This window comes from Pontibacter sp. LHS1, from assembly GCF_058932855.1.
This window is the reverse complement of record NZ_JBZYWF010000003.1, coordinates 57,672-173,014: the sequence shown is the minus strand read 5'-3', so window position 1 is coordinate 173,014 and position 115,343 is coordinate 57,672. Positions and strand designations below refer to the sequence as shown.

General features: G+C 50.0%; 106 protein-coding genes and 2 tRNA genes (1 of these 108 only partly in view). 71 read left to right on the top strand and 37 right to left on the bottom strand.

Annotated elements, in window-relative coordinates; translation table 11 throughout:
* The first annotated feature begins 33 nt into the window (after positions 1-33).
* The 8 genes from AC5FXQ_RS07920 (at position 34) to AC5FXQ_RS07885 (ending at position 10,317) form a co-directional block, all read left to right on the top strand.
* Positions 34-1,869, top strand: coding sequence for an ABC transporter ATP-binding protein (locus tag AC5FXQ_RS07920; RefSeq protein ID WP_493601937.1), 1,836 nt, complete (start codon positions 34-36; stop codon positions 1,867-1,869).
* Positions 1,870-2,041: 172 nt separating this feature from the next.
* Positions 2,042-4,300: a ribonuclease R gene (gene rnr, locus AC5FXQ_RS07915; RefSeq protein WP_493601936.1), complete on the top strand. Its 2,259-nt coding sequence runs from the start codon at positions 2,042-2,044 to the stop codon at positions 4,298-4,300.
* A gap of 8 nt (positions 4,301-4,308) precedes the next feature.
* The gene (locus AC5FXQ_RS07910; RefSeq protein ID WP_493601935.1) at positions 4,309-5,283 is read left to right on the top strand and encodes a polyprenyl synthetase family protein; all 975 of its coding nucleotides are present in this window, start codon (positions 4,309-4,311) and stop codon (positions 5,281-5,283) included.
* A 249-nt stretch (positions 5,284-5,532) separates the two neighbouring features.
* A complete protein-coding gene (locus tag AC5FXQ_RS07905; RefSeq protein WP_493601934.1) occupies positions 5,533-6,162 on the top strand; it encodes a rhomboid family intramembrane serine protease in 630 nt (209 codons plus the stop codon).
* A 210-nt stretch (positions 6,163-6,372) separates the two neighbouring features.
* Positions 6,373-6,738, top strand: coding sequence for a fasciclin domain-containing protein (locus tag AC5FXQ_RS07900; protein ID WP_493601933.1), 366 nt, complete (start codon positions 6,373-6,375; stop codon positions 6,736-6,738).
* Between the two features lie 121 nt (positions 6,739-6,859).
* Positions 6,860-7,297, top strand: a complete 438-nt coding sequence (locus tag AC5FXQ_RS07895) for a hypothetical protein (RefSeq protein ID WP_493601932.1) — start codon at positions 6,860-6,862, stop codon at positions 7,295-7,297.
* 189 nt (positions 7,298-7,486) lie between these two features.
* Positions 7,487-9,265 (top strand): SLC13 family permease, encoded by a 1,779-nt coding sequence (locus AC5FXQ_RS07890; RefSeq protein ID WP_493601931.1) that lies wholly within the window; start codon positions 7,487-7,489, stop codon positions 9,263-9,265.
* A gap of 284 nt (positions 9,266-9,549) precedes the next feature.
* Positions 9,550-10,317: a DUF2490 domain-containing protein gene (locus AC5FXQ_RS07885; protein WP_493601930.1), complete on the top strand. Its 768-nt coding sequence runs from the start codon at positions 9,550-9,552 to the stop codon at positions 10,315-10,317.
* A 150-nt stretch (positions 10,318-10,467) separates the two neighbouring features.
* Here the strand turns inward: AC5FXQ_RS07885 and AC5FXQ_RS07880 are convergent, their stop codons facing one another.
* Positions 10,468-12,318, bottom strand: a complete 1,851-nt coding sequence (locus tag AC5FXQ_RS07880; RefSeq protein ID WP_493601929.1) for an ABC transporter ATP-binding protein — start codon at positions 12,316-12,318, stop codon at positions 10,468-10,470.
* Between the two features lie 139 nt (positions 12,319-12,457).
* Here AC5FXQ_RS07880 and AC5FXQ_RS07875 point away from each other — a divergent pair, with 139 nt between their 5' ends.
* From AC5FXQ_RS07875 to AC5FXQ_RS07860, 4 genes are all read left to right on the top strand, one after another.
* Positions 12,458-13,288 carry a TonB family protein gene (locus AC5FXQ_RS07875; RefSeq protein WP_493601928.1) on the top strand — a complete coding sequence of 277 codons (831 nt, stop codon included), beginning with the start codon at positions 12,458-12,460 and terminating at the stop codon, positions 13,286-13,288.
* 78 nt (positions 13,289-13,366) lie between these two features.
* Positions 13,367-14,170, top strand: a complete 804-nt coding sequence (locus AC5FXQ_RS07870; protein WP_493601927.1) for a TonB family protein — start codon at positions 13,367-13,369, stop codon at positions 14,168-14,170.
* A gap of 137 nt (positions 14,171-14,307) precedes the next feature.
* The gene (locus AC5FXQ_RS07865) at positions 14,308-15,240 is read left to right on the top strand and encodes a hypothetical protein (RefSeq protein WP_493601926.1); all 933 of its coding nucleotides are present in this window, start codon (positions 14,308-14,310) and stop codon (positions 15,238-15,240) included.
* 27 nt (positions 15,241-15,267) lie between these two features.
* Positions 15,268-15,720, top strand: coding sequence for a hypothetical protein (locus AC5FXQ_RS07860; protein WP_196116446.1), 453 nt, complete (start codon positions 15,268-15,270; stop codon positions 15,718-15,720).
* Between the two features lie 603 nt (positions 15,721-16,323).
* Here the strand turns inward: AC5FXQ_RS07860 and AC5FXQ_RS07855 are convergent.
* The 3 genes from AC5FXQ_RS07855 to AC5FXQ_RS07845 are packed head-to-tail and all read right to left on the bottom strand — an operon-like array spanning position 16,324 to position 20,067.
* Positions 16,324-17,373 (bottom strand): glutathione synthetase, encoded by a 1,050-nt coding sequence (locus AC5FXQ_RS07855; protein ID WP_493601925.1) that lies wholly within the window; start codon positions 17,371-17,373, stop codon positions 16,324-16,326.
* 25 nt (positions 17,374-17,398) lie between these two features.
* Positions 17,399-19,273 (bottom strand): peptidase MATCAP family protein, encoded by a 1,875-nt coding sequence (locus tag AC5FXQ_RS07850; protein WP_493601924.1) that lies wholly within the window; start codon positions 19,271-19,273, stop codon positions 17,399-17,401.
* A complete protein-coding gene (locus AC5FXQ_RS07845) occupies positions 19,258-20,067 on the bottom strand; it encodes an N-formylglutamate amidohydrolase (RefSeq protein WP_493601923.1) in 810 nt (269 codons plus the stop codon). The genes AC5FXQ_RS07850 and AC5FXQ_RS07845 overlap by 16 nt, the downstream gene beginning before the upstream one ends.
* 478 nt (positions 20,068-20,545) lie before the next feature.
* Here AC5FXQ_RS07845 and AC5FXQ_RS07840 point away from each other — a divergent pair, with 478 nt between their 5' ends.
* The 4 genes from AC5FXQ_RS07840 to AC5FXQ_RS07825 all read left to right on the top strand — a co-directional run bounded on the left by AC5FXQ_RS07840 (position 20,546) and on the right by AC5FXQ_RS07825 (position 23,703).
* The gene (locus AC5FXQ_RS07840; RefSeq protein ID WP_493601922.1) at positions 20,546-22,123 is read left to right on the top strand and encodes a rhomboid family intramembrane serine protease; all 1,578 of its coding nucleotides are present in this window, start codon (positions 20,546-20,548) and stop codon (positions 22,121-22,123) included.
* Positions 22,124-22,206: 83 nt separating this feature from the next.
* Positions 22,207-22,416, top strand: coding sequence for a hypothetical protein (locus AC5FXQ_RS07835; protein WP_493601921.1), 210 nt, complete (start codon positions 22,207-22,209; stop codon positions 22,414-22,416).
* 6 nt (positions 22,417-22,422) lie between these two features.
* Entirely contained in the window at positions 22,423-22,794 is a 372-nt protein-coding gene (locus tag AC5FXQ_RS07830; RefSeq protein WP_493601920.1) for a hypothetical protein, read from the top strand.
* A gap of 177 nt (positions 22,795-22,971) precedes the next feature.
* Positions 22,972-23,703, top strand: a complete 732-nt coding sequence (locus tag AC5FXQ_RS07825) for a head GIN domain-containing protein (RefSeq protein ID WP_493601919.1) — start codon at positions 22,972-22,974, stop codon at positions 23,701-23,703.
* Positions 23,704-23,775: 72 nt separating this feature from the next.
* Here the strand turns inward: AC5FXQ_RS07825 and AC5FXQ_RS07820 are convergent, their stop codons facing one another.
* The 5 genes from AC5FXQ_RS07820 to recF all read right to left on the bottom strand — a co-directional run bounded on the left by AC5FXQ_RS07820 (position 23,776) and on the right by recF (position 28,285).
* Entirely contained in the window at positions 23,776-25,155 is a 1,380-nt protein-coding gene (locus tag AC5FXQ_RS07820; protein ID WP_493601918.1) for a M28 family metallopeptidase, read from the bottom strand.
* Positions 25,156-25,313: 158 nt separating this feature from the next.
* Positions 25,314-25,874 (bottom strand): acyl-CoA thioesterase, encoded by a 561-nt coding sequence (locus AC5FXQ_RS07815; protein ID WP_493601917.1) that lies wholly within the window; start codon positions 25,872-25,874, stop codon positions 25,314-25,316.
* Between the two features lie 97 nt (positions 25,875-25,971).
* Positions 25,972-26,295 (bottom strand): DciA family protein, encoded by a 324-nt coding sequence (locus AC5FXQ_RS07810; protein ID WP_493601916.1) that lies wholly within the window; start codon positions 26,293-26,295, stop codon positions 25,972-25,974.
* 79 nt (positions 26,296-26,374) lie between these two features.
* Positions 26,375-27,139 (bottom strand): AlbA family DNA-binding domain-containing protein, encoded by a 765-nt coding sequence (locus tag AC5FXQ_RS07805; RefSeq protein ID WP_493601915.1) that lies wholly within the window; start codon positions 27,137-27,139, stop codon positions 26,375-26,377.
* Positions 27,140-27,175: 36 nt separating this feature from the next.
* On the bottom strand, positions 27,176-28,285 hold the full coding sequence (recF, locus tag AC5FXQ_RS07800) for a DNA replication/repair protein RecF (protein ID WP_493601914.1): 1,110 nt from the start codon (positions 28,283-28,285) through the stop codon (positions 27,176-27,178).
* Between the two features lie 132 nt (positions 28,286-28,417).
* Here recF and pdhA point away from each other — a divergent pair, with 132 nt between their 5' ends.
* The 3 genes from pdhA (at position 28,418) to ribH (ending at position 30,947) form a co-directional block, all read left to right on the top strand.
* On the top strand, positions 28,418-29,464 hold the full coding sequence (pdhA, locus tag AC5FXQ_RS07795; protein WP_299989856.1) for a pyruvate dehydrogenase (acetyl-transferring) E1 component subunit alpha: 1,047 nt from the start codon (positions 28,418-28,420) through the stop codon (positions 29,462-29,464).
* A 119-nt stretch (positions 29,465-29,583) separates the two neighbouring features.
* Complete coding sequence (locus AC5FXQ_RS07790) at positions 29,584-30,303, top strand: tetratricopeptide repeat protein (protein WP_493601913.1); 720 nt, start codon at positions 29,584-29,586, stop codon at positions 30,301-30,303.
* Between the two features lie 167 nt (positions 30,304-30,470).
* Positions 30,471-30,947 (top strand): 6,7-dimethyl-8-ribityllumazine synthase, encoded by a 477-nt coding sequence (gene ribH, locus AC5FXQ_RS07785; RefSeq protein WP_493601912.1) that lies wholly within the window; start codon positions 30,471-30,473, stop codon positions 30,945-30,947.
* 90 nt (positions 30,948-31,037) lie between these two features.
* Here ribH and AC5FXQ_RS07780 read toward each other — a convergent pair whose 3' ends face one another.
* Positions 31,038-31,634: a DUF3575 domain-containing protein gene (locus tag AC5FXQ_RS07780; RefSeq protein ID WP_493601911.1), complete on the bottom strand. Its 597-nt coding sequence runs from the start codon at positions 31,632-31,634 to the stop codon at positions 31,038-31,040.
* 347 nt (positions 31,635-31,981) lie between these two features.
* On the opposite strand from AC5FXQ_RS07780, the gene AC5FXQ_RS07775 reads away from it, so the two are divergent.
* The 11 genes from AC5FXQ_RS07775 (at position 31,982) to recJ (ending at position 45,199) form a co-directional block, all read left to right on the top strand.
* Positions 31,982-32,371, top strand: a complete 390-nt coding sequence (locus tag AC5FXQ_RS07775) for a TraR/DksA family transcriptional regulator (RefSeq protein WP_007658330.1) — start codon at positions 31,982-31,984, stop codon at positions 32,369-32,371.
* Between the two features lie 12 nt (positions 32,372-32,383).
* Positions 32,384-32,944 carry an SMC-Scp complex subunit ScpB gene (gene scpB, locus AC5FXQ_RS07770; protein ID WP_493601910.1) on the top strand — a complete coding sequence of 187 codons (561 nt, stop codon included), beginning with the start codon at positions 32,384-32,386 and terminating at the stop codon, positions 32,942-32,944.
* A 90-nt stretch (positions 32,945-33,034) separates the two neighbouring features.
* Positions 33,035-34,882 carry a pseudouridine synthase gene (locus tag AC5FXQ_RS07765; RefSeq protein ID WP_493601909.1) on the top strand — a complete coding sequence of 616 codons (1,848 nt, stop codon included), beginning with the start codon at positions 33,035-33,037 and terminating at the stop codon, positions 34,880-34,882.
* A 3-nt stretch (positions 34,883-34,885) separates the two neighbouring features.
* A complete protein-coding gene (locus AC5FXQ_RS07760; protein WP_493601908.1) occupies positions 34,886-35,608 on the top strand; it encodes a type III pantothenate kinase in 723 nt (240 codons plus the stop codon).
* Complete coding sequence (gene bamG / locus AC5FXQ_RS07755) at positions 35,601-36,896, top strand: BamG family beta-barrel-assembly machinery protein (RefSeq protein ID WP_493601907.1); 1,296 nt, start codon at positions 35,601-35,603, stop codon at positions 36,894-36,896. The genes AC5FXQ_RS07760 and bamG overlap by 8 nt, the downstream gene beginning before the upstream one ends.
* A gap of 94 nt (positions 36,897-36,990) precedes the next feature.
* Positions 36,991-37,527 carry an LPS export ABC transporter periplasmic protein LptC gene (gene lptC / locus AC5FXQ_RS07750; RefSeq protein ID WP_493601906.1) on the top strand — a complete coding sequence of 179 codons (537 nt, stop codon included), beginning with the start codon at positions 36,991-36,993 and terminating at the stop codon, positions 37,525-37,527.
* Positions 37,527-37,700, top strand: a complete 174-nt coding sequence (locus AC5FXQ_RS07745) for a hypothetical protein (protein ID WP_155800937.1) — start codon at positions 37,527-37,529, stop codon at positions 37,698-37,700. Before lptC ends, AC5FXQ_RS07745 begins: the two co-directional genes overlap by 1 nt.
* A 13-nt stretch (positions 37,701-37,713) precedes the next feature.
* Positions 37,714-39,012: a hemolysin family protein gene (locus AC5FXQ_RS07740; protein ID WP_493601905.1), complete on the top strand. Its 1,299-nt coding sequence runs from the start codon at positions 37,714-37,716 to the stop codon at positions 39,010-39,012.
* Between the two features lie 74 nt (positions 39,013-39,086).
* Positions 39,087-41,192, top strand: coding sequence for a peptidylprolyl isomerase (locus AC5FXQ_RS07735; RefSeq protein WP_493601904.1), 2,106 nt, complete (start codon positions 39,087-39,089; stop codon positions 41,190-41,192).
* 140 nt (positions 41,193-41,332) lie between these two features.
* Entirely contained in the window at positions 41,333-43,168 is a 1,836-nt protein-coding gene (locus tag AC5FXQ_RS07730) for a tetratricopeptide repeat protein (protein ID WP_493601903.1), read from the top strand.
* Positions 43,169-43,483: 315 nt separating this feature from the next.
* The gene (gene recJ, locus AC5FXQ_RS07725; RefSeq protein ID WP_493601902.1) at positions 43,484-45,199 is read left to right on the top strand and encodes a single-stranded-DNA-specific exonuclease RecJ; all 1,716 of its coding nucleotides are present in this window, start codon (positions 43,484-43,486) and stop codon (positions 45,197-45,199) included.
* Positions 45,200-45,250: 51 nt separating this feature from the next.
* Here the strand turns inward: recJ and AC5FXQ_RS07720 are convergent, their stop codons facing one another.
* On the bottom strand, positions 45,251-45,535 hold the full coding sequence (locus AC5FXQ_RS07720; protein WP_493601901.1) for a hypothetical protein: 285 nt from the start codon (positions 45,533-45,535) through the stop codon (positions 45,251-45,253).
* Between the two features lie 73 nt (positions 45,536-45,608).
* Entirely contained in the window at positions 45,609-46,472 is an 864-nt protein-coding gene (locus tag AC5FXQ_RS07715; RefSeq protein ID WP_493601900.1) for a glycoside hydrolase family 25 protein, read from the bottom strand.
* A 199-nt stretch (positions 46,473-46,671) separates the two neighbouring features.
* Between AC5FXQ_RS07715 and lptB the strand changes: the two genes are divergently transcribed.
* Both lptB and AC5FXQ_RS07705 read left to right on the top strand, forming a co-directional pair.
* Positions 46,672-47,403 carry an LPS export ABC transporter ATP-binding protein gene (gene lptB, locus AC5FXQ_RS07710; RefSeq protein ID WP_196116392.1) on the top strand — a complete coding sequence of 244 codons (732 nt, stop codon included), beginning with the start codon at positions 46,672-46,674 and terminating at the stop codon, positions 47,401-47,403.
* 80 nt (positions 47,404-47,483) lie between these two features.
* Entirely contained in the window at positions 47,484-49,001 is a 1,518-nt protein-coding gene (locus AC5FXQ_RS07705) for a GH3 auxin-responsive promoter family protein (RefSeq protein WP_493601899.1), read from the top strand.
* Positions 49,002-49,368: 367 nt separating this feature from the next.
* On the opposite strand, the gene AC5FXQ_RS07700 is transcribed toward AC5FXQ_RS07705, so the two are convergent.
* The 4 genes from AC5FXQ_RS07700 to gltX all read right to left on the bottom strand — a co-directional run bounded on the left by AC5FXQ_RS07700 (position 49,369) and on the right by gltX (position 52,663).
* Positions 49,369-49,743: a hypothetical protein gene (locus AC5FXQ_RS07700; RefSeq protein WP_493601898.1), complete on the bottom strand. Its 375-nt coding sequence runs from the start codon at positions 49,741-49,743 to the stop codon at positions 49,369-49,371.
* 63 nt (positions 49,744-49,806) lie between these two features.
* Positions 49,807-50,574, bottom strand: coding sequence for a TIGR00266 family protein (locus AC5FXQ_RS07695; RefSeq protein WP_076421298.1), 768 nt, complete (start codon positions 50,572-50,574; stop codon positions 49,807-49,809).
* A 44-nt stretch (positions 50,575-50,618) separates the two neighbouring features.
* Positions 50,619-50,987, bottom strand: coding sequence for a hypothetical protein (locus AC5FXQ_RS07690; RefSeq protein ID WP_007658382.1), 369 nt, complete (start codon positions 50,985-50,987; stop codon positions 50,619-50,621).
* Between the two features lie 134 nt (positions 50,988-51,121).
* Positions 51,122-52,663: a glutamate--tRNA ligase gene (gene gltX / locus AC5FXQ_RS07685; RefSeq protein ID WP_493601897.1), complete on the bottom strand. Its 1,542-nt coding sequence runs from the start codon at positions 52,661-52,663 to the stop codon at positions 51,122-51,124.
* Between the two features lie 165 nt (positions 52,664-52,828).
* Here gltX and AC5FXQ_RS07680 point away from each other — a divergent pair, with 165 nt between their 5' ends.
* A complete protein-coding gene (locus AC5FXQ_RS07680) occupies positions 52,829-53,851 on the top strand; it encodes a YihY/virulence factor BrkB family protein (protein WP_493601896.1) in 1,023 nt (340 codons plus the stop codon).
* Between the two features lie 110 nt (positions 53,852-53,961).
* Here AC5FXQ_RS07680 and AC5FXQ_RS07675 read toward each other — a convergent pair whose 3' ends face one another.
* From AC5FXQ_RS07675 to AC5FXQ_RS07665, 3 genes are all read right to left on the bottom strand, one after another.
* A complete protein-coding gene (locus AC5FXQ_RS07675; protein WP_493601895.1) occupies positions 53,962-54,777 on the bottom strand; it encodes a helix-turn-helix domain-containing protein in 816 nt (271 codons plus the stop codon).
* Between the two features lie 3 nt (positions 54,778-54,780).
* A complete protein-coding gene (locus AC5FXQ_RS07670) occupies positions 54,781-55,950 on the bottom strand; it encodes a C45 family peptidase (RefSeq protein ID WP_493601894.1) in 1,170 nt (389 codons plus the stop codon).
* 262 nt (positions 55,951-56,212) lie between these two features.
* On the bottom strand, positions 56,213-56,593 hold the full coding sequence (locus AC5FXQ_RS07665; RefSeq protein WP_493601893.1) for a RidA family protein: 381 nt from the start codon (positions 56,591-56,593) through the stop codon (positions 56,213-56,215).
* A gap of 49 nt (positions 56,594-56,642) precedes the next feature.
* Here AC5FXQ_RS07665 and AC5FXQ_RS07660 point away from each other — a divergent pair, with 49 nt between their 5' ends.
* Positions 56,643-57,326, top strand: a complete 684-nt coding sequence (locus tag AC5FXQ_RS07660) for a 3-hydroxyacyl-CoA dehydrogenase family protein (protein WP_493601892.1) — start codon at positions 56,643-56,645, stop codon at positions 57,324-57,326.
* A 96-nt stretch (positions 57,327-57,422) separates the two neighbouring features.
* On the opposite strand, the gene glmS is transcribed toward AC5FXQ_RS07660, so the two are convergent.
* The 3 genes from glmS to AC5FXQ_RS07645 all read right to left on the bottom strand — a co-directional run bounded on the left by glmS (position 57,423) and on the right by AC5FXQ_RS07645 (position 61,531).
* Entirely contained in the window at positions 57,423-59,258 is a 1,836-nt protein-coding gene (gene glmS / locus AC5FXQ_RS07655; RefSeq protein ID WP_493601891.1) for a glutamine--fructose-6-phosphate transaminase (isomerizing), read from the bottom strand.
* Between the two features lie 94 nt (positions 59,259-59,352).
* The gene (locus AC5FXQ_RS07650; protein WP_493601890.1) at positions 59,353-60,732 is read right to left on the bottom strand and encodes a DUF4270 family protein; all 1,380 of its coding nucleotides are present in this window, start codon (positions 60,730-60,732) and stop codon (positions 59,353-59,355) included.
* Positions 60,716-61,531, bottom strand: coding sequence for a glycogen/starch synthase (locus AC5FXQ_RS07645; protein ID WP_493601889.1), 816 nt, complete (start codon positions 61,529-61,531; stop codon positions 60,716-60,718). Before AC5FXQ_RS07645 ends, AC5FXQ_RS07650 begins: the two co-directional genes overlap by 17 nt.
* Positions 61,532-61,667: 136 nt before the next feature.
* On the opposite strand from AC5FXQ_RS07645, the gene panC reads away from it, so the two are divergent.
* The 7 genes from panC (at position 61,668) to AC5FXQ_RS07610 (ending at position 67,599) form a co-directional block, all read left to right on the top strand.
* Positions 61,668-62,522, top strand: a complete 855-nt coding sequence (gene panC / locus AC5FXQ_RS07640; protein WP_493601888.1) for a pantoate--beta-alanine ligase — start codon at positions 61,668-61,670, stop codon at positions 62,520-62,522.
* Positions 62,523-62,619: 97 nt separating this feature from the next.
* Positions 62,620-62,967, top strand: a complete 348-nt coding sequence (panD, locus tag AC5FXQ_RS07635) for an aspartate 1-decarboxylase (protein ID WP_493601887.1) — start codon at positions 62,620-62,622, stop codon at positions 62,965-62,967.
* 9 nt (positions 62,968-62,976) lie between these two features.
* A complete protein-coding gene (locus tag AC5FXQ_RS07630; protein WP_493601886.1) occupies positions 62,977-64,020 on the top strand; it encodes a lysylphosphatidylglycerol synthase transmembrane domain-containing protein in 1,044 nt (347 codons plus the stop codon).
* Complete coding sequence (rfaE2, locus tag AC5FXQ_RS07625) at positions 64,004-64,492, top strand: D-glycero-beta-D-manno-heptose 1-phosphate adenylyltransferase (protein WP_493601885.1); 489 nt, start codon at positions 64,004-64,006, stop codon at positions 64,490-64,492. The genes AC5FXQ_RS07630 and rfaE2 overlap by 17 nt, the downstream gene beginning before the upstream one ends.
* Positions 64,493-64,507: 15 nt before the next feature.
* Positions 64,508-65,185 (top strand): zinc metallopeptidase, encoded by a 678-nt coding sequence (locus AC5FXQ_RS07620; protein ID WP_007655427.1) that lies wholly within the window; start codon positions 64,508-64,510, stop codon positions 65,183-65,185.
* A gap of 192 nt (positions 65,186-65,377) precedes the next feature.
* The gene (locus AC5FXQ_RS07615; protein ID WP_493601884.1) at positions 65,378-66,517 is read left to right on the top strand and encodes an acyl-CoA dehydrogenase; all 1,140 of its coding nucleotides are present in this window, start codon (positions 65,378-65,380) and stop codon (positions 66,515-66,517) included.
* A 158-nt stretch (positions 66,518-66,675) separates the two neighbouring features.
* Positions 66,676-67,599 (top strand): AraC family transcriptional regulator, encoded by a 924-nt coding sequence (locus AC5FXQ_RS07610; RefSeq protein WP_076421288.1) that lies wholly within the window; start codon positions 66,676-66,678, stop codon positions 67,597-67,599.
* Here the strand turns inward: AC5FXQ_RS07610 and AC5FXQ_RS07605 are convergent.
* From AC5FXQ_RS07605 to AC5FXQ_RS07595, 3 genes are read right to left on the bottom strand one after another with little or no spacing between them, the layout of a single operon-like run.
* Positions 67,582-68,346, bottom strand: coding sequence for a phosphoglycerol geranylgeranyltransferase (locus tag AC5FXQ_RS07605; RefSeq protein WP_493601883.1), 765 nt, complete (start codon positions 68,344-68,346; stop codon positions 67,582-67,584). The genes AC5FXQ_RS07610 and AC5FXQ_RS07605 overlap by 18 nt on opposite strands.
* A complete protein-coding gene (locus AC5FXQ_RS07600) occupies positions 68,324-68,905 on the bottom strand; it encodes a hypothetical protein (RefSeq protein WP_493601882.1) in 582 nt (193 codons plus the stop codon). Before AC5FXQ_RS07600 ends, AC5FXQ_RS07605 begins: the two co-directional genes overlap by 23 nt.
* Positions 68,902-69,276 carry a phage holin family protein gene (locus tag AC5FXQ_RS07595; RefSeq protein ID WP_493601881.1) on the bottom strand — a complete coding sequence of 125 codons (375 nt, stop codon included), beginning with the start codon at positions 69,274-69,276 and terminating at the stop codon, positions 68,902-68,904. Before AC5FXQ_RS07595 ends, AC5FXQ_RS07600 begins: the two co-directional genes overlap by 4 nt.
* A 152-nt stretch (positions 69,277-69,428) precedes the next feature.
* Here AC5FXQ_RS07595 and AC5FXQ_RS07590 point away from each other — a divergent pair, with 152 nt between their 5' ends.
* Positions 69,429-70,526: a tetratricopeptide repeat protein gene (locus AC5FXQ_RS07590; protein WP_493601880.1), complete on the top strand. Its 1,098-nt coding sequence runs from the start codon at positions 69,429-69,431 to the stop codon at positions 70,524-70,526.
* Here AC5FXQ_RS07590 and AC5FXQ_RS07585 read toward each other — a convergent pair.
* Together AC5FXQ_RS07585 and AC5FXQ_RS07580 are read right to left on the bottom strand one after the other, a co-directional pair.
* Positions 70,523-71,029 carry a TlpA family protein disulfide reductase gene (locus AC5FXQ_RS07585; RefSeq protein WP_493601879.1) on the bottom strand — a complete coding sequence of 169 codons (507 nt, stop codon included), beginning with the start codon at positions 71,027-71,029 and terminating at the stop codon, positions 70,523-70,525. The two genes, AC5FXQ_RS07590 and AC5FXQ_RS07585, sit on opposite strands and share 4 nt — an antisense overlap.
* 279 nt (positions 71,030-71,308) lie before the next feature.
* Positions 71,309-71,384: transfer RNA gene (locus tag AC5FXQ_RS07580), tRNA-Phe, on the bottom strand.
* Positions 71,385-71,552: 168 nt separating this feature from the next.
* On the opposite strand from AC5FXQ_RS07580, the gene AC5FXQ_RS07575 reads away from it, so the two are divergent.
* From AC5FXQ_RS07575 to AC5FXQ_RS07560, 4 genes are all read left to right on the top strand, one after another.
* Complete coding sequence (locus tag AC5FXQ_RS07575) at positions 71,553-72,926, top strand: 4Fe-4S dicluster domain-containing protein (protein WP_493601878.1); 1,374 nt, start codon at positions 71,553-71,555, stop codon at positions 72,924-72,926.
* Positions 72,927-73,089: 163 nt separating this feature from the next.
* On the top strand, positions 73,090-73,908 hold the full coding sequence (locus AC5FXQ_RS07570) for a (Fe-S)-binding protein (protein WP_493601877.1): 819 nt from the start codon (positions 73,090-73,092) through the stop codon (positions 73,906-73,908).
* A gap of 168 nt (positions 73,909-74,076) precedes the next feature.
* The gene (locus AC5FXQ_RS07565; RefSeq protein WP_493601876.1) at positions 74,077-74,559 is read left to right on the top strand and encodes a hypothetical protein; all 483 of its coding nucleotides are present in this window, start codon (positions 74,077-74,079) and stop codon (positions 74,557-74,559) included.
* A gap of 25 nt (positions 74,560-74,584) precedes the next feature.
* A complete protein-coding gene (locus AC5FXQ_RS07560) occupies positions 74,585-76,531 on the top strand; it encodes a CHU_0125 family OmpA-like outer membrane integrity protein (RefSeq protein WP_493601875.1) in 1,947 nt (648 codons plus the stop codon).
* 93 nt (positions 76,532-76,624) lie between these two features.
* On the opposite strand, the gene AC5FXQ_RS07555 is transcribed toward AC5FXQ_RS07560, so the two are convergent.
* A complete protein-coding gene (locus AC5FXQ_RS07555; RefSeq protein ID WP_493601874.1) occupies positions 76,625-77,170 on the bottom strand; it encodes an outer membrane beta-barrel protein in 546 nt (181 codons plus the stop codon).
* A gap of 224 nt (positions 77,171-77,394) precedes the next feature.
* Between AC5FXQ_RS07555 and AC5FXQ_RS07550 the strand changes: the two genes are divergently transcribed.
* From AC5FXQ_RS07550 to AC5FXQ_RS07530, 5 genes are all read left to right on the top strand, one after another.
* Positions 77,395-78,564 carry an AIR synthase related protein gene (locus AC5FXQ_RS07550; RefSeq protein ID WP_493601873.1) on the top strand — a complete coding sequence of 390 codons (1,170 nt, stop codon included), beginning with the start codon at positions 77,395-77,397 and terminating at the stop codon, positions 78,562-78,564.
* 174 nt (positions 78,565-78,738) lie between these two features.
* On the top strand, positions 78,739-79,440 hold the full coding sequence (locus tag AC5FXQ_RS07545; protein WP_493601872.1) for an outer membrane protein: 702 nt from the start codon (positions 78,739-78,741) through the stop codon (positions 79,438-79,440).
* A 9-nt stretch (positions 79,441-79,449) separates the two neighbouring features.
* The gene (locus AC5FXQ_RS07540) at positions 79,450-80,145 is read left to right on the top strand and encodes a hypothetical protein (RefSeq protein WP_493601871.1); all 696 of its coding nucleotides are present in this window, start codon (positions 79,450-79,452) and stop codon (positions 80,143-80,145) included.
* A gap of 161 nt (positions 80,146-80,306) precedes the next feature.
* Complete coding sequence (locus AC5FXQ_RS07535) at positions 80,307-81,011, top strand: hypothetical protein (RefSeq protein ID WP_493601870.1); 705 nt, start codon at positions 80,307-80,309, stop codon at positions 81,009-81,011.
* Positions 81,012-81,178: 167 nt separating this feature from the next.
* Positions 81,179-81,919, top strand: a complete 741-nt coding sequence (locus tag AC5FXQ_RS07530; protein WP_493601869.1) for a proline and serine-rich protein 1 family protein — start codon at positions 81,179-81,181, stop codon at positions 81,917-81,919.
* A gap of 204 nt (positions 81,920-82,123) precedes the next feature.
* Here AC5FXQ_RS07530 and AC5FXQ_RS07525 read toward each other — a convergent pair whose 3' ends face one another.
* On the bottom strand, positions 82,124-83,116 hold the full coding sequence (locus tag AC5FXQ_RS07525) for a helix-turn-helix transcriptional regulator (protein ID WP_493601868.1): 993 nt from the start codon (positions 83,114-83,116) through the stop codon (positions 82,124-82,126).
* Positions 83,117-83,336: 220 nt separating this feature from the next.
* Here AC5FXQ_RS07525 and AC5FXQ_RS07520 point away from each other — a divergent pair, with 220 nt between their 5' ends.
* The 3 genes from AC5FXQ_RS07520 to AC5FXQ_RS07510 all read left to right on the top strand — a co-directional run bounded on the left by AC5FXQ_RS07520 (position 83,337) and on the right by AC5FXQ_RS07510 (position 89,290).
* Positions 83,337-86,348 carry a SusC/RagA family TonB-linked outer membrane protein gene (locus tag AC5FXQ_RS07520; protein ID WP_493601867.1) on the top strand — a complete coding sequence of 1,004 codons (3,012 nt, stop codon included), beginning with the start codon at positions 83,337-83,339 and terminating at the stop codon, positions 86,346-86,348.
* Between the two features lie 26 nt (positions 86,349-86,374).
* Complete coding sequence (locus AC5FXQ_RS07515) at positions 86,375-87,892, top strand: SusD/RagB family nutrient-binding outer membrane lipoprotein (protein ID WP_493601866.1); 1,518 nt, start codon at positions 86,375-86,377, stop codon at positions 87,890-87,892.
* Between the two features lie 75 nt (positions 87,893-87,967).
* Positions 87,968-89,290, top strand: a complete 1,323-nt coding sequence (locus AC5FXQ_RS07510; protein ID WP_493601865.1) for a PepSY-associated TM helix domain-containing protein — start codon at positions 87,968-87,970, stop codon at positions 89,288-89,290.
* 201 nt (positions 89,291-89,491) lie between these two features.
* Here AC5FXQ_RS07510 and AC5FXQ_RS07505 read toward each other — a convergent pair whose 3' ends face one another.
* The gene (locus AC5FXQ_RS07505; protein ID WP_493601864.1) at positions 89,492-89,989 is read right to left on the bottom strand and encodes a DUF4293 domain-containing protein; all 498 of its coding nucleotides are present in this window, start codon (positions 89,987-89,989) and stop codon (positions 89,492-89,494) included.
* A 64-nt stretch (positions 89,990-90,053) separates the two neighbouring features.
* Here AC5FXQ_RS07505 and AC5FXQ_RS07500 point away from each other — a divergent pair, with 64 nt between their 5' ends.
* The 6 genes from AC5FXQ_RS07500 to AC5FXQ_RS07475 all read left to right on the top strand — a co-directional run bounded on the left by AC5FXQ_RS07500 (position 90,054) and on the right by AC5FXQ_RS07475 (position 97,151).
* Positions 90,054-91,253: an acetyl-CoA C-acyltransferase gene (locus AC5FXQ_RS07500; RefSeq protein WP_493601863.1), complete on the top strand. Its 1,200-nt coding sequence runs from the start codon at positions 90,054-90,056 to the stop codon at positions 91,251-91,253.
* Between the two features lie 66 nt (positions 91,254-91,319).
* Positions 91,320-92,087, top strand: coding sequence for a tRNA pseudouridine(38-40) synthase TruA (truA, locus tag AC5FXQ_RS07495; RefSeq protein ID WP_493601862.1), 768 nt, complete (start codon positions 91,320-91,322; stop codon positions 92,085-92,087).
* 1 nt (position 92,088) lies between these two features.
* Entirely contained in the window at positions 92,089-93,396 is a 1,308-nt protein-coding gene (locus AC5FXQ_RS07490) for a cystathionine gamma-synthase family protein (protein ID WP_493601861.1), read from the top strand.
* 771 nt (positions 93,397-94,167) lie between these two features.
* Complete coding sequence (locus tag AC5FXQ_RS07485) at positions 94,168-95,937, top strand: ABC transporter ATP-binding protein (RefSeq protein ID WP_493601860.1); 1,770 nt, start codon at positions 94,168-94,170, stop codon at positions 95,935-95,937.
* A complete protein-coding gene (locus tag AC5FXQ_RS07480; RefSeq protein ID WP_493601859.1) occupies positions 95,934-96,455 on the top strand; it encodes a GyrI-like domain-containing protein in 522 nt (173 codons plus the stop codon). Before AC5FXQ_RS07485 ends, AC5FXQ_RS07480 begins: the two co-directional genes overlap by 4 nt.
* An 84-nt stretch (positions 96,456-96,539) precedes the next feature.
* The gene (locus AC5FXQ_RS07475) at positions 96,540-97,151 is read left to right on the top strand and encodes a TetR/AcrR family transcriptional regulator (RefSeq protein WP_493601858.1); all 612 of its coding nucleotides are present in this window, start codon (positions 96,540-96,542) and stop codon (positions 97,149-97,151) included.
* A 155-nt stretch (positions 97,152-97,306) separates the two neighbouring features.
* Here the strand turns inward: AC5FXQ_RS07475 and AC5FXQ_RS07470 are convergent, their stop codons facing one another.
* Positions 97,307-97,726, bottom strand: coding sequence for a hypothetical protein (locus AC5FXQ_RS07470; RefSeq protein WP_493601857.1), 420 nt, complete (start codon positions 97,724-97,726; stop codon positions 97,307-97,309).
* A 128-nt stretch (positions 97,727-97,854) separates the two neighbouring features.
* On the bottom strand, positions 97,855-99,639 hold the full coding sequence (locus tag AC5FXQ_RS07465) for an ABC transporter ATP-binding protein (RefSeq protein WP_493601856.1): 1,785 nt from the start codon (positions 99,637-99,639) through the stop codon (positions 97,855-97,857).
* 150 nt (positions 99,640-99,789) lie between these two features.
* Between AC5FXQ_RS07465 and AC5FXQ_RS07460 the strand changes: the two genes are divergently transcribed.
* The 8 genes from AC5FXQ_RS07460 to coaE all read left to right on the top strand — a co-directional run bounded on the left by AC5FXQ_RS07460 (position 99,790) and on the right by coaE (position 106,136).
* Complete coding sequence (locus AC5FXQ_RS07460; protein ID WP_493601855.1) at positions 99,790-100,890, top strand: Glu/Leu/Phe/Val family dehydrogenase; 1,101 nt, start codon at positions 99,790-99,792, stop codon at positions 100,888-100,890.
* 232 nt (positions 100,891-101,122) lie between these two features.
* Positions 101,123-102,262 carry a transcription antitermination factor NusB gene (gene nusB / locus AC5FXQ_RS07455; protein WP_493601854.1) on the top strand — a complete coding sequence of 380 codons (1,140 nt, stop codon included), beginning with the start codon at positions 101,123-101,125 and terminating at the stop codon, positions 102,260-102,262.
* A gap of 80 nt (positions 102,263-102,342) precedes the next feature.
* Entirely contained in the window at positions 102,343-102,645 is a 303-nt protein-coding gene (locus AC5FXQ_RS07450; protein ID WP_007655029.1) for a YtxH domain-containing protein, read from the top strand.
* A 2-nt stretch (positions 102,646-102,647) separates the two neighbouring features.
* Positions 102,648-103,646, top strand: coding sequence for an isocitrate/isopropylmalate dehydrogenase family protein (locus tag AC5FXQ_RS07445; RefSeq protein WP_493601853.1), 999 nt, complete (start codon positions 102,648-102,650; stop codon positions 103,644-103,646).
* A 25-nt stretch (positions 103,647-103,671) separates the two neighbouring features.
* Positions 103,672-104,211 carry a DUF1573 domain-containing protein gene (locus tag AC5FXQ_RS07440; protein ID WP_493601852.1) on the top strand — a complete coding sequence of 180 codons (540 nt, stop codon included), beginning with the start codon at positions 103,672-103,674 and terminating at the stop codon, positions 104,209-104,211.
* A 34-nt stretch (positions 104,212-104,245) separates the two neighbouring features.
* Positions 104,246-104,548 carry a preprotein translocase subunit YajC gene (yajC, locus tag AC5FXQ_RS07435; RefSeq protein ID WP_007655023.1) on the top strand — a complete coding sequence of 101 codons (303 nt, stop codon included), beginning with the start codon at positions 104,246-104,248 and terminating at the stop codon, positions 104,546-104,548.
* 12 nt (positions 104,549-104,560) lie between these two features.
* On the top strand, positions 104,561-105,538 hold the full coding sequence (locus AC5FXQ_RS07430) for a YbbR-like domain-containing protein (protein ID WP_493601851.1): 978 nt from the start codon (positions 104,561-104,563) through the stop codon (positions 105,536-105,538).
* A gap of 4 nt (positions 105,539-105,542) precedes the next feature.
* The gene (gene coaE / locus AC5FXQ_RS07425; protein ID WP_493601850.1) at positions 105,543-106,136 is read left to right on the top strand and encodes a dephospho-CoA kinase; all 594 of its coding nucleotides are present in this window, start codon (positions 105,543-105,545) and stop codon (positions 106,134-106,136) included.
* A 216-nt stretch (positions 106,137-106,352) separates the two neighbouring features.
* On the opposite strand, the gene AC5FXQ_RS07420 is transcribed toward coaE, so the two are convergent.
* Positions 106,353-106,427 (bottom strand) — tRNA-Val (locus tag AC5FXQ_RS07420).
* 203 nt (positions 106,428-106,630) lie between these two features.
* On the opposite strand from AC5FXQ_RS07420, the gene AC5FXQ_RS07415 reads away from it, so the two are divergent.
* A complete protein-coding gene (locus AC5FXQ_RS07415; RefSeq protein ID WP_493601849.1) occupies positions 106,631-109,129 on the top strand; it encodes an AsmA-like C-terminal region-containing protein in 2,499 nt (832 codons plus the stop codon).
* A gap of 395 nt (positions 109,130-109,524) precedes the next feature.
* Here AC5FXQ_RS07415 and AC5FXQ_RS07410 read toward each other — a convergent pair whose 3' ends face one another.
* Entirely contained in the window at positions 109,525-110,682 is a 1,158-nt protein-coding gene (locus AC5FXQ_RS07410) for a mechanosensitive ion channel family protein (RefSeq protein WP_493601848.1), read from the bottom strand.
* Between the two features lie 10 nt (positions 110,683-110,692).
* Positions 110,693-111,919 (bottom strand): Glu/Leu/Phe/Val dehydrogenase dimerization domain-containing protein, encoded by a 1,227-nt coding sequence (locus AC5FXQ_RS07405; RefSeq protein WP_493601847.1) that lies wholly within the window; start codon positions 111,917-111,919, stop codon positions 110,693-110,695.
* 438 nt (positions 111,920-112,357) lie between these two features.
* On the opposite strand from AC5FXQ_RS07405, the gene AC5FXQ_RS07400 reads away from it, so the two are divergent.
* Positions 112,358-112,666, top strand: a complete 309-nt coding sequence (locus AC5FXQ_RS07400; RefSeq protein ID WP_076421268.1) for an ArsR/SmtB family transcription factor — start codon at positions 112,358-112,360, stop codon at positions 112,664-112,666.
* A 167-nt stretch (positions 112,667-112,833) separates the two neighbouring features.
* On the opposite strand, the gene AC5FXQ_RS07395 is transcribed toward AC5FXQ_RS07400, so the two are convergent.
* Complete coding sequence (locus tag AC5FXQ_RS07395) at positions 112,834-113,166, bottom strand: hypothetical protein (protein ID WP_493601846.1); 333 nt, start codon at positions 113,164-113,166, stop codon at positions 112,834-112,836.
* A 276-nt stretch (positions 113,167-113,442) separates the two neighbouring features.
* Entirely contained in the window at positions 113,443-114,717 is a 1,275-nt protein-coding gene (hemA, locus tag AC5FXQ_RS07390; RefSeq protein WP_493601845.1) for a glutamyl-tRNA reductase, read from the bottom strand.
* Positions 114,718-114,830: 113 nt separating this feature from the next.
* Here hemA and AC5FXQ_RS07385 point away from each other — a divergent pair, with 113 nt between their 5' ends.
* On the top strand, positions 114,831-115,343 hold the 5' portion of the coding sequence (locus AC5FXQ_RS07385) for an ATP-binding protein (protein ID WP_493601844.1). It continues 663 nt past the right edge of the window; the window shows 513 of its 1,176 coding nt (coding positions 1-513); it begins with the start codon at positions 114,831-114,833; its stop codon lies off the right edge, out of view.

Here is a 115,343-nt window from a genome sequence, read left to right as displayed (position 1 = left end):
TATTTTTACCAAAAGCACCATAGCCCATCAACCTTGTCTATACCCACGCCGATACTACAGGTCACGGATCTCGAAACCACTTTCTCTACACGCCAGGGTATAGTTCGGGCGGTGGATAAGGTATCGTTTTCAGTATACCCCGGTGAGGCGGTAGCCATTGTGGGAGAGTCGGGTTCAGGGAAGACGGTGACGGCACTGTCGCTGATGCAGCTGCTCGACACCCATGCGCAGGTAGGAGGGAAGGCTGTGTTTAAGTCGGAACGGTTGGGAGAAGTAGACTTGCTACAACTGAAGGAAAAGCAACTGCAACAGCTTCGGGGCAACGAGCTGGGTATGATTTTTCAGGACCCGATGTCGTCACTCAACCCCGTCTATACCTGTGGACAACAAGTGGCAGAGGTGCTCTTATGGCACCGCAAGATCTCCAAAAAAAAGGCCAAGGAACGTGTATTTCAGCTTTTTGAGCAAGCTAAGCTTCCACGACCGGAGCAAATTTACAACAGTTATCCACATCAGATTTCAGGTGGCCAGAAGCAACGGGTGATGATCGCGATGGCCATGGCCTGCGAACCAACCATCCTGCTGGCAGACGAGCCAACCACGGCTTTGGACGTGACGGTGCAGGCCCGCATGCTTTTGCTGATTGACGAGCTGCGGGTAAAGCAAAATATGGCGGTGCTGTTCATCAGTCATGACTTGGGCGTAGTGGCCGAGATTGCCGACCGGGTGCTGGTAATGTATAAAGGCCGCATTGTGGAGCAAGGCAAGGTGCTCGATATCTTTACTAACCCACAGCACCCCTATACCAAAGGCTTGCTGGCCTGCCGCCCCACACTCAGCACCACGTCACAGTCCAGGTTGCCGACCGTAGCCGATTTTATGTCGGAAGATGAGCAAGGCAACATCCGCGAGAAGCAGCCGCAGGTATACGAACCCTCTTTGGTGGATGTGGTGAACGCCTACGTAGGCACAGTCTCAGGTATAAAGCAACAGCGCGACAACAGCCAGAAGTCGCCCTTGCTGCAAGTGCAGGACTTGCAGGTATACTTTCCCATCAAGAAGGGTATTTTCTCCCGAACCTCAGGCTTTGTGAAAGCCGTGGACGGCGTGAGCTTTGATGTGAAGCACGGGGAGACCATTGCGCTGGTAGGAGAGTCGGGGAGCGGCAAGACAACGTTGGGCAGGGCGATCATAAGGCTGGTGGAGCCAACAGCGGGTCGTGTGCTGTTCGAAGGCAATAATGTCGCTGGCATGAACGCAGAAACCCTGCGCCAGAACCGCCTTCATTTTCAGATGATTTTCCAGGATCCTTATTCCTCTCTCAACCCCATGCACACGGTAGGAGAGGCTATACTAGAACCCATGCGTGTGCATAAGCTTTACGGAAGCGACAAAGAACGCCGTGGAAAAATGCTGGAACTCCTTGAAAAGGTAGGACTTACGGCAGAGTATGCCCAGCGTTATCCACAGGCTTTTTCAGGAGGACAGCGGCAGCGCATTGCCATAGCACGAGCCTTGGCGCTGCAGCCGAAGCTGTTGATATGCGACGAGTCGGTGTCGGCGCTGGATGTGTCGGTGCAGGCGCAGGTGCTCAATTTGCTCAACGAACTCAAGCGGGACTTCAACATGACTTACCTCTTCATCACCCACGATCTGGCCGTGGCCAAGCATATGGCCGACCGCATACTAGTGATGCATGAAGGCCGTATAGTAGAGCAAGGTATACCTGCGCAGCTTTTTCAGAATCCGCAACACGACTATACCCGTGCACTCCTGCAGACTATACCTGCCGGCGAGCCTGATGCCATTGTGACGGCGCAGGAGAAGCGGGCTGCCCTGAAAGCAGGTATAGCGCAGTACCAGCATTAATATACCTCTCGGCATAGCCCATATATAGACTTTTCTCTATAAATTCACCTGAAATTGATTTGGCTTTAACCTAAGTCCGCCTTGTGGGCGTATAGAGGCTAAACTATTTCAATTAAAGATTGCCATGGCCTGAGGTGCGGCATACCTGCGCCGGCCAATAGAAAGAACATACATGAGAAGTAAAAGACCAAGCAAAAGCGGCAGAGACAAAGACAGCCGCAACGAAAAAGGCGGCTCCCGCAGAGGCGAGTCTTCCAGAAGAGAACCATCTGCCAGAAGCGGCTCCCGCAGAGGCGATGACCGCAGAGGCAGCGGCAAAGACAAGTCTGCCAAGGGCATTGTGCTGGAGATGTTCTCCAGCAGCCCCGACACGGTGTTCACGCAACGCCAGATTACCCGCAGGCTGGGAGTAGTCGACAAAAAAGGCCGCGATCAGCTGCAAAGCATTCTGGTGAACCTGGTGCGTGAAAACAAACTGTTGCTGATAGACGGTGACAAGTACCAGCTCAACCTGCGCGTCAACATCATCACGGGTCGTGTAGACCTTGCCAACAGCAAGTATGCCTACATCGTGTCGGAGGAGACTGAGGACGATGTGCGTGTGTTCCGCGAGCACCTGAAGTATGCCATGGACGGCGACCTGGTGAAAGTAGAAGTACTGCCGACCATGCAGGGCGGCCGTGCCGAGGGTATTGTGATTGAAGTGCTGGAGCGTTCGCGTACCGAACTGGTGGGTATTATGGAGCTTTCCAAAAACTTCGGCTTCGTGGTACCAGATTTCAAGAAACTGTACTTCGACGTTTTTGTGGGAGAGCGCAACCTGAACGGAGCCGAGGCCGGTGACAAAGTACTTGTGAAGATAGTGGAGTGGCCAAAAGAGCCCGGCAAGAACCCGACTGGTGAAGTGATTCGTGTGTTTGGTCCGGCCGGTGAGCACGAGGCCGAGATTCACTCCATCATGGCCGAATTCGGACTGCCGTTTGAGTTTCCGGAAGCCGTGGAAGAGGAAGCAGAGAAGATTTCCGACAAAATTCCGGCAGGCGAAATTGCCAAGCGCCGCGACATGCGTGACGTGACCACTTTCACCATCGACCCTGCTGATGCCAAAGACTTTGACGACGCCCTGTCTATACAGAAACTCGAGAACGGCAACTGGGAAATAGGCGTGCACATTGCTGACGTGACCCATTATGTGCACCCGCGCAGCTTGCTAGAGAAGGAAGCTTTCCACAGAGCCACGTCGGTATACCTTGTGGATAGAACCATCCCGATGTTGCCTGAGCGCCTCTCCAACGGCCTTTGCTCACTTAGACCAAACGAAGAGAAATTGACTTTCTCTGCCGTTTTTGAGTTGGACGATAACGGTAAACTGTACAACGAGTGGTTTGGCCGCACAGTAACGTACTCCGACCGCCGCTTTTCCTACGAAGATGCGCAGGAGCGCATTGAGTCCGGAGAGGGCGACTTTGCCGAGGAGATCAACATTCTAAACAGCATCGCCAAGAAACTGCAGGAGAAGCGCTTCAAAAATGGCGCTATCAGCTTTGAGACAACTGAAGTGAAGTTCAATTTGGATGAAAATGGCAAACCGCTTTCTGTTTATGTAAAGGTGCGCAAAGACGCCCACAAATTGATCGAGGAATTCATGCTTCTGGCAAACAAAAAGGTGGCTGAGTTTGTCTACGGCTTAGGCAAAGGCAAAAAGCGCCCGACCATGGTTTACCGTACGCACGGTTCTCCTGACCCTGACAAACTGAGCACCTTCTCGCTGTTCGCACGCAAGTTTGGCTACAAAGTAGACCCGGACGGTGACATTTCAGAAGAACTGAACAACCTGACGCACGAAATCGAGGGCAAGCCCGAGCAAAGCGTGTTGCAGAACCTGGCAATTCGTACGATGGCCAAAGCCAAGTATAGCACCGAGCCTGAGGGGCACTTCGGTCTGGCGTTCGACCACTACTCGCACTTCACGTCACCAATTCGCCGTTACCCGGATATGATGGCGCACCGTCTGTTGCAGCATTACCTGGACGGTGGTCAGTCTGAAGACAAAGAAGCTTACGAAGAGCGTTGCCGCCATTCTTCTGAGATGGAGAAACGTGCTGCCGACGCCGAGCGTGCTTCCATTAAGTACAAGCAGGTGGAGTTCATGAAGGACACCATCGGCAACCAATACAAAGGAATTGTGTCTGGTGTGACAGAATGGGGTATATTTGTGGAGATTGAGGAGAACAAGTGCGAAGGTATGGTGCGCCTATCTAGTCTGAACGATGACTACTACGAGCTGGACGCGAATAACTACCGCATTATTGGTCGTCAGTCGAAACGTATTATCTCGTTTGGAGACGAGGTGATAGTCGAGATTGTGAGCGCCAACATGGCCGAGCGCACCATCGACATGGAACTGGTAGAAACCATTAAAAGACACTAATACATCCTGTGGATATTACGCAGCTTTCAACCCAGATTAACCAAACCCTGAATACCCTCCGTTACGGCGAACAACCAACGGAACTTTACGAGCCTATCCGCTATATCATGTCACTGGGCGGAAAGCGAATAAGGCCCTTACTGGTGCTTTTGGCTGCAAAAATGTATGATGATGATGTGGAAAACGTGCTATTGCCCGCTGCGGCAGTAGAGGTTTTCCACAACTTCACGCTCATGCACGACGACATCATGGACAAGGCTCCGCTGCGTCGCGGGCAGCAAACCGTGCACGAAAAGTGGAACGCCAACACCGCTATCCTGAGTGGTGACGTGATGCTGGTACGCGCTTACGAAATGATGCTAGGTATAGCCCCCGACAAACTGGGCAAGGTACTACAGCTATTCAGCAAAACAGCCGCCGAGGTATGCGAAGGCCAGCAGCTTGACATGAACTTCGAGCAGCGCGAGCAGGTGAGTATCGACGAGTACATCCACATGATCACGCTCAAGACAGCCGTGCTCCTGGGTTTCAGTCTGGAACTGGGAGCTATTCTGCAGGGGGCTCCTGACTCTGATGCTGAGCATCTGAAGCAATTCGGCGACAACGTAGGCATCGCCTTCCAACTCCGCGACGATTTGCTCGACGTGTATGGCGACAAAGACAAGTTCGGCAAACAGGTCGGCGGCGATATTCTGTCGGACAAGAAGACCTTCCTGATGCTGACGGCGCTGGAACAGGCTAACAACGAGCAACTGCAAACCATCTTAGACTGGCGCAACAAAACCGAAGCTGACACAGCCGAAGAAAAGGTGCAGGCCATCACCGCCGTTTACGACCAGCTTAATATCCGAAAGCAAACCGAACAGCAGATCGATCACTATTTTCAACAGGCGCTGTATCACCTGGAGGCTGTGCAGGTATCCATAGAGCGCAAAGCTACTATCCATGGGCTGGCCTTACAGCTGATGGAAAGGGATAGTTAGAATTGTTGATTGTTAAACTGCTGACTTCGCTTTATTGAGTCTTCAGGTATAAGCACGCAGGTATAGCAGTGTACATTCCAGGCTTGAAGTTAAGTCTGTTTCTGAAAGCCTTAGGAGAAATCCGAAATCATCAATGGGCACAAGTCTAGCGGCTAGTGCAAGTATAAATCAAGAGCTTGTTAATGTGTTGAATTACTCATGCACCATTAACTCACTCAATCACCCAACCACTCATTCAAAAATTATAAAATGAGCGTTACCGTCATCCTGATCATTATTACAGTAGGCATATCATGGTATGCCTGGAAAAATTACGAGTTGATGCAGAACTGGATCTTCCATCCCTATTCTGTAGCGCGTGACAATTCCTGGCATCGTTTCCTGACTTCGGGTTTCCTGCACGCAGACTATACCCACCTGTTCTTCAACATGTTCACGCTGTTTTTCTTCGGCAATGCTGTTGAAATGACGTTTGGCGCTATTTTCGGAGATGTAACAGGTATCCTGATCTACATGCTGATTTATCTGGGCGGCATTATCGTGTCGGATATACCTACCTTTCTGAAGCATCGCCATGATCCGTCTTACCGTGCTTTAGGTGCTTCCGGTGGCGTTGCTTCTGTCGTGTTTTCGAGCATTCTCTTTTATCCGACGCAAGATATCTGCCTCTATGCTATTCTCTGTATACCTGGCTTCATCCTGGGCATTCTATACCTGATGTACTCTTACTTCCAGGGCAAGCGCATGGGCGACAACATCAACCACGATGCGCACTTCTACGGCGCAGTATACGGTATGGTCATAAGCCTGGCTTTAGTACCAAAGGCAGGTCCTTTGTTTATCGAACAGATCAGCAACTGGCGTTTACCTTTTTTATAGGCGGAAGTACAATTGCACTTTATTGGCCTGATTCTTCAATATTAAAATTGGGCTGAGGGCTGATGAATTCCGTATAAATGCAAAAGACAAGCATTTGTACGGATGAAATCGAAACTATATTATATATACCTTGGAATAGTACTTCTCTTAGCCTTTCTTCTGGTTAATAAAACAGCCGCGGCACAAAATATCAGCCTGGAGCGAACTTCAATGATGCAGTACGTCATTAACGAGCGGCCCTTGCTGGCTGAACTTCTGACCACTGCAGGTATGGCGCCTGCTCTCTCTGGCAGCACCTCTTATACCTTATTGATGCCCCCAGAAGCCCGCCTGCAAGAGCTAAAGGGTCAATCTGCAGAGAAAATACGCTCCGCAATGGCTGTGCACCTGATTAAAGGGGCTTTGGCAAGTGCAGATTTTAAAGAAGGGAGCTACCTGCAGACCTATGGAGGAGAAAAGCTGTATGTGTGCCGCAAGAGAGATAACACCCTGCTGAATGGGGTGAAGTTGCGCGCAACAGACATTGCCCTGCGAAATGGTATGGTGCACGAGCTGGAAGGAATATTACAACCTTGAAAACAGAAGATATCCTGCCTTAATTCTGAATTGTATTGTTTTACCTCTTATCAGCCTATTCATCCTTAGATAGGTGTAATGCGTTTGGCAACCAGTTGCGTATGCTATACGAGCCCCCCTCATGGATAGTAAGACGCACCATACCGACCCTTCTAAACCCACCAGGCAGTATATAGCACGTAATTCGTGCTACGAGATAGGCTATGACGGCGTAAGGAACAGAATATACTACAGTATATTGGGTTTTTGGAAGAACGCAGACAGCATACCTGATTTCTTGAGTGATTGGGACAAGGCATTGCAACTGGTCTCTTCAGGCTTTACTCTTCTTGTCAATATGCGTACCATGATCACCCACCCGCAGCAACTCAATAGTCTGCACGAAGAATCGCAGCGCAAATTGAAAGCAGTCGGAGTGAGTAAGATTGCCAATGTCATGCCGGTTGACAAAATAGCCAATTTGCAGGTGAGCGAATTAGCAACCCGGAGCCATTTACCGCTCCATACCTTTGAGACCTGCGAAGCCGCAGAGCAGTGGCTGAACGAATCTATGGTATAACACCGTAGTTCCCAACTATTTTCTTTTTGTCCAGGTGTTTTTTTCCATTCCGCTTATCCCTATCTTTTGTAACCGTTTAGGTATAAATGTAGTTATAGCTACCAATTGCCCCGTTTCGGTCAGGGTAGTATAGCCTATACCTTCTGCCTGGCAGCACATGCGGCCTGGCCTGTTCTTAACTTTTCTAGCATGACGTACGAGATTGGCGTAGTTCTGTCTGTGATAGCGGTAGCTGTGGTGCTTTTCGTCAGCGAGAAGCTCTCTATCGACACGACAGCCATTCTGGTCATGTCTCTTTTCATGGTGCTCGGCGTACTCACGCCTGCCGAAGGCCTTGCTGGTTTCAGCAATCCTGCCACCATTACCGTTGCCTGCATGTTTGTTATCAGTACGGCCATATTCAAATCGGGCGCATTAAGCAGCGTAGGAGTGCTGCTCACACGGGTTGGGCGTCGCAATTATCTGCTTTGTTTGCTGGCCGTGATGCTGGTTGCAGGTCTGCTTTCCGCATTTATCAACGACACTGCCGTAGTAGCCCTGTTGATGCCCGTGGTGATACAAGTAGCCCGTGACACGCGCATCAGCCCGGCCAAATTGCTAATGCCGCTCTCATTCGGAGCACTGCTTGGTGGCGTATGTACGCTCATTGGTACCTCCACAAACATCCTGGTGAGCGGTATTGCCGAGGCGCAGGGCGAGGCACCAATTGGCATGTTTGAACTCACTGCAGCCGGCGTCTGGTTCCTGATCATCGGGGTGCTGTACATGCTCCTGGCAGGTCGTTTTCTGCTGCCTAGCCGCAAACTGGCCGATGACCTGACCGATGACTTCAATATGGGTGACTATCTGACAGAGATTGTTATCCAGCCTGAGTCTCCGTCGGCGGGTATGCCGCTCAGTAGTTCCAGCCTGGTGCAGAACCTGGACATAGACGTGCTGCAGATAACCCGCGACAAGTATTTGCTGAAGGCCACGCCCTACACGATGCTGCGCGTAGGCGATGTGCTGAAGGTGCGCTGCGACGTAGAAAAGCTCAAGAAGATGAAGGAGGAGAAGGGCATCAAGCTCAAGTCAGAGCGGAAGCTCAAAGAAGAAGACCTGAACAGTACCTCCACAAAGCTTTACGAAGCAATTGTGACGCCCAACTCTTACATGGTAGATAAGTCGCTGAAACAGCTTGACTTCAGAGCGCACAACCATGGCGCCACTGTGGTGGCAATACGGCATCGCGACGAAATTCTGCACGAAAAACTGACCCATACCCGCCTGTCGGCCGGTGACGTGCTCTTGATTGCCGCCGATAAGGACCAGGCCCTGAACCTGCGCAACAACGAGGATATTCTCCTTGTCTCGGAAACGGAGCGTAGCCAGTACGACTACAGCAAGATCATACCGGTACTGCTGATAGGGGCAGGCGTTGTGTTTACGGCGGCTACCGGGCTGGCGCACATTGTGCTGAGTGCCCTGGTGGGCGTGGTACTGCTGGTGCTAACCAAATGCATACGGCTCGACGAACTCTACAAGGCCATTGAGTGGAAGGTGATCTTTATGCTGGCCGGAGTGCTCTCGATGGGTACTGCGCTGGAAAAGTCAGGAGCCGCCAGCCTGCTTTCAGGTTTTTTAGTGGAGTCTATCGGCAGTTATGGCCCGCATGCCTTGCTGTCGGCTTTTTTCTTTATCACGTTCATGTCCACCAACTTCATGTCGAACAATGCTACGGCAGCCTTGCTGGCACCAATCGCTATAGTGGCGGCTAAGGAGATGGGCGTAAGCGTTCGGCCATTTTTGGTGGCGGTGACCTTCGCGGCCTCACTAAGCTTCATGACCCCTATGGGTTACCAGACCAATACCATGATTTACGGGCCGGGCAATTATAAATTTGTAGATTACCTGCGGGTGGGTACGCCCCTGAACATTCTTTTTTGGTTATTGGCTTCGCTTATCATCCCGTTCTTCTTTCCGTTTTAAAACTGTTCCACGTGGGACAGAAGAGCAGGCTAACCGTATACATACTGTTTATACCATACCTTCGTAACTATGGGAGAAGACCTGTTCCTGATTTTTCTGGCGATTCTGAGTCTGGCCTGTGTGATACTGGTGTGGCACTTCATGGCGGAAGATGATAACACCAGGTAAGGCCAGTATTTATCTTGAGGTGTGCGTGCTAAAGGGCTGTATGAGCGAATAAATTATGTGTTCCCACTGATGCGTGTGCTGTGCGTCCCCGTATATTCGCGGAATAAACATCTTAAATGAAAATCTTCAGCGTATGCCTTTTCCTGGCAGGGTGCTTTCTGGCAGGTCCTGCCCTTGGCCAATCCTCTGGTAAAGAGGTCACGCACCAGGAACTGGCCTGGTTCACATATGCCAATACACTTAAGTTCAGTTCAAAGTGGGCATTGACTTCCGAAATACACGAAAGACGATTTATTAACCCGAACAGGCACCACCAGTTTGTGCTCCGGTCGCAGGCTCGCTACGCACTCGGCGAAAACTGGGAGGCTGTGGCAGGCTTCACTTATTTCCGGCAGAGCCCAAACGATCCGAATGCCACGCATAGGCTTGTCGTTCCTGAACTGAGACCGCATCTGCAGTTGAACTACAATCAACCCCTCGGCAGGTTTACGATCACACACAGGTATAGAGCCGAAAAACGTTTCTTCCGGAATACAGCCAATGGGGAACTGGCAGACGGGTATAACACCAATTACCGTTTCAGGTATAGGCTAGGTATAGAGTATCGTTTAGCAGACATCAGAGACCAGCCACTCAAGCTCAAGGTAAATGATGAGCTCCTTATCAATGCAGGAAAAAACATCCTCTACAACCGATTCGACCAGAACAGGATTTATGTAGGCCTCAATTACGCGATCCTAAACAATCTGGAAGTGGAGGCGGGCTACCTGAACTGGTACCAGCAACGATCAGCGGGCGATCAGTTTTACAACAGGCATATCATCAATTTGACCATTACCCACCGAATTGACTTGACCAGAAAGCCAAAGGATGCAGAAGACTAAGCTATAGCCGTACAATAGTGCGCTAAGTATAGCGTCAGAATTGGCCTGAGGCGAAAAACATTCTTAAAACGTAGAAAGGATTTGGTTTTGATGCTCTACATGCAGAATACCTTTGTCCTTAATCAAAAGCTCTTTGGTCAGAACGCTTGCCTATAGATACCCCTTCGCCTGCAGCGCGAACAGCTCGGCATACTTTCCATTCTGCGCCAAGAGCTCTTCATGCGAGCCGAGTTCTTTGAGTTGCCCCTGTTCCAGGAACAGAATGCGGTCGGCCATACGCATTGTGGAGAAGCGGTGGGAGATGAGCACAGCGGTTTTACCGGCAATCAGTTCTGAGAAGCGAAGGAAGACCTCATGCTCGGCGCGGGCATCGAGGGCAGAAGTAGGCTCGTCAAGTATAAGCAGCTGCGCGTCGCGCATGTAAGCCCGGGCCAACGCTACTTTCTGCCATTCCCCACCCGACAGCTCCACGCCTTTGTTAAACCGCTTGCCCAGTACCTGCTCATAGCCATCCGGCAGGCGCTGGATAACAGGATCTGCCAGGCTTTTCTGTGCGGAGCCCTGTATGCGGTCGCGGTCACTGATGTTGCTGATCTGCCCGATGGCAATGTTGTCGGAGGCCGTCATCTGAAAACGCACATAATCCTGAAAGATGATGCCTACCTGGTGGCGCAGGTCGTTCAGGTCATACTCGCGCAGGTCCACGCCATCGAGCAGGATGCGGCCTTCGGTAGGTTCGTAGAGTCGGGCCAGTAGCTTGACCAGTGTTGTTTTGCCGGCGCCGTTCTCACCCACCAGCGCCAGTTTCTCGCCGGCCCGCAGGTGGAAGGAGAGGTGCCGCACCGCCCACTTTTCGCTGTTGTGATACTTAAAACCGACATCCTCAAAGGTAAAGCCCTGCTTGATTGGCCGGGGTATAGTAAGGGGATTAGAAGGCGGTGTAATCTGCGGCTTGAGCTCCAGGAAATCAAAAAGGTCCTGCAGGTATAGCGCACTCTCAGCGATCTGCGAAAAGCGGGTCATGATGCCCTGCAGCAGGCCACGCATGTTGCTGAAGGAGCCGGCCAGGAAGGTCAGCGTACCCACCGTGATTGCCCCTGCCACCGTCTGCGCCAAAATAAAAATATAGGCTCCATAATAAGCCAGCGTACCCAAAGAGGAGAGGGCGCTTCCCCACACCGCCCGCCGCACGATCAGGCTTTTGTTTAAGCTATAGTAGCGGTCCGATAGCTCTTTAAAGCGACTGGCCAGGAACCCTGACAGGTTGAAGGTCTTGATCTCTTTGGCAGTTTCGTCAGAGGCCCCGATGTAGCGCAGGTAGTCCAGTTCACGGCGCTCAGGCGTCCAGGAGCGGGAGAGGGAGTAGGTGCGTTCGTTGAAGTGGGTTTCGCCCAGAAAAGAAGGTATAACTGCCACCAACAGGATCAGGATGAGCCATGGGTTGAAAGCGATCAGACCCACCGCCAGAAAGCCGATCGTAACCATATCCTGCAGCTGTGAGAGCACCTGCGACATGAGCACTACCCGCGTGATGGTCTGCCGCCGCGCCCGCTCCAGTTTGTCATAGAATGTAGCGTCCTCGAACTGCGCCAGGTCCAGCCGGGCAGCGTGTTCAATGAGCTGCACGGAGGTTCTGTTGGAGAAGAGGTCACCCAGCAAACTGTCGAGCAGCGTAATGCCCCGGTTGATTATATCCGAAAGCACAGCCAGGCCCAGTTCCGCTGCAACCAGTATCCACAGAAAGCTCAGGTCGCGCTCGCCTGTCACATCGATCAGCCCGATCACTTCATCAATGATCAGCTTGCCCACATACAGCATAGCCAGGGGTATAGCCGATTTGATGAGGCGCAGCAACAGGTTGCCGATGGTCATACCCGGGCTCGTTTCCCAGATGAGGCGGAAGAACTTGGGCAGGTTTTTAAGGGCACCCACCTGTTCGCGGAAGCTCTTCTTGTCATCTGCCTGATTCGCCCCACGGGCACCTTTGCTTGGTCTGTTCATCTTCAATCTATACCTGAAACCTATACCTATACCGAAATACCGGGCTTATGTTTTATCCTGTAGCTTGAATCTTAACAAAAGCTGTAGGATATCCTTTCTGGCTATACCTTATATTCAGAATTGTGCTTATTTTTAGAGGATGAAACAAATTTACTCATTCCTGATCATAGCCGTAGCACTCTTGTCAGGCCACTTGGCTACTGCGCAAACCGTGATAATAAGGTATCTGTCCGCCATGCATAAAGAAGTGCCGGCTGCCGAAGCACACTATTTCGAAGAAATAAAAGAGTACTCTTCTGGAGGAGGAACCCGCACGCGTTACCTGGCAAAAGACAGCTCCAAGGTAAGTCTGATCCATTACAGCCACATGATATATAGAGATGGGGCTGTCTTAGGTGTGCAACATGGGCCTTTTTACGAATGGTACCCTAACGGACAGTTGAAGACGGAAATGTCTTATCATTCCAATAAATGGAATGGTCCTTATACCACTTGGTATGAGAACGGTCAGGTAAGGATGAGCAGCAAGTATAATATGGGTATACCCCTAGACACCCTAAAGGTATATTATGAAGCAGGTGCCTTGCGCAGAGTAGAGGTTTATGAGCAGGGTAAAATGGTGTTGGGCGAGGTGTACGATGCAGGCGGTAATCGTTTGGATTTTTTGCCGATGGAGGTCCTGCCCGAGTTTCCGGGAGGAGAGAAGGTCATGCTGCGTTGGATCAGTTCGAATCTGAAATATCCGAAAACTACACGAAAGGCACAGGTACAAGGTGTAGTGATCATTTCGTATGTAATAGACGAACAGGGCAAAATAGGAGATATAGAGCTGATCAAGGGAATCCATCCTGATGCAGATGCCGAGGCAGTTAGAGTTATAGAAGCCATGCCCACCTGGAAACCCGGGCAGCAGGAGGGCAAGCCCGTGCCTGTGCGCTATACCCTTCCATTGCGGTTCTCATTGAATTAGCAAACCAAAAAAAGCTTTTGCCCCAGCAGGCAGTTATTACAAACTTCTCTTAAATCATAGCGAATGAAACAAATTTACATGCTACTGATAGCAGCAACCCTGTTTCTATACGGACACTTAACTATTGCGCAGACAGTTGAAACCAAGTATTTGGATGAGTATAGCCAAGAGGTAGGAGCTGATGAAGCTATTTATAAAGAACTGACGGAACACGACATGGTCGGCGGAAGCATCCGCACACGTTATAGCATGAAAGAAAATAGCAAGTTGCGCCAGTTCAGCTACAAAGCAGGGAGCGAAGGCAAAAGCCTGAGACACGGCACGCATTACGAATGGTATCCGGGAGGCCAACCCAAACTGGAGATCAATTACCGCAACGACAGCCTGACCGGGCCGCATACGCGTTGGTACGAAAATGGGCAGGTACACGTGAGTCGCCATCATCATCGCTATGATCTGGTAGACACACTTAAGTCCTATTACAAATCGGGAGCTCTGCGAAGGGTTGAGGTTTATAGTAAGGGCAAAATGCAAACAGGCAAGGTATACGATGAGTCGGGTAAAGCAATCAAGCACACACCGATGGAAGTACAACCTGAGTTTCCGGGAGGAGAGGCGAAAATGATGAATTGGCTTGCCCAAAACGTGCGCTACCCGGCCGGGGCCCAAAAGGCGGGAGCACAAGGCTTGGTTATTATTTCCTTTTTAGTAGACACTTCCGGCCAGATCAGTAACATTGAAATTTTGCGGGGTTTTCATCCAGACGGTGATGCCGAGGCTATTCGCGTTGTAAGGCTGATGCCTAAGTTCAAACCTGGAACAATAGAGGGCCAACCAATCGATATGACCTACATACTTCCATTGCGGTTTGCCATACGGTAGCGAAAACAACAGGTATAGCAAGAGGCTGGCATCCATTCAATATAGATTTTTGCTATATTTTTTTAGTACAGGCGTATCCTGCGCAAATACAGCACGATGTTTGAGCAGAATAAGGTTAGAACATTAAGTCAAAACCTATGAAAAAAACTGTACTATTAGCAATGGTCTGGAGCACCTTTTCACTCGCCGGCTGCACATCATCTTTATATCCCGAAATAGACGAGCGATTAACCACCATTCCAACACAGCCGCACAACAACGAGATAGAAGTATTTTTCAGGGGAGAGTGGCCACAGGAGGAGTACATTAAATTGGCAGCAATTGAGGTGCACGGAGGTGAAAACACGGCCTATATTGATATGATAAGGGGCCTGCAGATGAAAGCCAGGCGCTATGGTGCCGATGCGGTAATGGTGCAGGAGAATAATCTTACCGGGGATGTGTACTCTAACAGAGTAGGTAATATAGAGACTGCCAGGTGGTCTATATTATCAGCTATAGCCATCAAGTATAGGAAAAACCTAGATACAGGCCTGATGCCCAAACACCAGCAGGTAGAGGTATACGATCCGGCTACAGGTGCCTTCCAGCCAGTGCTCAAACTCGCTTTTACTCCTGAAGGAGAAATACAGGAAAAGGAAGAACTGCACGAGAATGCAGTGCTCATGTACAACAACTACATTGGTAAGTACACCATGCAGAACCTGCATCAGCCCGGGGCAGGCTGGTCGCACCGTACGCAGGAAGGGTATGTAGTAGAGCGGCAACTTCACAGAGACGGTATGCTGCAAAAGCGCATGGAGTTCGACTACGACACATCCAGACGCCTGAAGCGAATCCGGATTAACAGCTTGAAAGACGTGTCGGAAGAGATAAACTATGCTTACGACGAGGAAGGAAGGCTAAGCCAGCGGACCATTTTGCGAAGCGACAAACCTTATATAGAGGAAGAGTATAGCTACGACGCCAGTGGCAAAGCCAGCCAGGTACTGATTTACAATACTAACCTGTCTGTAAAACTCCCGCTTCTGCGCAGTACCTATACCTATTATACCCCCGAGGAAATCTGAAAGCCGGCTTCTGCAGTATAGTAGCCTATGACGCGCTACTTGCTGCTTTTTCTGACGGGCTTTGCCCATGCACTCCTGATTCTTCTTTACACAGATCTGACAGGAGACGAAGCCCTGTTTTATAGGAAAATGGGGCTGATGGCAGCGGTTCCGCTCTTTGCGTTCGCTTCGTGGCTCACGCTGTTCAGTATGCGCCTAGGGGCGCTGGTGTCTTTGCCTTCGCTGCTGGTGCTTATTTACTGGAACCTCCGTACCGCCGAGCACAGCATGGGGCAGGACACGGTTTTTGATTCAGCGATCGCCATTACCCATCTGGTCGCTGGGCTGCTGGCTATGGTGACCCTGATGACCAGCCTGCGCTACGTTTTCAAGTCCAAGATACCATGGGGGAGAGGCACCCCCTCGCCAGGACTGGTGCTAAAGCTGCTGCTGGCAGCTATACCTGCAACGCTTGGCGCAGCTTATGTGCTGTATGCCTAGTAGTATGCTCTTCCCGGGAGTGTATAGGTAGAATTGAGAGGGATTTAAGTCAGATAGGTATAGGGCTAAAAATGAGAAAAGCCCCGTCAAAATGACCGGGGCCTTCTCTCACCTTAAAACAAACTAATCTAAACTTTAACTAACCTTATCTTTATACCTGCCGAAGCAGATTGTATATCATTTTTCCAAAGCTGCACTGTACGCAGCTAATAAAATTCAAAAAAATCAGAGTGAGATTTGTGTTTTTGGAAATTGCTTTACATATTAGCTTTCCGGTTATGTATCTCTCTCAAATCGGGTGCAAAATTATGGTTTTGTTTTTCTAAAAAAAAGCAAAGCGGATAAATTTTTTTGCACTTTATGTATGTGTTTGATTGTCAGGTATATAATTTTTCAATCCTTTCTATTTTCTTTCCCTCTATTCTTCTGCAATTGCCCATTATCACCTAGGTGTTAGTTTGCTTATGCTCTTTCACTAACCATGAAATGCGTGAAGTATCTGCTGCACTTTACCAGATCCTGTGCATAAAAAAAGGCAGACGAAGATACAGCTACTGACGACGCCGCTCTTCTGTCTGCCTCTTCCTTTGTTCTGGCTCAAACCTAAATCATAGCCACAGTCTTGTTGTCGATTTGGGTGCCGTAGGTGTTTTTGTAATGCACCTTGCGTTCTATTGCCTCAATGATAGGAATAGAGAAGTCAACGCCTTCCAGTTCGCTTACATCAGAGATGCCACCAGGGCTGAACACGTTTATCTCCATCAGTTTATTGCCTACTATGTCCAGGCCAACCATGAACATACCGTCCTGAATCAGTTTGGGGCGCACAAGCTCAACTAAGTCCAGCATGGTCTGGTCTACTTTCACAGACTGTGCAGAGCCGCCTGCATGCAGGTTACTGCGGATGTCGTCTTTAGCACCTACGCGGCGCAGGGCGCAATATTTTCCTTTGTGCTGCAGTGCCTCACCATTTACCACAAACAGGCGCACATCGCCTTCAGTGGCCTGTGGCAGGTATTCCTGCGCGATCACGTAGCCGTCGCGGCTGATAGCCTCCACAATCTGGTTGAGGTTGGTGGTATCATTTTTCTTTACCATGAACACCCCTGTGCCCCCTGAGCCCTGTAGTGGCTTCAGAATGATGTTATTTTTTTGCTCCTCAAAGAACTGCTTTATCTCTTCTTTGTCGCGGGTGATCAGGGTGCGGGGACGCACGGCCTCCGGGAAATGCTGGAAGTACATCTTATTCACCGCATCGGAGAGTGAGGTGGGGTCGTTGAGCACGATCACACCGTGGCGCAGGGCCAGCTGACCGAAGATAATACCTGCATTCTGTGCCCAGGCTCTGCCTTCTCCTTCAGCGGAAGGGTCGTTGCGCAGCATCAGCACGTCCAGGTCTGGGGCTGTAACACGTAGCTTATTGGCCTTGTCGCCCTGTATGGCGTCTAAGTAGGTGGCAGGCGATTTATACTTATGCTTTGGGTCGGCCTGTAAGGCAGTGGCACCCATATAGCCATCGGGGTAGTAGGCGAGGTCTCCCACACCCATCAAAAACACCGTATGGCCCATATTGTGCATCCGCTGGGCCAGAAATACGGTGGCATAGCCAGGTCTTTCTGTATTTATATCATTAACTACGAATCCAATTGTCATGTCTATATATAAGTATTTGTTGGTATTAATTTTCCAGTAAGTTAAATACTGATATCCCTGCTTTTAGTTTTTGCAATTTGGGCTGCGCGGCCGGATCGGTGAGGTAGCGGGGCCGTATGGGAACGGGGCGCAGCACCTGGCGGTAGATGAGTTCCTGTACAATGGGAATGTACTCCTGGCGGATCTTACCGATCAGAAGCGGCTCCAGTTCGTGGCCTTCTTTGAGGTAGTGCAAAAGGTGCACGAGCCCGCGCAGGTATACGGCATCTTTGGTGAGCCCGCCCCCCCGGTGCACCCGCATGGTCACGTTAAAAGCAGTTTCATCATCGAAGTTATGCTCCTCTTTGAGCCGGCAGAAGTTGTCGGTGAAGCTGCAGCCTTTGGTGAGGTGGTGCACGGCCACTACCCGGGCCGCCAGTATGCGCAGCCGGTCCTGGTCGAGGCCGCCCACCAGGTACTCACTCAGCACAGCCAGCCCTTCCTGCAGCTCCTCGTAGCCCGGTACGCCCACATAAAGCTGCTGCAGTGGCTGTGCCTTTCCGTTGAAATAGGTGAGGATGTGCGTGCCGACTTCGTGCTGAATCAGCGCCTGCGCCCTGTGCCTGGGTATTTTGGCGTCGGTGCCGATGTTGAGCCTGCCTTTGGAGACGATCAACCCCACAATGTCTTTACGAATGTCCACGCCTGAATCAAGCGCCGGATACTGACTCTTCAGAAAGGCTATCTCCTGCTCGGCCAGGGCGGCGAACTCGTTTACAGGTATAAGCGGCACATCCTGTTCACGCATCGGCTCAGGTATAGCGGCCAGTATACCTTCGGCCACTTTGAGCAGCTGCTCGTCCACACCGCCAAACAGCTGCAGGCTGCTGTACAGGAAGTCAGGGGTATTGCGGTCGGCGAGCATGGTCAGGGTCTTGTCTAGCTCGTGGCGCTTGTCGCGGAACAGGAAAGCCAGCGTTGGGTCCTCCACCTTTTCGATGGGTATATTGTAGAGCTTGCGCTTGAGCAGGTCGGCATCCATGGGCATCAGGCGGTAGTGGAAGTTAGGCGCCTGCTTAAACTTCTTCTGGTTGAACTCCTCCCAGGCCTCATCAGCGTTGACAGGTGTTACAAGCAACAGAAAACGGAACTGATCGCTGATGGCGGTGAGCTGCTTGTCGATGCGCCAGACGGCAGGCACCACCGCTTGTCGGCCCAATGCCTGAAAATGCTTGGGCTGATGCGTCGTCTGCACCCGCACAAAGTCGAAAACGGCCTTTTTGATAGCGCTCGACACATGTCCGCGGAGTGTGCGCTGCAGCATGGGGTATACCTGTCCGGAATTAGCCTGGCGATATACCGGTTTTAGTTCCAGTCCCAGCATCAGGGTGCTGTGCTGCTTCAGCTCTTCTTCGCTCATCAGGCTGTTGGAGCCTTCCAGCAAAGCCTGGTTAGAGGCCGTGGCTACTGTAACAGGCAAGCCGCTGATCTTGATACTGGCCAACTCACTTTTGAGTGTGCGGATAGTGGCGGGCAGCGCCTGTTCCGGCCCCAGCACTCTGAAAGTAGGGCTGTCAGCGGCACTTATGTCCGGTGCGGCAAAGAGTTCGAGCACCATGAAAGCGCCAAACTCGTCGGCCATGGCTTTGGCAATAGCCTGCACCAGTTGCCGCAGTTCGGGTGTCTGCTCTTCGCGGGCAATGATGTAGGCGGCTTCGGCCTTCACGAAGTCGGCGGTGGCATGGTCGGGCTGGCTTGCCGGATGGCGGTAAAGCACCAGAAAGGGCAGTGGTCTGTCGATGTGCAGTAAACCGCCCCCGGGCAGCCGTCGTCGCACCCGACGACCCCGCTTCAAAGTCCGAACGATGCCTTTTATGAATATGTCAGAGATCGTGTCGGGCATCGTTACAGGGTTTTGCATACCTGCTCCCGCGCCTGCAGGACAGGTTTAGTTGTGCTTTGCAGTGCTTTCTTAATCTCCTGCAACTGCGCTTCGTCAGGTTTGCCGGTCCACTCGTCCATAAAGAACTTCTTGAACTCAATGGAGATGACGCAGGCGCGGTCGGGGAAGGTATCGTGAATCCAGCGCATAAAGTGCCCGCCTTCGAATTTCACGTTCTCCCGCACGTCCAGGTGGCGGCCCTGGTAGTCGTATTGCTGCAGGCTTTGGGTAAAGGCATCCACGACTGGAGCCCATAGCTGGCGGTTCATGTTGCCGGTGCCGAGGTTCACTTCGGGGTTTTCCTGCGGATCGGCCTCGGGGCCATCAGCACCCTCGCGGCGGTGGTTATAGGTATGGAGGTCGTATACCACGAAACAGCCGTGCCGGTCGGCTATACCTTGCAGCATCTGCTTCACATCGGCATAAAACTGGTCGTAGCGGGCCAGCGACTCCTGCGCCAGTTCCTCAGGCAGCTCATCTTTCCAGACGGTAAGTCCCCAGGCGTCTTCAGGTTTGCGGTAGATGGCTTTATCGCGGGAGCGGTTCAGGTCCATTTCAAAGCGGGAGTTTAAACCAATGATCTGGTTATCTGTTATGCTTACCCAGCCCGCCGTGAAGGGGTCTTCCTCGCGAAGGCGTTCATCCGGGTTGAGCGAGAAAAGGCTTGTGATGCTGTCGCGCACCTTGTGTCCGTCGTGTATGGCTGTGGCAATGAGAGGGCTCTGCCCAATGGTGATGGTATAATATGATTGTGCTTGTCTAGGGTCAGGCATAAAATCTTTTTGAAAACTTTTACCCGATATATACCCCTAAGGTTATTTACCAGACCTATTTGTTTAAACCTTGATATTCAGTCACAAACAAATCATAGTAATAATGTAAAAGCTTAGTGTGATATAGTTGGCAGATTGATCTGAAATGAATAGATTTAAAAGACTATAACAAATTAAGATATTACAAAGTATAGCTATATACCAATTGTTTCACCATAAATCAGAGGTGCCTATGCGTCAGATTTACAAGAATACGCTGTTAGCTATTGTGATTTTCTTATTGGTCTTGCTTATGCAGAGCCTTAGGAATAGTGGGCTATACCTGGCAGAAGCACTGCCATTGGGTTTATGGTATGCCATTGGACTGACCGGAGCTTTGGTGACGGGCAGAGTAATGCTTGCCCATACCCGTTAGCCTTTCCGTCTTGTATAATACGTCTGCTGCCTTATCTTTACAGAAAGAGAATAAGGTTTGCAGATGGAAAACAGCTATGCAGCAGTGGCCTCCGAAAATGAGGACAGTCAACTGCTGGAAATACTAGGGGAACATGCAGCATATGAGCCGGAAGCTATACTGGCTGTAATCGCTGAGATTGAAAGAAGAAACATAGAGGCTCCGAACCTGGAGCAGATAAAGCAGGAAACCCTGCAAGCCCTGGAGTTGCGCGAAAAACAACTCAACCCAAACCCCGCGCCACCAACTTCCTTCACAGATAAACTCAAAGATTTCTGGACACTCTTCGTGCCACAGCGGCACTACTTTGTCACGCCCATCCTGATCAATACCAACATCGTCATTTTCGTGCTGCTGGCGCTGGCAGGTATGCATGTGCTCTCGCCAGAGGGGGAGGACCTGGTGAATGCAGGAGCCAACTTTGGGCCTTATACCCTGACGGGCGAACCATGGCGCCTGTTTACATCCATGTTCCTGCACATTGGCATTATACACCTGCTCGTGAACATGTATGCACTGGCTAGTATAGGTGGTGCGCTGGAGCCGCTGGTGGGCCGCAGGCAGTTTATCATAGCCTATGTGCTTTGTGGGCTGGCTGGCAGTCTGGCGAGTCTGTGGTGGGACCAGCAGCGCATCAGTGCCGGAGCATCCGGAGCCATCTTTGGCTTGTTCGGTATGTTCATGACCATGGTGCTGCTGGAGCGGCAGATGAGTTGGGCTGAGAAGAAAGGTATGGTGCTCAACTTGCTCGGTGTGATTGTAGTGAACCTGCTCTTCGGCTTGAAAGGCGGTATAGACAACGCAGCGCACACGGGCGGATTGGTGTTGGGTATAGCTTACGGTGCTGTGTTAATGCTGCGCTCCGGCAGGTTTTTTACGCAGCACTACGACCTGAGAGGCAGTGTCGTGATGGTAGCGCTGGTGCTGAGCGGCTTTGTAGGCCTATACCTGCAGATACCAACTGAGAATGCCAGATACCTGACCATGTTGGACCGCTTTGGCGAACGTGAAACAGCGGCAATGGCTGTGATGCAGGACATGGACCAGGATGCCAGTCTGATCAATGGCGGTAAATACCTGGAGGGCCTGGAACAAGGTATAGCTTTGTGGGACGAGAGCATCAAAGAACTGATGGCACTGCAGGAGTTGCCCGATCTAGGGGAACAGCAGGCGAAAGAGGTCGAGATACTGCTCAGTTACACGCAACTGCGCAAAACATCCTACACCATGATGCGCGACGACATCCGCAACAATCGCCCCTGGATGCACCAGGAGCAGCAACGGGTGTTGTGGGCCATCGGTACGTTTGTGCAGGACCTAAACAACCTGCGCGAAGGAAAACCCGCTACGGCGCACGGAAATCTGAACGAGATGCCACTGCCAGATGCGCTGGAAGAAGCCACAGGTCTTGACCTGGAGACAAAGCCACTCATTGTGCTCGACGGCGAGGTGCTGGAAGGTATAGCTCCTGATGAGGTAGAAGATCATGTGGACCCTGACGAAATTGAGGCGGTGTCGGTGCTGAAAGGAGAGGAAGCCGTAGCCATGTATGGCGAGAAAGCCCAAAACGGGGTAATTTTGATCGTAACAAAGCAACAGTAGCCTGGCTGATAACCCAACAGGCTCATATCAGGTACTTATAAGGGCGCGCTTCCATTTGACCATTAACTCAAAAAGCTACCGCCGTGCCTTACAGAGACGCTACCGACGACAATATGATCATCTGCCCCCACTGCGGGCAGGAAGTGCCGCATAAAAACCGCTGCCCCAACTGCGGACAGTATCTGCCCAGGCGCGAAAAGAAAAAGTGGAAAATCCCGAAAATGACCCCGACGGAGATTTTCCTGGCCATACTGGGCTCTATTATGCTGATGGTAGGTTTGGTAGCCTTTTAGCCTGCCATGCGCACGCTTCTGCATCCGGTCTTTCTGGTTTGTGTGCTGCTTTTTGTCGGTAACCAGGCGCTGGAACTGGCTGGCTTTTACTTCCCCCTGCTCTTCAGCTACCTCGACGATCTGCTGGCCATGCCCATCGTGCTCACCATTATACTGGCCGCTGAGCGAGTTTACTTCCAGAATAACAACTTTGTGTTGCCACTTGCCTGGTTAGTAGTGGCAGTCATGGCTTTCAGCATCTTCTTTGAGCTTCTGCTCCCGCCCATCTACTCGAAACACACCGCCGACTGGGTCGATGTACTGGCCTATACCTTGGGTGCGCTGATTTTTCAGTTCTCGATCAATAAACCTTTGTCGCGTCCCTCTCACGGGCGCTAGCCTATACCTTACAAGGCTTTTTTGCAGAAGAGGATCAAAAAGTATGATTTTTTTCTGGGGCTCAAGCAACCTTTCGGGAATCTGTGCATCTATTAGGCAGTGAGTCACTTCAGGGAAGGTATAGCCTGTAGCTGGACGGACACACACTCAACCAAAACCATCAAACAAAATAAAACTATGAACATCATCAACATCTACAAAACGCTTGCCTCTGTGCTTGTAATGGCCTTTATGCTGACAAGCGTAACGGCAGCGGCCCAAAATCGTCGTAACCTGAAGGGTGAAGGCGAGTCTGTGTCACAGAACAGGACGGTATCGGGCTTCAAAGGTATAAATGTGAGCGGTGGCTTTGCAGTGGAGGTAACACAGAGTGGCAAAGAAGGCATACGCATCGAAGCGCAGGAGAACTTGCTTAACAGTATTCAGACAGAAGTTAAAAATGGTGTGCTCCACATTTATACCTCTGACAACATCAGCACAAACAAAGGGCTGAAGGCTTACGTGTCAATCAAAGAATTAAACATGATTGATATAAGCGGCGGCGTAAAAGTGATGGGCAACTCCACTTTCAAGGCAGATGCCTTTAGCATGGATTTGAGTGGCGGCTCTAAAGTGACGCTTGCACTGAACACCAAGAAACTGACAGCCAACATGAGCGGAGCCAGTAAAGTAGAACTAAGTGGCCGTGCTGATGAAATGCGCATGGACATGTCAGGAGCATCCAAAGTAGACGCATCTGAGCTGGAAGCTAAGAATGTGCACCTGGAAGCCAGTGGTGCCAGCAATGTGAAAGTGTTTGCCCAGAACAAACTGAACGTGAATGCTTCAGGTGCTACCAAAGTAGCTTATAAAGGCGACCCGAGTGTATCGTCCAATGTATCGGCCGCAGCCAAGATTTCTAAAATGTAAGAGAATACATCGCATATAAAGCAGAAAAGGGCAGCCCGATGGGTTGCCCTTTTCTTTTGCGTTAGCTTATACCTATTGACGCACCGGAACCGGCAGCACCGGCAGACTGGTATGGCCCAGTTCGTCAGCAGCCTGTACGGCAAAGAAGTAATTGTCTTTCGAGTAAGGCAATGTCACTTTCGTGTCTTTCACAAAAAACTTCTTATCCCAGGTCTGGCTGCTGGTTTCGCGCATCAGGATATAGTAGCCTGCAGGTTTTTTGCCTTTGGTAGGGGCATCCCATTTCAGGTCGGTTTTGTTGGTGAGGTTGGCGGTGAGCACTCCTACTTTTTCAGGAGCATGTGGCGCTCTGCCCAGGTTTGCCATGGTGGCCAGGTTCACGGCTGTGTTCTTGCGCAGGTATTCGAAGTCCATGAACTCCGTCAGGTCGCCGTACTGCTTGCCGTTCTCCTTGCGCACATCCTGGTGCTGGTGATCAAAGTCCTCGTTCATTTCGCTCATGCGCACAGCGGCATATCCCTGCTGGTTGAATGGCGTGTGGTCACCGCCGCGCAGGAAGCGGTCCGGGCGGTAACCGAGTACTACTTCGATCTGGTCTACATACGCCTCACCAGTCATTTTCATGTAGCGGGCCAGGTTGCGGCTTGGGCCGTCATTTTCAGAGCCCAGGGTGCGGCGCAAACGAGCCTGTTCTTCGGTTTCGTTGGAAGGAGTAGCTTCGCTGAAGACACGAACACGGGTATTGTCATGAATGCCCATCTCAGCAGAGTAAGAGTTGCCCACGATGTCGTTGTTGAGCACAGCCACCAGGTTCCAGCCCTCTTTCTTTACGCGCTCCGCCATGTGGCGTGAGCCGTACAGCCCCTGTTCTTCACCCTGGAAAGCTACGAACACGAGTGTTGCCGGGAACTGACGCGAAGCCATGATACGGGCCATCTCCATCACAATGGCCACACCAGAGGCATCGTCATTGGCACCAGGCGCTTTGCTTTTGGCGTCCATCACATCGGTAGCGCGGGAGTCAAGGTGGCCAGCCACGATAATCACGCGGTCATCGTTCGGGTCAGCGCCCTTAAGCGTAGCGACTACGTTAGCCATCTCCACGTCCTGCGGAATACGGCGACCGTCGGCCTTTACGGTATAGCGGTCCATGTCCACGGTCATGCGACCGTTGGAGGCTTTGGCGTATTTCTCAAACTCCGATTTTACCCATTCGCGGGCGGCGCCTATACCTCTTTTCTTGTCAGTGGTAGAGCTCAGGGAGTGGCGGGTTTCAAAAGAGACCATTTTCTCAACGAGTGCCCGCAGATTGTCTGCCGACACTTCGTTTACCATTTTCTGGATTTCTTCGTCGTGGGTAGCGGGTGCCTGTGCTGCCACAGTTTGGCTAAGGTATAGCCCTGCCAGCATGCAAAGTGCCAGCAGTCGGGTGAACTTAGTTCTGTAAGTCATTTGTGTTAGGTGAGGTCAATTAAGTGCTTGTTTGTTAAGAATTCGTTTCTAAATATAAGCAGCTTCAGGAAAGAACGAAAAGAATAGCCGTGCCAAAGCCCAAGTGAGCACAGGTATGCCAGAAAAATCCTATCTGAGGTGCAAATCTCCCAAGTCTTTTACATAGTGAAGGCCAGTCGGCAGCGTTCACCCTCGAGCTTGTGTAGTTCCGCTTCAACGGCGATGCCATGTTTGGCCTCGGCAAGTTCTGATTGGTAACGCTGTGTCAGTTCACGACGTCTGATGGCCTCGAGAAAGCGGCGGGCATCCTCGCGGCTTTCCAGTGTGAGGCCGGGCACCTGCGTCGGTTTATCATCGTCGCCTTTAGCCACCATCGTGAAGTATGAGGTATTGGTATGCTTGACTATACCTGTTTTCACGTTTTCAGCGATCACCTTTATGCCTACCATCAGAGAAGTGTTGCCTACATAATTCACCGAAGCCAGCAGCGACACCAGCTCACCCACCTCCACGGGCTGCAGAAAATGCACGCCGTCTACTGTTACGGTCACACAGTAGTTGCCGGCATGTTTGGCGGAGCAGGCATAAGCCACCTTGTCCATGAGCGAGAGCAGGATGCCGCCATGGATTTTGCCGCCAAAGTTGGCGTAACTCGGGATCATGAGCTCGGTGAGGGTGGTGCGGGAGTAGGAAACGGGTCGGAATGCAGGTATAGCCATACGTTTGCGGAGTGAGTTATGGCAGGGTATACGGGGCTATACCTCAAAAGGGATGCAGAGACTATAGTATGGAAGGTATAGCCAGCAGGTATAGCGCTTATAAAAACACAACTTCTTTCACGACCTCATCGCCCATGGCCCGGTTAAGCAGGTCGACCACTTTGCTTTTGCTCATGTTGAGTTCGTGCTTGAGTGGGGCAGAGGTAAGGCGCACAAACAGCTTCTGGTCTTTGAAGTAAAGCTCTTTCGTCTTCATGGCGATTGGTTTGCCCATGATCTGCTCCCAACGCTGCACCAGGTCTACCTCATTGAGCTTGCCCTGCAGGCGGTAGGCCTTCAGCAATCCTTTGATGCTGTCGCCGATGGTCTGCACGTCAGCCTTTCGCTTCGCAATCTCCTCTTTCTTCTTGTAGTAGCGCACGGGTGGTTGATTTTTGAATAAGTGGTGGAGTGAATGAGTGATTTTTGAGGGTGTGAAGTTAGGGAATTGCTGACAAATATTACTTTCTCAACTCTCTCTCTATTATTGACTTTTTCTCTTCAATCATCTTTAGTATGAATGGCTCGAAACCCTCTTTAGGATAATTAGGGTTAGGTACTTTTGTCCCTAAATTCAGACCAGCTGCTACTAAGCTAGCAAAGGGGTTGCCTTCAAAATGAAATTCTGACAATTGATTATATAGTGCTTTAAGTTGACTAATGTGCTCTGACAGTTCAATTGCCGAATTATTATTGAATTCAGTCTTAACTCTTCTATTAATTATTTTTTGTAATTCATAATATGTGGCTTCTTCGCTGTTAGTACCTTGACGGCAGTATATGGCATTTTTTCTTAACGAACTACCTTCTTTTTTAGAAATAAAAGGTAAGAACTGATCCTGCCTAGCAACTATGACAACCTGAAACTTTTTATTGTCTATGTTTCCGAATTCCATGCCCTTATACTGAAAGTCGATAACTTCATATTCCAGCTCGTCGGGAATATATTTATTTAGTCTTTTATGAATGTCAGATCTATCCAGAATCTTAGGTATGCCTGTAGCACTCAAACCTTCTTCGGATTCTGTAAGGCCTATTATTATAGCCCCTCCTCCAGAATTTGCTATAGCTAGGATGTGTTTACTCATCTTGGAATCTTCAATCCACTCTTGCTTAAAATCAAGATTATTTTGCTCTCCAAAATTTTCATTCAAAACTGTTTTGAACTTATCTCTAGTAGGCTCTATAAGGAACTTCGCAAATTCCTCTTTGAAGGTTAATCTCATATTACTATTCAAATATATTAGTTAGGGAGAAGAATCTCATATTCCAATCACCTTCACCGTTCCCTCCTTCACATCAAATCTACGGATTTGCTCTGACAGGTTCTCGAGTATTTTGTCTGTTCTTTCCAGATGCGTGTCAGTCAGGAAGATCTGGCCGAAGGTATGGGCGGCGACCATTTGCATGAGCTTGGTGATGCGCTTCTCGTCGAGGCGGTCGAAGATGTCGTCGAGGAGGAGGAGGGGCTTGTGGTGCTGGCGCTCGTCCATTACCTCAAAGTGCGCCAGCTTCAGAGCAATTACATAGCTTTTCTGCTGGCCCTGTGAGCCGAAGCTCTTCACCGGATTGCCGTCCATCAGGAACACGAAGTCGTCTTTGTGCGTGCCCACGGTGGTACGCTGCAGGGCACGGTCCTTCTGTTCCGCCTGCTCCAACAAAACAGCGAAATTAGCGCCGGGCAGCTGACTTTTATAAGTGAGCGTCACGGTTTCGCTGCTATCAGAAATGTGGCGGTAGTGCTTCTGAAACACCGGCTCAAAAGTCTCCAGGAAAGCCATACGCTCCTGCGCGAGTTGCTCACCCAAGGGCACGAGTTGCTCGTTGAGGATGTGCAGGTAGTCACGGTCGTAGTAGCGGCGCTCGGCAAACTGCTTGAGCAGCGAATTGCGCTGCTTGAGGATGTAGTTGTACTGGATCAGCTGCTCCAGGTAGGTATGGTTGAGCTGTGAGATCAGGCTGTCGAAGTATTTGCGGCGCTCCTCACTGCCTTCCCTAATTAGGTCCGTATCGTACGGCGATATGAGCACCACCGGAAAACGGCCGATGTGGTCGCTCATCTTCTCGTAAGCCACTTTATTGTGCACCACCGACTTCTTCTGGCCCTGCTTCAGGCTGCAGGTGACGGTATGCTTCTCTTTATCGATCTTAAAGCGCCCTTTTACCATAAAATACTCTTCGCCCTGCTTGATGTTAAGGGCATCAGAATTATTAAAAGCACTGCGCGTCATGGAGAGGTAGTGGATGGCATCGAGCAGGTTGGTTTTGCCGCTGCCGTTGTCGCCGATAAAGCAATTGATGTGCGGCGAGAAACTAATGTTAGCTTCGTCGTAGTTCTTGAAAAACAGCAGACTTAGATTTTCGAGGAGCATTAGTTTCTTCTTTGATTACTTTTTCCTTAATTTCGCATGCTAAAACCCGACAGTAAGCTGATTTGCCGTCCATTGCGGGCCGAATCTCGCTAAAAAAGCTGTACGGACAACAATAACGATACACAAATACCCATGGCTGATACGAAAGAAAAGGCAAAAGCGAAGTCGCAGAAAGCAAAGGTACAGGCTGAACCAACATTTTCAAAAGAGACTTACATGTGGTGGTATGAGTCTATGAAACTCATCCGCCGCTTCGAAGAAAAAACAGGCCAGCTCTATGGCCAGCAGAAAATCAAAGGCTTTTGCCACCTTTACATCGGCCAGGAGGCTTGTGTGGCAGGTGCCGTAACAGCCCTCGAGAAAGGCGATAAGTGGATCACCGCTTACCGTGACCACGCCCATCCACTGGCACTCGGTACATCGCCGGGCGCTGTAATGGCCGAAATGTTTGCCAAGGCTACCGGTTGCTCTAAAGGCAAAGGTGGTTCGATGCACATGTTCGACAAAGAAGTAAACTTCGTAGGCGGACACGGTATTGTAGGGGGCCAGGTGCCACTGGGCGCAGGTCTGGCTTTCGCTGAGAAGTATAACAAGACGGGCAAGCTGTGCATCTGCTACATGGGTGACGGTGCCGTACGTCAAGGTGCGTTCCACGAGGCACTGAACATGGCCATGACCTGGAAGTTGCCTGTGATCTTCGTAATCGAGAACAACGGTTACGCGATGGGTACTTCCGTAACGCGTACGTCTAACGTGAACGACCTGTACAAGCTGGGTCATGCCTACGAGATGCCATCTGAGCCGGTAGAGGCGATGAGCGTAGAGAACGTGCACAATGCCGTAGCGAAGGCCGCTGAGCGTGCCCGTGCCGGCGAAGGACCTACTTTGCTCGAGTTCAAAACCTACCGTTACAAAGGTCACTCGATGTCTGACCCTGCCAAATACAGAACGAAAGAAGAACTGGAAGACTACAAAGGCCGCGACTCCATAGAATCTGTAAAAGCGACTATCCTGAAAAATGGCTGGGCTACAGAGGAGGAGTTGGACGAGATCGACGAGAAGCAGAAGCAGATCGTGGCTGAGGCCGTGAAGTTCGCCGAGGAGTCTCCATATCCGGATCCTTCTGAGCTGTACACAGATATTTACGTGGAGCCGGACTATCCATACATAATGGACTAAATTTTAAATAATTAAGGATTAGGAATTAAAAAACATAAATTTGATGTTCTGATCTTATATGAGATTTGGAACGAATCGTTTTTAATTTCTATTTTTGAGTTCTTATTTCAATTAAACTAATGGCAAAAGAGACAGTACAGAAGCACAGCGAGTTTGAGGAGCTGGTAGAAAATCCGGATGCGTTGGCAGATCGCCTGACAACAGGATCTGAGGATTTCGTGAAGAAAAACAAAACCAAGCTGCTCGGTGTGTTTGCCGCGATTGCCGCTATCATCGTTGCAGGTTTCCTGTATTATAACCACCGCACTACCCAGAACCAGGAGGCACATGAGGCCATGTTCCAGGCGGTGTACTACTTCGAAGCAGATTCGCTGAACAAAGCCCTGAACGGCGACGGACAGTACGACGGTCTGTTAAGTATTGCGGATGAGTATAGCGGAACCGAAGCAGGCAATCTGGCTAAATTCTATGCTGGCGTTGCTTTGCTGAAGCAGGGTAGCTACGCTGAAGCACAGTCGCACCTGGAGGACTTCAAGTCTGACGACTACCTGATGCAGGCACGTGCTTACAGCCTGACAGGCGATGCACTTTCTGAGCAAGGGAAGTATAAGGAGGCCGCTGACATGTATAACAAGGCTGCTAACCACAACAGCAACCCTTACTTCTCGCCACAGTACCTGATGAAGGCTGCCGTAGCTTACGAAGCTGCCAATGACTTCCAGGCTGCTGCCAACACGTACGATAAGATCATCAAGGACTTTGTAACGTCTGCTGAAGTAACAGATGCCAAGAAGTTTAAAGCTCGCGCTGAGGCTATGACTGGTGCAGCTGCCAACTAAGATCTGAGAGGCTAATGCCTGAATATAAAAAGCGCTTTTGTCTTTCCGGCAGAAGCGCTTCTTTTTTTAAGTCCGGCAAGTTAAAGCCTAAGCGTTATACCTGTGCGGGCACGGTGCTATACCTGCGGGCTTAACAATCAACTATTTAACAATCAACAATTAAACGTATGGCTACTTCTCTCAAAAACCTGAACGACTACAAGAAAGAAGGCTTCAGCAATATATCAGACAAGAAATTCGGCATAGTAGTGGCTGACTGGCACAGTGAGATCACGGATGTGCTTTGTGCAGGCGCTATCGATACGCTGCTGCAGCATGGCGCTCAGAAGGAGAACATCTTCCGGAACACGGTACCTGGAAGCTTTGAGCTTACGCTGGGGGCGCAGTTCCTGGCCCTGCAGGAAGAGATCGATGCTGTGATCTGTATCGGAGTTGTTATCAAAGGTGACACAAAACACGACGACTACATTAACCACGCCGTAGCCAATGGCCTGACCAATGTATCGTTGAAGTTTAATAAGCCGGTTTCGTTTGGTCTGGTTACGACGAATAACCTGGAGCAGGCGCTGGATAGAGCCGGTGGCAAGCACGGGAACAAAGGTGTAGAGGCTGCAGCAGCAGTTATTCATATGCTGAGCTTCTAAGTAACCCAGGTATAGGTATAAAAACAGGCCCCTGCTTAGCTAAGCAGGGGCCTGTTTTATTTGATTGAATGGGTACAGGTATAGGCAGGGCTAAAAATTATAGCCGATTGTTAAACCTGGCCGAACGGCAAAGCCTCCTCCCAAAATCATATCGCCGATGATACCTGTGTCGAAGTCTTCTTCGGTACCAACATTCACCTTCAGGTTGCCCCCATTGTAACCGGCACCCAGAAACACATCAAACGTAAAGCCGCTGTTAAACACCCATTGATTACCAATAGCCACGCCGGCACCTACCGGGTTGTAAGTAGCACTGTAGTCACGGCCTTCTTCATCCTGCTTCTCTACTGTCAGCTTAAAACTCCTGATACGACCATAGCCCGCTACATAAGGGCCCATAGGTGCCACTTTGTTTTCAGAGAAATAATAGCGCACCTCGGGTGTAAAACCGTAGCCTTTGAACTTGATATTAGAAATAGAGACACCTGTAACAGAGGCTCCAAGCTGTGCACTCAGGTTATCAGTGATGGCATACTCCAGGAATCCAGAACCTGTCAGCGCAAAGGCACTCAAAGGATTTACCTTAATAACAGCTCTCTTTGGCTGTTGTGCTTGAGCATAAGCTTGTTGCGTGGGAATAAAAAAAAGAGCCGCAGCGGCAAAGGCAAGTATTATTTTGTTTTTCATATATTGAAGTGAGTAATCTAAAACTTAATTAGCCTGGGTGTATTTCAGGCTGTCTGCAAGTTCCATTCCAGTATTGGAGCAAATCAAATAAAAGAGCGGAAAGACAAAATTATAATTAAAATAAAGAAGGCAGGTAGCAAATTATAGATATAACTTCTATTTTTGCACGAAATTTAGCTTAAATAATAACCTGAACATCAGAGTGGTTCGGTTTTTGGGCTTAAAATTTAAGCTTTAAACTTAATCACCCTTGTTGCTGTTGATAAGCACGAGAGCGTTGCTCTCAACAGGGGAGGTTTTTTTAGCTTACCAGACAAGAAACTACAACCTAGTTCTAAGATAGTATAATGAATACAAACGAAGAGAAACAGCGGTATTCCCGTGAGGAATTGGCAGAGTTTGAAGCAATCATTCTTGAGAAGCTAACCAATGCGCGTAAGGAAGTAACGTTTATCAAAGAAACCCTGAGCCGTCGTAACGACTCAGGCACTGATAACACGGCATCTCCAACCAAAGTATTGGAAGACGGAGCAGATACAGCGGAGAAGGAAAGCCTGAACCAGCTGGCGTCGCGTCAGATGAAGTTTATCCAGCAGCTGGAAAATGCGCTAATCCGCATCAAAAACGGCACATACGGTGTTTGCATCGTGACTGGCAAGTTGATCCCGAAAGAGAGACTGCGTGCCGTGCCACACACACAGCATACCATTGAGGCCAAGCTTCAGCGTAACGACTAGTACACTTATACCTTGAATATACTGCAAAACCACATTCAGGCACTGGTTTTTTGTGCCCAATCGCCAATAAGCATCGAAGAGATTCAGCGTTGCCTTACGGAGTCGCTGCAAATGGAGGTGCTGGTAAGCGACGTGCTGGAAGCCGTTGAGAATATCAATGAGCAGCTGGCCGACGCTGGTTTTGCCTTTCAGATATACGCTATCGGGGGCGGGTACCAGTTTCTGACGAAGCCGGAGTACCAGGAAACGGTGAGCACCTATCTGAAACATAAGTCAAAAAAGAAATTGTCAGCGTCTTCTCTGGAGACGCTGGCAATCATTGCCTACAAGCAGCCAATTACCCGCTCGGCTGTAGAGCAGATTCGTGGCGTGGGCTGCGACTATGCTATTCACAAACTGTTAGAAAAAGAACTTATCGAAATCAAGGGTAAAGCCGAGACCATTGGGAGACCCGTACTGTACGGCACGTCTCAAAAATTCATGGACTACTTCGGTATTAACCACATCAAAGACCTTCCGCAGCTGAAGGATTTCGCCTCAGAAGAAAACATGATTGGCGAAATAGCCGATTAGCGAACCCCCATCATTCATTAGAGTATACTATTCTTATATATACTGCACACACAGGTACAGTAGCGATACTGCATCGATAATAATTATACAATGGCAACAGAAAACGAAAGACCATCCCGCAACGACGGAGAAGGCAGAAGATCGTCTGACAGAAACGAGTCAGGCCGGCCGTACAATGATCGCGGCGAAAAGAAAATCTTTAACAGAAGAGATAAAGGCGAAGGAAGAGACGGCGGAGAGCGCCGCTCCTACGGAAACGATAGAAGAGAAGACCGCGGAGACCGCAAACCATACGGCGACCGTCGCGAAGGCGGTGAGCGTCGTAGTTTCGGAGGCGACAGAGAGCGTCGTGAAGGCGGTGAGCGCAAGCCTTACGGAGATCGCAGAGAAGGTGGTGAAAGAAAACCATACGGTGATAGAAGAGAAGGCGGCGAAAGACGTTCTTTCAGCGGTGATCGCGAACGTAAGCCTTACGGTGACAGAAGAGAGGGCGGTGAAGGCCGTTCTTTTGGAGGAGGCCGTGAGCGTAAGCTATATGGCGACCGCAATGAGGGTGGCGAACGCAGATCCTATGGTGATCGCAAAGAAGGCGGAGAACGTCGCTTTGACGCTGAACGTGGCGAAAGAAAATCCTTTGACCGCGACAACAGAGAAGAAAGAGGCGAGGGTCGATCTTTTGGTGAGAACCGTGAAGAGCGAGGTGAGCGTCGTTCATATGGCAACGACCGTCGTGAAGGCGGAGAACGCAGATCCTTCGGAGGTGACCGCGAGCGCAAGCCTTATGGCGATCGTCGCGAAGGCGGTGAGAGAAAGCCCTATGGGGATCGCAGAGAATCAGGTGAAGGCCGTTCATTCGGAGGTGATCGCGAGCGTAAGCCATACAGTGACCGCAGAGAAGGCGGAGAAAGAGAAGAGCGTGGTGAACGCCGTAGCTTCGGCGACCGCCGTGAAGGGGGTGACCGTGGTGAGAGACGTTCTTTCGGAGGAGATCGCAGAGAAGGCGGCGAGCGTCGCAGCTTTGGTGATCGACGCGAAGGCGGTGATCGTGGCGAACGCAGATCATTCGACCGTAAAGACAAATTCAGCAAAGGGGACAGCGAGCGCCGTGGCCGTAGCTTCGACCGCAACTCCGACTCAGAAAGAGATCCGGAAACGCCGAACTACAACCTGAGCCGCTACAAAGACAATCCACGCATCAAGAAAACCAACCGCAAAGGTGAGGATGAAGACGGAAGCATCCGTTTGAACCGCTATATCGCCAATGCCGGAGTATGTTCTCGCCGCGAGGCAGATGAACTGATCCTGTCAGGTGAGATCAAGGTGAATGGTGAAGTAGTAACGGAAATGGGTTTCAAAGTACAGCCTTCTGATACTGTGATGTACGGAAAGAAAGTGCTGAACCGTGAGAAGATGGTATACGTGCTGTTGAACAAGCCGAAAGACTTCATCACAACGACAGAAGACCCAGAGGGCCGCAAGACGGTGATGAGCCTGGTGGAGAAAGCCTCAAAAGAGCGTATCTTCCCGGTTGGTCGTCTGGACCGCAATACGACAGGTCTGTTGCTGTTCACCAACGACGGTGAGTTGGCGCAGAAGCTGACGCACCCTTCTAACGAGATCAAGAAGATATACCAGGTAGAGCTTGACAAGCCGATCACCAAAGACGATTTCCAGAAAGTAGTGGAAGGCGTGGAACTGGAAGACGGCAAAGCGATGGTAGACGACGTGGCCATGCTAGGTGACTCTAAGAAGTTCCTGGGCCTGGAGATCCACATCGGCCGTAACCGCATCGTGCGCCGCATATTTGAGCACCTGGGCTACGAAGTAGTGACCCTGGACCGCGTGCAGTATGCTGGCCTTACGAAGAAGGACCTGCCACGCAGCGAGTGGCGTTACCTCACCGAGAAGGAAGTGATTCGTCTGAAGTACTTCATGTAATATATGCGCAGCATCGCCATTGACATAGGCAATACGGGAGGCAAATACGGCATTTTTGAAGAAGATGCACTTGTCTCGCAAGGGAAGTTCAAAGAGCAGGAAGGGCTGCCGCAAGAGGTAGCGTCCCAGGCCTTTGACCATGCCATTATCGCTTCGGTAAGTGGTGGCGCAGTAGAGCAAATAAAGACAGGGCTGTCAGTGTCCGGAAGCATCGTATTGCTTTCGGCGCAGACAGCCCTGCCTGTTTCTAATGATTACAAAACGCCCGAGACATTGGGTGCCGACCGCATAGCTGGTGCCGTAGCGGCGCATTATTTCTTTCCCGGGCGCAACTGCCTGGTAATTGATGCAGGTACGGCGATCACGTACGACTTCATTGATGAGCGCGGCCATTACCAGGGCGGAGGTATAGCCCCCGGCATCCAAATGAAATTCAGGGCGCTGCATAATTTTACAGGGCGACTTCCGTTAGTACAAGGAATCCACGAAAACTTTCCTTTAGTCGGCCAGACCACGCAGGAGTCTCTGGAGAGCGGTGTGTTGGGCGGTACGGTGGCGGAAGTAGAGGGTATAATCAGCGCATATCGCCAAAAATCAGATAAACTGGTGGTTATACTTTGCGGAGGAGACGCAGGATTTTTTGAAAGTACCATAAAACACCCCATCTTTGTAATTCCTGAACTGGTCCTGATTGGGCTTCAAAGAATATTAAGACATAATGTATAAAACGCTCCGTTTACTTATTTGCGCATCCGTGCTGTGCCTGGCGCAGGGCGTGCAGGCGCAAAGCATTGGTAACTCGCCTTATTCCCGTTACGGACTGGGAGAACTCAACACAAACTTAGGTAACTTAAGAACGGCAGGCATGGGCGATGTGGGCGTAAGCACAGGCAACAGCTTCCATTCCAATACCGCTAACCCTGCACTGCTATACTACAACAGCATTACCGTATTTGATGTCGGCGTAGCCGGCAGGTATAAAACCCTCAGAAACGCGACCCAGTCACAGCGCGATGGTGATGCCAACCTGTCTTACCTGACACTGGGTGTGCCTATTACCAAGCGCTGGAGTTCTGCCGTTAGCTTGAGACCCTACAGCTCGGTTGACTATAACATCAGAAACATGGGCTCGCTGCCTAACCGGCAGGAGGCAGTTGTGATAAACGAGTACAGTGGCGAAGGCGGGATTTCAGAGATCTACTTCGGGCATGGTGTCCGGATCACGAATGGGCTGACAGTAGGAGCAAGCGCTTCTTACTTGTTTGGCACGATCTCCCAGGAATCTTCTTCCATTGTAGCCGATACCTCCATCAGCAACACCTCCCTGGAGCGGGTTGCCTATGTGGAGCGTACCCGTTATACTGACTTCCTTTTCAGGGCTGGAGCTAACTACCGTAAGAAAGTCGCCGATAAGGCCTTTCTGAGTGCGGGCGCAGTTTATACTCTGGGCGTAGACATGAATGCAAAGCGAATGTCTGCTTACGAGCGCCGTGATCTGGGAGATGCTCTCAAAGGATCCCCTATGCTGCCAGACAGTGTAGAAACTTCCGTGAATGTTCCACCAAGTCTGAACGCTTCCATCAGCTACGACAATGGGTCTAACCTGACCATTGGTACGGAGTTTATGATGCAGGACTGGTCTGACTACCGCAACCTGGATGGGGAGCAGAGAATGGGCAACAGCTACAAAATCGGCTTAGGAGCAGAGTACACGCCTAACCCTACTGCCATCGACAGCTACCTGAAGCGCGTAACCTATCGTGCAGGTCTTCGCTATGGCCAGAGCCCGTATGTGATCAACGGAGAAAACATCAAGGACATGGCTGTTACAGGTGGTCTGACGCTCCCGATCGGGCGAGGCAATTATTTTGAACCGCCTTATCAGCTCAACATCATGATGGGCTACGGCAAGAGAGGCACTACGGACAATGGCCTGATAGCTGAGAACTACTTTCAGTTCGGTGCCGGAGTGACTGTTAACACACGCTGGTTCGTAAAACGCAGGATAGAGTAAACTATTCCGACCTTAAAAGCATTATTAAAACAGGCCGTTCTGATGACGGTCTTTTTTAATTTTTAGTATCTTCACTTTAGATAAGTAAAAAAGCATGCCGAGATCTATTTTTTCAGTGCTGATCGCTTTGCTGGTCATGTTGACAGCTGCTTGCGGTACAGACCTGAGAGACCCGGACCAGGAAAAGAAATATGATGGCCCGTTTAGGGAGACAGCCAATGTGCTGACGCTTTACAGCGACTCAGCCAAGGTGCTCATCAGGCTGCAGGCACCCATGCAGGCAGACTACGAAAACGGCGATATGGTCTTTCCAGACGGAATTGATGTCGAGTTTCTGGAAAAGGGAGAGAGCGTGACCTCTACGCTGCGGGCCAACTACGGCAAGCAGGAGCGAAACAAGGACCTATACCTGGTGCGGGGTAATGTGATTGTGCACAACCTGCAGAAGCAGGAAAAACTCGAGACAGAGGAGCTTTACTGGAACAAAGCCAAAGCCCAGATCTATACAGACAAGTTTGTTAAGATCACGACGCCTGAGGAAATTCTGATGGGTCACGGCCTAGAGGCAAACCAGGACTTTACAAATTATAGAATCAAAAAAGTGACGGGCGTATTCAGCCTGAAGGAATAATGAACCAAAAACTGGTTAATACTATTTTACTATCGTTAGCTTTTGTGGCCATGGTGATTGGCGTGCACAGAAGTATACAAGAGTCTGATATAGCAGGCAATTACTGGATCTACATGATCGGCTTTATGCTGTACATCGTGTACCATTACCGCAAGAAGAAACAGACCGAATAGTCTGTAGCATCTTATGATAGACCCCGACCAGATACTGTTGTTATTTGCTGCGCTGCTGGCCTGTGCTTTTTTCTCAGGTATAGAGATCGCTTTTACGGCAGCCAATAAGCTGCAGATAGAGCTTGACGAGAAAAACAACGTGCTCTCCGGGCGCATCCTGACGCACCTGCTGCGACATCCTGCCAGGTTGATGGGCACCACCCTCATCGGCTACGTGATCTCGCTGGTACTGTATGGCTTTGTGATAGCGGGTATACTCTATACCTTGTTTCAGGCCTTTCTGCCAACTGCTATGCAACTGGCACCCCTTATACTGCTGCTACAGGTGCTAGTAGCTTCGGTTATCGTGCTGCTTACAGCCGAGTTTCTTCCGCGCAGCCTCTTTGCCATTAACCCCAACCGCATGCTGGATGTGCTGGCTATACCGATGCTGGTGCTGCACTACCTGCTATATCCTGTTGTGATCGTGCTGGTAAGTTTGAGCAAATGGATTGCTGAGCGGATACTGAAGATCGAATTTTCAGACGAGCACCCGGTGTTTGGGGTAACGGACCTGAACACCTATATCAAGAACAGGCTGTACAATCCGGTAGAAGAGGGAGCTCCGGAAGTAGACCAGGAGATATTTCACAATGCGCTTGAGTTTAAAAAAGTGCGGGTGAAGGAATGTATGGTGCCCCGGACGGAGGTGGAGGCAGTGGAGGTGAACGAACCAGTGGAGTTGCTGCGCGATACTTTTATCAAAACAGGGCATTCCAAGATACTGGTGTACGAAGACTCTATTGACAACATCATCGGCTACTGCCACCAGTTGGCCATGTTTCAGCAGCCACGCCAGATACGGGAGATCCTGTCGCCGGTGAGTCTGGTGCCGGAGAGCATGCTGGCCAGCGAGTTGTTTCTGCGCTTCGGCACCGAGCACCGCACCGTGGCGGTGGTGGTGGACGAGTTTGGCGGTACGTCAGGCATAGTAACCGTGGAAGACGTGATCGAGGAGATCGTAGGGGAGATACAAGACGAGTACGACTACGAAGCCCTGCTCGAGCAAGTGTTCCCGGCAAAACACCTCTACCTGCTGAGCGCCCGCCACGAGATCGACTACCTCAACGATAAATACGAGCTCAACCTGCCGGAAGGGGATTACGAAACCCTGGGTGGACTTATCTTCTCAGTACTGGGTGAGATACCGAAGCCGGGCGATGTGGTGGAACTGCGACCCTTCACGATCACTATCCTGTCGATGGATGATAACCGCATCAATGCCGTGAAGCTCTTCAAAGATCCAGACTTACAGGCAGATGGCGTATTTTAAACAGTTGCACACAAAATTTTGAATTTTTGCACGATTAACCTTATTTTGCACATCCTTTATCATTCGTATAACACATGGCATTAATTAACAAGATTAGAGAAAAGTCGGGTTGGGCTGTTGGCGCTATCGCCATTGGACTTGGCGTATTTGTAGTAGGCGGCGACCTATTAGGGCCAAACTCCAGACTTTTAGGTAATGATACGACTACCGTAGGCGAAATAGCAGGTGAGAAAATTGACTACCAGCGCTTCGATATGGTGTTCCAGCAGATCAAGGCCCAATACGAAGGACAGGTACAGCGTGCTGCCACCGAGAGCGAAATGGCCATGATGCGTGAGCAAGCCTGGAACCAGCTAATCTTCCAGATTGCCTTGCAGAAAGAGTACGATCGCCTGGGCATTCAGGTGTCGGAAGAAGAACTGGCCGATATGGTACAGGGTAACAACATCCACCCATCGGTTCGCCAGGCATTCACTAACCCACAGACAGGTGAGTTTGACCGTGCTCAGGTTGTTCAGTACCTGCAGAACCTGGACCAGACCGGTGGTCGTCCGATGTGGGTTAACTTCGAGCAGAGCATTCTCAACGACCGCATCCAGACGAAGTACAGCAACCTGCTGACCAAGTCAGTATACGTAACAACAGCTGAAGCGAAGAAGCACTTCGAGGCGCAGAACACGATCGCTAATATGAAAGTGTTGTACGTTCCTTACTTCTCGATCGCTGACTCTGCTGTGCAGGTAACAGACGCGCAGCTGAAAGACTACTACGAGCGCAACAAAGAGCTTTACAAAGTAGAAGATGGCCGTACGCTGGAGTTTGTGACCATTCCGGTTGCCGCTTCTACCGAAGACATGAACTACTTCCAGGAGGAGCTGAAAGACCTGACAGAGCAATTTGCGGCTTCGACCAACGACTCTGCTTTCGTGAATACGCATTCAGACCTGCCATACGACGGCACTTACCTGCACACAGCAGAGCTGCCTGAGCAACTGCACGAAATCGCGCCGCTGGAAGAAGGCAAGGTATACGGCCCTTACAACAATGGCGACACCTATGCGCTGTACAAGATCATGGACATCAGAGATGGTAGCGTAAACACTGCCCGTGCCAGCCACATCCTGATCAAGCCAGAGAACGATTCTCCTGAGGCCAAGCAGGCTGCTCTTGCCAAGGCAAAAGACATCCAGACGCAGATCAGAAACGGTGCTGACTTTGCGGCTATGGCTGCACAGCACGGATCTGACGGTACTGCCGCTGTTGGTGGTGACCTGGGTTACTTCACTGAAGGCCGCATGGTGCCAGCTTTCGAGAAGGCTGTGTTTGGTGCTACTACCGAAGGCTTACTTCCAGCTCCTGTTGAGACAGAATATGGCTACCACATCATTAAAATAACGGCTCCTAAGTCGAAGCGTACTTACAAAGTAGCTGCCGTGCAGCGCTCACTTGACGCCAGCGACGCTACCCGTGACCAGGCTTATGCCATGGCTGACGAACTGGCCGGTACAAGTGGCTCAACGCAGGAGTTCAGAGAGAACGTGAAGAAAAACGAAGCCCTTTCTATAGAAGAAGCTGCTAACGTAGGCAAAAACAACGTGCTGGTAGGTAACCTGAGCAACGCCAGAGAACTGGTGCGCTGGGCTTACTCAAAAGACACTTCTGTAGGTGATGTATCGCCTGTGTTCGAGATCAACGACCAGTATGTGATCGCTACCCTGACTGGCAAGCGCGAAAAAGGCTATGCTAAGATTGAGGATGTGAAAGAGGAACTGACTGCCGCCGTTCGTAACGAGGTGAAAGCACAGCAGATCATTGCGAAGCTGAAAGGCGCGTCGGGTTCACTCGACCAGATTGCTGCTAACTACGGTCCGGATGCGATCATCAGAGAGGCTGAAGAAGTATCGCTTGCTTCTGGCGCTATACCTGGCCTTGGCCTGGAGCCAGTAGCGATCGGTAGAGCGTTTGGCTTGAAGCCAGGCAGCCGTACCGCTCCTATCGAAGGACAAGGCGGTGTGGTAGTGGTAGAACTGATCAACCTGACCAACGCTCCGGATGCACAGGATCTTTCTGGCGTGAAGACGCAGCTGGTAAACACCCGTACATCGCGTGTAGAAACCAACGCGTTTGAAGCAATCAAGGAAAAAGCTGACATCAAAGATAACCGTGTAAGATTCTTCTAAGACCTGCACGATAGGTATACGAAAAGGGCTGTTCCGGGAGGAACGGCCCTTTTCTGTTTATGGCCGAACCGAAATAATTGGCTATCTTCATTTTCGGCAGAAAAGCCCATATCAAAAAGCCTGTATACACGTTGTAATAGATGATGCTTATACCTGTTCATACCTATTTGTCGCGCCTGCTGTTTGTGCTCCTGCTCATGGTGCTGGCAGTGCCCTTTTCCATGGCGCAGAACCAGGAGCTGGCACTGGCGCGCGAGTACCTCAGCAAAGGAGAGTACCAGAAAGCCGAGACCATCTACAGCAAGCTGATCAACGACGAACGCCTGTTCCACACGGTGTACCCCGACTACCTGAAAACCCTGCTGGCGCAGAACAACCACAAAGAAGCCGAGAAGCTGGTGAAACGAACCATCAAGCGCTACCCGGGGCAGGTGAACTACAACATCGACTTAGGCATCGTTTACCAGGCCGCTGGTGACAAGGCAGGAGCGGAGAAGCACTTCGACAAACTGATTGCCCAACTGAAGCAAGAGGAGGTAATAGCCGCAGCCAGCGTTTTTGTGCAGCACGAGCTGTTTGACTATGCTGAGAGAGCCTACCTGCGTGGCCGTGAATTAAGCAAGAATCCATACGAGCACAACCGCTCTCTTATAGCGCTCTATACCTTCCGGCAGAAGCACGAGAATCTGATAGGAGAGGCGCTTAACCTGCTGCAGGAAAACGAAAGTGATCTGATCTATGTGCAGAATATGCTGCAGAACAGCATGCAGGACGAGAAGGCATTTGATGCACTGGAGAAAGAGCTGATTACCAGGGTGCAGCAAAATCCCGACCTGCTGGCTTACAGCGAACTGCTGATCTGGCTCTACATCCAGCGCCGTGACTTTTATAGCGCCTTACTGCAGGCCCGCTCTGTAGACAAGCGCACCCGCAGCGGCGGTACCCGAGTAATGGAGCTAGGTGCTATCAGTGCCCGCAACAATGATTACCAGGGCGCCATCGAAGCCTATGAGTACATCATCAAAGAATATCCGGACGGTCCTTACTACCTGATTGCAAGACAGCGGCTGATAAACGCCCGCGAAGAGCAGGTAGAAAATACTTTCCCGGTTGACCTGGACAAGATCAGGGCGCTGATATCAGACTACGAAGCGCTGCTGGCTGAAGTGGGACGCAATGCCCAGACGGTAGAAGTATTGCAGCACATGGCGAATTTGTATGCCTTTCACCTGGATGAAAAGGACAAAGCCATTGAGTTGCTGCACGAGGCTATCAAAACGCCACGGGCTAAGCCCGACTTTGTAGCTGAGAGTAAGCTCACGCTGGGCGATATATACCTGCTGAAAGGAGAGCCATGGGAATCGACATTGCTATACTCGCAGGTAGAGAAATCGCACAAGGAGACGCCGATCGGGCACGAGGCGAAGCTACGCAACGCCCGGCTTAACTACTACAAAGGCGACTTTGAGCTGGCACAGGCCCACCTCGACATCCTGAAGCTGGCTACCAGCCGCGAGATAGCCAACGACGCCATGGACCTGAGCCTGCTGATCACCGATAACACGGGGCTAGACACCTCTACTGTGGCTATGGAAGAATATGCGGCCATCGAACTGCTCGTTTTCCAAAACAAGCTGGACGAGGCGCAAAACAGGTTGGATGCCATGCTGCAGAAGTTCCCGGGGCATAGCCTGACAGATGAGATTCATTTTCACAAAGCCAGCATCTACGAGCGCACCGGTGCGTTTGACAAAGCCATTGCCAGTCTGGAGAAAGTGGTGAATGCTCCCGCCGATATTCTGAGTGATGATGCCCTGTACAAAATGGCCTACATCTACGAAGAGAACCTGAAAGACACCCAGAAGGCACAGGAGCTATACAATGAGTTTCTGGTGAAGCACCAGGGCAGCATTTATGTGGCTGAGGCACGCAAGCGCTTCCGGAAGCTACGTGGCGATGCGCCGGTGGTAAACTAACGGGTATGCTAAATTGATCTGAGGCTATACCTGATCTGGCCAGTATACGCTACAGGTAAGTGCGTATAGGCGCGTTGTTATGAAAAGAAAATAAACAGGATCAGGATGAAGAGGATGAAGAATCCATACATGATCAGGTCCAGCGAGTAGTTCTTATACTTCTCAAAAATTTCTCTGAGTTGTTTCATGATCTGGGGTATTGTGGAGCTGCAAATTACAAAAAATAGCGGAAAGGTGCTGTGCGATGGGCTGCGGCGGGCTCAAATCCTGCGTAAATTGACTACCTTTGCTTCGGTTTTATTTGTGAAGCAGCATATGGAGAAAAGGTGGGTATACAATAAAAGCATAGCGCCGGAGGTGATCAATCAACTGGCCGAATCGCTCCGGATCAGCACCACACTGGCCGATGTACTGTGCCAGCGCTCTATCTGTACATTCGAGGAAGCGAAAGCCTTTTTCCGCCCCAGCCTGCTCGACCTGCACGACCCTTTTCTGATGAAGGACATGCAACGCGCCGTTGACCGCATAGTTGAGGCACTGCATCGCTCCGAGCGCATACTGGTTTATGGCGACTACGACGTAGACGGCACCACCTCTGTGGCGCTTATGTATAGCTTTCTGCATTCACTTACCCAACCCGGCCAACTCGAGTACTACATCCCCGACAGGTATAAGGAAGGCTACGGCGTATCCACGCAAGGTATAGATTATGCGGCTGAGCAGGGCTTCTCGCTCATCATCAGCCTCGACTGCGGCATCAAATCGGCTGACAAGGTAGCTTATGCCAGATCGCTGGGTATAGACTTCATCATCTGCGACCACCACTTGCCCGACGAGGATATCCCGCAGGCAGTGGCCGTACTGGATCCGAAACAGATTGACTGCCCATACCCTTACAAAGAACTCTCAGGCTGTGGCGTTGGATTTAAACTGATACAGGCCTTTTGCTTTCAGCAGGGTATACCGCAGGAAGAGGCTTTTAAGCTGCTCGACCTGCTGGTGGTGAGTATAGCCGCTGACATAGTACCAATCACGGGTGAGAACCGCATTCTGGCTTACTTCGGTTTGCAGCTGATCAACGGGCCGGGGCCTCTGCGCCCAGGTCTTGAGGCGCTGAAGGAACTGGCAGGTATAACCGGCGAGATGGATATTACCAGCGTCGTATTCGGCTTTGCACCCCGCATCAATGCGGCAGGGCGTATGGGCGATGCGAAGCGCTCTGTGCGGATGCTGCTGGCCCAAACCAAGGCAGAAGCCTTTGAGATGGCCGACATAATCAATGAATCCAACAAAGAGCGCCGCGACAAGGACTCGAACATCACCAAGGAGGCGCTGCAGATGATCGCCGAAGACGACTTTCTGCGTAACGCCAACTCTACGGTACTCTACAAGGAAAACTGGCACAAAGGTGTGATCGGGATTGTGGCTTCGCGCTGCATCGATCACTACTACCGCCCTACGATCATCCTCACGCAGTCAAACGGCAAGGCGTCTGGCTCGGCTCGTTCGGTGCACGGCTTCAATGTGCACGATGCTATTGAGAGCTGCTCTGACCTGCTTGACCAGTTCGGTGGGCACATGTACGCAGCAGGCCTTACATTGCCTGTAGAGAACGTGCCTGCCTTCAGACAGCGCTTTGAAGAGGTAGTGGCCCGAACCATTACTGAAGACCAGAAGATTCCGCAGATAGAGGTAGACGCCAAGATCAGGCTCAACCAGATCACCCAGAACTTCTACAACATTGTGAAGCAGATGGAGCCCTTTGGACCGGGCAACATGAAGCCGGTGTTCGTGTCGGAATGCGTGTACGATACAGGAGCTGTGCGTGTGGTAGGTGACAGCCACCTAAAGCTGCGCCTGACGCAGGATGGCTTTTATGACATCGATGCCATCGGCTTCGGCTTTGGCGACTACTTCAAATTCATCTCGAAAGGTATACCCTTTGATGTGTGCTATACCATAGAAGAAAATGAGTTCAGAGGAAATGTGACGTTGCAGCTGCGCATCAAGGACATCCGGATGTTGAAGTAGTAAGGAGGTATTCGTACCTGTCTCAGGTATAAAGAGAGGTTTTGTCTGATTCTAGAATGCGTACCCATAAAGCAGGATCAGGCAGAGCGCGCACAATCCTATACCTAATAGCCCCAGCTTTACATATCGGCGCCTAAAGGCCAAATAGCCAGACACAATACCCAGCACTTCCACTGCAAACAGCGCCATCACCACAGGAGAGCTCATGGGATAGCTTGCCACGGTGTGCTGTACATCACCTAAGTCTACCTGGCTTTCTTCTGCCTGATAGTAGAAATAGGTAATCAGAATCAGTCCGATCACCCCGATCAATACAGAAGCGACTCCTGTTTTCATTAACTCAAGTTACAAAAGACCTGTAAAACTTAAAACGGGCGCTGCAGTGTGATGGCAGCGCCCGTTTTATATGTTACGGTTCATCGATGTTGTTTGCCAGAAGTTTGACGGCAGGTAGTTGCTCAAGCTCGGTTAATATCACCTTCTCAGGGTATGGTATGAGCTTAGGAGGCACGCACATCAGGTTCAGGCTGTTCATGTCGCCTGCAAAATAGTTGAGATCAATTGCAGCATTTATGCCTGCCAGCTTGCCTGTGTCGGTGTACTGCCAGAAAAGCCACTTGTCTTCGTGGTGAATGTCGGGCTCAATGGTGTTATAGCGGGCAATCCAGAAATGGTAGTCCTTGAAATGACCCTGCAGCCAGCGGCGGTAGAAATTCTGATTAGTATAGATGATGGGCTTTACGCCATAGTGTGCTGTCACAGCCTCCAGCCAGATGCGCATATTTTTTCGCATGTCGGCGGGGGAGGTATGCTTCTCAATTACTTCTACATCCAGCACAGGTGGCAGGTCACCCTCGTGCAGCTCCACCGTGTTGATGAACATTTCAATCTGGCCCTGCACCGGAGCGGCAGGTATAAAGAAGTGATAAGCGCCCCGTTTGATGCCCACACGCTTCGTTTCTTCCCAGTTGCGGGCAAAGTATGGGTCCAGCCTGTAGTCGTCCTGTGTTGCCTTTACGAATGCGAATGATACGCCTGCGTCCCGCACCTGGTCCCAATCCACCTCTTTCTGCCACTTCGACACGTCTATACCCTTCAGGCTTGAAGAGGTGATCAGCGTGGTCTTAGTGGTAGCCCCTGTGCTTTTGGCTGTGGCACCGTTGTTTTTTGTATTATCGGAATTTCCAGAAGGAAGCTCGGTAAACAGGAACGAGAGCAATAAGCCGGAATAAGCCAACTTGTGGGCGGCCAGGTAAAGTAAAGAGAACATCATAAAGGCTGGTTAATCGGAATTCCAAACTAATAAGAAGACGCGACACTAACAACGGCTCGCTCAGAAAAATTTCATTTTTGGAATTTGATTTTTTGAATATATTGAAAAGTATATCTGTTGTTATACCTGGCCATATAGGTATAAAACTTGGCAGGATTACTGCATTGCAGGACGGGTCAAGAATGCGTAAATTAGCCCCATGATACTAAGAGCCGAAAATCTATATAAAAAATATAAGTCGCGCATGGTCGTGAACGACGTGAGCGTGGAGGTAAACCAGGGCGAGATCGTCGGTTTGCTGGGGCCTAACGGTGCTGGTAAGACGACCTCGTTTTATATGATTGTAGGCCTTGTGAAGCCGAATGAAGGACGGATATACCTGGACAAAGAAGATATTACAGACCTGCCTATGTACCAGCGCGCCAAGCGCGGCGTAGGCTACCTGGCGCAGGAGGCCTCTGTGTTCCGGCAACTGACGGTAGAGGAGAACATCCTGGCCCCGCTCGAAATGACCAACCGCCCCAAGAAGGAGCAGCTCGAGAAGGTGGAGGAACTACTGGAGGAGTTCTCGCTGACGCACGTGCGCAAAAACAAGGGCATTGTGCTATCGGGTGGTGAGCGCCGCCGGACCGAAATTGCCCGCGCCCTAGCCGTAGACCCCAAGTTTGTTCTCCTGGATGAGCCTTTTGCTGGTGTAGACCCCATTGCGGTAGAGGAAATCCAGAGCATCGTAGCCAAGCTTAAGAGCAAAAATATCGGCATCCTGATTACCGACCACAACGTAAACGAAACCCTTTCTATCACCGACCGCGCCTACCTGCTGTTCGAGGGTAAAATCCTGAAGTCAGGTACCGCTGAAGAACTGGCTGCCGACGAGCAGGTACGCCGCGTATACCTGGGCAAACATTTTGAATTAAAACGCAAGATTTAGTCTACATTAGGTATATTACAAGGCTAATGTTTGCAAGTTCAGTGATAGGAAAAGCAGTTTAACAATTTAGCCATCAACCTTTGGAAATCATAAACTCAATCGTGACGTGGGTGATGAAGAAGCGGATTCATGACATTGATCTGTTTCGGAAATACCCGCATGAAGTGCAGAACGAGCTTTTTCAGGACCTGATCAGCACGGCTAAGGGGACGGAGTTCGGCAAGAAGTATGGCTTCGCCGATATGAAGTCGGTGAAGACCTTCCAGGAGCGTGTGCCGATTGCTGCTTACGAAGACTTATACCCTTATATAGAACGGGTGATGAAGGGCGATCAGAATATCCTGTGGCCAAGCAAGATTGAGTGGTTTGCCAAGTCGTCGGGTACCACTAATGCCCGCAGCAAGTTTATACCTGTCAGCCCGGAGTCGCTGGAAGACTGTCACTACAAGGGCGGCAAAGACATGCTCTCGCTCTACGTCAATAACTATCCCGACACCAAGCTGTTCACAGGCAAGGGCCTTTCCATCGGTGGCAGTCATCACCCTAACGAGTTCAACACCAAGACATCCTGCGGCGACGTATCAGCGGTGATCATGCAGAACCTGCCGATCTGGGCAGAGGCCATGCGTACCCCGCCGCTCAAAGTAGCGCTCATGGACAAGTGGGAGGAGAAGATCGAGAAGATGGTGGAGGTAACCGTGCCCGAGAACGTGACCAGCCTGAGCGGTGTGCCCACCTGGACCTACGTACTCCTGAAACGCATACTGGAAGTGACAGGCAAGAGCAACATATTGGAGGTGTGGCCTAATCTGGAGCTCTTTACGCATGGGGCTGTGGCATTCGGACCTTATCGCCAGTTGTTCAAAGAGATTATCCCTTCTGCCCAAATGAACTACCTGGAGGTATACAATGCCTCGGAAGGCTTCTTCGGCATACAGGATCAGCGCGATACCGAAGATGAAATGCTGCTGATGCTGGACTACGGGGTATACTACGAGTTCATCCCGATGGATCAAGTAGAAGAAGAAAACCCGAAAACCCTCACGTTGGATCAGGTTGAACTCGGTAAGAACTATGCCATCGTCATCTCGACCAACGCCGGCCTGTGGCGCTACAAAATCGGTGACACGGTTCGTTTTACCAACCTGAGCCCATACCGCATCAAGATATCAGGCCGCACGAAACACTTCATCAATGCTTTTGGCGAGGAAGTGATCGTGGAGAATGCAGAAGTAGCCATTACCAAGGCCTGCGAAGCGACTGGCGCGATTATTTCAAACTTCACGGCCGCTCCTGTGTATATGGAGAGTGGCAAGCGTGGGGGGCACGAATGGCTGATTGAGTTCGAGAAAGACCCCGACAACCTGCCCCGCTTCACCAAAGTGCTAGACGAAACCCTGCGCGAAATCAATTCCGACTACGACGCCAAGCGCCAGAACGACATCGCCCTACAGGAGCCCATCGTACACGCCGCCCCGAAAGGTACTTTCATGAACTGGCTCAGCAAGAAAGGCAAACTCGGCGGCCAGCACAAGGTGCCAAGACTTAGCAATACGAGAGAGTATCTGGAGGAAATTATGTTGTTAGTTGAGAGTTAAATTGCTGTTTCTCTCATCTTGTCATTTCGAGCGTTAGCGAGAAATCTGAAGTGGAGAACCTAGCATTCGAAATGACAATAAAAATGCCCGACAGTTTATATCTGGCGGGCATTTTTGCTTTTAACCTATACCTCAGGTATAGCGGCTATTTAAACAAGCCGTAAATTGTTACGGATACTACGAAGCCCAATGTTAACAGGAGCGCCACATTAAGATAAATAGGCACCGTTTTGCCTTTTACTTTTTTATAGTCAAACCCCTGCGCCGTTAGTACCATTAACAGAACAAGATTGATAATGGTCAAAACGCGGTTAAGGCCGTTCCAGGTATTCTTGATTTCTAGAGTCATTGTACAGCTTTTTTTAACTTAAATCGCTAACCTGCGCATGTTCGTGATGGTCAATACAACTCCCATCACAAGCCCGCATAGTGAAAGTATAGAGCCAACAGCTATCAAATGAATAGCGCTTTGCGTAACAACTTCAAAATCGTTAAACTCTGACAAAGTTGCCAAGAAGGCTACGAAGCTAATGGCCGTAGCCAATAAACCCAGACAGGTTCCTGCTACTTTATTCTGTAAGAATAATTGAATAGAGAGCGCGACTATAATACCCAAAGCAACGAAACTGAAGCTCTGTATGGTAAACAGATCTCCGAAGAACCAGAATGCAGCTAACCCGATGAAGTAGACGTATGGTAATACCTTACTTCCATGGGTTTTTAGTTTAAAATATCCTTCCATTAACAAAGAGGTTAAAGGTATTGCCCAATTACTCATTCATCATCACTCTTTATTCATTATCCCTTACTCCAGGAAGCTACTCATAAAGCCGCCTTCCTTCTTGGCATTCTCACCGTGTGGCATCAGGGCTTCAATCAGCTTCTTCACCGGCATGGACTGCAGCCATACTCTACCGGTGCCGCGTAGTGTGGCCAGAAAGATGCCTTCTCCGCCGAAGATCATGGACTTGAGCCCGCCGGCCCGCTGGATGCTGAAGTCTATACCTTGTTCAAAAGCCACTACGCAGCCTGTGTCGACACGAAGGGTTTCGTTGTTGAGCTCTTTCTCTACGATGGTACCGCCTGCATGCAGGAAGGCAAGTCCGTCACCGGATATCTTCTGCAGGATGAAGCCCTCACCACCAAACAGGCCGGAACCCAGCTTTTGGTTGAAATGCATAGCGAGTTTTGTACCCAATGCCGCAGCCAGGAAGGCGTCTTTCTGTGCGATAAGTGTGTTGCCATTGAACTGCTGCAGGTCAAGAGGCAGAATAGTGCCGGGGTAGGGGGCTGAGAAAGCCACCCGGCTCTTACCATAGCCACGGTGCGTAAAGTGCGTCATAAACAGCGACTCACCCGTGATCAGGCGACTGCCTGCTGAAACCAGTTTGCCCAAAAAGCCCTGGCTGGGGTTGGAGCCATCTCCCATTTTGGTCTGGAAGTCGATGCCCTCCTCCATGTATACCATGGCGCCGGCCTCGGCAATTACAGTTTCGTTGGGGTCGAGTTCGATTTCGAGTACCTGTATGTCGTTACCGAAGATGCGGAAGTCGATTTCATGTGCGTTTCTCATAGTTCTTAGGACTTAATGTTCAGGTAGACAATATAGTAAATTATCTAATCCTCTTCATCGTCCTCGTCCTCATCACCACGTCCTTTTTTTCGACGGGCCTTCGGCAGATCCTTGTCGTCCTCGTCATCCGAAACGGAGCTGGTTCCCTTCACAAAGTCCTCGTCGGTTTCCTCTACTTCCTCGCCCTCCTCTATATGAAACTCTTCTTCCTCTTTTTTTGCCTTTTCAGCGGCATCCCGCTTCACGAGTTTTTTGTCCTCCACATTCTTGTTGAGGAATTCATTGATCTGGTCGATAGAGTAGTTCGACATGATCTCGCCCTGCTGGTTCACCTTTATCTCGAAACCCTCGAGGTCTTTGTGCACCCGCGTTTTCTTCTTAGAGCTTTTGTTCTCTTTTTTATTCTTAGCCATGATCTGGTCCTTATTGTTCTCACTGAAGTATAAGGTGAAACGGCCAAATAGTTACAGGCAGGTATAGCGGACAGGTATAAAAAAGCGGCTACTCCTTTCGGAATAGCCGCCCATGTTCAGGTATAAGGTATGGCCTAAGCTGTTGCGTAGTGGCTCAATGCGCTGATGGCAGCGTCTATGCGGTTCTGAGTTTCCTCACGGCCAATCACCTCAATGATCTGCATCAAGTCAGGACCAGCTTCGGCTCCTGTCACGGCCAGACGAAGCGCCTGCATCACCATACCGATCTTCATGCCGTGACGCTCCAGGATGCTTACCAGCAAGTCCTTCACTGTGTCGGCATTGAAGTCACTTAGGGTCGACAGCTCGTTGCGGAAATCCGTGAAAACGGCCACAGCCTGGCTGTTCCACTTCTTGGAAGCCACTTTCTCGCTGTACTCAGTTGGAGCTACGAAGAAGTAAGCCGCCTCACGCCAGAACTCCTGCGGGAAGCTCACACGCTCTTTCATCAGACCAGCAATCTTCTCGGCCTTCTCAGGCGAGCAGGAAATGCCATGCTCTTCCAGTGCCTTCAGCAGGTAGCCTGCCAACTCGGCGTCTGGCTTGGCGCGCAGGTACTGCTCGTTGAACCAACGTGCTTTCTGTATGTCGAAACGGGTACCGGACTTGCCGATACGCTCAATCGTGAATTCATTGGCCAGCTCCTCCATAGAGAAGATCTCCTGCTGTGTGCCAGGGTTCCAGCCCAGGAAGGCAAGGAAGTTAATGAAAGCTTCCGGAATATAGCCCGCCTCACGGTAGCCAGAGGAGATTTCGCCTGAGAAAGGATCTTCCCAACGGAGCGGGAATACCGGGAAGCCCAGCTTGTCGCCGTCGCGCTTGCTCAGCTTGCCGTTGCCGTCTGGCTTGAGCAAAAGCGGCAGGTGCGCAAACTCTGGCATAGTGTCTTCCCAACCCAGGTAGCGGTACAACAGCACGTGCAGCGGCGCCGATGGCAACCACTCCTCCCCACGGATCACATGGGTAATCTGCATCAGGTGGTCGTCCACGATGTTGGCCAGGTGGTAAGTCGGCATACCGTCCGACTTCATCAATACTTTATCATCAATGGCAGAAGAGTGTACCATTACCCAGCCGCGGATCAGGTCTTTCAAACGAACCTCTTCTTTGCGGGGCACTTTCAGACGGATCACGTAAGGGTCGCCTGACTCCAGACGGCGCTTCACTTCATCTTCCGGCAAAGTGAGCGAGTTCTTCATCGTCATACGGGTGATGGCGTTATACTGCGGCGTGGCTACTTTGGCAGCCTTCAGGCGCTCGCGCATTTCCTCCAACTCCTCAGCCGTGTCGAAAGCGTAGTAAGCATGGCCACTCTCGATCAGTTGCATGGCGTACTGCATGTACATCGGCTTACGCTCCGACTGGCGGTATGGCGCATATGGGCCACCGTTCCATGGACTTTCGTCCAGCTCAATGCCGCACCACTCCAGCGACTCACGGATGTAATCTTCTGCGCCAGGCACAAAACGGTTCTGGTCTGTGTCCTCGATGCGCAGGATCATTTTGCCGCCGGTTTTTTTAGCGAGCAAAAAGTTGTAAAGGGCCGTGCGAACACCGCCGATATGGAGAGGCCCTGTCGGGCTCGGGGCAAAGCGTACTCTAACTTCTCTTTCCATGTATGGTTATTTCAAAAAGGCATTGCAAATGATGGCACAAAGGTACAAAATAAATTCTCGTTTCGGTAAGGTGTCGCTTTCTCTGCCTTATACCTTTGACAAGAGCCTGCACAAACATAACATTTGATTTGCGTATCAGTTTAAGACAAGCCCAAACACGACTCCATGCCCCGCCAAACACTCAAAAATATCTGGTGCCTGCTTAAAGAAACCAGTCTTGAGTTTATCGAGAACAACTCCTTCCAAAAGGGGGCTGCACTGGCTTATTATACCATCTTTGCGCTGCCGCCTATCCTGCTGATCATCATCAACGCCACCGGATACTTCTTTGGTGAACAGGCTGTTTCAGGGGAAATCTACTATCAGATCAGAGAGATGGTTGGCTCGGAAGCGGCTTTTGCGGTGCAGCGCATGGTAGAGAGCATCAACGACATCACCGATTTCAACCTCGCCACTGTCGTCATCGTTGTTACGCTTTTCATAGCGGCCACTGGCGTGTTTGTTTCGCTGCAGGACTCGCTCAATGAGGTATGGTATGTGCGACCAGCTCCTAAGCGCGGCTACGTCAAGCTGATCCTCGACCGCTTCCTATCCTTCGCCATGATTCTGGCCATTGCCATCCTGCTCATCGTGTCGCTATTAGCCAATACCATACTGGTGGCCATCGGCGATTTCCTGGCGGCACGACTGGCAGGCTGGTTTGTGTATGTGCTGCGGGGTGTCAATCTGGTGTCAGGCTTTCTGCTCATGACCTTTATGTTCGGCTGTATCTATCGCTTTCTGCCCGACGCCAAAATAAGGTGGCGCGACGTATGGGTGGGAGCGCTGGTTACCTCTTTGCTGTTCGCCATTGGTCGCGAAATCATCGGGCTATACCTGGGCACGAGCAACATTACGTCCATTTATGGAGCGGCCGGTTCGGTTATTGTGATTCTGCTGTGGGTGTTCTATACCTCCCAGATTATCTTTTTTGGGGCTGTGTTCACGTTTGTGTACTCCCGCAAATACGGCTTCAACATCTATCCCGCCGAATATGCCGTGCGCTTTATCCGGCAGGAAATAGAAGTAGGCCATACGGCCGTGAATGCTGAGCCGGGTAAGTTTACCAAAGACATTTATGGGGAAGAGGAAGCGAAAGAAGCTGCTGAGTCGGAGGAAGGCGATAAATCGGCGGGAGAGGGGATTTGATGATTAACTTGTTGATTATTAGTTTAAAGCACTGCAATTAATAGAAATTAAGTGAGGGCTTATCTTAGCAACACGTCATATGCTATATTCTAAATTTAATTCAGGGCTGGCTATTGATTTGAGGAGGTACTTAGAGTTGTAGAAAGTATGTGAACTGTTTTGTAGATGATAATTACTTCTAATAACACGGCAAGCATCTGCAGAAGGAAACCTAAAGGGCTGATGAAAAGGAAGAAACAACCTGCCGCAATTTCCAAAGCACCAGCTATAGCACAAATAATCCCCAAAGAAGATTGGAGTTTAATCAGGGAAATACCAAACATAATACCCAGTACACCAAAAAAAATAGAAGAGCCAAGTAGCACTAATGTATGGTCAACAGGCATGTAATAAAGGGAGAAGATATCATACCCTACACTGAAAACCATGACGCAAATCAGGATGGTGGCTATGACACGCAATAATAAATCATGTGTATTAGCACCGATCGAAACAAAGCCTCTCAGGAAGAAGATGTATGTGAGAACTACAAGTAATTTAATAACCACATAAAAGCTTTGACTGAAATCTGCTGTCGGCAAGAAGTCGAAATGTATAGAAGCCGATGTTTCTGTGGAAATTCTTATTATATCCATAGGGCCTTCCAGAAACCCTAATACAAAGTATGCAATTCCCGAAATCCACGCCAGGTTTAGTACTCCTACCGGGTTTATTGGGGAAGAATTTTGCTCCTGAAGCTCGTCCATGTCAGAGCCAAGTGCTGAAAGTATGGTTTTGATGGTGTAGCTTCTAGGTGTGACCTCCCCGGTTTCAATCCGCTGTATTGTTCTCACACTTATATTACATAGTTCTACCAATTCCTCCTGTGTCAATCCCTTCGACTTTCTTAGTTCTGCAATCTTTCTTCCTAATTCCGGTTGCTTCATCTATTAATCCTCATTTCTTACAGCATTCTCCCAGGCTGTGAATGTCCAATAACCATTTTCATACAAATTCATTGCCTGTCGTCTTGCTGTGCTGTCAAAGCTGAACTCCACATACACATCTGCATCTGGGATAAAGAATTTATCTACGGATTGCGGATGAAAAACTTCAGATCTTCCATCTGCAAAATATAATTCGATGCCATCGCGATGATTTCTAACCTCGATCTGGCCCGTAAAAGAGTTATGATAGGGGCCGGTGTGCTTAGCTTTCGTCCCATCAGTCAAATCAATCCGTGCAGGCTTTTTCCAGCTATAGGGTACCCGTTCCTCCAGAATAGCCCCCAAGTCACTGAAAGTGTAAGACCTGCGGCCCCTCGAAAGCAACTCAGCCAGATTGGTCTTCAAAATAATATCAGCGTCATATTGAGAAAAGAACCATACATCACCAGTTGCCAGGTTTTGTATATTGGAATACATCGTTGAGCCATTCTTTTGAGTAGTTTCCCGACAGATAGACATCATTGTTGTTAAATCTATATTGCTCTCAGATAATTTTGATGTAGCAATTGGGTATCTCCAGCACGATGAACCGTCTTCATCCCCACAGATGTCAAAGTTGGTTGAGACAAGCGGCTGACCTTTTTTCACCAATCTCATACCTGACGCACTGATAATCGCGAACCTGCCTTGCCTGTCAGCGACGTGCATTTGGGCACTATGAAAACCATTTTGAAACCAGTAGGTACTAAAAAAATCCATTACTTCCTGCACAGTGCTCATGTTTGCCAGAATGTGGGGCAGGATTGCGGCATCGCCCTGAGGGAAAACTCTTTTGCTTTTAGGGTCAAAGCTCTCAACCCGTTTAATGGCGTTGAAGTCAAAAGTTAGACCAGCTTCATTCGTGCCTCCCTGCATGCTGCCTCCTTCACCAAGTGCTGGTGAGAAGTAAGATAGGGTATAGTAGCCATATCTCGTTTCCTTAGTTTTGGGGAACACATTAATAAAGCTGGCTACCCCGAAAGGGCCGTCCTCATTATTCGCATTCCATACCTGGCCGTCGGCAGCAACTGCACTAGCTATAGTGCATGAAAAAGTTGAAAGAGGGGTAAACAGTAGAAAGGTGGCTGTGATAAAAAAAAGGCTGTGGAATGATTTTATTCTTGACTGCTTCATAACTGCAATAAATTAAGTGGTGGTAATCGCTTTAATTTATCTGCAATTACACTTGAAACAGCACAAGAGGCCAAGCATTAAGGATGAACTTTACCCGTCATTTGCCCGTCATTTCGAAAAAGCTGCGTTTCAGTAAGAATAGAGCACATTGCCAGAACTTTACTTTGCCTCCTGAAATAAGTGGCTCTAAGCAAATGCTACACCTCCAGCTCATCACTAAAAGACGGAGCCGGAGGTATAGCACCTATAAATTCAGGCTTTCCTACAAAGCCGCAATGCAAGAAATCTCTACATTCACATCCTTCGGCAGGCGGCTTACCTCTACCGTCTCACGAGCAGGCGGGTTGGAGCTGAAGTAGCTGCCGTATACCTCGTTAATCTTGCCGAAGTTGCCCAGGTCTTTCACGAAGATGGAGCACTTGAGCACATTGTCGAAGCCCATGCCGGCCTCCTGCAGGATAGCGGACAGGTTCTTCATAACCTGGTGCGTTTCCTCCTCAATGGTGCCGCTTACCAACTCACCACTTTGTGGGTCGAGTGGGATTTGGCCCGATACATACATGATGCCGTTGTGAAGCGTTGCCTGGCTGTAAGGCCCGATAGCGGCTGGCGCGTTGGCCGACTTGATAATGGTATGGTTCATAGTCCGATTAGTTTTAATGTGTATCTTTACCCATCAAAAGTACAGAAATATGCACATACTTGTTTTGTCTGGCGATGAAATGGCCGCTGAGTTTAGACAGAAATTTCCGGAAGGAGCGAACAATAACACCTATACCTTTCTGCATAGCCGCCACCTGACCGACGATCAGCTAAAGCCTGATGATGTTGTTTTCGATTTCCTGCTGCACGAAGAGCCGGAGCGCCTGAGCGATTATGCCCCAGGTCAAATCGTGTTCTGTCAAGCCGTGACGAAGCAATTAGCTGCGCTGGTGCGTGAATCAGGTCTGGAAAATACCTGCACCTTATTCGGTTTCAATGGCCTGCCGACGCTCTTCAACCGCCCGGTGCTGGAGGTGAGCCTTTATAAGCAAAGTGATGCAGAGAAGCTGCAGGAGATATGCGAGCAGCTTGGCACGGAGTATCAGTTAGTAGAAGATCGCGCAGGTATGGCCACGCCGCGCATCCTGTGCATGATCATCAACGAAGCCTGCTATACCTTGCAGGAAGGCACCGCCTCTATTCAGGACATAGACTTGGGTATGAAACTCGGTACTAACTACCCACACGGACCATTTGAATGGGCGAATGCGATAGGTATAGCCAATGTATACCAGGTGCTCGTGGCCATGTATGAAGACACCAGAGAAGAACGCTATAAGATCTGCCCGCTGCTCAAGACAAAGTACTTGAAAGGCGAGAAGTTTGAGGTGTAGATTTGCTCCTATCAGTAATAGCAGTAACTTTTTTTAAGACAAAAAAGGGGGGAAGCCAATCAGCTTCCCCCCTTCATATTTTATACCTAAGTAAAACTACTCCACCGTTACAGACTTCGCCAAATTACGAGGCTGGTCTACATTGCAACCACGCATTACCGCGATGTGGTACGACAGTAACTGCAGCGGAATAACCGACAGCAACGGCACCAGGTGCTCGCTTGTCTCCGGAATCTCGATCACATGATCTGCCATGGCAGGTATAGTCGTGTCTCCTTCCGTTACAACAGCGATGATCTTGCCTTTACGGGCCTTCACCTCCTGAATGTTCGACACAATCTTTTCGTAAGAGCTATCTTTCGTCGCAATTACTACCACCGGCATCTGCTCGTCGATCAGGGCGATCGGGCCGTGCTTCATCTCAGCGGCAGGGTAGCCTTCGGCATGGATGTACGAAATTTCTTTCAGCTTCAGGGCGCCTTCCAGCGCAACCGGGAAGTTATAGCCACGACCCAGGTATAAGAAGTTCGTAGCGTCTTTGTACTTCTCAGAAATACGCACAATCTGATCGTTCAACTCGAGTGCTTTCTCTACTTTGGCCGGAATACTCTCAAGCTCCACCATCAGTTGGTGCAGCTTGGTGGTCTCCAGTGCGCCGCGCTTGCTGCCAATAATCATAGCAATCAGCGAAAGCACTGTTACCTGCGCCGTAAAGGCTTTTGTAGAGGCAACACCGATCTCAGGACCAGCATGCGTATAAGCACCAGCATCGGTAGCACGGGCGATAGAAGAACCTACCACGTTGCAGATACCAAAAATGGTGGCACCTTTCGATTTGGCAAGTTCCAGTGCGGCCAGTGTATCAGCTGTTTCGCCAGACTGCGAAATAGCCACTACAATGTCACGCTCGCTGATGATTGGGTTGCGGTAACGGAACTCTGATGCATACTCCACTTCTACAGGTATGCGGGCAAGGTCTTCGATCAAATACTCGGCTACCAGACCGGCATGCCAGGACGTGCCGCAAGCCACGATCAGGATACGGTCTGCATTCACAAATTTGTTCTCAAACTCACGGATGCCACCCATCATCAGGTGATTGCTCTCCGCGATCATACGACCGCGCATGCTGTCCAGGATAGAGCGAGGTTGCTCAAATATCTCCTTCAGCATGAAGTGCGGGTAGCCGCCTTTCTCTATCGACTCGAGGGCCATTTCAAGGCGCTGAACGTAAGGTGTTTGCACCACGTCCTCTTTGGTACGGATCTCCAACTCACCGTTTTTGATCACGACCAGTTCGTAGTCGTTCACATACACCACATCGTTGGTATACTCAATGATTGGGGTAGCGTCAGAAGCAAGGAAGTACTCGCCTTCGCCTATACCTACTACCAACGGACTACCCTTACGGGCAGCGATGAGTTGGTTCTGGTCTTCCTTAGAGAGCACCACAATAGCATAAGCTCCTACTACTTCGTGCAGGGCCAGGCGCACCGCCTCTGCCAGTGAGCAGTTACTGTTTTGCTTGATGTCTTCAATTAAGTTGATGAAAACCTCCGAATCCGTTTCGGACTGGAAGGTATGGCCTTTTTGGATCAGGAGCTGCTTCAGGGAAGCGTAGTTCTCGATGATGCCGTTATGGATGATGGCAATGTTCTTGGAGCTAGAGTAGTGTGGGTGTGCATTTACATCGTTTGGCTCACCGTGGGTAGCCCAGCGGGTATGGCCCATGCCGATGCTGCCGTGCACATCTTTATCTGCAATAAACTCCTCAAGGTCGCTTACCTTGCCTTTTCTTTTGAAGACGTTCAGGCCTCCGTTCATCAGGGCTATGCCTGCGCTGTCATAGCCTCTGTATTCAAGTCGTTTCAAGCCCTTAAGGACAATAGGGCAAGCATCTCTATGCCCTACGTACGCTACAATTCCGCACATATAGTATTAAGTTTCAGTAAAAAAAATAAAGGTACCTGCAAAGGTACCTTTTTCTTTATAATGTATAAAGTATCTGCTTAATATTTGCGCGATACTATTGTAGCTTCGAATAGTATATCAGGAGCCTTACTGGGTTTGCATCATTGTTTGTTACAATAGCACGGTAAGGACGCACTTCCGGGCGAATAGATACGGTTCCGTCTGACTGCGAAGCAGCCGTGACAGCGCCCAGCATCAGGCCATTATTTTGCTTCAAGCCCATCATCACACCCTGCAGGTAGCTGGTCACATTCAGGGTATAATAGTCGACGCCATTCTTACGGCTGCTAGCCACCAGAGCTGGCACTCGGGTATCCAGTGGATTGACGCCATCCTGCTGTACCGCACGTACAGTGCCTGTTATGTCTCGCAAAAACTGGTTTGCATTGTTGGTTTCATACAAGGCCAATTGAGGCGGTCTCGGCAGGTTATTCGCCGAAGAAGCTGCTTTCACAGGTATAATCAGCTCGGCCCGGTTGATAATCAGGTTGCCCTGTATGTCTTTGAGTTTGTCCAGGTGAGGGATCGTGATCTTGCTTAGCAGCTGTGTGCCTGCCTGTATATAAGAATCTCCGCCTGTTTCACTGGCAGGAACAAAGTCGCCATTAGACTGCAGCTCGGCAACGGCAGTGCCTGTGCGGTCAGACGAAATCTGGGTAAAGTAATTGCCTGCGCCCAGCAAAAAGTTATGCTGTCTGGCAGTGCCTTCGGCTGTGGTATAATGCAGTGTCAGGCTAGTGTTAGTGCTACCCAGGGTCAGACCTACTATGCTTGCATTCTCGCCTTCAGGCACTGTTAAGGCAAGGCCTCTGAAAAAGTTTGAGAAACCGGCCTGGTCTGCGAAAGCCGGCTGGCCTGACTGGGCCATAAACTCGTTTGCCAGTTCGTTACTCAGTTTAATCTTAAGCAGTCTCGTGGTTTTGGTGGTTACATTCTCCTTCTTTTCAGCGTCTATGCGAGGCAGAAAAGTCTTTGAACCAACAGGGTCAGGATTGTAAGCAAAAGGAGTTGTGGTAAAGTAAGAGGTTCTCTCGTCAAAAGCACCTGTCACACGATGCACATTTACCTGCATTGTCTTCAGGGTATCCGCATACTTAAACGAGTAGTCAAGTGTAAGCACCAGTGAGTCTGCTCTGGCACCTGTGCCGAAGTTTAGGCTGGTTCCATTGATTGACACCTCTGTGATCGTGCTGGCACGTACCTTACCCAGTACCGGATCCACATACTGACCTAACAGAGGCGGCTGTGAACGGAACGAAAGGATCGAGTCCCCCTGAAACACAGTCCCGGTCTCGATGGTAAGGGTGTCTGTAAACTCGGTGCCTATCAGGTTTTCGTCCTGTAGTTCGAGTCCGATGTCTTTTGGGTCTTCGCAGGCTGTAAGAGCGGCAAATGAAAAGAAGAAAAAGAGTAATCTCCTAACGGCTGAGTTCATTATATAGGTTGAAGTATGAATCACACAGGTTATCGTCGGCACTGATAGTGTTAATGTTCTTGTTTGTCTCAACAAATTCGTTGAACAGGGCGCTGATGTTTTCGCCGAAGTTCTCGTTTGTCTTGATCACAGAGTCCGCGTACTCCATGCCAACCTTGATAAAGCTGTCCAGGTCCGCTTCCTGCAAAGAGGCCAGCATGCTGTCATCGATATCAAGCATTTTTACTTTCTCGAGCAGGTCGCCGTTGAACTTGTGCTTGTACTCGTGGTTGTAAACCGTAAAGATAGACTTCGCATCCTTAAAAATCGGGTCTTTCTTATAAGTAGTTTTCAGGTACATTGGAATCAGACCGGTCATCCAGTCGTTGCAATGCACGATATCCGGCTGCCAGCCCAGTTTCTTCACTGTTTCGAGTACACCCTTGCAGAAGAAGATGGCACGCTCGTCATTGTCCTGGTGGAAATTGTTGTTCTTATCCACAAAAACGGACTTACGCTGGAAATAGTCTTCGTTATCGATAAAATATACCTGCAGCTTGGCATTTGGGATAGAGGCTACCTTAATAACAAGCGGCTTCTCGTCATCACCCACAGCGATGTTGATGCCTGACAGGCGAACTACCTCATGCAAACGGTTTTTACGCTCGTTTATTATACCAAACTTAGGTACAAAGATGCGGATCTCCATACCTCTTTCCTGCATACTCTGCGGCAGCGTGTTCAGAAATTCTGCTACTTTAGTGGTTTGAAGGAAAGGAAGGATCTCGGTGGCGGCGTACAGGATTCGCAATTTAGACATGAGTATGTAATTAAAATTTAATAAGCAACAGTAATGGGACGTGCAAAATTAGTATTTTTTATTCTAATTTTCAATTTAATGTTCTATAACCTACTTTTGCCGGCTTTCAGCAATTGCATCATTTATACCTATTAATATGGAAGTTATAGAGCAGGTGTCAGCCCTCAGGGCCATTGTGGCGGCGCTGCGTTGCGGCGGCAAGCGCATTGGTTTTGTGCCTACCATGGGCGCCCTGCACGAAGGGCACCTGCAGCTGTTGCGCGCCTCGGCCCGCGAGAATGACGTGACGATCTGTAGTGTGTTTGTGAATCCGACTCAATTCAATAACGCCTCTGATTATAAGCTATACCCCCGCACACTCGAGCAGGATATCAGCCTGCTGGAAACCGTTGGCTGCGACTACCTGTTCGCCCCTAGCGTGGAGGAGATATACCCACAACAGTCTGTGCTGCAGTTTAGTTTCGGAGTGCTCGAAGGGGTGATGGAAGGTGCGCATCGCCCGGGGCACTTCAATGGGGTGGCGACTGTAGTGAGCAAGCTTTTCCATATCGTGCAGCCGCACAAGGCCTACTTTGGGCAAAAGGATTTGCAGCAGGTGGCCATCGTGCGGCAGCTGGTGCAGGCCCTGGGCTTTGACCTGGAACTGGTGTGCTATCCGACCGTACGCGAAACCGACGGACTGGCCATGTCCTCACGAAACAAGCGCCTGAGTGACACTCAACGCCAACTGGCGCCGCAGCTTTACAAGGCACTGCAGATGGCCGCAGCTAATCTAAAGCAGAAGCCTATAGCAGTCATCAAGAGCGATGTTGCACAGCAGCTGCAGCAGGTAGAAGAGCTCGAACTGGAGTACTTCGAAATAGTGGACAGCCTTACCCTGCAGCCGCTCCAGGACATAAGCGGGCAAGAAGAAGTGGCTCTTTGCATTGCCGCTTTTGTGGGGGAGGTGCGGCTTATCGACAACATGCTCGTGAATCTAAAGGAGGCCTGATTTGTTTGGGTTTGTAAAGGCTCAAGAAGATGCTGAGACGCTGGTAGTTTATCTGCAGCTAATTGCATAACTTTGCGGCCTATTACAAAAATAAACCATGTATATTGAGGTTTTAAAATCCAAAATTCATCGTTGCCGGGTTACACAGGCTGAGTTGCACTATGTGGGAAGCATCACCATTGATGAAGACCTGATGGATGCCGCCAACGTGGTGGAGAATGAGAAAGTACAGATCGTCAACATCAACAACGGAGAGCGCTTCGAGACTTATGTGATTAAGGGTGAGCGCGGTACCGGCACGGTATGTCTGAACGGTCCGGCCGCTCGCAAAGTGCAGGTAGGCGACATCGTGATCGTGATCTCTTACTGCTCCATCAAGTTCGAAGACGCCAGGAACCACCAGCCGACGCTCGTGTTCCCGGATCAGCACAACCGACTGGTGTAACACCATTGCATGAGAAAACTGCTCTCTTTATTGAAGTATAGCCTGCTTCTGGGGCTTTCCGCATTCCTGATGTGGTATGCCCTCAAAGAGCTTGACTTCGAAAAACTATGGGCAGAGTTACAGAATATCAGTTATAGCTGGCTTGCTCTTTCATTAATGATGGGCCTGGCGGCCTACCTGAGCCGGGCGTACCGCTGGTACATGCAAATAAGGCCTACGGGCTATACCCCTTCTTTTAAGAACACCTACAACGCCATGATGGTGGGCTACCTGGCCAACCTCGTGCTGCCTCGCATGGGAGAGGTGGTGCGCTGCAGCATGCTGCGCCGCAGCAATGGCATACCTGTCAACACAGCCTTCGGCACGGTCATAGCTGAGCGCATCATTGACATGTTGATGCTGCTCCTTTTTCTGGGAGTTACCTTTCTGCTCGAGGTGAACCGCCTCCGCGATTTTCTCTTTGGTCTTTTCACAGATAAGTATGCCAGTCTGGAGCAAAGCTTCGGGTCGCTGTACCTGCTGGTTGTGCTGTTAATGGTAGTTGGCGCCGTGTTTCTGGTGTTGGGTTTGCTATACCTGAACAAGCTGCGTCAGAATGCCTTTTTCAAAAAGGCTGTGACCTTTGTGCGCGGTATGCTGCAAGGCGTATTCAGCATCACCAAAATTGAAAACCAGGTCGCCTTCTGGGGGCATACACTTTTTGTATGGGCTATGTACTATGGCATGAGCCTCGTGGTATTCTACGCTATACCTGCCACATCCGGCCTGACGCCAGTAGCCGGCCTTTCGGTGCTCGTGATCGGTACTTTAGGTATGGCAGCGCCTGTGCAGGGTGGCGTAGGCGTGTACCACCTGCTGGTACAGACCGTGCTGTTGCTCTATGGTATACCTAAAGAGGCGGGGATGGCTTACGCCTTAGTGGCCCATACTTCGCAAACGCTTTTGGTTGTTGCCATGGGAGTGCTTAGTTTTATAGCAGGAATGTTACAAAATCCTGCCTTAGCCGAAGAGCACACGCAGGCAAACCCACCTATACATGAATTCGAAAGATAAAATCCTATCCTTGCCTGACCTGCAGGAGCTTGTGCAGGCATGGCGCAGCGAGGGACAGCAGATCGTTTTTACAAACGGCTGCTTCGATATCCTGCACCTTGGCCATGTCGACTACCTCGAAAAAGCACGACAACTTGGCGATAAATTGGTGCTAGGCCTTAACACAGATGCGTCAATAAGCCGTATAAAAGGTCCAAGCCGCCCACTTCAGGACGAAATGTCACGTGCGCGCGTCATGGCATCCCTTTTGTTTGTGGATGCCGTAGTATTCTTCGATGAAGATACACCGCTCGAACTGATCAAGGCTTTGCAGCCGGATATACTGGTGAAGGGCGATGATTACACCATTGAAAATATTGTGGGGCAGGATATCGTTACAGCACGTGGGGGCGAGGTGAAAACCGTGCCACTTGTGAAAGGCTACTCGACCACAAACATTGTTAGAAAAATAGAAAACCAACAAAGTTCATAAAGTTAAAATAGACCAATGGGAATATATGTGATAGTTATTCTCTTCATGGGCCTCAGCATGTGGGTAAGCTGGCGACTGAAGAGCAAGTTTAAGAAGTATTCAGAAATTCCGTTGCAATCTGGCTATACCGGCCGTGAGATTGCCGAGATGATGCTGGCCGATAACGGCATACATGATGTGAAAGTGATATCGGTAGCGGGTCGTCTAACGGACCACTACAACCCGGCCGACAAGACCGTGAACCTGAGTGAGTACGTGTACGAGGCACGCAGTGCGGCGGCGGCGGCGGTAGCAGCGCACGAATGCGGGCACGCTGTGCAGCACGCCAGAGCGTACAGCTTCCTGAAGTTCCGCTCGGCCATGGTACCGGCGCTGAGCATTGCCTCACGCTACATGCAGTGGATCATCCTGATAGGTATCTTCATGCTGCAGACAACTCCGGTGCCTCTGGCTATTGGGGTGGCGCTGTTCGGCCTGACTACCATCTTCAGCTTTGTAACACTGCCTGTGGAGTTTGATGCCAGTAAGCGAGCGCTTGCGTGGATTAGTTCTAACAACATTGTAACACAGCAGGAGCTAGCCATGTCGAAAGACGCACTGAAGTGGGCAGCCATGACATACGTGGTCGCAGCACTTGGCTCACTGGCCACACTGCTCTACTATGTGTCCTTGCTAATGGGCCGTCGAGACTAAGCTGTTTCAGATGCGAGTAATAAAATAAACAAAGCGCCATCCGTTCGTTCAGAGTGGATGGCGTTTCTGTTTTGTTGCACTGGTTTGTGCAAGAACCTAACAAATATTAGTTAGGCAGGTTATTTAAATATTACCAAATTTCATAGTTTTGTACTATAATCCATTAATTACAGTCCTTTTATATATAAAAGCATGAATTTTCAATTAACTGAAGAACACTTGGCAGTGCAGGCTGCCGCCCGTGAGTTTGCACAAACAGAGTTATTGCCTGGTGTAATTGAGCGCGATGAGCACCAGAAGTTCCCGGCAGAGCAGATCAAGAAGATGGGAGAGCTTGGCTTTTTGGGAATGATGGTGGACCCGAAATACAATGGTGGTGGTATGGATACCATCTCTTATGTGCTGGCCATGGAAGAGATATCTAAAGTAGACGCCTCTGCTTCTGTAGTGATGTCGGTGAACAACTCGCTGGTATGCTGGGGTCTTGAAAAATACGGTACCGAAGAGCAAAAGCAGAAGTACCTGACCCGTCTGGCCACAGGCGAGATCATCGGTGCCTTCTGCCTTTCTGAGCCGGAGGCTGGTTCTGACGCTACCTCACAGCGCACCACCGCCGAAGACAAAGGCGACTACTACCTGCTGAATGGCACTAAGAACTGGATCACGAACGGTAGCACAGCCTCCGTGTACCTGGTGATTGCCCAGACAGATCCAGAGAAGAAGCACCGTGGTATCAACGCATTTATTGTAGAGCGTGGCATGGAAGGCTTCCAAGTTGGACTGAAAGAGAACAAACTGGGCATACGTGGCTCTGATACGCACTCTTTGATGTTCACTGACGTAAAAGTACCTAAGGAGAACCGCATCGGTGAAGACGGCTTCGGCTTCAAGTTCGCTATGTCTACACTGGCAGGTGGCCGTATAGGTATAGCTGCACAGGCATTAGGTATAGCTTCTGGCGCTTACGAGCTGGCGGTGAAGTACTCTAAAGAGCGTAAGGCATTTGGTGTGGAGATTGCGAAGCACCAGGCAATCCAGTTCAAGCTGGCTGACATGGCTACGAACATCGAAGCTGCTCGCATGCTTTGTTTGAAGGCCGCTTACCACAAAGACACGCACCAGGATTATGGCATGTCCGGTGCAATGGCGAAGCTTTTCGCATCCAAAACTGCAATGGACACAACGGTAGAAGCAGTGCAAGTACATGGCGGTTACGGTTTCGTAAAAGAGTACCATGTAGAGCGTTTGATGCGCGATGCCAAAATCACACAAATCTACGAGGGTACTTCTGAGATTCAGAAAATAGTAATTTCAAGAGAATTGTTAAAGTAATTTGGCACTTAAACCTTTGTTATTGTGTTATTTAGGCTAAGGATAGGGTTTATTGAATTAAAATTAAATATTTAAAATATTTTGAATTTTATAAAGATTAGCCTAGCTTTAGGACAAAATAAAAGGGTTTATAGTATAAAAGTTAGTTGGTAACACACATGGAAGATTACAATAAGATTATTGAGTCGCTTGGGGTGCGGTTCATTAAAGCGAAAAATCTGGTGTTGCAGCAGCCGTTCTCGGTACGCAACTACTACGACGTAGGCAACAACCTGATTCTGCTTCATAAAGGTACAATTTTCTTTGGTGAGGAGGAACAGATGGTAGAAGAGGGCGAACTGCTCTTTATACCGGGTGGACGCAGCACAAAGGTAACCTATGGTTCCGGCGATGGCAGATCCATTACAAACGATGATCTGATCACTAACAGAGAGAAGTTCTTTAAGAGCAACAACGACCTCGACCTGATCGGCGACGCAGAAGAGAGCCACAGTTATGTGAGCTTCGAAGCGAAAGTGTTCGATTCAGTTAACTTCTTTGCATCACTTGACCTGCCAGCCTTCCTGATCTCAGGAAACAACAAGCTGGCTAACCTGGTGATCAAAGTAGTGGAAGAAAGCATGCAGGACTTGCCAGGCAAGGAGCGTTTGATCAGCATCTACACCGAGAACATCGTGGTAGAGATCGTGCGTCACATCCTGCGCAACAAAATGTTTGTGGAGCAGCTGGCTACGAACAGCACCTACTTCAAAGACCCTCGCCTTATCGACCTCTTCAACTACATCAAAGAGAACTTGGGCGGCGACTTGTCTAACAAAGTGCTTTCTAACGTGGCCAACGTTTCTGAGGACTATGTAGGTCAGTATTTCAAAATGCTGACAGGTATAAATCCACAGGACTACATTGAATACCAGCGTATGGAGCGCGCCGTGTTCCTGCTGCGTACTACGAAAAAGAGCATCCGTGAAATCGGTAAGGATGTGGGCTACAAAGATACAGCTTACTTCTGCCGTCGCTTCAAGATGATGTTTGGTATACCTGCTGGCAAGATGCGTCGTCGCGAATCAGCGATGAACATCTAAGGCAAGATTATAAGAAGCAACAGTGTGAGAAACCTCGGCTAAAAAGCCGGGGTTTTTTTCTATGTGATTACCTACCACAATGACGTCGGCGCCAGCCTCCAGTGCTGCTTTTGCCTTAGCCGCCGTATTAATGCCTCCTCCCACTATGATGGGAACCTCCACCGACTGGCGTACCGCCTTGATCATGTCTGCGCTGATAGGCTGCATCGCGCCGCTGCCTCCGTCGAGGTATATGTAGCGCAGGCCCAGCAGCTCACCGGCCATGGCTGTGCAGGCAGCGATAGCAGGCTTATCGTAAGGTATAGGTGTAGTACCACTCATGTAAGACGCAGTGGTTTGACGGCCGGTGTCAATGAGCATGTAGCCCGTAGGGTATACCTGCAGCTCACTGGCTTTAAGAATGGGAGCCGAAAGTACATGTTGGCCGATCAGGAAATCAGGGTTGCGGCCAGAAATCAGGGAAAGGAGCAGAATGCCGTCAGCCTGCTTGTCGATGTGGAGGCTGTTGCTTGGGAAGAGGATGACAGGTATAGCGCTGTTCTCTTTGATAAGTTTGATGATGGCGGTCTGGTTGTCAGTCGTTATCAGGCTACCGCCTACAAAGAAAAAATCTACCTGGTGGGTTTCGCTTAGAGAGAGCAGGTTCAGGCAGGAAGCTTCGTCCAGGTTATCGGGGTCGATCAGGAGGGCGAAATGCTTTCTGCCTGGTTCATGCTGCTGTCTGTTACAAAGGTTGTTGAATGGCATTCTCTTCTGGAATGGTATAAGCAATGGTTTCAACTTCAGTCACCTCAATGGGTGCTGCTGCAATATCGTTATTTTTAGAAACAGTGCTTAAGTATTCCTCCACCTTTTTAGTAAGGTAGACAAGGAGCAAGGCCATGAGCTGCTGGCTGATTACCTGCATCAGTTCAGAGTTTACGAAGCTTTTGGATACTCCCTTTTGCGGCTGTGAGTCTGGCTGCGTGAGCGGCATGTACTCTGCTGGCAGGGCATAGCTGTCTTCCTGATCATTAGCATAGGTATGAAAACCTAGTGCGTCTGGCTCCCTACTAGAAGATTTTGCTTGCTTAGGGGCCTTCTTGCTCTTCAGCTTTTTAATTTTTTTTTTACCGCCGCTGAACATGCTCCGGAGCAGGAGCCCCGCTACCAGCACACCGCCTGCAATGGCGACTTTTTTGCCCATCTGCTGGCCCTGTGTCTTTATCTGATCCACATCACCCATGAGCGCGTTCTTGTATTCTTCTTTTTGACGCTCCAGAAGTTCACGCTCGTTGTCGAACAGGGGGTTGTTAGTCTCGCTCATACTTGTTTCTCTCGTTTGTCTGTTTTGTATATCGTATTATCAAAGGCCTTGTCAGCCATGCCTTGAAACACTTTCTTGTCGAGGCCAACAAGCAGCACCACCAGCACAATCACATAGAATAGTGCGATAATGCCGAAGCCCCAGAAAGAGCTGTCAAGCAGGTGGTTGAGCAGAAGACCCAGAAAGATGCTGACAAAAAGCACGCTCATCAAGCCAAAAAAGGCCAACAGGGCACCATGTACCGCGCTTACAAAAGCTGCTTTTAGCTTTTCCTGTATTTCCAGACGTATAATGTCTATGCGGGTATCAATATACCCCATTAAGTTATCAATGAGGTTATTACTTTTCTCTCTTGTGCCGTTGTCGTTCATAGTGCCCAGCTTTTTTAGTGCTTTTTCTGTATACGCTATTAGATTAAAAAATTTGCGGAAGATATAACCAGTTAAAGTTGTAGTACGGAATTTGCTGTATCTTGTCCGTGTTTACTTAACTTAAGTATCACTTTTTTGTTACATTAGTCTCTTTGGAGCATAACCTATATAGCACATTGGGCGTGAGTCCTACGGCCTCGGCGCAGGAGATCAAGTTGGCCTACAAGCGGCTGGCTTTGAAGTATCATCCTGACCGTAACCCAGGCGACGCACGAGCTGAGGAATTGTTCAAGGTCGTTAACGCTGCTTACCAGACCCTGTCCGATCCCCAAAAGCGCGTGCGCTATGATTTGCGCCTGCAGTACCTGCGCGAGCAGCGACAGGCGATACGGCAGCACCAGCCGCAACACCATGCCCGCTACCGGCAAACCCGACCACCGGCCCCGGTTTCAGAGCGCCACTACCAGAATATACCTCGCCGCGAAGGGCGCCGCTTTGTGCGCAAGGACCTGTACATCACACTCGGCTTTTTCGCTTTCATGTTTGTGTTCAGCGTGCTGCTGAAGTCTACCATGGACTATATCACGGGGGAAGACAGGTATAAGACCGCACTCAGCTACATTGAGCACGGCAAGTATAGTAGCGCACATAGCCTGCTCACCGATGCAATCTATTTCCGGCCAAAACACTCTGACGCATACCTGACAAGAGCAAGCATCTCGATGAACGTGTATGAGAATTACCGCTCTGCCGTAGAGGACCTGAATCAGGTGATTGCTTTGCAGGACAGACCTTCTGGAGAAGTGTTTATGTTGCGAGGCAAGTGCCTGGCCAAGCTGGAGAAGTACCAGGAGGCCGAAAGGGATTTTGGAATAGCGCTCACGCTTGACAGCACATTGCACACCGCGCAGCTAGACAGGGGAGAGGTGCGCTTGTTTTACCTGCAGAAGTTTGAGCCCGCCATAGCCGATTTTACCAGCTTTCTGCGCCATACTTCCAAAGGAGAATCCTGGGCGAATGCGTTGACGTTCCGTGGTTTCGGATACTACAAAACAGGCGACTATGCCGCCTCGGAGGCAGACTACCGACAGGTGCTGCAGGCTGATAACGCCAACGGTCGGGTATATTACCTGCTTGGCCGCACTGAGCTCGAGCAGGCACAGCCTGACTCTGCCTGTGCACACTTCAGGGAAGCTTACCGCCTGGGTTACTCGGCGGCGGTGCTGGAACTGCGGGCTAACTGTCGCTAAAAGTATTTGAGCAGGCGCTTCTGCATCCTTTCACTGTCCCAGGCCTGGCCACCCAGGTAGATCTCCTTCACATCGCCGCTCGGGTTCAGCACATAAGTGGTTGGGTATACTGTCAGTTGCTGGTTAGCCAGTGGGGTATTGGCCTTGAGGTAAGTGAAGCTATAGGGCTGGCGGCTTCTGAATTTCAGGATTTTCTCCAACTCCTCGTCCGATACCGTAACGACGGCTATCTTGTCAGGGTGTAGCTGTTGCAGGCGATCCATTGCGGGCATCTCTTCGATGCAGGGCTTGCACCAGGTAGCCCACACGTTCAGCACAACCACCCTTCCTTTATACTTGTCAATAGATATGGGCTCGCCCTGCAGGCTTGTAAGTTGAAGCGCCTGCCAGTTCACGCGTTGCGGTACTGTTTGGTTGAGCATATAAAAGGCAAACACGGCAATAACGCCCGCTACGGCAAAGCCAACGGCATAAGCAGTCCAGAATATTTTTCGTCGGGTCATATGCTAAAACTGTATGTTTTGGATGAAAAACATATAGATAAGAGCCAATACAAGCACAGTACCGATACCGGCAGCCATGCCCGCAAAAATGGCGCTCCAGAAGATTCTTTTCATGGTGGCAATAAGTGTTGTAACAGCTAAGGTACTAAAATGCAGGAAGAATTATAAACTGAAAATAATTTAGACAACCAGCGGCTTATTATGAAGTATAGTAGGGCAGCAGAAAGGAGAAGGGTATAAAAACAAAAAACCCTTACCGGTTAGGGTAAGGGTTTAAGCTGGTGGTGATGATTGGAATCGAACCAACGACACATGGATTTTCAGTCCATTGCTCTACCAACTGAGCTACATCACCAGCTCCATTGTTGCCCCCTCTTCCGAAAGGGTATGCAAAAGTAGTAACCAAAATCGAAGACGCAAACTTTCGGGCAAAAATATTTTAAAAAAGTGGCCTTGTATACGTTTATTCTCACTATTCTGCTATCTTTATCTACGAATTGGTATGTATAACGAATAATTCACCGTGATTCAACTCGAGAACATTATCTTCCTGATTGTAGCAGGCCTGGGCATTGGCCTGTTTGTGTGGCAGATCCGCAAGATTCGCAAGAACATCCTGATGGGCCGTGACGTCGATCTGACAGATAATCCGTCGGAGCGCATCAATAAAACTTTACTGGTAGCCTTCGGGCAGCAGAAGATGTTCAAGCGTATGCTACCAGCCGTGCTGCACCTGTTCGTATATGTAGGTTTCCTGGTGATCAACATCGAGGTGATTGAGATCCTGATTGATGGGGTGTTTGCCACGCACCGTGTGCTTGCTTTCCTGGGGCCGGTTTACAGCGCCTTGATGTTCATTAATGAAATATTGGCTGCGCTGGTGATTATCGCCTGCGTGATTTTCCTCTGGAGACGTAACGTGACTAAGGTTCCTCGTCTGGCAAGCGGTGTGGAAATGCGCGCCTGGCCAAAGCTGGATGCCAACTTTATCCTCATTACCGAGATCGTACTGATGTTTGCCTTGTTTGCCTTTAACATCGCCGGTCTGAAGCTGGTACAGATGGAAGGCGGCGAAGTGGCAGGCAGCTACCCGGTCAGTCAAATGTTTGTGAATATCTTTGGCGACAACCCGACTAGCCTGCACATCATTGAGCGCGTAGGCTGGTGGTTCCACATCATCGGTATCCTGGCCTTCATGAACTACCTGCCGAGCTCGAAGCACTTCCACATCATCATGGCCTTCCCGAACGTGTACTACTCCAAGCTGCTGCCAAAAGGTAAGTTCACGACAAACCCGGCTATCACGCACGAGATCAAGGCTATGCTGGACCCGAGCTACCAGCCACCGGCACCGGAAATGGACGCTGAGGGCAACCCGATCGTGCAGCGCTTTGGTGCTAAAGACGTGGAAGACCTGACCTGGAAGCAACTGATGGACGCCTATACTTGTACGGAGTGCGGTCGCTGTACCTCGGTATGCCCGGCCAACATCACAGGTAAGCTCCTGTCGCCGCGTAAGATCGTGATGGACACCCGCGACCGCATGGAAGAGAAAGGAGAGCATCCGGCAATCTTTGCGCCGAACCATTACAAAGAACTGGGTGTGGAGCGTGTGCAGACCACCGACGAGAAAACCCTGCTGCGTGGCTACATCACACCGGAAGAACTCTGGGCCTGTACCACCTGCAACGCCTGTGTGGAGTCCTGCCCGGTGAACATCGACCAGCTGTCTACGATCATGGACCTGCGCCGCTACCTGGTGCTCGAAGAGTCTGCAGCACCAGCCTCGGTAAACGCCATGTTCACCAACATCGAAAACAACGGCGCTCCTTGGGCCTTCTCACCGTCCGACCGCTTTAACTGGGCTGAGGACTTGTATGTGCCTTCGAAGAATTAAATTGCTGATTGCTTATTGTTAATTGCTTATATGTTGACTGTTATGATTGATTGTGACGCTTGATTTGAGGAAAGCTTAAGGCCTTTGATGAGGTATAGCAAAACCTGTGGAAGTGTAAAAACAACAATCATCAATTAACAATCAACAATTCATACCCTACCAGATGGAAGAGAATAAAAGACTAGTGAAAGTGCCAACCATGGCGGAAATGGCAGCGAATGGCGAGGAGCCGGAAGTGCTGTTCTGGGTTGGTTGTGCCGGTTCGTTCGACGACCGTTACAAGCGTGTAACACGTGCCTTCGTGCAGATTTTGGAGCACGTAGGCGTAAAATATGCCGTATTGGGCACCGAAGAAAGCTGCACGGGCGAACCAGCCAAGCGTGCCGGTAACGAATTCCTGTTCCAGATGCAGGCCATTACCAACATCGAAGTGCTCAACGCTTACAATGTGAAGAAGATCGTGACGGCATGTCCGCATTGCTTCAACACGCTGAAGAACGAATATCCGGACCTGGGCGGTAACTATGAGGTGATTCACCACTCCACGTTCCTGCAGCAGCTCATCAACGAGGGCAAAGTAAAGGTGCAAGGCGGCGAGGCTTTCAAAGGCAAGCGCATTACCTTCCACGACTCCTGCTACCTGGGCCGCGCCAACGATATCTACGAAGCACCGCGCGACGTACTGGCCGCACTTGATGCCGACCTGGTGGAGATGAAGCGTAGCCGCGCCAACGGACTTTGCTGTGGTGCCGGTGGTGCCCAGATGTTCAAAGAGCCGGAGCCGGGCAACAAAGACATCAACATCGAGCGTACGGAAGAGGCCCTTGCCACACTTGGCACCAACAATGGTGTGATCGCAACTGCCTGCCCGTTCTGCATGGTGATGATGAGCGACGGCGTCAAGAACAAGGAACAGGAAGAAAGCGTAAAAGTTTTTGACATCGCCGAGCTGATCGCGCAAGCAGAGGGTCTTTCAAAGTAATACCTGATTGTTGATTGATAATTATTGACTGTTGCTTTACTGTATTGATTTTGGTGTACCTGTTTTACAGAGTAAAATGTGAGAACAGGTGTAGCTTTTCAGTATTAACATCATCAGCAATTCACTCTTAAAGAAATCAATTAACAACCAACAATTCAACAAGAAAAAATGTACATTCCTTTTGACCAATTGCCACCGCATGCCCGGCTCTGGATCTACCAGGCTGACAGGGCTTTGACGGCGGCAGAGCAGGAAGAAATAAAACCAATGCTGGAGCGTTTTGCTACTGACTGGAGCAGTCATGGCAAGGGACTACAGGCATCGGCCAGCCTGTTGCACGACCGCTTTCTGGTGCTGGCCAACAACGAGACAGTCACTTCTGCCAGCGGCTGTTCTATAGATAAGTCCGTGGCTTTTGTGCGGGAGCTGGAGCAGCACTTTGGCGTTTCGTTCTTCGACCGTACCCGACTGGCTTTTCTGAAAGACGGAGCGGTGCAGGTAGTGGGTATGAACGAGCTGAAAAATAGAGTGGCAGCCGGCGAGATTGACGGGCAGACTTTATATTTTGATACATTGGTAAATAATTTCGGAGAGTTGCAAAATGCCTGGCCTCGGCCTGCGCAGCAAAGCTGGCTCTCCAGGTATTTTTAGATCCGCTAATCCAGAACCTACCCCCATGCAGCAGACGCTATCGACACAGTCAGTGGCCAATTACCTGAAGTTTACAGCAGCCATCCTGCTGCTGGCAGTGGTGCTCAGCTCCTGTGGCGCGGGCATGTACCTGAGCAAGGCCGACAAGCGCTTCGGAGAAGAGCAGTATGAGCGGGCCATCGAGTACTACAAGCAGGCACTGAAGGGAGCGGACAATGTCGGCGAGATCAACTACCGCATAGCTGAGTCGTACCGTTTGTCTAATCGCCTGGCGGAGGCTGAAACCTACTACAAAGCGGCGCTCGACAACAACTACCGCAAAGAGGAGGGCTTCTTCTACTATGGCATGGCGCTGAAAGCCAATGGCAAGTACGAGGCTGCCTTGGGTCAGATGCAGGATTACGCCCGCATTGGCAGCAAGCAGGAACTCAAGACCCTGGCCCTGCGCGAAGTAGAGACTTTGAGCCAACTGAGCACCATTCTGAAGAAGAACACAGGCTTTGAGATCTACAACCTGGAAGCGCTGAACACAGAAGGCTCTGACTTTGCTCCTTTTGTGCGCGGCAACGAGCTGGTTTTCTCCTCTACCCGCGGACCGGGCAAAACATACCTGGGCAATGGCGAAGGCTTCATCAATCTATACGCTACCACACTCGGCGACTCGGCTAACATGGGGGCCGCTGTACGCAAACTGGAAGGTATAAATACCGACGACCTGCACGAGGCACTGGCGACTTTTGCTGACGAGGGAAATACGATGGTATTTGCCCGTGGCAACGAAGGCACCAAAAAAGGCCGCCGTAACGTGGACCTGTTCATCTCGTTCTACCGCTCCAATGCCTGGACTGAACCGAAACTACTGAGTATCAGCGACCCGCGTGCCTGGGATTCTTCTCCGGCTTTCGCTCCTGATGGCAGAACGCTCTACTTCTCGTCTGACCGCCGCGGCGGATTGGGAGGCAACGACATCTACAAGACTACCATCGACGACAACGGACGTTTCTCGGCACCCGAGAATCTGGGTCCGGGCATCAATACACCCGGCAACGAAAGTTATGTGTACGTAGGTCCTGATGGCACACTATACATTGCCTCTGATGGTCTGCCAGGTTTGGGCGGGCTGGATGTCTTTAAGATAGAAGAAGGCAAGCCTGTAAACATGGGAGTACCGGTTAACTCCAGCGGCGATGATTTCGGTATCTTCTTTCAGGACGCTTTCACAGGCTATATCTCCTCTAACCGCGAAGGTGGTAAAGGAGGCGACGATATTTACGCTATTGCCAGATCAGCACGCAAGCTGGTGAATTTCTTTGTGGACGGTACCGTGTACCAGCGACGCGACAAAGACAAGCAGCAGACCGTGGTACCAAACATACCGGTGGTGCTGCAGGATAACCGGGGACAGAAAATAGCCGAAACCACAGCCGATGAAGATGGTAAATTCACTTTTGCGCTCGACAGCGCCTCTACTTACTCTTTATTAGCTGAGAAAGCCGGTTTCTTTGCTGCCCGTCAGCGTGTGAGCACCGTGGGCAAAATGCCGCCGCAGAACCAGCTGCCGAACGAAGTCAATGAGGTGCGACTGACTGCTGATCTCCTGCTGACCGAGATCGTGAAAGAGAAAGCCATTGTGCTCGAGAACATCTTCTACGACTTCGACAAAGCCGACATCAGACCAGATGCAGCCGAAGAGCTGGATAAGCTAGTGCAGATACTCGAAGACAATCCGCGCATCTCCATTGAGCTGAGCTCACATACTGACTCCCGTGGCTCCGACGTCTATAACGAGGACCTGTCGCAGCGCCGTGCCGAGTCTGCCGTGGAGTACATCATCTCCAAAGGAATAGATCGCTCACGTATCACAGCCCGCGGCTACGGCGAGAGCCGCCCGGTGGTGCGCAATGCCAAGACAGAAGAAGAACACCAGCGCAACCGCCGCACCGAATTTAAGGTGGTGCGCATACAGGAGTAACAGGTATAGCGCTATACCTTTAAGCATAAAAAAGCATCGGCGGCTATGGTCTTAGACTGTAGCCGCCGATGCTTTTTTATACCTGTGCTATACCTAGCGGAAGGTATACTTAAGGCCGACCCCGATGTTGCTGATCTGACTCCTGTTGTTGTAATGTGGTGCATTCACTCCGGTAGTGAAAAGTGGTGTGCGGTAATCTACCGAAAGGGCCAACGGCAGCTTTTTGAATTGGTACTCTATACCAACCGTTCCAAATGCTACGGGGCTGGTATAGGTTTTTCCATCCATGGGGTATCGTGTGCTTGCATGACGCAGTACGCCTACTCCCACACCTGCATAGGGTCTAAAGCGTTCTGAGAAAGACAATTTCGGTTGCCAAAGATAGCTGAGGGAAGCCAGGAAGTCACTTGAGTTAGATGGTATCATGACATAAGCTTCCAAGGCTGATTGGTCGGTGACAAAGTACTTAGCTGTTATGCCAAGGTCTGTGTAACCTGAGCCTGCTACAGTATAGCGAAATCCGACAGCTGCATTATAAGGTGCTGATGCTTGAGGCTTTGCCTGCTGCGATTCCTGCTGCGCTTGTGCTGCACCAACAAAGCTCAGGCTGAAGGTTAAAATCAAGAGTATCTTTTTCATAAAATTTAAGTTTGTTTATATATAAGAGTCAATATATTCTGGGATGGTTGCAAGGTGTGGTAGCTACTTTTTCGGAGAGGCAGTACCTGAAGCTTGCTATACGTGCAATGACGAAGTGCTCAGCTGTGGAGTATTTTGCCGCTACTGTCTTTTTAAAGCGCTGTTTTTGCCGTATATACAGCGGCCTTTTCTTACATTTGTAAGAGCAAGTAAGACCAAGCACTATGGAAAATAGATACCTCCGGCGTGGCGTGTCCGCCTCCAAGGAAGACGTACACAACGCCATCAAGAACATCGACAAAGGGCTTTTCCCGAAAGCATTCTGCAAGATCATCCCCGACATCCTCACCGGTGACCCGGAATACTGCGCCATCATGCATGCTGATGGTGCAGGCACCAAGTCGGCACTGGCCTACATGTACTGGAAAGAGACCGGCGACCTGAGCGTATGGAAAGGTATAGCACAGGACGCCGTGGTCATGAACACTGACGACCTGCTGTGCGTGGGTACAACGGATAACATCCTGCTCTCTTCCACCATCGGCCGCAACAAAAATCTGATACCTGGCGAAGTGATTGGCGCTATCATCAACGGCACCGAAGAAGTGCTGCAGATGCTCCGCGACAACGGTATCGGAATTTACAGTACCGGGGGTGAAACAGCCGACGTAGGCGACCTGGTGCGCACCATCATCGTAGATAGTACCGTGACCGCCCGCATGCGCCGCGACGAAGTGATCTCGAACGACAACATACAAGCCGGCGATGTGATTGTGGGATTTGCCTCGCACGGGCAGGCGACTTACGAAACGGAGTACAACGGCGGCATGGGCAGCAACGGCCTTACCTCCGCCCGCCACGATGTGTTCCATTCTTACCTTTCGGCCTCTTACCCGGAGAGTTATGACCCGGAACTGCCAAAAGACCTGGTGTACTCTGGCAACTACCGCCTCACCGATGTAGAGCCGGAAACAGGTATGGAAGTGGGCAAACTGGTGCTGTCGCCAACGCGTACCTATGCGCCTATCGTGAAAGCCATCCTGGAGCAGCACCGTCCGCATATACACGGCATGGTGCACTGCAGCGGTGGCGCCCAAACCAAAGTGTTGCACTTCACCGATAAGGTGCACATCATCAAAGACAATCTCTTCCCGGTGCCGCCACTGTTCCGCATCATACAGGAGCAGAGCCACACCGACTGGAAGGAAATGTACAAGGTCTTCAACATGGGCCACCGCCTCGAGATATACCTGCCGGAGCAACACGCCCAGAGCCTGATTGATATCTCCAAATCATTCGGCGTGGACGCGCAGGTTGTGGGTCGTGTAGAAGCCAGCGAGCGAAATGAACTTACAATCAAGAGCGATAAGGGGACGTTTTATTACGAAGGGTAGAAAATCAGATAAGCTTTATAAAGAGAAACCACAGGTATAACGCCTGTGGTTTTCTGTTTTATAGGGACAACAATTAGCGTTTTTAAAAAATAGGCTAGAATAAAATTTGGAGATAGACTAATTTGTTCAAAATATAGTTATATATTAAGAATGTGATTCTTGCGCTATACCTATATGAAAACATGCTTTACTCTTCTATGGATCTGCTTACTTACCCCTTTCTTTGCCTTCGCCAACATCGAGGATACAGCTATAGTCAGGTATGACAGACTCTATGCAGGTATAAGTTTTAGCACTGTATCGCATCACATCTATTACAAAGATTCGAAAGCCCAAGATATTATTAGTTCTGGCTACTTTGCTCCGCTTTCTTTATACCTAGGCTACAATTTCGGCAGGAACATGCGGGTGCAGGCGGGCCTGGCTTATGGCGGCAGTTCAGAGAGATATATTTTGACGCCTGACAACAAAGTGTTTCACACAGCCTCTTCCCGCACACATGTTATCGCACTGCCCGTAACGCTGCAACATGTCATGTTCAAAGTTGCAAAGCAATTTCCGCTGTATGTTACCGGCACGCTGATGCCTGCCTACGGTATATCGCAGACGGAATACTCTCAGTCAGAAAACGGAGTCGAAGTAGAGGTAATTAAGATTACAGACCAAGGAATCAACACGTTTATGACGGCTGGTATCGGGGTTAATTATAAAATAAGCCCGCGCCTTTACGGGCATGTAGAGTACCATGCCCTAAAACATAACCTGACGGGCAGAAACTCCTTCTTTCATGACTGGGATCAGGGATTTACAGGGCTTCTGCATTTCTATAAGTCAGTAGGTATAGGTGTGAATTACAAGCTTGGTTCGGAAAGATAATCAGCCCTTATGAAAACATACTTAACATTATTAGCACTATACCTGACGCTTTCATCTCCGGTCATAGCTAGTGAAGGAGATACAGCTAAAATAAGCGAAAGCAAGTTTTACGCAGGTATAGGGTTAACCACCATCACCTACCACATCTATTACAAGAATCCCACTGTATTGTATGGTGCTACAGGATACTTCACGCCTATATTTTTGAATGTGGGTTATAAGGCGAGCAGTACGGTAAGAGTGCAAAGCGGTCTAGCCTACGGACGCAGTAGAAGCGACACATATTGGTCGCCTAATTATCGAGATGACGATACCTTGCAGATTCGAGCAGACACACGTACCCATGTGCTGGCGGTGCCTGTTACTATACAGGTAGATTTATTCAAGCGTTACACCCGAATTCCTTTCTACGGAACAGTCTCCGCTATAACGGCTTTTGGAAGAACGAATGGAAGGGTAACTGAGATCCTGCATGGCGAGGCAACGACAGGACACATGCAGGATGCAGGTATAAATATTTTCCTGATGGCTGGTTTAGGGGTTAACTACAAAATCAGCAAACGCTTCAGGGGCTACACAGAGCTGTTCCTTTTTAAAAGGAACCTGATAGGGAATAACTCTTTTGATTATGACTGGGAAGCATATTCTCCTTGGGGACGTCGCCTTTTCAGATCGTTTGCTTTTGGGGTAAATTATCAGTTGTAGGCAAGGAGTGGGCTTTGTTAATAACCACAGGTATATCAACAGTGGTTCTGTTTAAGATACATTAACGTGGTCTATCCTGTGTTAAAATTCTTAGAGGTAATTTTCATTGAGTTGGATTTTACTATATATTGTGCCGATTATATGAAACTGAAAACCCCTTTATGAAAACAAAATCTTTGACCTCTCCCATACGGTGTGGGGTTCTAAGTCGGTCACTCTTTTTATTTATCTTATCTCTTACAATAGCACTTCCTATTTTTGGGCAAAGCTCTGAAAATGAGACCTCAGCATCTAAATCCTTCATAGGAGTTGGATTGAGTACCACGGGTTATTACTTAATCGGCAAGCCAAAGTATGAGTATATAGCGGGAGTTACTCCATTCTTAACCATACATTATGGATATACCTTAAGCAGGAGAGCGACCCTACAAGCTGGGTTAGGGTATGGTGCGAATGCATCAACATTGTCCACCACAAGGTATGTTTCGGCTGATGAAATTTACGAAGTGCAGAAAACCCAAAATATGAAGGCACTGGTTGTTCCCGTCACATTAAAGTTCACACCTTTTAACCCTCACAGGAAGTTGCAGCTTTATGCCAATGCGACTCTTGCTCCAACTTTTGGTCGCATTAAAGCAAGCGCTACTGAGAGTATTGAAGGGAATTCAACAGAACTATATAATGAAGAAGCATCGGCGTTTAATGTAGTGGCAACAGGTGGCCTAACATTAAATTATAAGATGAGCTCCCGGCTTGATGGTTTTGTGGATGGAATGATATTCTATAAAAATCTTCATACCCGAGGAACATTACATAATCAAAGACCTATATCAGTAGGTATAGGCTTAAACTATAAACTCAAGTAGTCGCATTAGAACATCTAGAAAAAACCACAGGCATGACACCTGTGGTTTTTTCTTATACCTATACCTGCAATTCAACAAATCCCCGCAGACAAACCTCACCACACTTTAGTTCCACAAACTGGCACAATAATTGGCTTGGCGAAAGTATACGCTAAAACCTATAAGCCATGAAAAAGCTTCTACTTCCGCTCTTGTTTGTGCTGCTGGCGCTGCCCGCTTTTGCACAGCCTACTGTCGTGACCTTTACCACCCACCGGGGCGAACTGTTCCAGATGGCGCTGGATGGGCGCGTGATCAACCGTACAGCTTCCAACTTTGTGCGAATTACGCACCTGCGGCCCGGCAACCACTATGTGGAGTTCCGGATAAGAGGCCGCCATGGCATTTATAGAACAGGTATAAACGTGCTGGCCCGCGCTGGTTTCGAAACAAACTATGCCGTGCGGGTATCCGGTAGAAAAGTAAGTCTGCGGGTAATCAGCGAAATACCACTGGGTCCGCCGCCCGTAGTGGTCGTGCCACCGCCACCGCGCTACCCCGACAGGTATGAGCCCGTTCCGCCGCGCTACGAGCAGCCGGTGCCGCCGCGCTACGAAGAGCCTGTCAACGCTTGCCGCAACCTGCTGGATCGCTATGACGTGGACCGTTTGATCGATGCCATGAAAGGGCGTGACTTTGAGAGCACACGCCTCACCATCGCCCGTGAGGCGGTGCGCAATGGCAGCATCCTCTCAGAGGACCTGCGCAACGTGCTGTTGCAATTTGAGTTTGAGAGCACCCGGCTGGAGTTTGCCAAGTTCGCCTATGATAATGTGTGCGACAAAGAGCGCTTCTACTATATCTATGACATCTTCAAGTTTGACCACCACGTGCGGGAACTGGAGGACTATACCAGCCGGAGAAGGTGAAGCAAGTTTAGGCGTTAGAGATTTTAAGAGTTAGAAAGTTAATGTTTGTGTTGGGAGCAGCGCGGGTTATACCTGCGCTGCTCTTTTTTTGTTAAGGTATAGCGGGTCTCAAACGAGTGATGCACCTATCGAATTTATAGCAGGGGTTCTTCCCTTGAGGGGAGCAAGAGGGGTGTTTACAACTGCAGGTATAGTCAAAGCTATTTAGCTTTTGAGCTGCTGTGGCAGGTAACCAAAGTGCTTCTTAAAAGCAGACGTGAAGTGCGCAGCATATTTATAGCCCAAAGTAGTCGCAATATCCCCAATCTTAAGATCGCCTTGCAAGAGCAGCTGCTTGGCCTGTTCCATTCGGTAATCGTTCAGGTAGCCAAATACAGTAGTGCCGAACACCTGCTTGAAGTGTTTCTTGAGGTAATACTCGTTAGTGCCCACCAAGTGCGCAAGGTCTACCAGCGAGTGTGGGCTCTCCAGGTTCTGCAGCAGGATGTCGCGGGCATGGTACATCTTCTCCACATCCGACTCCTTCATCTTAAGCTGCACCGGGATAGCGCTCTCCTGTTCGCCCTGTTCCAATTGCAGCATCAGAATCTCCACCACTTTGGCCTCCAGAAACATGCGCTTGTAATGACCTGCATAAGGGCAATTGAGAAGCTCATGAAGTAGTGCTCTAACCCGGGGAGTAATAGAAAGATTCGTCTTACAGAGTTTGCCAGGTCTGAGCGAAATCAGACACTCCCGCAACTGCAGTGCTGCAGGTGAGTTGTCCTTGAGGTAGCGCAGCAGAAAAGCCTTGGAAAGATTGATGATGATAACCTCCAGTTGCTCCTCCGGCTCTACCTTTTTCTGTACAGGCTGATCGCCAAAGTAGAGCAGATTATGCTGCTGATGGTCGAAGCGGGCAAAGATCCGGTTATCTGTGGTAGAGGTAACAGCACAACGGCAGCGCAGCGAGAAGTGCATCTGCACAAAATCCTGGCAGTGCTGGTAGGTCAATACTTTTATACCTTTCAACTCACACTGGGTATGCCCGAAGTAGATATCCTGAAAGTAGAACTCGCGGATATGGCCGCTCCCCTCACAGCAGCTTTTGGTAGAGAATGCTTGTTGCTTTTCTACCAGCTCATCATCAGCACCACTAAACAAGGTGTGATAATAAGCCTCATGCTCTGGTCCGGAAGTGCTTACATCTTGCTCCATATTTATTCCCTTATATGATATAAGAATTCCCGCACGTGTAATAGGAAGTGCTCTGCAGGTTATACTTTTGCGCAAGTTAAGTTTATTTAGACTATTTCTAAATAGCATTTGATAAATTTATCTGGCATCAACGGAAGTGATGAAAACAACTTCCAAAGAGTCCGCAACCAATTGTTAACCTCAGCTCAAATAAGACATGTTAAAAAATTTACTGCTGTGTATGCTCTTACTAGCAACCACCATAGGAGCACAAGCTCAAGAGCTTCACGTGCTCGGGCAGGTAGTAGAACAAACCACAGGCAATGCCCTGCCTGGTGTGACAGTACGCGTAAAAGACACAAACCAGGCCACTACAACAAATAGTGAAGGCGAGTTTAAACTGAAGGCCGCCGAAGGGCAGGTGCTGGTGTTCTCATACATTGGCTTTGCTTCCCGTGAGCTTCCTGTAAACGGTGATGCGGGCTCCATGCAGGTACAACTGCAGTCTGGCAACACCCAGTTGTCAGAAGTAGTGGTAACAGGTGCCCTGGGTATAAAGCGTCCTGCCCGTGAACTGGGCACGGCCAGTGCGCAAGTCAACTCCGCTGAACTGAACCAGGGCAAGATCGTGAACCCAATACTTGGATTGGCCAGTAAGGTGTCGGGGCTACGCATCAACATGTTCGACAGCAAGGTAGACCCGGATGTGCAGGTGAACCTGCGCGGTATACGCTCCCACACGGGCAATAATGCGCCGCTTTATGTAGTAGACGGTGTGCCTATACCTGACATCAACCGTCTGAACCCGAACGATATCGAGTGCATCAACGTGCTGAAGGGTGCAAACGCCGCAGCTGTGTACGGTTCTGACGGGGTAAACGGTGTGCTGATGATCACCACTAAGAAGGGGCGTGCAGGTATGCAGACGATCAATTTCTCTAACACCACCACTTTGGAGAAGATTACCCGCCTGCCAGAGCAGCAAACAGAATTTGGGCAGGGCCTGAACGGCATTTATGACCCACTGCAGTACCAGTCCTGGGGACCTCGTTTTGATGGTGAAGTGCGACCAGTAGGACCCGAGCTGCCAGACGGTAGCCAGTGGCAGCTGCCTTACAGCGCCAACCCGGATGGCAGAAAGGCTTTCTTCAATACCGGTATCACAACGCAGAACGACCTGTCCTTTTCAGGCGGCGACGACCGATCCACCTATTACTTCTCGCTGCAGGATGTACTGGTAAAGGGCATCATCGAAGGAGACAAGAACAGACGCTCAGGCGCCCGCTTTAACGGCTCGCGCTCGTTTGGCAAGCTGAGCACCAGCTACAACGTCAACTACGTGTTTAATAAGAGCGATGTAACGCAAAGCGAGCCTTGGTCCACCGTATACCGTCTGCCAGCCAGCCTTCCTTTCGCCGACCTGAAAGACTGGGAGAATAACCTGTTTGTGAACCCGAACTACTGGTTCAGCACCAACCAGCCCAATCCGTTCTTCAACGCCGCCAACCAGCGCACAGTAAATGAGCAGCAGACGCTGACTGGGAATATTGAGCTGAACTATGAAATTGCTCCCTGGATCAGTGCCATCTACCGCTTGGGCGTTTATAACCGCAACAACGACATCCGCACCACGGTGGGCAAGTTTACTTACACCACCCCGGGCCGCACGAACATCCCGGGCAGCGTGAACGATGCTTCCCAGACGTTCAGAAGAATCAACAGCGATTTCATTCTTGACCTGCACAAGGACTTCGGTAAGTTCAGCACACGCCTGCTGTTGGGCAACAACGTACGCACCGACGACAGCAAATCTGTTAACCTGAGCGCCTCGGCGCTGGTAGTGCCGGGCTTGTTTAACCAAGACAACCGCACAGGGCAGTTGGGCGGTAAGTCCAGTATCAGCCAGAGAAGACAAGTGGCAGGCTTCGGAGAATTTACAGCCGGCTACAACAATTACCTGTTCCTGACCTTAACCGGCCGCCAGGAGGCCGTGTCAGTGCTGAGCCCTGAAAACCGCAACTACTTCTATCCAGGCGTGAGTTCTTCTTTTGTGTTCAGCGATGCCATCTCTTCGCTCCGAAACAACAGTATGCTATCCTACGGCAAGGTATACGCCTCTTACAACAAGACCGGCAACGTAGTGGTGGATCCTTACCAGCTGCAGAATGTGTACAGCCAAAGCAACGGCTTCCCGTACGGTAACCTGCCAGGGTTTAGCCTGGGCACTTCTGATGCCAACCCGAACCTGAAGCCTGAGTTTGTGACCTCGTTTGAAGTGGGTACGCAGCTGAGCTTTTTCCAGAACCGCCTGAACCTGGAGGCAGCCTATGTGGATGCCAGGACCACAGACGGTACTATTCTGGCCGATATTTCTGCCGGATCTGGCTTTACTTCGGCCTGGGTGAATGCATTCAAAGCAAGCAACAAGATCGTAGAGCTTAACCTGAACGGTGATGTGATCCAACGTGGTCACCTGGTATGGAACGTGGGCGCCAACCTGACGCACATCCAGAGCAAGGTGGAGGAGATCTACGGCGGCATTGACCAGCTGTTCCACTTCCGCCAGAACTACCTGATCGTGGGCAAGCCTTACAACAGCTACCTCTTCACCGACTACAAGCGTGACCCGCAAGGCAGAATCATTGTAGACCCGACCACCGGTAACCCGGTAAGTGGCTCAGAGCTTTACTACGGCGGCACTGGTACGCCGCCTTATCAGATCGGCCTCAACACCACCCTGCAATACAAAGGCCTGCAGCTGGGCGCGCAGTTCGACTGGCGTATGGGCGCCGTGGTATACACGGAGGCAGCCGCCCGCATGATTTCAGACGGTACCAGCCCGCTTACCACACAGTATGGCCGTGAGCCATTCGTGATTCCGAACTCAGTGATCGAAACCTCTCCGGGCGTGTTCACACCAAACACCGAGATACAGACCAAAGGTGACCGCAATTACTGGGCAAATCATTATGCTACAGTGCAGTCGAACTATGCCGTAAGTGCCGACTTCTTCAAAATGAGAGAGCTGAGCCTGAGCTACACCTTGCCAACCAACTGGCTGGATGGTCAGAACCTGGTGAAGGAGGCGACCATCGGCTTTGTAGGACGCAACCTGTTCTCTATCTGGGCTAAAGACAACATTTACAACGATCCGGAATTTGTTTATGCCGGCGGAAGCAGCGAGGGCTACATGAGCTGGCGACACTTGCCACCAACCCGTTCGTTTGGTTTCAACCTAAATGTGGCATTCTAAAAACTTTATTCTTCATCCTTAGTGATATGAAAAAACTGTTAACCTTTCTCCTGACAGCCTTAGCAGGCACCATTTTTACCGCCTGCGACAGCTTCCTGGACACAAACGTGAACCCCAATGCGCCGGTCGATGTACCGGTGGAACAGAAATTGCCTAATGCGCTTGTGAAGACTGTGAATCTCGAAACAGGCGCCTTGAACCAGCTGGGTGCCGTGTGGGTGGGCTACTGGGCCAAAGCCACGGACGGCCCGGTAAACACTTCGCTTTTCAGACTGGAAGAAACGTACGGCGTCGAAGCTATGTCTTTTGACCGCGACGGCCGCCCGATCTGGGAAGACAGCTATACCACGCTGGTAAACTACAAAGACATCGAAAACAGTGCCACTGCCACCGGCGATCTGGCTTATGTAGGTATAGCGAAGATCATGCAGGGCTGGCACTTTATGCGCCTGGTGGACCTCTACAACAACGTGCCTTTCTCGGATGCGCTGCAGGGCAGCACCAACGTGACGCCTAAATACGAAGACGGTCAGGCAGTGTACGAGGGGGCCATGAACCTAATCACAGCAGGTATACAGGACATCAAGGCAGCTCCTGCCTTATCCAAAAAGCCGGTGTCTGACGACGTGATCTTCAAAGGCAACCTGACGCTCTGGATAAAATTTGCCAACACCATCAAGCTGAGAGCACTGCTCCGCCAGTCTGAGGCTGGAAGAGAAGGCTACATCAACGATGAGTTGGCCAAGATCAGGCAGGAGGGAAGCGGCTTCCTGGGTGCAGGCGAGAGCGCACTGGTGAACCCTGGCTACCAGATTACGGCAGGTATGCAGAATCCTTTCTGGGAAGCTTACTACAGGAATCCAGCAGGCGCCCTGACCACTGGCTACAACACGCTGCGCCCGACAGCATACCTGGTGCAGCAGTACAAGGAGCGCAACGACCCGCGCCTGCCTAAACTATATCGCAATGTGAATGGGGACTACGTGGGCGTGCCGCTGGGAGCAACGAGTGCCGATTTTACCATGGCAAAGACTTCTGCTTTGCTAGGACCAAACGAAAACGGAAACCAGCCGGCGGGTTTGCTGAAAAATGCGCAGCAGCCATCCGTGCTTCTGTCTTCCTTCGAGAGCCTGTTTCTGCAAGCCGAAGCAGCAGAGAGAGGCTGGCTAACCGGAGCACAGACACACTATGAAGAAGCCATCAAAGAGTCATTTAAGTACATGAATGTGCCAACCGCTGATTTTATCGCTTACAATGCGCAGCCATCTGTTAACTTTGCTTTGGCATCTGATAAAATAGAGCGTATCATAGAGCAGAAGTGGCTGGCGTTGAACAGCATCAGCAGCATGGAGGCCTGGAATGATTTCAGAAGGCTGGGCTACCTGAGCAGGCTGCCGCAATCGCTGCAGAGCCCTTCGGCCGACCCGGATTTCAGACCGCGTAGACTGACTTACCGACAGTCGGAGGTATACACCAACAGCGAAGAAGTAGCCAAACAGGGTGCGATAGACCCTTTCCGCTCAAGAGTATTTTGGAATAAGTAAGTAGATTGAAAATAGAACCAGTACCTACCCTCCTTCGCTCAAGAAGCGGAGGAGGTTTTTAGCTAATCTCTCATCATGAAAAAAAATCAACAACCATCGACCTGGCAAAGGGTACGCAAGCTGTTCAACGACCTCCACTTGTGGATGGGTATAGCGAGCGGTATCATTCTGTTTGTGGTCTGCCTGAGCGGCACGATCTATACCTTCAGCACGGAGATACAGGAAATGCTGGAGCCCGAAAAGTTTACCGTGCAGGTAGAGGAAGGCGCAACGCCCCTGGCAGCGGAGGCGATCATGGCAAAAGTAGCAGCCGAAACAGGCGGTAAGGTAAGTGCTATTACCATGCCTGCCGATGCCAGCCGTAGCTATACCTTGAACGTGAAGAAAGAGGGCGGACAAGAAGGCCGTGGTGAAGGAAAAGGCGGTCGCGAGAAAGCTGCTGAAGGTAAGAAAGGCCCTGAAAGCGCTGTAGCCAAGGGCGGTCCTGCCGGTGGCGGACCGGGAGGTAAAGGTGGTCCCGGAGGTGGACGTGACCGTGGTACCAATTACCTGGTAAACCCATATACAGGTGCAATATTGGGCACTACTGACGGGCCTGCCTCAGAGTTCTTCATGTCGATGTTCCGTCTGCACCGTTGGCTCCTGCTCGACACCGAGGTGGGCCGCCCGATCGTAGGTTGGGCAACGGTGATCTTCACGCTGATCATTATCAGTGGTCTAGTGATCTGGTTCCCACAGAAAGTAAAGAACTGGCGTCAGGGCCTCAAGGTTAAGTGGAGCGGCAACTGGAAGCGCATCAACCACGACCTGCACAACTCGCTTGGCTTCTACTCCTCGTTCCTGTTGCTGGTGATGTCGCTCACAGGCCTTACCTGGTCTTTTGAGTGGTACAAGGAGGGTTTCTTTAAAGTGCTGGGTGTAGAGCAGCAGAAAGACCGCAAAGAAGAGCCGCTCTTTTCAAAGGTGCCGGCTGACCTGTCGCAGGCCGCTACACTGACGATTGCGGACTACGTAAAGTCGGCCGATCAGGTACTGCCTTACAAAGGCGACTACCGCATTTCGTTGTCAACTGACTCAGCCGCTACTGTTTCGATCAACAAGAACAAGGTTGGTTTCTTTGCTCCGGCGGCTTCAGACAGGCTGCAGCTTGACCAGTACAGCGGCGAGGTGCTGAAGGCTGATATATTCGCAGACAAGGCCTTCAACGAAAAAATTACTTCGTCTATCAAGCCGCTGCACGTGGGGAACGTGTACGGTACTTTCTCGAAGATTCTTTACTTCATCGCCTGCCTTGTGGCTACCAGCTTGCCTGTAACCGGCACGATCATCTGGATCAACAAGCTGCGTAAGAAGTCGAAGCGCGGCACTGTGCCTGTTGCGAAGAGAGCAGCGGCCTAGTAAATAATTAGCTTTGGGTATACATTTCCCTGTCATTTCGAACGCTAGTGAGAAATCTGAGTTTTGTAATGGTTTCCAGGCTATTCCAGATTTCTCATTGCATTCGAAACGACAATGGATGTTACTACTTCATGCTTAGTCTAAAAACAGAAAAGGCTTCTCCGATCAGGAGAAGCCTTTTCTGTTAGAGCTTGCTATACCTTAGCGCAGCCTGTCTACAGAGCGAACCAGGTCCTCGTCTTTTTTGATGAAGCGGTTGGCCAGGGCATTAAGCAGCAGTGCCAGCACCGGCATGTAGAAGCCAGCTTCGTAGGTGCCCTCGTTACCAGAAACCATAACGTTTCCTACATAATTGGCATAGTAAAATGACGTACCGAACAGCGCTACCAGTACCAGCGTGTTGATCAGGCCGAACTTCATCTGCGTGATACGGCTCTTGTACTGGAAGATTTCGTACAGGGCTATACCTGCCGCCACGATGGCCAATATACCTATGGCGATGGTACTGGTACCTGTCTGAGCGCCAGCCTGTGTGGCTTCACCTTGTTCGTTCACGCTCTGGAAAAACAGGTTCCAGGCAGTCAGTACAACTTCTTCACCAGACACGGCGTCTACTTTTGACCACAGCGGCAAAAACAGCAAGGACACCATCGCGATCACGATGAGCGCCAGAAATACGGTTTGAATTCTTTGTATCATAAAGGGGTTAATTTAACTTGCAAAGAGATGCAAAATTAGGCAAAGACCTGTAAAACAAAAATTGATGAGCACAGCATATATAATTGATATCGTAAGAACACCTGTTGGCAAGTATACTGGCGCCCTCAGCAGCGTGCGCCCGGACGACCTGGCAGCCTTTATTCTGAAAGAGTTAATGGCCCGTAATCCGCAGCTGGACCCGAGCCTGATTGAGGACGTGGTATTGGGTGCGGCCAACCAGGCTGGTGAAGACAATCGCAACGTGGCCCGTATGGCGCTACTGCTGGCGGGGCTGCCGCAGGAGATTGGCGGTGTGACCGTGAACCGCCTTTGCGCCTCTGGTCTGCAGTCCATCATCGATGCTTCGCGAGCTATTAAGTGTGGTGACGGTGAAGTATACCTGGCCGGTGGCGTGGAGAGCATGACCCGTGCGCCTTTCGTAATGGCTAAAGCGGAAACGGCTTTTGCCCGCACTGCAGAAATATACGATACGACTATCGGCTGGCGCTTTACAAATGAAAAACTTTCTGCGCTGCACTATCCTTTTGCAATGGGTGAGACGGCCGAGAATGTAGCCGAGCGCTACGGTGTTTCACGTGAAGCACAGGACGAGTTTGCGCACAGTTCCCAGCTCAAGTACAAGGCAGCTGCTGAGGCCGGCAAGTTCAAAAACGAGATCATACCTGTGCCTGTGCCGCAGCGCAAAGGCGATCCGATCATCTTTGACACTGATGAGCACCCACGACTTTCCTCCATTGAGAAACTGGGCACACTGGGAGCAGCTTTCAAAAAAGGCGGTTCCGTAACGGCAGGCAACGCCTCAGGTATAAACGACGGGGCAGCTGCTTCCCTGATCGTGAGCGAGGAGATCGTGAAAAGGTATGACCTGAAGCCAATGGCCCGTGTAGTGTCGGCAGCAGTGGCGGGCGTAGAGCCTTCTCACATGGGTATGGGCCCTGTACCGGCTACCCTGAAAGCGCTGAAACGTGCTGGTCTTACCATCAACGATATCGGTCTGGCGGAAATAAACGAGGCATTCGCAGCACAGGCTATACCTTGCGTGCAGGAGCTGGGCATCAATCCGGATATCGTGAACGTGAACGGCGGCTCCATTGCCATCGGTCACCCGCTGGGTGCCAGCGGCACCCGCATTTCGGCCACTTTACTGCACGAAATGAAGCGGCGCGACAATGTGCGCTATGGCCTGGCTACCATGTGCGTAGGTGTAGGGCAAGGCGCGGCGGTGATTTACGAGAAACTGTAATAAAAGTACATACTCTTACTAAAAGGCTGCCTGTATACGGGCAGCCTTTTTTGCTATCTTTGCTCTATGCGGTATTTTTTGGAAATAGCCTATGACGGCACCCGTTTTCATGGCTGGCAGGTACAGCCCAACGCCCTCTCAGTACAAGAGGTGCTCGACGATTGCCTGAGCAAGGTGCTGCGGCAGCCCATCAGTTCCACGGGGAGCGGCCGCACCGATACGGGTGTGCACGCGAGTCAGCAATTCGTGCACTTTGATGTGGAGCAGGAGCTGGACCCCGAGCACATGGTCTACCGCTTCAACCGCCTCTTGCCCGACGACATTGTAGCAAAGAACCTATACCTTGTCACCGGCGAGGCCCATGCCCGTTTTGATGCCTTTGAGCGCACCTACCACTACCATATCACCCTCGCCAAAGACCCTTTCAGGAGATATTACGCTACTTACCTGCCGCGTTCCGTGGATGTAGAGCGGATGAACGAGGCAGCCGCTGTTTTGCTTCATTACGAGGATTTTACGACCTTTAGCAAAGTGAAAGGCGACACCAAGCACTACCGCTGCAACATCTACGAAGCCGTGTGGCAACAGCAAGGCGACGAGCTGATGTTTACGATCCGGGCAAACCGCTTCCTGAGAGGGATGGTGCGACTGGTCGTAGGCACTTTGCTGGATGTAGGCCGCGGTAAGCTTTCCCTGGCCGATTTTGAGCGGATCATTGCTAGTCAGGACCGCAGCAAGGCAAGCGGAGCGGCTCCTTCCGAGGGGTTATACCTGGCCAAGGTGACGTATCCAGAGCATATATTCAAGACATCACCCAAAACAAACCCTTTATAGCATGCAGTTACCAGAAGACCAGAACGGTCCCCATCTAAACGGCAAACACCTTCGCCCCGAAAGCTTAATGATGAGCTACGGATATAATCCCGAGTGGTCAGAAATGGCTGTGAAGGCGCCGATTTACCAGACGTCTACTTTTGTGTTCAAGAACGCAGAAGAAGGAAAGGCCTTTTTTGAATTAGCATACGGCCTGCGTGAGAAGCACGCGGAAGAGCAGCTGGGCCTCATCTATAGTCGCCTGAACAACCCGGACCTCGAAATACTCGAGAACCGTCTTCGCTTCTGGGACGGCGCTGAAGAAGCAGCTGTGTTCGCCAGCGGTATGGCCGCTATCAGCACCACACTCTTGGCCTTACTCAAGCCCGGCGACCTGATTCTGCACAGCGAGCCCATCTATGGCGGCTCCGACTACTACATCAAAAACATTCTGCCGAAGTTCGGCGTGAAGAGCATGGGCTTCCGTGCCAACACTCCGATAGAAGAAGTAGAGCAAATGCTCGAGGAGTCTGGTATGGCCGACAAGCTGACGATGGTATACATCGAAACTCCTGCCAACCCGACCAACCACTTAGTTGACATCGAGGCATGTTCAGCCATGGCCAGGAAGCACTCAACCGCCGACAAAAAAGTAGTGGTAGCCGTGGACAACACCTTCCTGGGTCCGGTGTTTTCACACCCGCTCAAGCACGGTGCAGACCTCGTTTTATACTCTGCCACCAAGTACATCGGCGGCCACTCTGATTTGATTGCGGGCGCCTGCGCCGGTCCTGCCGACCTGATGAAGCAGGTGAAAGGCATGCGTACCTTCATGGGTTCTATGGCGAGCCCGTGGACAGGCTGGATGCTGATGCGCAGTCTGGAGACCCTGAAAATACGCATGGAGTGTCAGGCACGCGGCGCAGAAGTAGTAGCTGAATACCTGAAAGAGCACCCGAAAGTGGATAAGATTTACTTCCTCGGTTACCTGCAGGGCAACCCGCAGCAGCAGGCTATTTTCGACAAACAGTGCAAGGCAGCAGGCTCTATGATTTCGTTCGACATTAAAGGCGGCGAGAAAGAAGCCTTTACTTTCCTGAACAATCTGAAGCTGATCAAACTGGCGGTAAGCCTTGGCGGCACCGAGTCGCTGGCCGAGCACCCAGCTTCCATGACGCACTCTGATATCTGTCTGGCCGACCGTGCCGTGATGGGTATAGGTGAAGGCATGATCCGTATTTCGGTAGGCGTGGAGCATCCGGAGGATATTATCTCTGACATTGCGCAGGCGCTTGAGAAAGTAGCTATACCTGCGGAAGCGGAGGTATAGGTAAGACGTAATTTGATTCAAGTCCTTCTCTGGTTTTCAGGGAAGGACTTTTTTTGACTTCGCTGTTACTGTTGGTTCGACAATTGTGCGTCAGAAATCCCGAAAATCCTGATGCAAAAACCATTAACTTTGCGGTCGGTTAGTTGGTGGTACTCGTAAGGGTATAGCTGGAGAAGGGAGTAGGGTGTCTATGGCTCGTCTATGGCGCGAGCGTCTTCGCTCGTGACTGCTATAGTGGGGCCTCTGGCCCGGCAAGGTATAGGTAGAGCGAGTTTGTAGTTTCATAGCATGGCTTAGCCAGCCGGGCAGCTGTTTCGCCTGTGCGGCGGGCACCTACTTTTTGTCTTGACACAAAAAGTAGGCAAAAAAGTCAAGATTCCCCAAACTCGCTGAACGCTCAAACAGTGGGGAATCATTTGGTGCACTTGGCACAGCTGCTTGCTGTGTAGGTTTTGTGCAAGCTACTTGGCAATGCGTGCCCGTGGTATTTTACAAAAACTTTAAAGCTTCTGCCCGTGAATTGGTAGCAGCAACAATCCCCTCTTGGGAGGGGCAGGGGTGGGTAAAGTTGGAATGAGCACCATAAGCTGTAGCAACGAAGCTATACCTGTGAACTGGCAGCTGCAAAATCCTCTCTTAAGAGATGGAGGGGGGTGTATAGCATGCGCAGAAATTCTGTGTATCATTTATAATCCCCGTATTCCTGATTCAGACAAAGAGGAGAGAGGCAGGGAATAAAAGCCCTAAACAACGAAAACAGAAAAAGCAAACTTGGAAGATAAACCAAAAGATACAGGCAAAGTATTCGATGCGGACGTCATACGGCGGCTCTTCACCTTTGTGAAGCCCTACCTGAAGACGTTCTACTTCATCGTGTTCCTGACGTTCGCCTCGGCTATTCTGGCTGCGGTGCGTCCTTTCCTGATTCAGTATACCGTCGACAACGAGATACTGCAGAACGATTGGGAGGGCCTGAACAAGATGTTTGTGATACTGGCGGTGCTCCTGGTGGGGCATGCCATTGTGCAGTATCTCCATACCTATTTCGCGGGTTGGCTTGGGCAGCACGTGGTGCGCGATATCCGGGTGCAGCTCTACCGGCACATCCTCAACCTGCGGCTCAAGTTCTTCGACCGCACACCTATCGGCACGCTCGTGACCCGCAACGTTTCCGATGTGGAAACGCTTTCGGATGTGTTTAGCGAAGGTCTGGCTGCCATGATCGGCGATATCCTGCAGCTGGTATTCATCCTCGGCTTCATGTTCTACATCGATTGGGAGCTGGCACTTGTGAGTTTGTCCACCTTCCCGATCATGCTCGTGAGTACCTACATTTTCAAGGAAAAGATAAAAGACACCTTCCAGGATGTGCGGACGGCGGTGGCGCGACTTAACTCTTTTGTGCAGGAGCATATCACCGGTATGAGCATCGTGCAGATCTTCAACAACGAGAAGCGCGAAATGGATAAGTTCAAGGAGATCAACAAAGAGCATACCCGCGCCAACGTGCGCTCTGTGCTTTACTACTCGGTATACTTCCCGGTGGCGGAGATTATCGGTGCGGCAGGTCTTGGCTTGCTTGTGTGGTACGGTGCCCACGGTGTAATTGATAATGATGTATCGCTGGGTACGCTGATGGCCTTTATCCTCTACATCCAGATGTTCTTCCGCCCGATCCGCATGATTGCCGACCGCTTCAATACACTGCAGTTGGGTGTGGTGAGTACTGAGCGCCTCATGCGCTTGCTCGACAGCAAAGAGATGATTCCAGACAACGGCAGCTATGCGCCAGAGAAGATCAAGGGCAATGTCAGCTTCAAGGATGTATGGTTCGCCTACAAAGACGAGGACTGGGTGCTGCGCAATATTTCGCTGGATGTGAAAGCGGGCGAATCGGTAGCTTTTGTAGGAGCTACGGGTGCGGGCAAGACGTCGGTTATCAACCTGCTCAACCGCTTCTACGAGATCAACAGCGGACAGATTCTGATTGACGGGCACGATATTAAAGAATATAATTTGGATGTATTGCGCCATCATATTGGCGTGGTACTGCAGGATGTGTTCCTCTTTTCTGGCACTATTGCCGACAACATCAGCCTGGGCAACAAAGCCATCACCGAAGAGCAAATATGGCACGCCGCCGACTTGGTGGGGGCCCGCAAGTTCATTGAACGCCTGCCGGGCGGACTGCACTACCAGGTGATGGAACGCGGAGCCACACTATCAGTAGGCCAGCGCCAGCTGATTTCCTTCGTGCGGGCCATGGTTTACAATCCCGAAATCATCATTCTGGACGAGGCCACTTCCAGCGTCGACTCCGAAACCGAAGAACTGATCCAGTACGCCATCGACCAGCTGATGCACGGGCGTACGTCTATCGTCATCGCTCACCGTCTGTCTACCATACAGAAGGCGGACAAGATTATTGTGATGGACCGGGGCGAGATAAAAGAAATGGGTAACCACGAGGAACTGCTGCGCCACGACGGTTACTATGCCCAACTCTACCACATGCAGTATAAAAACATGATCGATCTATGAACAAGAAATTCTTGCTAGTGATGGCGGTGCTTGCCGTTATTGTGGGGGCATTATATGCCTATCTGGGAGGTTTCAGCTCAGCACAAGTGTCCGAAGTTAGCTCAGAACAGCTCTACATGGCAGGGCGTTCTTTCAAAGGCTCTGTAAACGACAATGCAATCAATGACGCTTTCAGGAGAGCTGCCGAGGTACTCGATAAGAAAGAGCTGGAAGGTATGCTGGGCAACATCTACTACAACAACCCGGAAGGGCGGGCCGACAGTGTGGATGCTTTTATTGGGGTGGTTATACCTGACAGCGCCGTGCAACTGCCTGCTGATTACGAACTGCGGGTAGTCCCGGGTGGCCGCCGTGCCCTGCGCGGTGAGGTAAAAGCTCATTACATGCTTTCACCCAACAAGCTCTACGAAGCTATTTTTGACTATGCCAAAGAGAAGAACCTGGAGCTGGAGACCTTCTACGTAGAGTGGTTTCCGGAAGACCATCAAGGTATAGTGGAGGTACCTATAAAGGAGTAGCTTGCAAGTATAGATTATCTCTCTATATTTGATGATAAGGGAGCGGCTATACCTTTCCCCGTGGAACGATAGCAACAAAACAAATTGGGCAAAAAGGCAGAGGCAAAAAAGGAGCTGATACTAGAGGCAGCCAAGTCGGTGTTCGGCAAGCTGGGCTACAGCAAAGCCACATTGGACGATATCGCCCATGCCATCGGGCTCAAAAAACCGACACTTTACTACTACTACAAGAGCAAGGAAGTCCTCTTTATCGAGGCTTTTTCGCAGGAGTGGAAGGAAAGCCTGTACCGCATCAAGAAAATAGCCGAACAGGAAAAAGATCCCCGTGAACGCCTGTTACGCTATATCCGCTCCTCGTTACGTTATTATCAGGAGATCGTAACACAACACACCATTTCCATCAAGGTGCTCATCGAGACCCGCACCATGTTTCAGGAGCTTTTCAGGGAATCGCGGGCCAAGGAGTCAAACTTTTACGCCACGGTCATCAAAGAAGGTATAGCCGATGGCACATTCATAGACTGCGAAGCCGATCGGGTAGCTTATTCTATCATGGTGGTCAAAGACCTCATTCAGTTTGAGGAATTCCAACGGGCCCAGTTTCACAACCTGCCATCCATTGATTTTGAAAAGATTGAGCGGGAGGTGCTGTACACCGTCAATCTGATTCTGGAAGGTATACGGGTGAAGGTATAGGAGTCAGGAGATAAAAGGTACTTAAAGTAACTATGCCCCAACTTAAGCAAGAGTCTTAGGTTGGGGCATAGTTATATCAGCCCTGGCGGGGCTTAAATTTCCGTAAAATGGAGTGTTGGGTTTGGGCGGCCGGCTTTCCGGAAATGCGGAGGAATCTACTCCTGCGGGTGATTGGCTTTGTATTCTTCTAACTTAGCCTTCAGTGCGTCCACATCGGCGTGGTGGCCTTTGGCTACTTCAGCTGCATCGAGCTCGATGAGCATGTTCTGCATTTGTTTCAGGTAGGCGGCTTTGTCTTTTTTGAGGCACCCTTTGTGATTGTCTTTGCAGGTGCCATTCTCATCCATGGGTTTGAACATACTGCCCTCGCCATAAATAAGCCACTGCGGATTCAGATCATGGAAGTGCTTCACGATAGCAACCAACTCATCCAAGAGGTAATTTTTACCGGAGATAATATTAGCAAGCACAGCTTCGTCACTGCCCGTCATCTCCAAAAGCTGCGGCATTTCCAGTTCTTTGATATTCGTGTAGAAACGGAACCTTTTGCCGATTTGCTGTAAGTCAATAGCCATAGAAAGAGAGTTATAAGGTCATACAAAATTGCTATACGTACTTATAACAGATTCTGTATTAAAAAATTCCCTGGCTATTAATTTCAGTTAGGCTAAGCTTTTGATTTTCAATGCAAAAGTGCTAGTGGCTAATGTGAGTCCTCTGCCTGCAACTGTCGCTCGTAGAGCACTTTGTAAAGCCCCTGTTGCTGAATCAGCTCATCGTGTGTGCCATGCTGCACGATCTCCCCATCATCAAGCACCAGAATCTTATCGGCCAGCTTCACTGACGATACGCGGTGTGAAATGATAATGGAGGTACGATTAGCCATGATACGACGCAGGCTGTTAAGAATGGCGTTTTCTGTTTTAGTATCTACTGCCGAAAGCGAGTCGTCGAGAATGAGGATGCTTGGTTCCCGCACCAGCGCACGTGCTATGGAGACACGCTGCTTCTGTCCGCCCGAAAGGGTAATACCCCGTTCACCCAGCTTCGTGTCGAACTGCTCCGGGAAGCGCATAATGTTTTCGTACACGTCGGCGTCTTTGGCGGACTGCACCATCTGCTCCTCCGTAATGCTAGGCAAACCGAAGCCGATGTTGTTGCGGATCGAGTCAGAGAAAAGGAATACGTCCTGCGGCACATAACCGATCTGGCTGCGCAGGCTCTCCAGGTTGTAGTCGCGCACATCGATGCCGTCGATCAGAATGCGGCCACCTGTTACGTCGTACATGCGCGGCAGCAGGTTGGCGATGGTGCTTTTGCCTGAGCCGGTGTTGCCAATCACAGCCAGCGTTTCGCCATGCTTGATGTCAAACGAAACTCCTTTCAAGGCGTGTATGCCGGTATCAGGGTATACGAAGTCGACATTCTCAAACACGATGTCGCCCTCGATCGGCTTGCGGATGTTCTCGCGCGACACAATATCATTCTTCGTATTCAGAAACTCATTGATGCGGGCCTGCGAAGCAGCGGCTCGCTGCACCAGGCTGGCCGTCCAACCCAGTGAGGTAACAGGCCAGGTAAGCATGTTAACATAGATGATAAACTCGGCGATGTTACCTGTCGTGATACTGCCGTTCATCACTTCCTGACCGCCGATGTATACCGTAATGATCGTGCTCAGGCCCACCAGAAACAGCACTAGCGGGAAGAAAAGCGAGTTTACAAAGTTGAGCTCCAGCGACTTGTCTTTGTAGTTGTTGCTGGCTTTGGTGAAGTTGTTATGCGAGTCGTCCTCCCGCACAAAGGATTTGAGCACCCGTATACCTGAGAAAGCCTCCTGCACGAATGTCGTTATACCTGAGAGGCTGCGCTGTATCTCGTCGGACTTGCGCTCGATGATGTTGTTGACGTAATAAATGCTGATGGCCAGAACAGGCAACGGAATTAAGGTATAGAGCGTGAGCTTCACATTCACCGACAGCATGTACGGGATCACCATCAGGAAAAGAATCACCAGGTTGATACCGTACATAATCGCCGGCCCGAGGTACATGCGTACCCGGCTCACATCTTCGGAGATGCGTGACATCAGGTCGCCGGTGTTGTTTTTGCGGTAGAAGCTTAGCGGCAGGCTCTGGTAGTGCTCGTAAATTTCGTTTTTGAGGTCATTCTCGATCAGGCGGCTCATTACGATGATCGTCTGTCGCACGAAAAACAGGAAAAGCCCCCTTAGCAAAGCCATCACCAGAATGACTACCCCATACACCAGTATGCTGCTGGCAAAGGTGTCATATACTGTTTCCTGCTGTGCCATTCCTTCAAAAAGGTTGTGCAGGTTGATACCCTCCTTGATCAGGTTGAAGGCGTGACGCACCACCTGGGCAGGCAGAATCTGGAAAAAGTTAGATATGATGATGAATACCAGCCCCCACAGGAGACGGTATTTATACTTGAGGAGATATTTATTGAGATAACGGAGTGATTTCACAGCAAGAATATGAAGCTCAGAGGCTTTTACGTAGACTTAGAAGGTTCAAATTGAATTAATCAAAAAAAGAATTAATTTTGCAGCACGAAAAACGGGGTGTCTGTTGCCTCGCTTCTACAAAGATAGAATAACCCTTAATCAAATTCATAAATGGTCGAACTAAAAGAAGTTGAACTGAAGAAAGACAAGTCGGTCTTCGGTCAGATATCAGAGTATAACCATGAGAAAGTAGTTTTCTGCCATGACAAGGAGACTGGACTGAAAGCCATCATCGGTATCCACAACACAGTACTTGGCCCTGCCCTGGGTGGTACCCGTATGTGGTCATATGCTTCTGAAGCTGAAGCGCTTGATGATGTGCTGCGTCTTTCGAGAGGTATGACTTACAAAGCCGCTATCTCTGGCCTAAACCTGGGTGGTGGTAAAGCCGTGATCATCGGCGACGCCAAAAAAGACAAAAACGAGGCCCTGCTTCGTCGTTTCGGCCGTTTCGTTAAGAACCTGAACGGTGCCTATATCACTGCTGAAGACGTGGGGATGACCACAAAAGACATGGAGTACATCCGCATGGAGACGGAGCACGTGTCTGGTTTGCCTGAGTCAATGGGTGGTGGCGGTGACCCGTCTCCGGTAACAGCTTACGGTACATATATGGGTATGAAAGCCGCTGCCAAGAAAGCTTACGGCTCTGACTCACTGTCCGGCAAAAAGATCTCTGTACAGGGTGTTGGTCACGTAGGTGGCTACCTGGTAGAGCTGCTTGCCAAAGAAAATGCTCAGATCTTCATCACCGACATCTACGAAGACCGTCTGCGCGAAGTATCTTCTAAGTTCAACGCCCAGATCGTGGGTATGGACGAGATCTACGACCTGGACGTGGATATCTACTCGCCATGCGCCCTGGGTGGTACCATCAACGACAACACACTGGGTCGCCTGAAGTGCCAGGTAATTGCGGGCTGCGCAAACAACCAGCTGCGCGATGAGGCCGTTCACGGTCCTGCGCTGGTAGAGAAAGGCATCGTATACGCACCAGACTTCCTGATCAACGCGGGTGGTCTGATCAACGTGTACTCTGAGCTGCAGGGCTACAACCGTGAGAGCGCCTATGCACAGACAGAGCGTATCTACGGCTATACCCTGGATATCTTTGAGCTGGCTGAGAAAGAAGGCATCTACACGCAGTTGGCTGCCACTAAAATGGCTGAGAAGCGTATCAACAGCATCAGCAAAGTAAGATCTACTTTCTAAGGTTCTTCCATTGAAAAGATGATATAACAGAAGTGCTGCATTAACCTGTGGCACTTTTGTTTTACACTTACCCTGTTTTTGACGCATCGGCTTACCTTTGCGTATAAGATTACCATAGCAATAACCCGCTATACCTAGTGCTTCGGCATTAATAAGAGTGCTAATACATATCAACCAACACGTTCTTTAAAATACCATTATGCTCAACCGCAGAACACTTCGAATCAAGGCTATGCAAGCCATCTATGCCTACAAACAGGCCGAAGGTTCGGATTACCAGCTGGCACTTGACCAGATAGCAGACGATTTCGCTCCAGACCTGAACTCGATGGAAGTGCAGGACCGTAAGCTGCTTGAAGGCCGTAAACAGATTGCTCAGCTGCTCTTCAAAGAGTGGCACGAAACCGGCCAGTTCGAAACAGAAGAGACCGACAAGGAAATAATCGACGCGGTAAACAGAGCGGTCGTCTACTACCAGAACACCCTCAAAAAGGACTACAAGCATTACAGCAACCAGATGATGGGTGCTGTGGAGCGCATTTACGACCACTACCTGGGCACATTGCAAATACTGCAACTGCTGAACGAGTTGGTAGAAGATGAAGAAGAAAAGAAAGAGAAACGCTTCACGGAGGCTAAAGGTCCGGACGTAAAGCGTTTTTTGAATAATCGCGTGGCACAGCGCATCCTCAGCAACAAGTCTTATCAGGAAAACATTATCCGCCGCAACATCAGCTGGGGTTCTGACATCAGCGAAATCCGGTCGGTTTATAAAAACATCCTCAAGCAGGATGAGGTGTTCCTGAACTACCTGGCACTACCAGAACCTACCCTCGAAGAGGACCTGGAGGTGGTGAAACATATTTTCAAAAACATTATTTTTAAAGAAAAAAACTTACAATCTTTGTTTGAGGAGCAGGATTTGAACTGGGTGGAGAACAAATCCATCGTGAAAAGCCTGGTCAACAAGACTGTTAAGATGTTTGGCGAAGAGACCGAAGAGGAGCCCGTGCTGCTGGACCTTTCGGCTAACTGGGAAGACGACAAAGCCTTCTTTGAGGAGCTCTATCACCAGACACTGCAGGAAGACGAAAAGTACGAGGCCATGATTGCCGCAAGCGTGAAGAACTGGGATGTGGAGCGTGTGGCCCTGCTTGATAAGATCATCCTGAAAATGGCGCTTTGCGAAATGCACATCTTCCGAAGCATACCCGTTAAAGTGACCATCAACGAATACATTGAAATTTCAAAGCTGTACAGCACGCCTAAGAGCAAGCAGTTTGTGAACGGTGTACTGGACAAGATGGCGCAGGAGCTGACCACGAAAGGAGACATTCGTAAGTCAGGCCGTGGTTTGATCGACAACAAATAAGGTATAGTCCGTCTTTAAACCCTGATATACCGTAATAGGGGGAAACGACATGCCTAATATATAAGTATAGAGATAATCCTATGAGTAAAACGAGCAATATACTGTTTTTCGTTTCGGGAGCCGCTGTGGGAGCTGCAGCAGGCATCCTGTTTGCCCCTGAAAAAGGGAGAGAGACACGCAGCTGGCTGAGCTACCGCCTTGAAAAGTATCGCGACACCCTTTCAGACCTGCTGGAAGAATTGGTGGAAGACCGTAACCTGGTGCCTACAACCGCTAAGTCAGAAGGACAGCGTGTGATACAGGATGCCAAGGACAAAGCCGAAAAGCTACTAGGCGATGTCGATTCACTTATCAACGAGATTAACAGCAGGAAAGAAATATAAACATGAGAGAGATTACACTGATTCCCGGCGACGGGATTGGACCAGAGATCACAGAAGCCGTTAAAGCCGTTTTTGACGCTGCAAACGTGCCTGTAACCTGGGAAGAAGAAAATGCAGGACAGACAACTTTCGATTCGATCGGTGAACTGATTCCTTCTACACTGATAGCTTCATTAAAGAAGAACAAAGTGGCCCTGAAAGGCCCTATCACTACGCCGGTAGGCAAAGGTTTCAAAAGCATCAATGTGCAGCTGCGCCAGATGTTTGACCTGTACTCAAACGTACGACCTGCCAAGACTACGCCCGGCGTAAATACCCGCTTCGAGAACGTAAACCTGGTGCTGTTCCGTGAGAACACCGAAGGTCTGTACTCTGGCCTGGAGATGTTCGATGAGCGCCTGCAGATTTCTGATTCAGTAGCTCGCCTTACCCGTGTAGGTTGCCGCAAGATCATTCGTGCCGCTTTCGAGTATGCTAACAAGCACAATTGTAAGAAAGTAACGGCAGTGCACAAAGCAAACATTCTGAAGAGCGCAGGAGCTCTGTTCCTGAGCGAAGCCAGTGAGATTGCAAAAGAGTACCCGCACATCCAGTACGACGACAAGATCATCGACAACATGTGTATGCAGCTGGTGATCAAGCCAGAGCAGTTCGATGTGATCGTGACCACAAACCTGTTCGGTGACATCCTGTCGGACCTGTGCGCGGGTCTGGTAGGTGGTCTGGGCGTGGTATCCGGTGCCAACATCGGCAACGATATGGCTATCTTCGAAGCGGTGCACGGTTCTGCTCCTGATATTGCGGGTCAGGGCAAGGCAAATCCAACTGCCCTGTTGCGTTCTGCCATCATGATGCTGCACCACATTGACCTGAAAGACGAGGCAAACCGCATTGAGACGGCCCTCGACGCTACGCTTGCTAACCGCGAGCAGTGCACAGGCGACTTAGGTGGCAATGCCAGCACCATGGAATTTGCACAGCACATCATTTCGAAACTATAATCAACTCAAAAGCTGTTTAACTGATATGAAAAAGAACTTCTTATTAGCCCTAGCACTTGGCGCTGCCATGACAGTGACCAGCTGCGATCAGAACAACACAACAGAAGCAGAGGCAACAGCCGCTGAGACAACTGCCACAGCCGAACAGCCACAGCAGATCGACAACCCGAACGTGGTGCCGACCAGCCAAACGACTAGCACTGAAAATGCAGCTGTGATGACGTTTGAGGAGTCTGAGTACGACTTCGGAACGATCAAGCAGGGCGAGGTGGTAGAGCACACCTTTACATTCACTAACACCGGCAAAACGCCGTTGGTGATCGAGAGCGCTTCTGCTTCTTGTGGTTGTACAGCTCCTGACTGGACCAAGGCTCCGGTAGCTCCAGGCGAAAAAGGCGAAGTGAAAGTGCGCTTTGACAGTAACAACAAGGCTGGCCAGCAGGCGCCTACTGTTACGATCCGTGCCAACACAGAGCCTAACATTGTTCGCATTGCGATGAAAGGCAATGTGGCTACATCAAGCATTCCGACTGCAGGCGCTGACGGCCCTGTAAGACTCAACTAATAATCACCTCTTAAACAGAGCGTACAACCTTTTTATGCAAACGATATTCCTCCAAGCCGCACCAGATGGTGGCATGCTGCCACAACTCCTGATGTTCGGCGCTATTATCCTTGTTTTCTATTTTTTCATGATCCGTCCGCAGCAGAAGAAAGCGAAGGACCAGAAAAAATTTCGTGAAGAGCTGACCAAAGGTATGCAGGTCGTGACAATAGGCGGATTGCATGGTCGTTTAACAGCAGTAAACGATGACACCGTAGAGATAGAAGTAGACAAAGGCGTACGCCTGGTGTTTGAAAAATCTGCTATCTCACTGGAAGCTACTGCAAAAGTGAAATAAGGATAAGAAACCTTGTCGTTTGAGAAAGCCCGAAATATCATTTTATGGTTTGTAAGGCCATTTAAGCCCCAAACAGAGCACTACTGGCGAATTGTAGTGCTCTGTTTTGTGGCGGCCTCTACTTTCTGGCTGCTCAATGCCCTCAACAAGAGCTACTCTACCCAAACCACCTATCCGGTACGTTTTGTGTACAATGATCAGCGCCTGGTGCCGATCAATCCACTGCCTGAAGAGGTAGCGGTTAATGTCACCGGCCGGGGATGGAAACTCCTCCGCAAAGCACTTCGGGTAGAGGTACAGCCTGCCGAGATCTACATCCGTAACCTGCCCCGCAACAATTATCTGCTCGGTTCAGCCCTGCGTCCCGCTCTGGTGAATGCCATGGATGGCTTGCAGCTTAACTTTGTTGTAACCGATACCCTTTTCTTTAACTTCAACGAGAAGGTGACGCGTCGTATCGCACTGCAGCTCGATCCTACTCAGAGAGTAACAGGCGAACGCCACGCCATGCTGCGTCCTGTTCGCATTGATCCAGACACCATTACCTTCAGAGGGCCATCCTCCATGGTCGACAGTTTGCCGAGCCCTTTCGTGTTGCGACTGCCGATCACCAATCTGACTGAGTCGGCCAAGATCGTGGTGCCCATCGAGTATGATAATAAGTCGCTGGTAAAATCAGATATAACAGAAGCCACGGTGTCGGTCAGGATAAGGCCCCTGCAGCAGCGGGAACTCCAGGTAACGCCGGAAATGGTGAATGTGCCTTTGAATACTGAGGTAACCTTAAGACCGCAAGTGGTGTTGATTCGCTACCTCGCCCTCGAAGACTCAGGAGCTGTTATCAATTCAGAGGCATTCAAAGCCATTGTAGACTTCTCAAGGTATAACCGCCAGGACTCTACAGTGGTGCCTGAACTGGTACAGAAGCCCGCCGGAGCACGCAATATCACGCTCTGGCCTGAGCGTATCAAAGCTGTTTTACAGAAATAATGTTATGCTCAGGATAGGTGTAACCGGGGGCATAGGAGTTGGCAAAACAATAGTGTGCCGCCTGTTTCAGGTGTTAGGTATACCAGTGTATGACGCTGACACCCGCGCCAAATGGGTGATGCAATATGATACAGCGCTAAAACTTGAATTGCAAGAGGCTTTCGGACAGGAAACTTATACCGCAGAGGGCCAATTAAACCGTGCTTATCTGGCGTCGGTGGTGTTCAATAACCAGGAGCGACTGGAGAAACTAAATGCCTTGGTGCATCCACATGTAGGCACCGACTTTGAACGCTGGGCTGCGGCGAATGCTAGTGCACCTTATCTGATCAAGGAGGCCGCGCTGATGTTCGAATCGGAGTCGTGGCGGCAGATGGATGAAATTATAGTTGTGACCGCTCCGCTGGAGGTGCGCCTCGAGCGCCTGCTCAAGCGTGACCCGCACCGCACAGAAGCTGATATAAAAGCAATCATCAGTAAACAGCTAAGCGAAGAAGAGAAGATTGCCCGGGCACAGCACATTGTCTACAACGATGATCAGCAGCTGATCATCCCGCAGGTGATCACCCTGCACCAGCAGTTTTTAGATAAGGTATAGGCAATAGTTGAAGCAGTATAGGTATAGGCCAGCCGGTAACAGGTATGGCCTTTTTTGTTTTAGCGACTCTGCGCCGGGTGTTTGACATACCAATACAACAGGATGGGCGTTAAGGTATAGAGGATGGTTGGATGAGCAGTAGGTATGGCCTTGAAAATCAGGCTAAACAGAAAAGTATGGACATAAAAAAAGGACAACTTTTATGTTGTCCTTTTGTGGGGCGTACTGGATTCGAACCAGTGACCCCCTGCTTGTAAGGCAGGTGCTCTGAACCAGCTGAGCTAACACCCCGTTTTTTCGTTTCGTTGACCTGTTGTCCCCGTTTGATGATGCAAATATGGGGCGTTTTTTTGGAACTGCAAAACATTTGGAAAAAAAATCTTAAAATTTTTTTTCGTGCCCTCGGGCCTATTGTGCACGTGTGAATACTGCAGTACCTTTAGCTTTTGTAAGATGCTTAAAATCTGAACTTTCTCTTGGGACGAAATCGTGTTGTGAAAAAAGTGCTATTTTATATCGCCCTGGCAGCAGTGGCGATTACAGGCATTTCGGCGGGGTTGGTGTATGCGTATCAGGATAAAATAATCGGCCTATTTGTAGCCGAAGCTAACAAGCACATCACGACAAAAGTAGAAGTCGGTAAGATTTCGCTCTCCCTCTTCGATAAATTTCCGCAGGTGGCTGTGGCGCTTGACCAGGTAAACGTGCATGAAGGTATAGCAGAGAGTGACTCTTCGCTGGCTCGGGCCGAGAAACTGTATTTCACCTTCAGTGTGTTTGATGTCATCCGGGGTAAATATGATGTGAAACAGCTATACCTGGAAAACGGCTCTATTCATGTGCGCGTGCTGAAAAACGGGCAGGCTAACTACCATATCATTGCAACTGATTCCAGCGACTCCTCCGGTGATTTCGCCTTCAATCTGGAAAAGATCAACCTGAGCCAGGTCGCTGTTCGCTATACCGACCTGCAGTTAAATCACTACATCGAAGCCGATGCAGCGCAATTGGTTGCCGCTATGGCCATCACAAATGAAGAGATAGCGCTGGAAACGAAAGGTAATGCCACGATAAGCACGATCCGGATAGGAGAGAGCGAGTACTTCAAAGAGAAGTCCGTTGAATTGCACACTGCCCTTACTATAAACCGCACGGCGCATACCATTGCCTTAAAGCCCTCGGTTGTGCAGGTGGAAGGCGCCGCCTACGAGGTTGGCGGACAGATTGCCTATGGCGGCACAACAGAGCTGGATTTGCAGCTGCAGGGTAAGGACACTAATATTCAGTCGCTGCTTTCGCTGCTGCCCCAGCAGATCACGCGTGAATTTAGCCAGTACCGCAGCGAAGGCGATGTCTTCTTCAAAGGCACTGTGCAGGGCAAAGTATCAGCCAAGCATAACCCGGAGGTGGCCTTTGAGTTCGGCGCCCGCAACGCATCCTTCTTTCACCCTGATACAAAGCAGAAAATTGAAGGCCTGCACCTGGACGGATACTTTACAAACGGCAGTGGAAAGAGCGCTGCAACATCACTACTGGAGTTGAAGAACCTGAGAGGTGTGCTGAACAAGCGCCCCTTTGAAGGAAGCCTGACTTACCGCAACTTTGATAACCCCTACCTGGCCTTTAGCGCCAAAGGCATGCTGGATGTGGGCTACGTGGTAAGCCTGCTGCAGCTCGATGAGGTACGCAGTGGAAGTGGTCTGGCAGATGTACGCATTGCCTTTGCAGGGAACCTAAAGGAGTTTAAGGCCAAACCAGGAAACAGCACCCTGAACACAAGCGGTGACATTACGCTGCACAACGTGATGCTGAACCTCAAGGAAATGCCGATGCCACTGAAGAGCCTGAATGGCAACTTCATTTTCCAGAAGAATGATGTGGCGGTGTCGGACTTCAAAGGGCAATTAGGAGACTCAGATTTTGTGTTGAACGGTATGTTTCGTAACGTCATGGCCTGGTTGCTGCTTGACAGGCAGCGCCTGCTTGTGGAGGCGGATTTCAGTAGCCAGTACCTGAATTTCGACCAGCTGCTTAGCGAAGAACTGAATACCCCGGCCGATGCCAGGCAAACCAGTAGTGGCGCCTATAAGTTTAACATTTCACCGGATATCGCCTTTGATCTGAGTGCCACCATCCGGCAGGCGAAGTTCAGGCGCTTCAGAGGAGAGCACATTAAAGGAGAGGTAAAGCTACGCAACCAGATCGTCTCAACACCTAACATCTCGTTCAATGCCATTGGAGGTAACTTTGCCGTGCGCGGCAACCTGGATGCCCGCAACCGTGACAACATCAAGGTGAGTACAGCCACCAAGCTAAGCAACATGAGCGTCGACAGCCTGTTCTATGTTTTCGAGAACTTTGGGCAGAGCTTTGTTTCCGACAAGCACCTGCGGGGCAGGCTGACAGCCAATATTGTGTCAGATGTGTACTTCGATAGCCACCTCAATGCCAAAACTGACCTGATGCAGGCCGAGATAGCCGCGACAGTGCGCGACGGGCAGCTGATCAACTTTGCTCCGATGCAGAAAATGTCCGCCTTCGTAAAGCGGTCAGAGTTGGCGAATATGAAGTTTGCGGAGCTAAGCAACAATTTCTGGATACAGCAGCGCACCATCTTCATTCCCGAGATGGACATTCGCTCCAATCTCTCTGCTATGCCTTCGGTGTCCATCTCGGGCACCCATACTTTTGACCAGGACATGGACTACCGCATTAAGTTACCGCTATCCAAAGGGAGCCGCCCTGACCGTGACAGTGTGTATGGGGTGGTAGCAGAGGATCCGGATGCAGGCAACAGCTCACTTTTCCTGACCCTGCGCGGTAAGGAGAGCGACTTTAAGCTAGCTTATGACAACGAGCGGGTGCGTGAGAAAATCAAAACAGACCTGAAGCAAGAAGGACAAGAGCTAAAGGACCTGCTACGTGGCAAAAAGCCAGTAAAGCAGGAGAAAAAAGTGGAGTTGCAGGAAGGAGAGTATTTCGACTTTGACTAAGGCTACAGTGTAGCGGCTATACTCGGAAAGTGTTCGTGCGGATGGGGTTATCTCAAACAGGTATAGGTGGAGTGTTATTGCAGGTGTAAGTATAGTATTGCAAAAATTATATTTTACTTACATCCCTTGTTAATGATCGTTTACCTTGTTAAAGCGGGTGTTTGTTAAAAAAATACTGTTGATTGTATAACCTGGCTGGCATTCGGTCGTTAGATAAAACAAAATTACAATAATGATTTGCGTTGATTTTTGGGAATAGATGTAAAAGTTACTGTAAGCTTCCTTGGTAAGATCCAATAATGGTGAAAGAAGGGCTGCAGTTTGAAAATATAAGGGTGAAAAAAAAGCCGGAGTTTCTCCGGCTTTTTTATTTATAGCTGTGCAAGTACTCCTACTTATTGCAGATCAGAGGGAGGAAAATGAGCCGTCTCAGGTGCCTGCGGAGCATCCCGCTTATTTTCCTTGTATACATGCAGTGTCTGCGTAGGGAAGGCAAAGTCGGCACCGTGCTTCTCTACTACTTCCACGATCTTATAGGCAACTTCTTCTTTGATATTGATGAACTCATTCCAATCCAGAGCTTCCACAAAGTAGAGCACCATTACGTCTTTAGAACTTGCTCCAAGGTTCTGAAAGCGGATGCGGCCGTCCAGGTTTGTCTGTGGGTGGCTGTCGATGTATTCCTGCAACTCGCTGGTGATGGCCTTGATCTGAGCTGATGTCGTGTCGTAGGTCAGGTTCACGTCAAACTGTACTCTCCGGAAGGTGCGCAGGCTCAGGTTATTGAGCGGTTTATCGATCATGCTCTTGTTGGGCACAGTCACGAAAGTCTTCTCCAGGGTGCGTATACGGGTGCTTCGGAACCCGATTTTTTCAATCACACCTGTTACGCCGCCTACTTCCACCAAATCGCCTACTACAAAAGGGTGGTCCAGGAAGATCGTAAAAGAGGCGAGCAGGTTTTCCAGACTTTCTTTGGCGGCAAAGGCGATGGCCAGGCCACCTACACCCAAACTGGCTACAATGGCCGCTACGTTCACTCCGAAAACTGAACCCAGCACCACCAGAAAGGCAAATATGTAGATAATGACTTTGGTAAAGTCCTTAAAGAACGGCAGAAGCTGATCGTCGAGCTTGGAAGCGGTGCGGCTGGCTCTGCGCTGGAATACAAGCCCAAAGAAGTCTATGAAGCGGGTAATAACCCAGGTAATGGCCGCAATGATGAAGATCTGGTAAATGCGAAACAAGGATATCTGCAGCATAGGGCTACCGATGTACGCTATTCCAGATGGAAATTTCAGCACATTAACAGCCAGAAAAAGAAAAACCAGAAACACCACCATCTCCAGCGGTTGTATCAGGAAGCGTTTCAGACTAGCCTGGCCTTCCTCGTCTGCAAAGCGCTTCACCACCCTGAAGATGATGCCGGTGATCAACCTGGACAGCAGGGTCTTAAAAATATATCCGATCAGCAGGATCGTGGCGAACGAAAGATAAGCCGCTACTGTGTTGCCTAAAAACTCATAGGAAAGATATGTCCTTATATCATCCATACGCATCATATTATAGCAGTTGGCTAAGCGCTATTTCAAAGGAAGTCTTGGCGATCTCTGTTTTTGCCTGATTCTTGGTGTGGGTGCTCTCCAGTGCCTCCCGGATGACGCGGGAGATGTCATGGAAAATGGCATCATCGGTAATTTCCACTTCATTCTCCATCAGGTAAGCAAACACACGGGCCATACCGCAGTTAGCGATAAAGTCAGGTATAACGGATATGTTTCGATCGGCGAACTCACCGGTAGGGCCAAAGAAAATCTCCGGATCCTGGAATGGCACGTTGGCCCCGCAGGAGATGACCTCAAGACCGCTGGCGATCATTTGCTCAAGCTGTCCGCGGGTAACGAGGCGCGATGCAGCGGCAGGTATAAAGATCTCGGCAGGAATTGACCAGATGCGGTTGTTCATCTCCTCAAACGGGATCAGATTCTCGGTGTAGAGTGCATTGCCCTGCCGGCCCAGGAACAGCTCCCTGATCTCTTCGAAAGTGAAGCCTTCTTCTTTGATCAGGCCGCCCGCACGATCGATAATGCCAACAATTTTAACGCCCTTGCCTGCCAGATAGAAGGCAGCAGCGGCGCCTACATTGCCCCAGCCTTGTATGATGGCCCGCTTACCCTCAAACGAACCACCCCAGATGGTATAGTAATGGCAAACAGCCTCGGCCACGCCATACCCTGTAATCATATCAGCCACAGTATACTTGCGGGCAGTAGCCGGAGTGTAAGCCGGGTCTTCGATTACTTTGATCACTCCTTGACGGAGTTGACCTATTTTGTTGATCTTTTGGGGCTCGGTTGCATTGAAGTGTCCATTCACAACACCTTCCTGCGGGTGCCACAAACCGTAGTCTTCTGTAATTGGAATCACCTCGTGTATCTCGTCCACATTAAGGTCGCCACCTGTTCCGTAGTAGCTCTTCAGGAGCGGAATAACGGCCTTGTACCAGCGCTCCAGCACACCACGCTTGCGCGGGTCGGCCGGATCGAAGTTGATGCCCGACTTGGCTCCGCCGATAGCAGGGCCGGATACGGTGAACTTCACCTCCATGGTTTTAGCTAATGACTCTACCTCACGCTTGTCCAGGCCTTTGCGCATGCGGGTGCCACCACCGGCCGCACCACCGCGCAGCGAGTTGATCACCACCCAGCCTTCGGCCTCCGTTTCGGCGTCTTTCCACTCAAATACTATCTCAGGGCGTTTATTCTCAAATTTTTCGAGAAGCTCTTTCATGGGTTTGTTTGTAGTTAAGGGTTTACAGACCGCAAAGGTACAAAAATACATCAGAGCGTACAGACCCGCGAAATCCTAAGGCTCTCCAGAGGTGAGGATTGTACTGTGCTGGGAATGCGCGTTACGACACTGGATTTTTGGTGAAAGGAAGTCAGGTTGGACAATTCGCGGAGGGAGTCAATCGGGGGAGGGCCATATAGCAATCTATTAACATTAAGTATTTTATATATCCAATTTTAATTTTTATACGTACATCTACTCAATTCAGCATTCAGGATGTGTCTGACAAGGAGTGTGTTGTGTTATGGGAGCCTTCAGAAGAAAATTTTAAAAATCCTTTGAAGCTACATCAGCCAAATGTCGCTGTTGCCGTATATATCTTAATATGAATTGTATTGTTTAAATGTATGTAGAAACTGTTAGGTATAATTATTAATTATGAAAAGTTTGTTGTCTAGAATTGAATCTAAAAAAATAGATAAGGCGGCCGCCATGCTCAAAGTACTGGCGCACCCGAAAAGACTGGCGATAGTGGACTTGCTCGGCAAGGAAGATAAAATGACTGTTACGGAAATTTATAAGTATCTGGACCTGCCACAAGCTATTGCTTCCCAGCATTTGATTACGCTGAAGGATAAAGGTGTGCTCTCTTCTTTTAAGGTAGGCACCAAGATTTACTACTCCCTTGCCATACCAAAGCTAATTGACGTGATCGATTGCCTGGAAGAATGTTGCATTGATATTTAGTGATCCGCCCCGGTGCTTTGGCACCGAATATTGCACCAATAGAAAAGCCAAAGGTCTCCGTTCCCTTCATTTAAAGAAGCTGGCGGGGACCTTTGGCTTTTCTATTGGCTAAATAAAATAGGCGGTTTACAAAGTTCTGCGGTGAAGCAAATGCCTGTGTTTGGGTCTTATAATAGAATTTTGTCGCCTGATTCTTTTTGCTTTTTAGTTTTCACCCTTTTCGTGGTAGGGGCAGTTGCAGGCTTGTCTTTTTTCATGGCCTTCTCAACTTCACGCTTCAGTATCTCGTGGCCCTCGTGGGTAGTGGCAGCAGAAAGAGCCACAGCATCGGTGCGACGCACGACACGGGATGAGGTAGCAACTACATGTGGTTTTGATGTTGCAATCCATTTGGCATCTGCGTCTGCATAAGCGTCAGCAGGCTTATCAGCTACCATTCTATAATCTGACTTTTGTATAGGAGCTATACCGTCATTGGCAATATCACGCTCCGTCAGCATAAACGAATGGCTTGTGCAAGAGCTGAGTAGCAGAACAACAGTAATAAAGGATAGGAGAGTCGAGATGTTTTTCATTTTTACTGCACTAAGGGTAATAAGATAGATTTTGTTTGCTGCTGTTCTCTTAGCTTGGATTGGTTTCTTCGGTTAAAGTAAATATCTTATTTGAATATTTATATGTTCAAAGATATGTATAAATAATTATATAGCGCAAGTGTAGACACAAAAAAAGCTGACTTTTTCGAGTCAGCTTTCTACTAATGATTTTTAACAATGCTAATGCGAGTCCGCAGGTTGCTTTTCCAGGTCAAATAAGTCGTTGAGCAAGTCGATCAGTGTTTCAGCTTCACCACGCTTACAGGCAGCCTTGAGTTGCAGTACAGGCAGTTTAATTACTTTCTGCATCATCGATTTGGTAATGCTGTCAACCAGCTTCGCTTCCTTCGGGCCGAGCTTTTTCATGTAACGGGCCATTTCCTCCTGGCGAATTGTCTCGAGCGCATTCTTCAGCTTGTTAATGGTAGGCGATACCATCATCTCTTTCGACCAGTCATTAAACTGCTCTTTTGACTCCTCTATAATAGCGCGTACCTGCGGCACAGAGTTGATGCGCTGCTGGAGCGCTGCTGATGCTTTGTTCTGTATAGTATCGATATTGTAAACCAACACACCTGGCACAGCTTCTACTTCGGCCTCAACGCTACGCGGTACTGATAAGTCTATGAAGAACTTGAACGTGAGCACGTTCAGGCGCTGGATCATTTCTTTGGTGAAGAAAGGCGTTTCGCGGGCTACAGAAGAGATAATCACATCCGCTTCTTTTAAGCCTTGCACGATATCTTCGAATGGGAGCACAGCCATGCCGCACTCGTCAGCTAAAGTCTGTGCCTTAGCCATCGTACGGTTTGTAATGGTCACATGCTGGTAACCTTTGTCTTTAAGATGACGACACACATCAGCGCCGATCTCGCCCACACCTACTACCAGTATCTTCGGCTCAGCCACCACATCGGCAGTCAGCTCCTCGATCAGCTCAATGGCTGCATACGAAGTAGAGGCGGCGCCGTCGCGGAAGGCGGTTTCTTGTACCACACGCTTGTTGGTGAAGAAGATGGTGTGCATCAGGCGGTGCAGAAACGGACCGGCAGTCTCGTTATCGGCGGCCCACTGATACGACTGCTTCACCTGGTTGGTGATCTGCATATCGCCAACCACCTGCGACTCCAGGCCCATACTCACCTCAAATAAATGCTGCACAGCATCGTTGTGCTCGTTGAGGATGGTAAAATAGTCGAGATATTGGGTGATGTTGTCGATGCCTTTGGTGATGCCGAGCAGCTTCACAATCTCGGTACTATAGTCCAGGTCGGAGTTATAGTATACTTCGGTGCGGTTGCAGGTAGAGAGCACCAGAATGTCAGAAGCCTGAATAAAGCTCTTCAGCGTCTGAATAAATTGCCTGCATGAGTTCTCATCTAAGGCAATCAGCTCCCTGATATCCAGCGGCGCTTTCTTATATGACAGGCTGATTGCTTTAAAGTTCTGAAGCATAACTTACGTTCGGAATACTAAAGTGCAAAATTACTGTATTGATGATTAAAATGAAACTTCCTTGCCCTTATTAATTAATTTATACTAATTTCAGATAATTTTCGCGCCACCGCATGATTCCCATTTACGCCCAGAAAAACAGAATAAAGTTTCTTGTCGTCATTGTCGCGCTCATTATTGGGGCGGTTACCATTACGTACACTAACGTATTAGTGAGCAAACTGTCTGAAAGAGAGCAAGAATTGGTGCAGCTCTACGCCAAAGGCCTGCGCTACATGATCAATGCTCCCAGCGATGACAACATCGTGTTTATTGAAGAAGAGATCCTGTCCTCTAACCATACCATACCTGTTATTCTTACTGACGAGCACGAAAATATTCTCGATTTTAAGAACATCGATCTGCCCGAAAACATTTCAGAGAACCGCAAAAATGAGCTGTTGCAGCGTGAAATTGCCCGTATGAAGGCGCAGCACGCTCCGATCATAGTGCCTTGGGCAGAGGGTTCTGAGAATTATGTCTTCTACAAAGACTCGGCCCTGCTATCGCAGTTGCGCTACTACCCCTATGTGCAGTTGATGGTTATCGCCTGTTTTGCCCTCATGGCTTATTTTGCTTTCAGTTAC

Bases quoted from the DNA above. Each gene is read 5' to 3' on its own strand.
- rnr (WP_493601936.1), top strand. From the start codon at position 2,042: ATGAGAAGTAAAAGACCAAGCAAAAGCGGCAGAGACAAAGACAGCCGC.
- AC5FXQ_RS07905 (WP_493601934.1), top strand. From the start codon at position 5,533: ATGAGCGTTACCGTCATCCTGATCATTATTACAGTAGGCATATCATGG.
- AC5FXQ_RS07900 (WP_493601933.1), top strand. From the start codon at position 6,373: ATGATGCAGTACGTCATTAACGAGCGGCCCTTGCTGGCTGAACTTCTG.
- AC5FXQ_RS07895 (WP_493601932.1), top strand. From the start codon at position 6,860: ATGGATAGTAAGACGCACCATACCGACCCTTCTAAACCCACCAGGCAG.
- AC5FXQ_RS07890 (WP_493601931.1), top strand. From the start codon at position 7,487: ATGACGTACGAGATTGGCGTAGTTCTGTCTGTGATAGCGGTAGCTGTG.
- AC5FXQ_RS07885 (WP_493601930.1), top strand. From the start codon at position 9,550: ATGAAAATCTTCAGCGTATGCCTTTTCCTGGCAGGGTGCTTTCTGGCA.
- AC5FXQ_RS07880 (WP_493601929.1), bottom strand. From the start codon at position 12,318: ATGAACAGACCAAGCAAAGGTGCCCGTGGGGCGAATCAGGCAGATGAC.
- AC5FXQ_RS07875 (WP_493601928.1), top strand. From the start codon at position 12,458: ATGAAACAAATTTACTCATTCCTGATCATAGCCGTAGCACTCTTGTCA.
- AC5FXQ_RS07870 (WP_493601927.1), top strand. From the start codon at position 13,367: ATGCTACTGATAGCAGCAACCCTGTTTCTATACGGACACTTAACTATT.
- AC5FXQ_RS07865 (WP_493601926.1), top strand. From the start codon at position 14,308: ATGAAAAAAACTGTACTATTAGCAATGGTCTGGAGCACCTTTTCACTC.
- AC5FXQ_RS07860 (WP_196116446.1), top strand. From the start codon at position 15,268: ATGACGCGCTACTTGCTGCTTTTTCTGACGGGCTTTGCCCATGCACTC.
- AC5FXQ_RS07855 (WP_493601925.1), bottom strand. From the start codon at position 17,373: ATGACAATTGGATTCGTAGTTAATGATATAAATACAGAAAGACCTGGC.
- AC5FXQ_RS07850 (WP_493601924.1), bottom strand. From the start codon at position 19,273: ATGCAAAACCCTGTAACGATGCCCGACACGATCTCTGACATATTCATA.
- AC5FXQ_RS07845 (WP_493601923.1), bottom strand. From the start codon at position 20,067: ATGCCTGACCCTAGACAAGCACAATCATATTATACCATCACCATTGGG.
- AC5FXQ_RS07840 (WP_493601922.1), top strand. From the start codon at position 20,546: ATGGAAAACAGCTATGCAGCAGTGGCCTCCGAAAATGAGGACAGTCAA.
- AC5FXQ_RS07830 (WP_493601920.1), top strand. From the start codon at position 22,423: ATGCGCACGCTTCTGCATCCGGTCTTTCTGGTTTGTGTGCTGCTTTTT.
- AC5FXQ_RS07825 (WP_493601919.1), top strand. From the start codon at position 22,972: ATGAACATCATCAACATCTACAAAACGCTTGCCTCTGTGCTTGTAATG.
- AC5FXQ_RS07820 (WP_493601918.1), bottom strand. From the start codon at position 25,155: ATGACTTACAGAACTAAGTTCACCCGACTGCTGGCACTTTGCATGCTG.
- AC5FXQ_RS07815 (WP_493601917.1), bottom strand. From the start codon at position 25,874: ATGGCTATACCTGCATTCCGACCCGTTTCCTACTCCCGCACCACCCTC.
- AC5FXQ_RS07805 (WP_493601915.1), bottom strand. From the start codon at position 27,139: ATGAGATTAACCTTCAAAGAGGAATTTGCGAAGTTCCTTATAGAGCCT.
- recF (WP_493601914.1), bottom strand. From the start codon at position 28,285: ATGCTCCTCGAAAATCTAAGTCTGCTGTTTTTCAAGAACTACGACGAA.
- pdhA (WP_299989856.1), top strand. From the start codon at position 28,418: ATGGCTGATACGAAAGAAAAGGCAAAAGCGAAGTCGCAGAAAGCAAAG.
- AC5FXQ_RS07790 (WP_493601913.1), top strand. From the start codon at position 29,584: ATGGCAAAAGAGACAGTACAGAAGCACAGCGAGTTTGAGGAGCTGGTA.
- ribH (WP_493601912.1), top strand. From the start codon at position 30,471: ATGGCTACTTCTCTCAAAAACCTGAACGACTACAAGAAAGAAGGCTTC.
- AC5FXQ_RS07780 (WP_493601911.1), bottom strand. From the start codon at position 31,634: ATGAAAAACAAAATAATACTTGCCTTTGCCGCTGCGGCTCTTTTTTTT.
- AC5FXQ_RS07775 (WP_007658330.1), top strand. From the start codon at position 31,982: ATGAATACAAACGAAGAGAAACAGCGGTATTCCCGTGAGGAATTGGCA.
- AC5FXQ_RS07765 (WP_493601909.1), top strand. From the start codon at position 33,035: ATGGCAACAGAAAACGAAAGACCATCCCGCAACGACGGAGAAGGCAGA.
- AC5FXQ_RS07760 (WP_493601908.1), top strand. From the start codon at position 34,886: ATGCGCAGCATCGCCATTGACATAGGCAATACGGGAGGCAAATACGGC.
- bamG (WP_493601907.1), top strand. From the start codon at position 35,601: ATGTATAAAACGCTCCGTTTACTTATTTGCGCATCCGTGCTGTGCCTG.
- lptC (WP_493601906.1), top strand. From the start codon at position 36,991: ATGCCGAGATCTATTTTTTCAGTGCTGATCGCTTTGCTGGTCATGTTG.
- AC5FXQ_RS07745 (WP_155800937.1), top strand. From the start codon at position 37,527: ATGAACCAAAAACTGGTTAATACTATTTTACTATCGTTAGCTTTTGTG.
- AC5FXQ_RS07740 (WP_493601905.1), top strand. From the start codon at position 37,714: ATGATAGACCCCGACCAGATACTGTTGTTATTTGCTGCGCTGCTGGCC.
- AC5FXQ_RS07735 (WP_493601904.1), top strand. From the start codon at position 39,087: ATGGCATTAATTAACAAGATTAGAGAAAAGTCGGGTTGGGCTGTTGGC.
- AC5FXQ_RS07730 (WP_493601903.1), top strand. From the start codon at position 41,333: ATGATGCTTATACCTGTTCATACCTATTTGTCGCGCCTGCTGTTTGTG.
- recJ (WP_493601902.1), top strand. From the start codon at position 43,484: ATGGAGAAAAGGTGGGTATACAATAAAAGCATAGCGCCGGAGGTGATC.
- AC5FXQ_RS07720 (WP_493601901.1), bottom strand. From the start codon at position 45,535: ATGAAAACAGGAGTCGCTTCTGTATTGATCGGGGTGATCGGACTGATT.
- AC5FXQ_RS07715 (WP_493601900.1), bottom strand. From the start codon at position 46,472: ATGATGTTCTCTTTACTTTACCTGGCCGCCCACAAGTTGGCTTATTCC.
- lptB (WP_196116392.1), top strand. From the start codon at position 46,672: ATGATACTAAGAGCCGAAAATCTATATAAAAAATATAAGTCGCGCATG.
- AC5FXQ_RS07700 (WP_493601898.1), bottom strand. From the start codon at position 49,743: ATGGAAGGATATTTTAAACTAAAAACCCATGGAAGTAAGGTATTACCA.
- AC5FXQ_RS07695 (WP_076421298.1), bottom strand. From the start codon at position 50,574: ATGAGAAACGCACATGAAATCGACTTCCGCATCTTCGGTAACGACATA.
- AC5FXQ_RS07690 (WP_007658382.1), bottom strand. From the start codon at position 50,987: ATGGCTAAGAATAAAAAAGAGAACAAAAGCTCTAAGAAGAAAACGCGG.
- gltX (WP_493601897.1), bottom strand. From the start codon at position 52,663: ATGGAAAGAGAAGTTAGAGTACGCTTTGCCCCGAGCCCGACAGGGCCT.
- AC5FXQ_RS07680 (WP_493601896.1), top strand. From the start codon at position 52,829: ATGCCCCGCCAAACACTCAAAAATATCTGGTGCCTGCTTAAAGAAACC.
- AC5FXQ_RS07675 (WP_493601895.1), bottom strand. From the start codon at position 54,777: ATGAAGCAACCGGAATTAGGAAGAAAGATTGCAGAACTAAGAAAGTCG.
- AC5FXQ_RS07670 (WP_493601894.1), bottom strand. From the start codon at position 55,950: ATGAAGCAGTCAAGAATAAAATCATTCCACAGCCTTTTTTTTATCACA.
- AC5FXQ_RS07665 (WP_493601893.1), bottom strand. From the start codon at position 56,593: ATGAACCATACCATTATCAAGTCGGCCAACGCGCCAGCCGCTATCGGG.
- AC5FXQ_RS07660 (WP_493601892.1), top strand. From the start codon at position 56,643: ATGCACATACTTGTTTTGTCTGGCGATGAAATGGCCGCTGAGTTTAGA.
- glmS (WP_493601891.1), bottom strand. From the start codon at position 59,258: ATGTGCGGAATTGTAGCGTACGTAGGGCATAGAGATGCTTGCCCTATT.
- AC5FXQ_RS07650 (WP_493601890.1), bottom strand. From the start codon at position 60,732: ATGAACTCAGCCGTTAGGAGATTACTCTTTTTCTTCTTTTCATTTGCC.
- AC5FXQ_RS07645 (WP_493601889.1), bottom strand. From the start codon at position 61,531: ATGTCTAAATTGCGAATCCTGTACGCCGCCACCGAGATCCTTCCTTTC.
- panC (WP_493601888.1), top strand. From the start codon at position 61,668: ATGGAAGTTATAGAGCAGGTGTCAGCCCTCAGGGCCATTGTGGCGGCG.
- panD (WP_493601887.1), top strand. From the start codon at position 62,620: ATGTATATTGAGGTTTTAAAATCCAAAATTCATCGTTGCCGGGTTACA.
- AC5FXQ_RS07630 (WP_493601886.1), top strand. From the start codon at position 62,977: ATGAGAAAACTGCTCTCTTTATTGAAGTATAGCCTGCTTCTGGGGCTT.
- rfaE2 (WP_493601885.1), top strand. From the start codon at position 64,004: ATGAATTCGAAAGATAAAATCCTATCCTTGCCTGACCTGCAGGAGCTT.
- AC5FXQ_RS07620 (WP_007655427.1), top strand. From the start codon at position 64,508: ATGGGAATATATGTGATAGTTATTCTCTTCATGGGCCTCAGCATGTGG.
- AC5FXQ_RS07615 (WP_493601884.1), top strand. From the start codon at position 65,378: ATGAATTTTCAATTAACTGAAGAACACTTGGCAGTGCAGGCTGCCGCC.
- AC5FXQ_RS07610 (WP_076421288.1), top strand. From the start codon at position 66,676: ATGGAAGATTACAATAAGATTATTGAGTCGCTTGGGGTGCGGTTCATT.
- AC5FXQ_RS07605 (WP_493601883.1), bottom strand. From the start codon at position 68,346: ATGCCATTCAACAACCTTTGTAACAGACAGCAGCATGAACCAGGCAGA.
- AC5FXQ_RS07600 (WP_493601882.1), bottom strand. From the start codon at position 68,905: ATGAGCGAGACTAACAACCCCCTGTTCGACAACGAGCGTGAACTTCTG.
- AC5FXQ_RS07595 (WP_493601881.1), bottom strand. From the start codon at position 69,276: ATGAACGACAACGGCACAAGAGAGAAAAGTAATAACCTCATTGATAAC.
- AC5FXQ_RS07585 (WP_493601879.1), bottom strand. From the start codon at position 71,029: ATGACCCGACGAAAAATATTCTGGACTGCTTATGCCGTTGGCTTTGCC.
- AC5FXQ_RS07570 (WP_493601877.1), top strand. From the start codon at position 73,090: ATGGAAGAGAATAAAAGACTAGTGAAAGTGCCAACCATGGCGGAAATG.
- AC5FXQ_RS07565 (WP_493601876.1), top strand. From the start codon at position 74,077: ATGTACATTCCTTTTGACCAATTGCCACCGCATGCCCGGCTCTGGATC.
- AC5FXQ_RS07560 (WP_493601875.1), top strand. From the start codon at position 74,585: ATGCAGCAGACGCTATCGACACAGTCAGTGGCCAATTACCTGAAGTTT.
- AC5FXQ_RS07555 (WP_493601874.1), bottom strand. From the start codon at position 77,170: ATGAAAAAGATACTCTTGATTTTAACCTTCAGCCTGAGCTTTGTTGGT.
- AC5FXQ_RS07550 (WP_493601873.1), top strand. From the start codon at position 77,395: ATGGAAAATAGATACCTCCGGCGTGGCGTGTCCGCCTCCAAGGAAGAC.
- AC5FXQ_RS07545 (WP_493601872.1), top strand. From the start codon at position 78,739: ATGAAAACATGCTTTACTCTTCTATGGATCTGCTTACTTACCCCTTTC.
- AC5FXQ_RS07540 (WP_493601871.1), top strand. From the start codon at position 79,450: ATGAAAACATACTTAACATTATTAGCACTATACCTGACGCTTTCATCT.
- AC5FXQ_RS07535 (WP_493601870.1), top strand. From the start codon at position 80,307: ATGAAAACAAAATCTTTGACCTCTCCCATACGGTGTGGGGTTCTAAGT.
- AC5FXQ_RS07530 (WP_493601869.1), top strand. From the start codon at position 81,179: ATGAAAAAGCTTCTACTTCCGCTCTTGTTTGTGCTGCTGGCGCTGCCC.
- AC5FXQ_RS07525 (WP_493601868.1), bottom strand. From the start codon at position 83,116: ATGGAGCAAGATGTAAGCACTTCCGGACCAGAGCATGAGGCTTATTAT.
- AC5FXQ_RS07520 (WP_493601867.1), top strand. From the start codon at position 83,337: ATGCTCTTACTAGCAACCACCATAGGAGCACAAGCTCAAGAGCTTCAC.
- AC5FXQ_RS07515 (WP_493601866.1), top strand. From the start codon at position 86,375: ATGAAAAAACTGTTAACCTTTCTCCTGACAGCCTTAGCAGGCACCATT.
- AC5FXQ_RS07510 (WP_493601865.1), top strand. From the start codon at position 87,968: ATGAAAAAAAATCAACAACCATCGACCTGGCAAAGGGTACGCAAGCTG.
- AC5FXQ_RS07505 (WP_493601864.1), bottom strand. From the start codon at position 89,989: ATGATACAAAGAATTCAAACCGTATTTCTGGCGCTCATCGTGATCGCG.
- AC5FXQ_RS07500 (WP_493601863.1), top strand. From the start codon at position 90,054: ATGAGCACAGCATATATAATTGATATCGTAAGAACACCTGTTGGCAAG.
- truA (WP_493601862.1), top strand. From the start codon at position 91,320: ATGCGGTATTTTTTGGAAATAGCCTATGACGGCACCCGTTTTCATGGC.
- AC5FXQ_RS07490 (WP_493601861.1), top strand. From the start codon at position 92,089: ATGCAGTTACCAGAAGACCAGAACGGTCCCCATCTAAACGGCAAACAC.
- AC5FXQ_RS07480 (WP_493601859.1), top strand. From the start codon at position 95,934: ATGAACAAGAAATTCTTGCTAGTGATGGCGGTGCTTGCCGTTATTGTG.
- AC5FXQ_RS07470 (WP_493601857.1), bottom strand. From the start codon at position 97,726: ATGGCTATTGACTTACAGCAAATCGGCAAAAGGTTCCGTTTCTACACG.
- AC5FXQ_RS07460 (WP_493601855.1), top strand. From the start codon at position 99,790: ATGGTCGAACTAAAAGAAGTTGAACTGAAGAAAGACAAGTCGGTCTTC.
- nusB (WP_493601854.1), top strand. From the start codon at position 101,123: ATGCAAGCCATCTATGCCTACAAACAGGCCGAAGGTTCGGATTACCAG.
- AC5FXQ_RS07450 (WP_007655029.1), top strand. From the start codon at position 102,343: ATGAGTAAAACGAGCAATATACTGTTTTTCGTTTCGGGAGCCGCTGTG.
- AC5FXQ_RS07445 (WP_493601853.1), top strand. From the start codon at position 102,648: ATGAGAGAGATTACACTGATTCCCGGCGACGGGATTGGACCAGAGATC.
- AC5FXQ_RS07440 (WP_493601852.1), top strand. From the start codon at position 103,672: ATGAAAAAGAACTTCTTATTAGCCCTAGCACTTGGCGCTGCCATGACA.
- yajC (WP_007655023.1), top strand. From the start codon at position 104,246: ATGCAAACGATATTCCTCCAAGCCGCACCAGATGGTGGCATGCTGCCA.
- coaE (WP_493601850.1), top strand. From the start codon at position 105,543: ATGCTCAGGATAGGTGTAACCGGGGGCATAGGAGTTGGCAAAACAATA.
- AC5FXQ_RS07410 (WP_493601848.1), bottom strand. From the start codon at position 110,682: ATGGATGATATAAGGACATATCTTTCCTATGAGTTTTTAGGCAACACA.
- AC5FXQ_RS07405 (WP_493601847.1), bottom strand. From the start codon at position 111,919: ATGAAAGAGCTTCTCGAAAAATTTGAGAATAAACGCCCTGAGATAGTA.
- AC5FXQ_RS07400 (WP_076421268.1), top strand. From the start codon at position 112,358: ATGAAAAGTTTGTTGTCTAGAATTGAATCTAAAAAAATAGATAAGGCG.
- AC5FXQ_RS07395 (WP_493601846.1), bottom strand. From the start codon at position 113,166: ATGCTGACGGAGCGTGATATTGCCAATGACGGTATAGCTCCTATACAA.
- hemA (WP_493601845.1), bottom strand. From the start codon at position 114,717: ATGCTTCAGAACTTTAAAGCAATCAGCCTGTCATATAAGAAAGCGCCG.